At 66.7% G+C, this 108,825-nt stretch carries 115 protein-coding genes, 1 tRNA gene and 1 pseudogene (2 of these 117 running past the window's edge); 56 read left to right on the top strand and 61 right to left on the bottom strand.

The features are described 5' to 3' along the window. The 4 genes in view from ACE3Q6_RS10115 to ACE3Q6_RS10130 are tightly spaced (at most 21 nt apart) and all read left to right on the top strand, a layout consistent with a single transcriptional unit that may run on beyond the window. Positions 1–196, top strand: the end of a protein-coding gene (locus ACE3Q6_RS10115) for a toxic anion resistance protein (protein WP_374431722.1). 977 nt of this gene lie to the left of the window's left edge; the window shows 196 of its 1,173 coding nt (coding positions 978–1,173); the start codon falls outside the window, past its left edge; its stop codon occupies positions 194–196. A 9-nt stretch (positions 197–205) separates the two neighbouring features. After that, positions 206–1,138: a DUF2927 domain-containing protein gene (locus tag ACE3Q6_RS10120; RefSeq protein ID WP_374431724.1), complete on the top strand. Its 933-nt coding sequence runs from the start codon at positions 206–208 to the stop codon at positions 1,136–1,138. Positions 1,139–1,159: 21 nt separating this feature from the next. Continuing rightward, positions 1,160–2,263, top strand: a complete 1,104-nt coding sequence (locus ACE3Q6_RS10125; RefSeq protein ID WP_374431726.1) for an SPFH domain-containing protein — start codon at positions 1,160–1,162, stop codon at positions 2,261–2,263. Positions 2,264–2,267: 4 nt separating this feature from the next. Further along, entirely contained in the window at positions 2,268–3,404 is a 1,137-nt protein-coding gene (locus tag ACE3Q6_RS10130) for a primosomal protein N' (replication factor Y) - superfamily II helicase (protein WP_374431728.1), read from the top strand. Here the strand turns inward: ACE3Q6_RS10130 and ACE3Q6_RS10135 are convergent, their stop codons facing one another. Beyond that, positions 3,405–3,593, bottom strand: coding sequence for a hypothetical protein (locus ACE3Q6_RS10135; RefSeq protein WP_374431730.1), 189 nt, complete (start codon positions 3,591–3,593; stop codon positions 3,405–3,407). A 50-nt stretch (positions 3,594–3,643) separates the two neighbouring features. Between ACE3Q6_RS10135 and ACE3Q6_RS10140 the strand changes: the two genes are divergently transcribed. Further along, complete coding sequence (locus ACE3Q6_RS10140; RefSeq protein ID WP_374431732.1) at positions 3,644–3,961, top strand: antibiotic biosynthesis monooxygenase; 318 nt, start codon at positions 3,644–3,646, stop codon at positions 3,959–3,961. Between the two features lie 6 nt (positions 3,962–3,967). Here the strand turns inward: ACE3Q6_RS10140 and ACE3Q6_RS10145 are convergent, their stop codons facing one another. Beyond that, a complete protein-coding gene (locus ACE3Q6_RS10145) occupies positions 3,968–4,396 on the bottom strand; it encodes an excinuclease ABC subunit B (RefSeq protein ID WP_374431734.1) in 429 nt (142 codons plus the stop codon). A gap of 30 nt (positions 4,397–4,426) precedes the next feature. Further along, positions 4,427–5,167: a DUF72 domain-containing protein gene (locus tag ACE3Q6_RS10150; protein WP_374431735.1), complete on the bottom strand. Its 741-nt coding sequence runs from the start codon at positions 5,165–5,167 to the stop codon at positions 4,427–4,429. A 112-nt stretch (positions 5,168–5,279) separates the two neighbouring features. On the opposite strand from ACE3Q6_RS10150, the gene ACE3Q6_RS10155 reads away from it, so the two are divergent. Further along, entirely contained in the window at positions 5,280–5,567 is a 288-nt protein-coding gene (locus ACE3Q6_RS10155; protein WP_374431737.1) for a hypothetical protein, read from the top strand. Positions 5,568–5,705: 138 nt separating this feature from the next. Continuing rightward, positions 5,706–6,434: a hypothetical protein gene (locus ACE3Q6_RS10160; protein WP_374431739.1), complete on the top strand. Its 729-nt coding sequence runs from the start codon at positions 5,706–5,708 to the stop codon at positions 6,432–6,434. A 59-nt stretch (positions 6,435–6,493) separates the two neighbouring features. Here the strand turns inward: ACE3Q6_RS10160 and uvrB are convergent, their stop codons facing one another. After that, the gene (uvrB, locus tag ACE3Q6_RS10165) at positions 6,494–8,677 is read right to left on the bottom strand and encodes an excinuclease ABC subunit UvrB (protein ID WP_374431741.1); all 2,184 of its coding nucleotides are present in this window, start codon (positions 8,675–8,677) and stop codon (positions 6,494–6,496) included. A 135-nt stretch (positions 8,678–8,812) separates the two neighbouring features. On the opposite strand from uvrB, the gene ACE3Q6_RS10170 reads away from it, so the two are divergent. The 4 genes from ACE3Q6_RS10170 (at position 8,813) to ACE3Q6_RS10185 (ending at position 10,751) form a co-directional block, all read left to right on the top strand. After that, on the top strand, positions 8,813–9,667 hold the full coding sequence (locus ACE3Q6_RS10170) for a class I SAM-dependent methyltransferase (RefSeq protein ID WP_374431743.1): 855 nt from the start codon (positions 8,813–8,815) through the stop codon (positions 9,665–9,667). Positions 9,668–9,866: 199 nt separating this feature from the next. Then, positions 9,867–10,178, top strand: a complete 312-nt coding sequence (locus tag ACE3Q6_RS10175; protein ID WP_374431745.1) for an ETC complex I subunit — start codon at positions 9,867–9,869, stop codon at positions 10,176–10,178. Further along, on the top strand, positions 10,179–10,643 hold the full coding sequence (locus ACE3Q6_RS10180; RefSeq protein WP_374431749.1) for a GNAT family N-acetyltransferase: 465 nt from the start codon (positions 10,179–10,181) through the stop codon (positions 10,641–10,643). Positions 10,644–10,674: 31 nt separating this feature from the next. Continuing rightward, positions 10,675–10,751: transfer RNA gene (locus ACE3Q6_RS10185), tRNA-Arg, on the top strand. A 66-nt stretch (positions 10,752–10,817) separates the two neighbouring features. On the opposite strand, the gene ACE3Q6_RS10190 is transcribed toward ACE3Q6_RS10185, so the two are convergent. The 4 genes from ACE3Q6_RS10190 to ACE3Q6_RS10205 all read right to left on the bottom strand — a co-directional run bounded on the left by ACE3Q6_RS10190 (position 10,818) and on the right by ACE3Q6_RS10205 (position 14,859). Then, positions 10,818–12,056, bottom strand: coding sequence for a mandelate racemase/muconate lactonizing enzyme family protein (locus ACE3Q6_RS10190; protein ID WP_374431751.1), 1,239 nt, complete (start codon positions 12,054–12,056; stop codon positions 10,818–10,820). A 237-nt stretch (positions 12,057–12,293) separates the two neighbouring features. Then, positions 12,294–13,073 carry an alpha/beta fold hydrolase gene (locus tag ACE3Q6_RS10195; protein ID WP_374431753.1) on the bottom strand — a complete coding sequence of 260 codons (780 nt, stop codon included), beginning with the start codon at positions 13,071–13,073 and terminating at the stop codon, positions 12,294–12,296. Next, positions 13,070–14,023: a threonine/serine dehydratase gene (locus ACE3Q6_RS10200; protein WP_374432071.1), complete on the bottom strand. Its 954-nt coding sequence runs from the start codon at positions 14,021–14,023 to the stop codon at positions 13,070–13,072. The genes ACE3Q6_RS10195 and ACE3Q6_RS10200 overlap by 4 nt, the downstream gene beginning before the upstream one ends. 8 nt (positions 14,024–14,031) lie before the next feature. Further along, the gene (locus ACE3Q6_RS10205; protein ID WP_374431755.1) at positions 14,032–14,859 is read right to left on the bottom strand and encodes an alpha/beta fold hydrolase; all 828 of its coding nucleotides are present in this window, start codon (positions 14,857–14,859) and stop codon (positions 14,032–14,034) included. A 125-nt stretch (positions 14,860–14,984) separates the two neighbouring features. Here ACE3Q6_RS10205 and ACE3Q6_RS10210 point away from each other — a divergent pair, with 125 nt between their 5' ends. From ACE3Q6_RS10210 to ACE3Q6_RS10220, 3 genes are all read left to right on the top strand, one after another. Further along, positions 14,985–16,766: an ABC transporter transmembrane domain-containing protein gene (locus tag ACE3Q6_RS10210; RefSeq protein WP_374431757.1), complete on the top strand. Its 1,782-nt coding sequence runs from the start codon at positions 14,985–14,987 to the stop codon at positions 16,764–16,766. 109 nt (positions 16,767–16,875) lie between these two features. Then, a complete protein-coding gene (locus ACE3Q6_RS10215) occupies positions 16,876–18,768 on the top strand; it encodes an acyl-CoA synthetase (RefSeq protein WP_374431760.1) in 1,893 nt (630 codons plus the stop codon). A 138-nt stretch (positions 18,769–18,906) separates the two neighbouring features. After that, a complete protein-coding gene (locus ACE3Q6_RS10220) occupies positions 18,907–19,398 on the top strand; it encodes a hypothetical protein (protein WP_374431762.1) in 492 nt (163 codons plus the stop codon). Here the strand turns inward: ACE3Q6_RS10220 and dtd are convergent, their stop codons facing one another. Genes dtd through ACE3Q6_RS10240 form a run of 4 tightly spaced genes read right to left on the bottom strand, consistent with a single transcriptional unit; the run spans position 19,399 to position 22,129 of the window. Beyond that, positions 19,399–19,842, bottom strand: coding sequence for a D-aminoacyl-tRNA deacylase (gene dtd, locus ACE3Q6_RS10225; RefSeq protein WP_374431766.1), 444 nt, complete (start codon positions 19,840–19,842; stop codon positions 19,399–19,401). Then, on the bottom strand, positions 19,839–20,762 hold the full coding sequence (locus ACE3Q6_RS10230) for a carbohydrate kinase (RefSeq protein WP_374431770.1): 924 nt from the start codon (positions 20,760–20,762) through the stop codon (positions 19,839–19,841). Before ACE3Q6_RS10230 ends, dtd begins: the two co-directional genes overlap by 4 nt. Positions 20,763–20,805: 43 nt before the next feature. Continuing rightward, positions 20,806–21,771, bottom strand: a complete 966-nt coding sequence (locus ACE3Q6_RS10235; RefSeq protein WP_374431773.1) for a phosphoribosylaminoimidazolesuccinocarboxamide synthase — start codon at positions 21,769–21,771, stop codon at positions 20,806–20,808. A gap of 49 nt (positions 21,772–21,820) precedes the next feature. Next, positions 21,821–22,129 carry a hypothetical protein gene (locus ACE3Q6_RS10240; protein WP_374431775.1) on the bottom strand — a complete coding sequence of 103 codons (309 nt, stop codon included), beginning with the start codon at positions 22,127–22,129 and terminating at the stop codon, positions 21,821–21,823. A 233-nt stretch (positions 22,130–22,362) separates the two neighbouring features. On the opposite strand from ACE3Q6_RS10240, the gene ACE3Q6_RS10245 reads away from it, so the two are divergent. The 3 genes from ACE3Q6_RS10245 (at position 22,363) to ACE3Q6_RS10255 (ending at position 23,003) form a co-directional block, all read left to right on the top strand. Next, complete coding sequence (locus ACE3Q6_RS10245) at positions 22,363–22,563, top strand: hypothetical protein (protein ID WP_374431777.1); 201 nt, start codon at positions 22,363–22,365, stop codon at positions 22,561–22,563. Positions 22,564–22,706: 143 nt separating this feature from the next. Beyond that, positions 22,707–22,841, top strand: coding sequence for an entericidin A/B family lipoprotein (locus tag ACE3Q6_RS10250; RefSeq protein WP_374431780.1), 135 nt, complete (start codon positions 22,707–22,709; stop codon positions 22,839–22,841). Between the two features lie 33 nt (positions 22,842–22,874). Further along, positions 22,875–23,003, top strand: a complete 129-nt coding sequence (locus ACE3Q6_RS10255; RefSeq protein WP_374431785.1) for a hypothetical protein — start codon at positions 22,875–22,877, stop codon at positions 23,001–23,003. Between the two features lie 23 nt (positions 23,004–23,026). Here the strand turns inward: ACE3Q6_RS10255 and ACE3Q6_RS10260 are convergent, their stop codons facing one another. Continuing rightward, the gene (locus ACE3Q6_RS10260; protein WP_374431788.1) at positions 23,027–23,587 is read right to left on the bottom strand and encodes a hypothetical protein; all 561 of its coding nucleotides are present in this window, start codon (positions 23,585–23,587) and stop codon (positions 23,027–23,029) included. A 271-nt stretch (positions 23,588–23,858) separates the two neighbouring features. Continuing rightward, positions 23,859–25,658, bottom strand: a complete 1,800-nt coding sequence (gene lepA / locus ACE3Q6_RS10265; RefSeq protein WP_374431792.1) for a translation elongation factor 4 — start codon at positions 25,656–25,658, stop codon at positions 23,859–23,861. Between the two features lie 162 nt (positions 25,659–25,820). On the opposite strand from lepA, the gene arr reads away from it, so the two are divergent. Next, the gene (gene arr, locus ACE3Q6_RS10270; RefSeq protein WP_374431801.1) at positions 25,821–26,219 is read left to right on the top strand and encodes an NAD(+)--rifampin ADP-ribosyltransferase; all 399 of its coding nucleotides are present in this window, start codon (positions 25,821–25,823) and stop codon (positions 26,217–26,219) included. Between the two features lie 187 nt (positions 26,220–26,406). Then, the gene (locus ACE3Q6_RS10275; protein ID WP_374432073.1) at positions 26,407–26,715 is read left to right on the top strand and encodes a hypothetical protein; all 309 of its coding nucleotides are present in this window, start codon (positions 26,407–26,409) and stop codon (positions 26,713–26,715) included. Between the two features lie 244 nt (positions 26,716–26,959). Here the strand turns inward: ACE3Q6_RS10275 and rpmB are convergent, their stop codons facing one another. Further along, positions 26,960–27,247 (bottom strand): 50S ribosomal protein L28, encoded by a 288-nt coding sequence (gene rpmB / locus ACE3Q6_RS10280; RefSeq protein ID WP_374431812.1) that lies wholly within the window; start codon positions 27,245–27,247, stop codon positions 26,960–26,962. Positions 27,248–27,421: 174 nt separating this feature from the next. Between rpmB and ACE3Q6_RS10285 the strand changes: the two genes are divergently transcribed. Continuing rightward, on the top strand, positions 27,422–28,315 hold the full coding sequence (locus ACE3Q6_RS10285; protein WP_374431816.1) for a DMT family transporter: 894 nt from the start codon (positions 27,422–27,424) through the stop codon (positions 28,313–28,315). Here ACE3Q6_RS10285 and meaB read toward each other — a convergent pair. Then, positions 28,305–29,288 carry a methylmalonyl Co-A mutase-associated GTPase MeaB gene (gene meaB, locus ACE3Q6_RS10290; protein WP_374431818.1) on the bottom strand — a complete coding sequence of 328 codons (984 nt, stop codon included), beginning with the start codon at positions 29,286–29,288 and terminating at the stop codon, positions 28,305–28,307. The genes ACE3Q6_RS10285 and meaB overlap by 11 nt on opposite strands. A gap of 221 nt (positions 29,289–29,509) precedes the next feature. On the opposite strand from meaB, the pseudogene hrpB reads away from it, so the two are divergent. The 4 genes and pseudogenes from hrpB to ACE3Q6_RS10310 all read left to right on the top strand — a co-directional run bounded on the left by hrpB (position 29,510) and on the right by ACE3Q6_RS10310 (position 35,226). Beyond that, positions 29,510–31,953, top strand: a pseudogene (hrpB, locus tag ACE3Q6_RS10295) (ATP-dependent helicase HrpB). Between the two features lie 73 nt (positions 31,954–32,026). Continuing rightward, positions 32,027–33,148 (top strand): endonuclease/exonuclease/phosphatase, encoded by a 1,122-nt coding sequence (locus ACE3Q6_RS10300; RefSeq protein WP_374431820.1) that lies wholly within the window; start codon positions 32,027–32,029, stop codon positions 33,146–33,148. Positions 33,149–33,241: 93 nt separating this feature from the next. Further along, positions 33,242–34,441: an MFS transporter gene (locus ACE3Q6_RS10305; RefSeq protein ID WP_374431824.1), complete on the top strand. Its 1,200-nt coding sequence runs from the start codon at positions 33,242–33,244 to the stop codon at positions 34,439–34,441. Next, complete coding sequence (locus ACE3Q6_RS10310; RefSeq protein WP_374431834.1) at positions 34,438–35,226, top strand: endo alpha-1,4 polygalactosaminidase; 789 nt, start codon at positions 34,438–34,440, stop codon at positions 35,224–35,226. Before ACE3Q6_RS10305 ends, ACE3Q6_RS10310 begins: the two co-directional genes overlap by 4 nt. 8 nt (positions 35,227–35,234) lie before the next feature. Here ACE3Q6_RS10310 and ACE3Q6_RS10315 read toward each other — a convergent pair whose 3' ends face one another. From ACE3Q6_RS10315 to ACE3Q6_RS10330, 4 genes are all read right to left on the bottom strand, one after another. After that, on the bottom strand, positions 35,235–35,777 hold the full coding sequence (locus ACE3Q6_RS10315; RefSeq protein WP_374431837.1) for a cysteine hydrolase family protein: 543 nt from the start codon (positions 35,775–35,777) through the stop codon (positions 35,235–35,237). Beyond that, entirely contained in the window at positions 35,774–36,268 is a 495-nt protein-coding gene (locus ACE3Q6_RS10320) for a DUF1993 family protein (RefSeq protein WP_374431839.1), read from the bottom strand. Before ACE3Q6_RS10320 ends, ACE3Q6_RS10315 begins: the two co-directional genes overlap by 4 nt. 76 nt (positions 36,269–36,344) lie before the next feature. Next, positions 36,345–36,776 carry an SRPBCC domain-containing protein gene (locus ACE3Q6_RS10325; protein ID WP_374431842.1) on the bottom strand — a complete coding sequence of 144 codons (432 nt, stop codon included), beginning with the start codon at positions 36,774–36,776 and terminating at the stop codon, positions 36,345–36,347. Continuing rightward, entirely contained in the window at positions 36,769–37,125 is a 357-nt protein-coding gene (locus tag ACE3Q6_RS10330) for an ArsR/SmtB family transcription factor (RefSeq protein ID WP_374431846.1), read from the bottom strand. The genes ACE3Q6_RS10325 and ACE3Q6_RS10330 overlap by 8 nt, the downstream gene beginning before the upstream one ends. 94 nt (positions 37,126–37,219) lie before the next feature. Between ACE3Q6_RS10330 and ACE3Q6_RS10335 the strand changes: the two genes are divergently transcribed. Beyond that, positions 37,220–37,786, top strand: a complete 567-nt coding sequence (locus tag ACE3Q6_RS10335; RefSeq protein ID WP_374431849.1) for a hemerythrin domain-containing protein — start codon at positions 37,220–37,222, stop codon at positions 37,784–37,786. Positions 37,787–37,858: 72 nt separating this feature from the next. Here ACE3Q6_RS10335 and argF read toward each other — a convergent pair whose 3' ends face one another. Both argF and ACE3Q6_RS10345 read right to left on the bottom strand, forming a co-directional pair. Beyond that, entirely contained in the window at positions 37,859–38,785 is a 927-nt protein-coding gene (gene argF / locus ACE3Q6_RS10340; RefSeq protein ID WP_374431853.1) for an ornithine carbamoyltransferase, read from the bottom strand. Positions 38,786–38,864: 79 nt separating this feature from the next. Further along, positions 38,865–40,055, bottom strand: coding sequence for an aspartate aminotransferase family protein (locus tag ACE3Q6_RS10345; RefSeq protein WP_374431855.1), 1,191 nt, complete (start codon positions 40,053–40,055; stop codon positions 38,865–38,867). A 325-nt stretch (positions 40,056–40,380) separates the two neighbouring features. On the opposite strand from ACE3Q6_RS10345, the gene ACE3Q6_RS10350 reads away from it, so the two are divergent. Continuing rightward, positions 40,381–41,307 carry a Hint domain-containing protein gene (locus ACE3Q6_RS10350; protein ID WP_374431857.1) on the top strand — a complete coding sequence of 309 codons (927 nt, stop codon included), beginning with the start codon at positions 40,381–40,383 and terminating at the stop codon, positions 41,305–41,307. On the opposite strand, the gene ACE3Q6_RS10355 is transcribed toward ACE3Q6_RS10350, so the two are convergent. After that, complete coding sequence (locus ACE3Q6_RS10355) at positions 41,304–42,440, bottom strand: serine hydrolase domain-containing protein (protein WP_374431859.1); 1,137 nt, start codon at positions 42,438–42,440, stop codon at positions 41,304–41,306. The two genes, ACE3Q6_RS10350 and ACE3Q6_RS10355, sit on opposite strands and share 4 nt — an antisense overlap. 384 nt (positions 42,441–42,824) lie before the next feature. On the opposite strand from ACE3Q6_RS10355, the gene ACE3Q6_RS10360 reads away from it, so the two are divergent. Continuing rightward, complete coding sequence (locus ACE3Q6_RS10360) at positions 42,825–43,427, top strand: GcrA family cell cycle regulator (protein ID WP_374431861.1); 603 nt, start codon at positions 42,825–42,827, stop codon at positions 43,425–43,427. Positions 43,428–43,488: 61 nt separating this feature from the next. Here the strand turns inward: ACE3Q6_RS10360 and ACE3Q6_RS10365 are convergent, their stop codons facing one another. Further along, positions 43,489–45,480 (bottom strand): AsmA family protein, encoded by a 1,992-nt coding sequence (locus tag ACE3Q6_RS10365; protein ID WP_374431863.1) that lies wholly within the window; start codon positions 45,478–45,480, stop codon positions 43,489–43,491. Positions 45,481–45,634: 154 nt separating this feature from the next. Here ACE3Q6_RS10365 and rimO point away from each other — a divergent pair, with 154 nt between their 5' ends. Then, a complete protein-coding gene (gene rimO / locus ACE3Q6_RS10370) occupies positions 45,635–47,014 on the top strand; it encodes a 30S ribosomal protein S12 methylthiotransferase RimO (RefSeq protein WP_374431866.1) in 1,380 nt (459 codons plus the stop codon). 52 nt (positions 47,015–47,066) lie between these two features. Further along, complete coding sequence (locus ACE3Q6_RS10375) at positions 47,067–47,429, top strand: thiol-disulfide oxidoreductase DCC family protein (protein ID WP_374431868.1); 363 nt, start codon at positions 47,067–47,069, stop codon at positions 47,427–47,429. Here the strand turns inward: ACE3Q6_RS10375 and ACE3Q6_RS10380 are convergent. From ACE3Q6_RS10380 to ACE3Q6_RS10405, 6 genes are all read right to left on the bottom strand, one after another. Then, the gene (locus tag ACE3Q6_RS10380; RefSeq protein ID WP_374432076.1) at positions 47,417–47,746 is read right to left on the bottom strand and encodes a PRC-barrel domain-containing protein; all 330 of its coding nucleotides are present in this window, start codon (positions 47,744–47,746) and stop codon (positions 47,417–47,419) included. The genes ACE3Q6_RS10375 and ACE3Q6_RS10380 overlap by 13 nt on opposite strands. A gap of 126 nt (positions 47,747–47,872) precedes the next feature. Beyond that, a complete protein-coding gene (locus ACE3Q6_RS10385) occupies positions 47,873–48,235 on the bottom strand; it encodes a diacylglycerol kinase (RefSeq protein ID WP_374431870.1) in 363 nt (120 codons plus the stop codon). A 67-nt stretch (positions 48,236–48,302) separates the two neighbouring features. Continuing rightward, positions 48,303–48,677 carry a hypothetical protein gene (locus tag ACE3Q6_RS10390; protein WP_374431872.1) on the bottom strand — a complete coding sequence of 125 codons (375 nt, stop codon included), beginning with the start codon at positions 48,675–48,677 and terminating at the stop codon, positions 48,303–48,305. A gap of 98 nt (positions 48,678–48,775) precedes the next feature. Then, positions 48,776–49,132 carry a YigZ family protein gene (locus ACE3Q6_RS10395; protein ID WP_374431874.1) on the bottom strand — a complete coding sequence of 119 codons (357 nt, stop codon included), beginning with the start codon at positions 49,130–49,132 and terminating at the stop codon, positions 48,776–48,778. Between the two features lie 103 nt (positions 49,133–49,235). Next, entirely contained in the window at positions 49,236–49,484 is a 249-nt protein-coding gene (locus tag ACE3Q6_RS10400) for a DUF6455 family protein (RefSeq protein ID WP_374431876.1), read from the bottom strand. 66 nt (positions 49,485–49,550) lie between these two features. Continuing rightward, positions 49,551–50,258 (bottom strand): M48 family metallopeptidase, encoded by a 708-nt coding sequence (locus tag ACE3Q6_RS10405; RefSeq protein WP_374431879.1) that lies wholly within the window; start codon positions 50,256–50,258, stop codon positions 49,551–49,553. Positions 50,259–50,371: 113 nt separating this feature from the next. Here ACE3Q6_RS10405 and ACE3Q6_RS10410 point away from each other — a divergent pair, with 113 nt between their 5' ends. Further along, positions 50,372–50,614, top strand: a complete 243-nt coding sequence (locus ACE3Q6_RS10410; protein ID WP_374431881.1) for a hypothetical protein — start codon at positions 50,372–50,374, stop codon at positions 50,612–50,614. 2 nt (positions 50,615–50,616) lie between these two features. On the opposite strand, the gene ACE3Q6_RS10415 is transcribed toward ACE3Q6_RS10410, so the two are convergent. Then, positions 50,617–50,865 carry a DUF167 domain-containing protein gene (locus tag ACE3Q6_RS10415; RefSeq protein WP_374431883.1) on the bottom strand — a complete coding sequence of 83 codons (249 nt, stop codon included), beginning with the start codon at positions 50,863–50,865 and terminating at the stop codon, positions 50,617–50,619. Between the two features lie 146 nt (positions 50,866–51,011). On the opposite strand from ACE3Q6_RS10415, the gene ACE3Q6_RS10420 reads away from it, so the two are divergent. The 4 genes from ACE3Q6_RS10420 to ACE3Q6_RS10435 all read left to right on the top strand — a co-directional run bounded on the left by ACE3Q6_RS10420 (position 51,012) and on the right by ACE3Q6_RS10435 (position 53,980). Further along, the gene (locus ACE3Q6_RS10420) at positions 51,012–52,115 is read left to right on the top strand and encodes a class II histone deacetylase (protein WP_374431885.1); all 1,104 of its coding nucleotides are present in this window, start codon (positions 51,012–51,014) and stop codon (positions 52,113–52,115) included. Positions 52,116–52,179: 64 nt separating this feature from the next. Beyond that, a complete protein-coding gene (locus tag ACE3Q6_RS10425) occupies positions 52,180–52,638 on the top strand; it encodes a DUF2892 domain-containing protein (protein WP_374431887.1) in 459 nt (152 codons plus the stop codon). A 71-nt stretch (positions 52,639–52,709) separates the two neighbouring features. Beyond that, positions 52,710–53,288 (top strand): nitroreductase, encoded by a 579-nt coding sequence (locus ACE3Q6_RS10430; protein ID WP_374431890.1) that lies wholly within the window; start codon positions 52,710–52,712, stop codon positions 53,286–53,288. After that, the gene (locus ACE3Q6_RS10435; RefSeq protein WP_374432078.1) at positions 53,288–53,980 is read left to right on the top strand and encodes an EI24 domain-containing protein; all 693 of its coding nucleotides are present in this window, start codon (positions 53,288–53,290) and stop codon (positions 53,978–53,980) included. Before ACE3Q6_RS10430 ends, ACE3Q6_RS10435 begins: the two co-directional genes overlap by 1 nt. Before the next feature lie 62 nt (positions 53,981–54,042). On the opposite strand, the gene ACE3Q6_RS10440 is transcribed toward ACE3Q6_RS10435, so the two are convergent. Beyond that, the gene (locus tag ACE3Q6_RS10440; RefSeq protein WP_374431892.1) at positions 54,043–54,312 is read right to left on the bottom strand and encodes a DUF1467 family protein; all 270 of its coding nucleotides are present in this window, start codon (positions 54,310–54,312) and stop codon (positions 54,043–54,045) included. Next, positions 54,309–54,713, bottom strand: a complete 405-nt coding sequence (gene mce, locus ACE3Q6_RS10445) for a methylmalonyl-CoA epimerase (protein ID WP_374431894.1) — start codon at positions 54,711–54,713, stop codon at positions 54,309–54,311. Before mce ends, ACE3Q6_RS10440 begins: the two co-directional genes overlap by 4 nt. 134 nt (positions 54,714–54,847) lie before the next feature. On the opposite strand from mce, the gene ACE3Q6_RS10450 reads away from it, so the two are divergent. Next, positions 54,848–55,528, top strand: coding sequence for a response regulator (locus ACE3Q6_RS10450; protein WP_374431896.1), 681 nt, complete (start codon positions 54,848–54,850; stop codon positions 55,526–55,528). Here the strand turns inward: ACE3Q6_RS10450 and ACE3Q6_RS10455 are convergent. The 5 genes from ACE3Q6_RS10455 to ACE3Q6_RS10475 all read right to left on the bottom strand — a co-directional run bounded on the left by ACE3Q6_RS10455 (position 55,525) and on the right by ACE3Q6_RS10475 (position 60,419). After that, complete coding sequence (locus ACE3Q6_RS10455; protein ID WP_374431899.1) at positions 55,525–56,241, bottom strand: GNAT family N-acetyltransferase; 717 nt, start codon at positions 56,239–56,241, stop codon at positions 55,525–55,527. The two genes, ACE3Q6_RS10450 and ACE3Q6_RS10455, sit on opposite strands and share 4 nt — an antisense overlap. Positions 56,242–56,301: 60 nt before the next feature. Next, positions 56,302–56,769 (bottom strand): DUF1993 family protein, encoded by a 468-nt coding sequence (locus tag ACE3Q6_RS10460; protein ID WP_374431902.1) that lies wholly within the window; start codon positions 56,767–56,769, stop codon positions 56,302–56,304. Beyond that, positions 56,769–58,565, bottom strand: coding sequence for an aspartate--tRNA ligase (gene aspS / locus ACE3Q6_RS10465; protein WP_374432080.1), 1,797 nt, complete (start codon positions 58,563–58,565; stop codon positions 56,769–56,771). The genes ACE3Q6_RS10460 and aspS overlap by 1 nt, the downstream gene beginning before the upstream one ends. A 148-nt stretch (positions 58,566–58,713) precedes the next feature. Next, positions 58,714–59,325, bottom strand: coding sequence for an aminotransferase class IV family protein (locus tag ACE3Q6_RS10470; RefSeq protein ID WP_374431904.1), 612 nt, complete (start codon positions 59,323–59,325; stop codon positions 58,714–58,716). After that, a complete protein-coding gene (locus ACE3Q6_RS10475; RefSeq protein ID WP_374431906.1) occupies positions 59,283–60,419 on the bottom strand; it encodes an aminodeoxychorismate synthase component I in 1,137 nt (378 codons plus the stop codon). Before ACE3Q6_RS10475 ends, ACE3Q6_RS10470 begins: the two co-directional genes overlap by 43 nt. A 250-nt stretch (positions 60,420–60,669) precedes the next feature. Here ACE3Q6_RS10475 and ACE3Q6_RS10480 point away from each other — a divergent pair, with 250 nt between their 5' ends. Beyond that, the gene (locus tag ACE3Q6_RS10480) at positions 60,670–62,229 is read left to right on the top strand and encodes an amino acid permease (protein WP_374431908.1); all 1,560 of its coding nucleotides are present in this window, start codon (positions 60,670–60,672) and stop codon (positions 62,227–62,229) included. 201 nt (positions 62,230–62,430) lie between these two features. After that, complete coding sequence (gene carB, locus ACE3Q6_RS10485) at positions 62,431–65,760, top strand: carbamoyl-phosphate synthase large subunit (RefSeq protein WP_374431913.1); 3,330 nt, start codon at positions 62,431–62,433, stop codon at positions 65,758–65,760. 91 nt (positions 65,761–65,851) lie between these two features. Here carB and ACE3Q6_RS10490 read toward each other — a convergent pair whose 3' ends face one another. Next, complete coding sequence (locus ACE3Q6_RS10490) at positions 65,852–66,142, bottom strand: hypothetical protein (RefSeq protein WP_374431915.1); 291 nt, start codon at positions 66,140–66,142, stop codon at positions 65,852–65,854. A gap of 300 nt (positions 66,143–66,442) precedes the next feature. On the opposite strand from ACE3Q6_RS10490, the gene ACE3Q6_RS10495 reads away from it, so the two are divergent. Together ACE3Q6_RS10495 and ACE3Q6_RS10500 are read left to right on the top strand one after the other, a co-directional pair. Beyond that, positions 66,443–66,853: a ketosteroid isomerase-related protein gene (locus ACE3Q6_RS10495; protein ID WP_374431919.1), complete on the top strand. Its 411-nt coding sequence runs from the start codon at positions 66,443–66,445 to the stop codon at positions 66,851–66,853. Beyond that, positions 66,850–67,446, top strand: a complete 597-nt coding sequence (locus tag ACE3Q6_RS10500) for a GNAT family N-acetyltransferase (RefSeq protein ID WP_374431921.1) — start codon at positions 66,850–66,852, stop codon at positions 67,444–67,446. Before ACE3Q6_RS10495 ends, ACE3Q6_RS10500 begins: the two co-directional genes overlap by 4 nt. Here the strand turns inward: ACE3Q6_RS10500 and ACE3Q6_RS10505 are convergent, their stop codons facing one another. The 3 genes from ACE3Q6_RS10505 to ACE3Q6_RS10515 form a co-directional block, all read right to left on the bottom strand. Next, complete coding sequence (locus ACE3Q6_RS10505; protein WP_374431922.1) at positions 67,447–67,962, bottom strand: flavin reductase family protein; 516 nt, start codon at positions 67,960–67,962, stop codon at positions 67,447–67,449. 120 nt (positions 67,963–68,082) lie between these two features. Beyond that, complete coding sequence (cueR, locus tag ACE3Q6_RS10510) at positions 68,083–68,505, bottom strand: Cu(I)-responsive transcriptional regulator (protein WP_374432083.1); 423 nt, start codon at positions 68,503–68,505, stop codon at positions 68,083–68,085. Then, positions 68,505–70,940 carry a heavy metal translocating P-type ATPase gene (locus ACE3Q6_RS10515; RefSeq protein WP_374431924.1) on the bottom strand — a complete coding sequence of 812 codons (2,436 nt, stop codon included), beginning with the start codon at positions 70,938–70,940 and terminating at the stop codon, positions 68,505–68,507. The genes cueR and ACE3Q6_RS10515 overlap by 1 nt, the downstream gene beginning before the upstream one ends. A 269-nt stretch (positions 70,941–71,209) precedes the next feature. Here ACE3Q6_RS10515 and ACE3Q6_RS10520 point away from each other — a divergent pair, with 269 nt between their 5' ends. Further along, entirely contained in the window at positions 71,210–71,899 is a 690-nt protein-coding gene (locus tag ACE3Q6_RS10520) for a cytochrome c oxidase assembly protein (RefSeq protein WP_374432085.1), read from the top strand. Then, positions 71,896–72,408: a CopD family protein gene (locus ACE3Q6_RS10525; protein WP_374431926.1), complete on the top strand. Its 513-nt coding sequence runs from the start codon at positions 71,896–71,898 to the stop codon at positions 72,406–72,408. Before ACE3Q6_RS10520 ends, ACE3Q6_RS10525 begins: the two co-directional genes overlap by 4 nt. Here ACE3Q6_RS10525 and ACE3Q6_RS10530 read toward each other — a convergent pair. After that, positions 72,378–72,890 carry a DUF2231 domain-containing protein gene (locus ACE3Q6_RS10530; protein WP_374431928.1) on the bottom strand — a complete coding sequence of 171 codons (513 nt, stop codon included), beginning with the start codon at positions 72,888–72,890 and terminating at the stop codon, positions 72,378–72,380. The genes ACE3Q6_RS10525 and ACE3Q6_RS10530 overlap by 31 nt on opposite strands. A 39-nt stretch (positions 72,891–72,929) precedes the next feature. Between ACE3Q6_RS10530 and ACE3Q6_RS10535 the strand changes: the two genes are divergently transcribed. Genes ACE3Q6_RS10535 through ACE3Q6_RS10545 form a run of 3 tightly spaced genes read left to right on the top strand, consistent with a single transcriptional unit; the run spans position 72,930 to position 76,368 of the window. Further along, positions 72,930–73,571 (top strand): cytochrome c oxidase subunit II, encoded by a 642-nt coding sequence (locus ACE3Q6_RS10535; RefSeq protein ID WP_374431931.1) that lies wholly within the window; start codon positions 72,930–72,932, stop codon positions 73,569–73,571. Beyond that, positions 73,568–76,069, top strand: coding sequence for a cbb3-type cytochrome c oxidase subunit I (locus ACE3Q6_RS10540; protein WP_374431934.1), 2,502 nt, complete (start codon positions 73,568–73,570; stop codon positions 76,067–76,069). Before ACE3Q6_RS10535 ends, ACE3Q6_RS10540 begins: the two co-directional genes overlap by 4 nt. Next, entirely contained in the window at positions 76,066–76,368 is a 303-nt protein-coding gene (locus tag ACE3Q6_RS10545) for a hypothetical protein (RefSeq protein WP_374431936.1), read from the top strand. The genes ACE3Q6_RS10540 and ACE3Q6_RS10545 overlap by 4 nt, the downstream gene beginning before the upstream one ends. Here ACE3Q6_RS10545 and ACE3Q6_RS10550 read toward each other — a convergent pair. From ACE3Q6_RS10550 to ACE3Q6_RS10565, 4 genes are all read right to left on the bottom strand, one after another. Then, complete coding sequence (locus ACE3Q6_RS10550) at positions 76,365–77,933, bottom strand: PQQ-dependent sugar dehydrogenase (protein WP_374431938.1); 1,569 nt, start codon at positions 77,931–77,933, stop codon at positions 76,365–76,367. The genes ACE3Q6_RS10545 and ACE3Q6_RS10550 overlap by 4 nt on opposite strands. A gap of 12 nt (positions 77,934–77,945) precedes the next feature. Beyond that, entirely contained in the window at positions 77,946–78,380 is a 435-nt protein-coding gene (locus ACE3Q6_RS10555) for a DUF2231 domain-containing protein (protein ID WP_374431940.1), read from the bottom strand. Between the two features lie 246 nt (positions 78,381–78,626). Continuing rightward, entirely contained in the window at positions 78,627–80,873 is a 2,247-nt protein-coding gene (locus ACE3Q6_RS10560) for a molybdopterin cofactor-binding domain-containing protein (RefSeq protein WP_374431942.1), read from the bottom strand. Position 80,874: 1 nt separating this feature from the next. Next, a complete protein-coding gene (locus tag ACE3Q6_RS10565) occupies positions 80,875–81,339 on the bottom strand; it encodes a (2Fe-2S)-binding protein (RefSeq protein WP_374431944.1) in 465 nt (154 codons plus the stop codon). A 96-nt stretch (positions 81,340–81,435) separates the two neighbouring features. On the opposite strand from ACE3Q6_RS10565, the gene ACE3Q6_RS10570 reads away from it, so the two are divergent. The 6 genes from ACE3Q6_RS10570 (at position 81,436) to ACE3Q6_RS10595 (ending at position 87,805) form a co-directional block, all read left to right on the top strand. Further along, positions 81,436–82,032, top strand: a complete 597-nt coding sequence (locus ACE3Q6_RS10570) for a TetR family transcriptional regulator (RefSeq protein WP_374431946.1) — start codon at positions 81,436–81,438, stop codon at positions 82,030–82,032. Between the two features lie 72 nt (positions 82,033–82,104). Then, positions 82,105–83,031 (top strand): ArsR/SmtB family transcription factor, encoded by a 927-nt coding sequence (locus tag ACE3Q6_RS10575; RefSeq protein ID WP_374431948.1) that lies wholly within the window; start codon positions 82,105–82,107, stop codon positions 83,029–83,031. Between the two features lie 110 nt (positions 83,032–83,141). Next, the gene (locus ACE3Q6_RS10580) at positions 83,142–84,647 is read left to right on the top strand and encodes an alpha-N-arabinofuranosidase (RefSeq protein WP_374431950.1); all 1,506 of its coding nucleotides are present in this window, start codon (positions 83,142–83,144) and stop codon (positions 84,645–84,647) included. Between the two features lie 108 nt (positions 84,648–84,755). Further along, a complete protein-coding gene (locus ACE3Q6_RS10585; protein ID WP_374431952.1) occupies positions 84,756–86,027 on the top strand; it encodes an extracellular solute-binding protein in 1,272 nt (423 codons plus the stop codon). A gap of 57 nt (positions 86,028–86,084) precedes the next feature. Then, entirely contained in the window at positions 86,085–86,966 is an 882-nt protein-coding gene (locus ACE3Q6_RS10590) for a carbohydrate ABC transporter permease (RefSeq protein WP_374431955.1), read from the top strand. After that, positions 86,963–87,805 (top strand): carbohydrate ABC transporter permease, encoded by an 843-nt coding sequence (locus ACE3Q6_RS10595; protein WP_374431957.1) that lies wholly within the window; start codon positions 86,963–86,965, stop codon positions 87,803–87,805. Before ACE3Q6_RS10590 ends, ACE3Q6_RS10595 begins: the two co-directional genes overlap by 4 nt. Positions 87,806–87,884: 79 nt before the next feature. On the opposite strand, the gene ACE3Q6_RS10600 is transcribed toward ACE3Q6_RS10595, so the two are convergent. Together ACE3Q6_RS10600 and ACE3Q6_RS10605 are read right to left on the bottom strand one after the other, a co-directional pair. Next, positions 87,885–88,952 carry an ABC transporter ATP-binding protein gene (locus ACE3Q6_RS10600; RefSeq protein ID WP_374431959.1) on the bottom strand — a complete coding sequence of 356 codons (1,068 nt, stop codon included), beginning with the start codon at positions 88,950–88,952 and terminating at the stop codon, positions 87,885–87,887. A 50-nt stretch (positions 88,953–89,002) separates the two neighbouring features. Continuing rightward, positions 89,003–90,376 (bottom strand): alpha-glucosidase/alpha-galactosidase, encoded by a 1,374-nt coding sequence (locus tag ACE3Q6_RS10605; RefSeq protein WP_374431961.1) that lies wholly within the window; start codon positions 90,374–90,376, stop codon positions 89,003–89,005. An 83-nt stretch (positions 90,377–90,459) separates the two neighbouring features. Between ACE3Q6_RS10605 and ACE3Q6_RS10610 the strand changes: the two genes are divergently transcribed. Continuing rightward, positions 90,460–91,320 (top strand): helix-turn-helix domain-containing protein, encoded by an 861-nt coding sequence (locus ACE3Q6_RS10610; RefSeq protein ID WP_374431963.1) that lies wholly within the window; start codon positions 90,460–90,462, stop codon positions 91,318–91,320. A gap of 78 nt (positions 91,321–91,398) precedes the next feature. Here the strand turns inward: ACE3Q6_RS10610 and ACE3Q6_RS10615 are convergent, their stop codons facing one another. The 6 genes from ACE3Q6_RS10615 to ACE3Q6_RS10640 form a co-directional block, all read right to left on the bottom strand. Further along, positions 91,399–92,904, bottom strand: a complete 1,506-nt coding sequence (locus ACE3Q6_RS10615) for a tryptophan halogenase family protein (RefSeq protein WP_374431965.1) — start codon at positions 92,902–92,904, stop codon at positions 91,399–91,401. A 4-nt stretch (positions 92,905–92,908) separates the two neighbouring features. Continuing rightward, the gene (locus ACE3Q6_RS10620) at positions 92,909–94,276 is read right to left on the bottom strand and encodes an alpha-glucosidase/alpha-galactosidase (RefSeq protein WP_374431967.1); all 1,368 of its coding nucleotides are present in this window, start codon (positions 94,274–94,276) and stop codon (positions 92,909–92,911) included. Between the two features lie 10 nt (positions 94,277–94,286). Next, a complete protein-coding gene (locus tag ACE3Q6_RS10625; RefSeq protein WP_374431969.1) occupies positions 94,287–95,897 on the bottom strand; it encodes an ABC transporter ATP-binding protein in 1,611 nt (536 codons plus the stop codon). A 7-nt stretch (positions 95,898–95,904) separates the two neighbouring features. Continuing rightward, positions 95,905–97,029 (bottom strand): ABC transporter permease, encoded by a 1,125-nt coding sequence (locus ACE3Q6_RS10630; RefSeq protein WP_374431971.1) that lies wholly within the window; start codon positions 97,027–97,029, stop codon positions 95,905–95,907. After that, a complete protein-coding gene (locus ACE3Q6_RS10635) occupies positions 97,026–98,054 on the bottom strand; it encodes an ABC transporter permease (RefSeq protein ID WP_374431974.1) in 1,029 nt (342 codons plus the stop codon). Before ACE3Q6_RS10635 ends, ACE3Q6_RS10630 begins: the two co-directional genes overlap by 4 nt. A gap of 86 nt (positions 98,055–98,140) precedes the next feature. After that, positions 98,141–100,213: an ABC transporter substrate-binding protein gene (locus ACE3Q6_RS10640; RefSeq protein WP_374431976.1), complete on the bottom strand. Its 2,073-nt coding sequence runs from the start codon at positions 100,211–100,213 to the stop codon at positions 98,141–98,143. A gap of 185 nt (positions 100,214–100,398) precedes the next feature. On the opposite strand from ACE3Q6_RS10640, the gene ACE3Q6_RS10645 reads away from it, so the two are divergent. Then, positions 100,399–101,325: a helix-turn-helix domain-containing protein gene (locus ACE3Q6_RS10645; RefSeq protein WP_374431978.1), complete on the top strand. Its 927-nt coding sequence runs from the start codon at positions 100,399–100,401 to the stop codon at positions 101,323–101,325. A gap of 2 nt (positions 101,326–101,327) precedes the next feature. On the opposite strand, the gene ACE3Q6_RS10650 is transcribed toward ACE3Q6_RS10645, so the two are convergent. After that, positions 101,328–101,984, bottom strand: coding sequence for an SOS response-associated peptidase (locus ACE3Q6_RS10650; RefSeq protein WP_374431980.1), 657 nt, complete (start codon positions 101,982–101,984; stop codon positions 101,328–101,330). A gap of 85 nt (positions 101,985–102,069) precedes the next feature. On the opposite strand from ACE3Q6_RS10650, the gene ACE3Q6_RS10655 reads away from it, so the two are divergent. Continuing rightward, the gene (locus ACE3Q6_RS10655; protein ID WP_374431982.1) at positions 102,070–102,420 is read left to right on the top strand and encodes a VOC family protein; all 351 of its coding nucleotides are present in this window, start codon (positions 102,070–102,072) and stop codon (positions 102,418–102,420) included. An 82-nt stretch (positions 102,421–102,502) separates the two neighbouring features. On the opposite strand, the gene ACE3Q6_RS10660 is transcribed toward ACE3Q6_RS10655, so the two are convergent. Continuing rightward, positions 102,503–104,002, bottom strand: coding sequence for a bifunctional UDP-sugar hydrolase/5'-nucleotidase (locus tag ACE3Q6_RS10660; protein WP_374431984.1), 1,500 nt, complete (start codon positions 104,000–104,002; stop codon positions 102,503–102,505). A 217-nt stretch (positions 104,003–104,219) separates the two neighbouring features. Between ACE3Q6_RS10660 and ACE3Q6_RS10665 the strand changes: the two genes are divergently transcribed. The 3 genes from ACE3Q6_RS10665 to ACE3Q6_RS10675 all read left to right on the top strand — a co-directional run bounded on the left by ACE3Q6_RS10665 (position 104,220) and on the right by ACE3Q6_RS10675 (position 106,489). Continuing rightward, positions 104,220–104,969: a hypothetical protein gene (locus tag ACE3Q6_RS10665; protein WP_374431986.1), complete on the top strand. Its 750-nt coding sequence runs from the start codon at positions 104,220–104,222 to the stop codon at positions 104,967–104,969. Between the two features lie 123 nt (positions 104,970–105,092). After that, positions 105,093–105,431, top strand: a complete 339-nt coding sequence (locus ACE3Q6_RS10670; RefSeq protein ID WP_374431988.1) for a DUF952 domain-containing protein — start codon at positions 105,093–105,095, stop codon at positions 105,429–105,431. Beyond that, positions 105,428–106,489 carry a quinone-dependent dihydroorotate dehydrogenase gene (locus ACE3Q6_RS10675; RefSeq protein ID WP_374431990.1) on the top strand — a complete coding sequence of 354 codons (1,062 nt, stop codon included), beginning with the start codon at positions 105,428–105,430 and terminating at the stop codon, positions 106,487–106,489. The genes ACE3Q6_RS10670 and ACE3Q6_RS10675 overlap by 4 nt, the downstream gene beginning before the upstream one ends. 29 nt (positions 106,490–106,518) lie before the next feature. Here ACE3Q6_RS10675 and ACE3Q6_RS10680 read toward each other — a convergent pair whose 3' ends face one another. From ACE3Q6_RS10680 to ccrA, 4 genes are all read right to left on the bottom strand, one after another. After that, on the bottom strand, positions 106,519–106,755 hold the full coding sequence (locus ACE3Q6_RS10680) for an Lrp/AsnC ligand binding domain-containing protein (protein WP_294977648.1): 237 nt from the start codon (positions 106,753–106,755) through the stop codon (positions 106,519–106,521). Between the two features lie 55 nt (positions 106,756–106,810). Then, positions 106,811–108,346: an ATP-dependent RecD-like DNA helicase gene (locus tag ACE3Q6_RS10685; RefSeq protein WP_374431993.1), complete on the bottom strand. Its 1,536-nt coding sequence runs from the start codon at positions 108,344–108,346 to the stop codon at positions 106,811–106,813. A 38-nt stretch (positions 108,347–108,384) separates the two neighbouring features. After that, entirely contained in the window at positions 108,385–108,573 is a 189-nt protein-coding gene (locus tag ACE3Q6_RS10690) for a hypothetical protein (protein ID WP_374431995.1), read from the bottom strand. 117 nt (positions 108,574–108,690) lie between these two features. Continuing rightward, positions 108,691–108,825, bottom strand: the end of a protein-coding gene (ccrA, locus tag ACE3Q6_RS10695; protein WP_374431998.1) for a crotonyl-CoA carboxylase/reductase. 1,158 nt of this gene lie beyond the right edge of the window; only the last 135 of its 1,293 coding nucleotides appear in the window; its start codon lies beyond the right edge, outside the window; its stop codon occupies positions 108,691–108,693.

Raw genomic sequence — 108,825 nt, forward strand, 5'->3', positions numbered from 1 at the left:
GGTCTTCGATATCGAGACGATCCGGTCGGCCAACGCGACGCTGATCGCCACGATCAACGAAAGCCTTGCCATCGCCGACGAGGGGAAGTCGCGGCGGGCGGCGGCCGAGGCGGAACTGGTGAAGATGGAGGCCGAGCTGCGCGAGACGCTGGCCTCGGCGAAGGCGCGGCAGTCGACCCCGGCGGCGACGGCCTGAAAGGACAGAATGACGCGGGCGAGAGCAGTGAAATTCCTGACCGGCATGGCGGCCTGCCTGGCGCTTGCCGGATGCATCGGTGCGCCCGCGCCCGTGGTCGCTCCGCCCCCCGTGGAGCCGGTGGCTCCGCCCCCGCCGACGCCGAAAAGTGCCGCGGCCGCGGCCTATTACGCGCAGGTGCAACAGGTGCTTTTGCGCGAGGGGATGCTGCGGACCGATCCGGGAAGCGAGATCGCAGTGCGGCCGGACCGGCTGACCGAGAACTTCCTGAAGATCGCGCTTTACCAGGAGTTCACCCGCAGCCGGGGCGGAATCACGCGCGAGGAGACAGCCTCGCCGCTGACGCGCTGGCAGGACCCGGTGCGGGTGGCGGTGCGCTTCGGGCCATCGGTCCCCGCCGAGAAGCAGGCGACGGACCGGGCGCGGATCGCTAGCTACCTGGCGCGGCTGTCGCAGGTGACGGGCCACCCCATCGCCCTGACCGAGGGGGCGCCGAACTTCTGGGTCTACATCGTGTCCGAGGACGAGCGGCTGGCGCTTGGGCCCGAACTGGCGGGCCTGCGGATCGGCATCGCGCCGGACGTGATCCAGGCGGTCACGCAGATGAGCCAGACGACCTATTGCAACGTCTTCGCCATCTCGGGGTCGGAAAGCCACCTGCACCGCCACGCCGTCGCGGTGATCCGGGCCGAGAACCCGGACCTGTTACGCCTGTCCTGCTTCCACGAGGAAATCGCGCAGGGCCTGGGCCTGCCGAATGACAGCCCACGGGCACGGCCGTCGATCTTCAATGACGACGAGGAATTCGCGCTGCTGACCGACCAGGACGAGATGATGCTGCGCATCCTTTACAGCCCCGAACTGCGCCCCGGCATGACGGCGGCGGAAGCGCGGCCCATCGTCGAATCCCTTGCGCGCCGGATGGTCGGCGGCGAGAGTTGACCCCAAACGGAGGGTGACCCCATGGTCTTCGATTTCCTCAAAGGCGAATTCATCGACGTCATTTCCTGGCTGGACGACACGCGGGACACGATGGTCTGGCGCTTTGACCGGCGGGGTCAGGCGATCAAGTACGGCGCGAAGCTGACCGTGCGCGAGGGGCAGGCGGCGGTCTTCATCCACGAAGGGCAGCTCGCCGACGTGTTCCAGCCCGGTCTCTACATGCTTGAGACCAACAACATGCCGATCCTGACCACGCTGCAGCACTGGGACCACGGCTTCCAGTCGCCCTTCAAGTCCGAGGTCTATTTCGTCAACACGACCCGGTTCAACGACCAGAAATGGGGCACGAAGAACCCGATCATGGCGCGCGATCCCGAGTTCGGCCCCGTGCGCCTGCGGGCCTTCGGGACCTATTCGATGCGGGTGACCGACCCCGGCAAGTTCATGACCGAGATCGTGGGCACCGACGGCGAGTTCACCGCCGACGAGATCAGCTTCCAGATCCGCAACATCATCATGCAGGAAGTGTCCCAGATCCTGGCAAAGTCTGGCATCCCGGTGCTGGACATGGCGGGCAACCTTGAAGACCTGGGGAAATTGATCGCGAATGCCATCACGCCGAAGGTGGCGGAGTACGGGCTGTCGATCCCCGAGCTTTACATCGAGAACATCAGCCTGCCGGAAGAGGTCGAGAAGGCGCTGGACAAGCGGACCTCGATGGGCGTGGTGGGCGACCTCAACCGCTACATGCAGTACAACGCGGCCGAAAGCCTGTCGCAACCCGGATCGGCGATGGGCTCGGCGATGGGCGCCGGGATGGGCATGGGCATGGGTGCCAGCATGGCGCAGAACATGGGGCCCTGGGGGGCGCAGCCGGGGGCTGCCGCCGCTCCTCCGCCGCCGCCTCCCCCGCCGCCGCCGGCGGCCAAGGTCTGGCACCTGGCAGTCGATGGCGCGACCTCGGGGCCGTTCGGCGAAGGTGAGTTGGCGAAGGCCGCAGCCGAGGGGCGGCTGACCCGCGCGACGATGGTCTGGACCCCGGGCCAGGACGGCTGGAAGATGGCCGCCGAGACCGAGCTCGCGCGGCTTCTGGACCAGGTGCCGCCGCCGCCTCCGAAACCCTAAGGCCATGCCGCAGGACGAATACCGCTGGCCCTGCGACCAATGCGGGGCGCAACTGCGCTTCGCACCGGGCCAGACGCGACTGGTCTGCGATCATTGCGGCCATGTGCAGGAGATCCCCCAGGCCGCCGCACCGAAGCGGTCGCGGGCCTTGGGCGAGTTGGACCTGGCACGCGGGTTGCAGGACGACCTGGCCGACCGCGACATGGTCGAGGTGCGGACGACGACCTGCCCCAACTGCGGGGCGCAGGTCGAGATCACCGGCGCGACCCATGCCACCGAATGCCCCTTCTGCGCGACCCCCGTGGTCCTGGACACCGGGACGACGCGGCACATCAAGCCGCAGGCGCTGATCCCCTTCGCGGTGACGGAATCCGAAGCGCACAAGGCGCTGACCGCCTGGATGGGCGGCCTCTGGTTCGCGCCGAACACGCTTCTGGAATATGCGCGGAAGGGTCGGGCGATGAGCGGGATCTATGTCCCGTTCTGGACCTTCGATGCGGACACGGCCAGCCGCTACACCGGCCAGCGGGGCGAGTACTACTACGAGACGCGGACGGTTCATGTCCGGGTCAACGGCAGGATGGAAACGCGGCAAGAGCAGGTCCGGCATACGCGCTGGTATCCGGCTTCGGGTCGGGTGGCGCGGGACTTTGACGACGTGCTGATCATGGCCTCGCGCAGCCTGCCGGAACGGCTGGGGGATGAGCTGACCCCCTGGGATCTGGGCGCGCTGGTGCCTTACGGGCCAGAGTACCTGGCCGGGTTCCAGGCCGAGGGCTATACGGTCAGCCTGGCGGACGGCCACCACGAGGCGCGCGAGCGGATGGCGGCTGTGATCCTGCAGGACGTGCGCCGGGACATCGGTGGCGACGAGCAGCGGGTGAACGACGTGGATACGACCTGGTCGGACGAAACCTTCAAGCACATTCTGCTGCCGATCTGGACGGCGGCCTACAAGTACAACGGGAAAAGCTACCGCTTCCTCGTCAACGGCCAGACGGGCGAAGTGCAGGGCGAACGGCCCTGGTCGATCTGGAAGATCGCCTTCGCGGTGCTTCTGGCGCTGATCGTCGGCTTTGGGGCGGCCTATCTTCACGATCCGCAGGCGATGGGCTTCGACCGGCCCGAGTGGATGGACTGATCAGTCCTTGCCGCGCTGGAAGAAGAGCATCCAGCCGGCATAGGCTCCGGCCGCGATGAAGAGGATGCCCCAGAAGGGCGAGCCGACGTAAAGGAACTCGAACAGCCCCCAGGCCGTCGGGGCGAGGACCGTCAGCCAGCGAACCCAGGCCTGGGCGAAGAAGGGGTCGTTCGGGTCGAGAAACTTCATGCCTTTGGCCCCGCTTCGTGCCATCCTTGAGTGCAGGAAGGGAGGCCGACATGCCGCAGATTGTCAAGGATTTCCAAGGCCAAACCGTCATCACCACCTTCGAGACCACGCCCGCGATGGCCTTCGACCTGGTCGAGGCGCTGGAAGCCGCCTACCGCGACTGCATTAGCCGACAGCCGGGATTCATCGCCGCGGGGCTGCACATGAACGACGCGCGGACGCGGATCTGCAACTACAGCCAGTGGCAGCGTCGCGAGGATTACCAGGCCATGCTGCGCACCCCCGAGATGCGCGAGCGGAACCGCAGGATCAACGAACTTTGCCGCGGGTTCGAGCCGGTGATGTACGAGGTCACCGGGGTGTTCTGACTGGTCTCAGGCCGAGGGAAGGACATCGCAGGCCCGGAAAGCCTCTACCACGGGTCGGGCGCCCGCGAGGTCAAAGGGAACCTCGGTCGTGCCCGCCAGGGCCGTCGCGGTGGCGTTATAGGCCAGCCCGTCCAGCACATTGCCGAAGCCGGTGTCGGTGACAGTCAGGGTGCGACCGTCGTCAGAGAGCTGGTGCCGGCCGGTTCCGATCGTGAGGGCTGCGGGTCCGTCGAAGCGAAGGCCGAAGGTATCGGTGCTGGGCCAGGGGTCGGGAAGGGTCAGAGCGATGCGGTAGGGCTCGGCCTCGGCGGGGTCGTAGGTCACGCGGAGCGAGAGCTCGGCGGTGTCGAGCTTGATCGTGCAGACCGGGACGGCTGTGAACTCCCAGGCCGAAGCCGGGGCCGAGAGGAGCACAAGGGCAATCAGGGCGCGCATGTCGGAAAAATGGGCCGCGCGTCGCACGCGTCAAGCCAGCCGCTGGATCAGCGCCTGGGCGGCTGCGGGATTGGCCGCCTTGTGGCCCGAGATTACGAAGGCAAAGACGTCGCGATCCTTCGCAATCTTGCGCAGGCGGGTGGTCCAGCGGTCGAGCTTTGACGCGGGGTAGCCCAGGGCCTCGCCCTCCTGCGTGCCCATCAGGCGGAGGTAGGCGAAGGGGGCGGTGGCCGCATCGATCTCGGGGTAGTCGCCGTCGGTGGCCTGGACCACGGCGATCCCGCGGTCCGCCAGCAGTGCCCCAAAAGCGGGCGCGTGAAAGCTTTCGTGCCGTGGCTCGATCGCGTGGCGGAGGGGAAGGCCGTTCAGACGGTCCGGCAGAAGGTCCAGGAACCCTGCCAGGTCCGCACTGTCGAAGGCCTTGTTCGGGGGAAACTGCCAGTTGATCGGGCCAAGCTTCGGGCCAAGTTCCTCCAGCCCCGAGCCAAGGAAGCGCTGGATGGACTCCTTGGTCCCGGCCAGTTCGCGGCGGGTTGTCACGTAGCGGGGGGCCTTCAGCGTGAACATGAACCCGTCCGGGGTCTGGCGCGCCCATTTGCGAAAGGTGGCCGGGGTCTGGGTGCGGTAAAAGGTGCCGTTGACCTCGATGGCCGTCAGCGCGCGGGAAACGAAGCGCAACTCATCAGCCTGGCGCAGGCCCTCGGGGAAGAAGGTGCCGCGCCAGGGCTCATAGGTCCAGCCGCCGACGCCAATGCGGATGGGATGGGGCATGGGTCTTCGTCCTCCTGACGGAGTAACGCCCGGGCCTTCGGTCCTGTTCCGGCTGGCGTTAACCTTGCCGCAACCCGGGTGGGCGAAACTGGGGGAAGGAAGGGAGGCGTCGATGGACCCAGTGGACGAATTCGCCCGGCTGAAGGCCGAGATCAAGCGCTTGCAGGACCGGGCCGAGGTGCTGCGCGAGGGCTTCCTGCGCCCCGGCGCTCGGCTGCGGTCGAACCGGTTCGAGGTGACGGTGAAGCGGCAGAAGCGACGGGTCTTTCAGAAGGACCGCCTTCCGCAAGCGGTACTGTCCGATCCGCGCTACTGGGAGGAGCGGGAGAGCGAGGTGGTCACCTGCCATGAGATCACGACTTTCCGCGCGGGCGACCCGGACATCGTCTTGGTGGAGTGAGGCGGAAGGGGTGGGTCCGTGCCGCTATGCAACGCTGCTACAACGGGCGAAGCTCAAGGGAACGAACCCCGCCAAGCCATTGCAAAGGCAGACTTTGGCGGCATAGTGCGCGGGCGTGCCAGTCATCCGGAGTAAAGCATGGTCCAGCGCCAGGTCGAGTTCTACGGAAGGGCCGCGATCCTGCAGCGGCTGTTGAAGGCGCTGATCTTTTCCGGGCTGGTGGTCTATTTCTTCTACATAATGGCCGAGGTCCGCCCGTCGAAGATCAGCCTTGCCGCCGAGCCACCCTCCCCGGTCTCGCTTGCGGAGTTTTCACGCCGGACGGATTTGCATGGACGCAATGAGGTCAATGTCATCGGCCGCATCGATTCGCGGGACGGCACGCCCATCACCCGCGACGACAAGACCGAACACCTGTTCCTGTTCTTCGCCCCCGACAGCGGGCCCGAGGATTCTGTCGTCCGCGCGGCCGTGCTGATCAAGGAGGAAGACCTTGAGACCTTCCGCAAGGAACTTGCGGCATCACCTGACGACGGGCAGGTCGGATTGAACGGCCGGGTCCTGCAACTGCCCAAGCTCGCCAATACCGTCGAAGGCATCGTGCTGGACCGCGGGCTTAGGTTGGGGGACCAGTTTGTCTACATCACACCCTTTCTTGGCGACCGGCGTGATCCGCTGGACCACGGACCTTGGTACGACCTGGCGCTGATCGCTGTGGCCGCGCTGACCGTCCTGTACCAGCTCTTCATGGCGCTGCGCTGGTACCGGAGTGACCGGAGGGTGATGGCCATGCTGTCGGACGGCCAGATCTCGGTTTACCGGCAGCCCAGAGGCATATTCCAGGGATTGGGGCGTCCTTGTTCCTGATGTTCCTGGCGGCTGTCGGGATTGCCTTTGTGTTCAGCCAACTCCGATAAACCAGCGCCCTACCGGCCCCGCCGCGACCGCTTGCCGCCGCGCTGCCCGGCCCGCCCTGCCGTCGACCGGCCAGCCATCTTGGTGGCTTCGGTCACCGCCTCTTCGATGACCTCCTGCCGGGCGAAGGGGTCGTCGGCGACAGCCAGTTCCACGGCCTCCAGCCGCTTGACCTCGTCGCGAAGGCGGGCGGCTTCCTCGAATTCCAGGTTCTCGGCCGCCTTGCGCATCTGCAGGCGCAGGGCGTCGAGGTGAGCCGCCAGATTGGACCCGACCATCGGCTTGTCGACCTTGGTCGTGACGCGGGACATGTCGGTGTCGCCCTGCCAGAGGCCGGCCAGCACGTCCTCGACGTTCTTCTTCACCGTCTCGGGCGTGATCCCGTGTTCGATGTTGTAGGCCATCTGCTTTTCGCGCCGCCGGTTCGTCTCGGCCAGCGCGCGTTCCATCGACCCGGTGATCCGGTCGGCATACATGATGACCCGGCCTTCGGAGTTCCGCGCGGCGCGGCCGATGGTCTGGATGAGCGAGGTCTCGGACCGCAGGAAGCCTTCCTTGTCCGCATCCAGGATCGCCACTAGGCCGCATTCCGGAATGTCCAACCCTTCGCGCAGGAGGTTGATCCCGACCAATGCATCGAAGGCCCCCAGTCGGAGGTCCCGAAGGATTTCAATGCGCTCGATGGTGTCGATGTCGGAATGCATGTAGCGCACGCGGATGCCCTGTTCGTGGAGGTAGTCGGTCAGGTCCTCGGCCATCCGCTTGGTCAGGACGGTGACCAGCGTCCGCAACCCCCTGGCCGAGACCTTGCGGATTTCGTCCAGAAGGTCGTCGACCTGCATCTCGACGGGACGGATTTCTACGACCGGGTCCAGAAGGCCCGTCGGGCGGATCACCTGTTCGGTGAAGACGCCGCCGGTCTGCTCCATCTCCCAGGCCGCGGGGGTGGCCGAGACGAAGACGGATTGCGGGCGCATGGCGTCCCATTCCTCGAACTTGAGCGGGCGGTTGTCCATGCAGGAGGGGAGGCGGAAACCGTGTTCGGCCAGCGTGAACTTGCGGCGGAAGTCGCCCCGGTACATGCCGCCGATCTGGGGGACCGAGACGTGGCTTTCGTCGGCGAAGACGATGGCGTTGTCGGGGATGAATTCGAACAGCGTCGGCGGCGGTTCGCCGGGCGCGCGGCCAGTGAGGTAGCGCGAGTAGTTTTCGATCCCGGCGCAGGAGCCCGTTGCCTCCAGCATTTCAAGGTCGAAGTTGGTGCGCTGTTCAAGCCGTTGAGCCTCGAGGAGTTTTCCTTCCTCCTGCAGCTGCTTCAGACGGTGGAAAAGCTCGTCCTTGATGCCCTTGATCGCCTGCGCCAGCGTCGGGCGCGGGGTGACGTAGTGGCTGTTCGCATAGATGCGGATCTGCTTGAACGTGTCGGTCTTGGCGCCGGTCAGCGGGTCGAATTCGGTGATCGACTCCAGCTCTTCGCCGAAGAAGCTGAACCGCCAGGCCCGATCTTCCAGGTGCGCGGGCCAGACTTCCAGGGAATCGCCCCGCACCCGGAAGGCCCCGCGCTGGAAGGCGGTTTCCAGGCGGCGGTACTGCTGGGCGACGAGTTCCGCCATCACCTTCCGCTGGTCGTAAAGCTGGCCGACGACCAGGTCCTGCGTCATCGCCGAGTAGGTCTCGACCGAGCCGATGCCGTAGATGCAGGAGACGGAGGCCACGATGATCACGTCGTCGCGTTCCAGAAGCGCCCGGGTGGCCGAGTGGCGCATCCGGTCGATCTGTTCGTTGATCTGGGATTCCTTCTCGATATAGGTGTCGGTGCGGGCGACATAGGCTTCGGGCTGGTAGTAGTCGTAGTAGGACACGAAGTATTCCACCGCGTTGTCGGGGAAGAAGCCCTTGAATTCGCCGTACAATTGCGCGGCGAGCGTCTTGTTGGGCGCAAGGATGATGGCCGGGCGCTGGGTTTCCTCGATCACCTTGGCCATGGTGAAGGTCTTGCCCGTCCCCGTCGCACCGAGGAGGACCTGGTCCCGCTCGCCTGCATTCACTCCGGCGGTCAGCTCGGCAATCGCCGTCGGCTGGTCGCCCGCGGGCTGGAACGGCGTCGACATGACGAAGCGGCGGCCGCCTTCGAGCTTGGGCTTGGTCAGGACGTCCGGACGCTCGGTCAGGGCGTTGATGTTGTTGTGTGGCATCGCGCCTCTCCGGGGAGTCGGGAAAGAGCAGATTTGATCCGTTTTTGTTCCAGTTCAAGCGGTGATCCGCAGGTCGGGGCGAAACCGTTGCCCGGACGGCGGTAAGCGGCTAAGCCGTGGGCCCAGAGGTGACAGATGGCTGAGAAGATCGACACGCGGGCCGTGGGGCTGGATGTGGGGCTGGCGTTCATCCGCTGGCTGACCGGGGCCGAGAACCTGCACTATGGGCTGTGGACGGGGCTGGAGGTCACGGCAGGCAACCTGCGGGCGGCGCAGGACAACTATTCGGCCAAGCTCTTCGGCTACCTGCCCGAGGGTCGCCTGCGCATCCTGGACATCGGCGGGGGCGCGGGGGAGACGGCGAAGAAACTGCTCGCGCTTGGCCATAGCGTCGAGATCGTCGTGCCCTCGCCCTTCCTGGCGGCCCGCTGCCGCGAGACGGCCAAGGGAGCCGTGGTGCACGAGACCACCTTCGAGGGCTTCACCGGGACGGGTCCCTATGACCTGTGCCTCTTCTCGGAAAGCTTCCAGTACATTCCGATGGACGAAAGCCTGCCGAAATGTGCGCGGCTCTTGGTCGATGGTGGGCAGGTGCTGATCGCCGACTGCTTCCGGACCGAGGCTTATCTCGGCCGTGCGGTGCATGGCCCCCAGCCGGGTGGCGGGCATCCGTTGGCGGCGTTTCACCAGAAGGTCGAGGGCTCGGCCTTTGTCGTCGCGGCCAGCGAGGACATCACCGAGGCCGTCGCGCCGTCGATCGACCTGGAGCAGCGCCTGTTCCATGTGCTCGGTCACGGGGTGACCCGGGTGTCGGACGAAATCCACGCCAAGCGCCCCACCGCGCATTGGGCACTGGCCAAGGTGATCGGACTGTTCCTGTCGCGAAAGCGGCGCGAAAATCTGATGCAGCGGCTTACGGGTACCAGCCGGACCTCTGACGCCTTCCGACACTACAACCGCTACCAGATCTTCCGGTTGGAACAGCGGTGAAAATCCCTGCCGCGGCCACAACTTTAGGTTGATTTGCGTCCGTTCTTGCGCCAGACTGATCCGGCAAGCAGCAACTGAAGCTGTCGGTCGGCGTCGACCTACCCCACCCCACACTCCCAGACGCCGGCCGACAGTCCTTTCTGACGCTTGCGCTTTCCGCACAGCGTTGAGATATACGGATCATCTTCGGAGGATTCCCATGCGCGCCCGCATCTATCAGCCCGCCAAGACCGCCATGCAGTCCGGCTCTGCCAAGACCCACCAATGGGTGCTGGAATTCGCCCCGGCCTCCGAACGTGAGGTCGATCCGCTGATGGGCTGGACCTCGTCTACCGACACGCAAAGCCAGGTGCGCCTGAAGTTCGAGACGCGCGAGGCGGCAGAGGCTTACGCGACCGAGAAAGGCATCGAATACGACCTGGTCGAGCCCAAGCCCCGCAAGCCGGTGATCCGCGCCCGCGGCTATGGCGAGAACTTCGCCACCGACCGCAAAGGTGCCTGGACGCACTGAATGACGGTCGTGATTGCCGAAGAACATCCGCTGACACCGGATCTGGATCTGCTTTTCCAGCGCCACACGGCGGATATGCACGCCGACACGCCCCCCGAGTCGATCCACATGATGGACAAAGGCGAGCTTGCCGCGCCGGGGATCCGGTTCTTTGTCCTGCGGGACGCTGGCACACCGCTGGCGATGGGGGCCTTCAAACGGATCGATGCGGGACATGCCGAGATCAAGTCCATGCATGTCCTGGCCGAGGCCAGGGGCCGTGGCTTGTCGAAGGCGATGCTGGACCACCTTGTCACCGAGGCCCGAAACGAGGGCTTCACCCGGTTGAGCCTTGAAACGGGCGTCCAGCCGACCTTCGTTGCCGCCCGAGCGCTTTACGCGCGCGCCGGGTTCGAGGAGTGCCCCCCGTTCGAAGGCTACTGGGACGACCCGAATTCCGTCTTCATGACGAAGGTGCTTGCCTGATCTTTTGCGGTGGCGCAAAAGGACGCGGCGCGGGCTCATAGCTCAACTGGATAGAGCAAGGACCTTCTAAGTCCGAGGTTGAGGGTTCGAGTCCTTCTGGGCCCGCCATTTCCTTGAACAGGTAGCCGTCCTCGTGGCATCGAGCCACTCGGGCGGCGTTTCCACGGAAGGTGGTCAGGTGATCGAGCTTGGTGCACCGCCCTCGAAGCGGTTGCCGTGACGGTAGTCGCAGGGGGCCTCCTGCATCTGCAGATGCAGCGCGGTGCCGGTGTAGGGATGCGCGCGGGCGACGTCCTCGTCGAAGTCGATGCCAAGGCCGGGGGCCTCGGGCGGGAGGATGTAGCCATCTTCCCATTTGATCGAATTCTTGATCAGTTTCTGATGGAAGGCCCCGCCGGTTTCGATGGTTTCGGCGATGAGGAGGTTCGGGATCGAGGCGGAGAGGTGCACGTTCGCGGCCCATTCCACCGGGCCTGCGTAAAGGTGCGGGGCCATCTCGGCGTTGAAGATCTCGGCCATGGCGGCGATCTTCTTCGCTTCCCAGATGCCGCCGACCCGGCCCAGCGCGGGTTGCAGGATCTTGACGCCCCCGGCGCGGAGAAGAGTGCCGAATTCCGCTTTCGTGGTCAGGCGTTCGCCGGTGGCCAGGGGGACGCGGACGGATTTCGCGACCTCGGCGAATTCCAGGAGGTTGTCCGGCGGGATCGGCTCTTCGTACCAGAGCGGGTTGTAGGGTTCGAGTTCGCGGCCCATCCGGATGGCGCCCGGGGTGGTGAACTGGCCGTGCGTGCCGAAGAGGAGGTCGACGCGGTCGCCCACTGCCTCGCGGATCGCCTTGCAGAAGGCGACCGAGCGGGTGATGTCGGACATCGCCGGTTCGTGGCCGCCGCGGATAGTGTAGGGACCGGCGGGGTCGAATTTGACGGCGGTGAAGCCCAGATTCATGAAGCGGACGGCAGCCTCGGCGGCGGCGTCGGGGTCCACCCAGAATTCGGCCGATTCCTTGCCGGGTTCGGGATAGAGGTAGGTGTAGCTTCGGATGCGCTCGTTCATCTTGCCGCCGAGGAGCGCGTAGACCGGCCGGTTGCGTGCCTTGCCGAGGATGTCCCAGCAGGCGATCTCCAGTCCCGCGAAGGCGCCCATGACGGTGGGGTCCGGGCGTTGGGTGAAGCCCGCACTGTAGGCGCGGCGGAACATCAGTTCGATGTTCTCGGGGTTTTCGTTTGCCATGTGGCGTTCGAAGACGTCCTCGATGACGGCCTTCATCGCCTTGGGGCCAACGGTCGAGGCGTAGCACTCGCCGTAGCCGACGATCCCATTGTCCGTCGTCAACTTCGGGAAGATCCAGTAGCGCCCGCCCCAGCCGGGGAATGGGGGGGCGACGACGAAGATTTCGAGGTCCTTGAGTTTCATGGCCCGTCCCCTTTGGCTGGCCGAGGCGCGGGGTTCAGTGCCCCCGCGCCCCCATGGGATATCTGTCGGAGAGAAAGGTAGGAGGGTTGTCCTGGCCGGGACCCTTCATTCGCGACAGGAAATGACGCGGATGGGATAGGCCCCTGGCGGTCTTTCTGGGAGGCGCTGTTGTATGGAAAGTAAAATTCTATGGCGGCAAAGGCTCGCAATTGGTGCGGTAGCGTTCGAAATTCGTAATCAGCGATGCCCGATCCGGGTGAGGAAGCCGGTCAGGGCGGCGGCAAAACTTTCCGGATGGGTCAGCATGGCCAAGTGGCTGCCACCGCGCAGAAGGTGGAGGTCGGACCCGGCGACGAGGTCTGAAAGTTCGCGTTGCAGGTCGGGCGGGGTCTTGCGGTCATCGGCGCCCGCGAGGATCAGGGTCGGCAGGGTCAGCGTGGCGGTGGTCTGGTAGAGATCGGCCGTGGCGACTGCGGAGGCGAGGCCCAGCCAGCCCTCGGGACGGGTGCGGGCGAGCATGTTCCCGACCAAGGGCAAGGCGGGACTGGATTTCCAGCGCGGGCCGAGCAGCTGGGCAGATTCGGCATCGATGTCAGGGCCTTGCGCCGTCAGCCGGGCAAGGCGGGTCTCCCAGACGGAGGGGTTGGCGAAACGGGTGGCGCTGCCGGTCAGCACCATGGCGCGCACGAGGTCCAGGCGCTTTACCGCGAGACCCTGGGCGATCAGGCCGCCCTCGCCCGCGCCAACCACAACGGCGTCCTTCAGGACGAAATGGGTCATCAGGCGTTCGACATCGCGGATCAGGGTGCCAAGGCTGTAGGGCGGCGCGGGCGTGTCCGACCCGCCATGCCCGCGCAGGTCGAGACGCAGGACGCACTGGCGCGGCAGAAGGGGCAGGAGTGCATCCCAGAGGCGCAGGTCGGTTCCCATGCCGTGGATCAGGACGACCGTCGGCGCGGTGGGCGGGCCGGTGAGCTCGGCATTCAGGCGTAGGTCTTCCAGCCAGACCAGGGTCACGCGAAACGCTCCAGCGCGGTGGCGAATGTGTCGGGATCGACGTTGCCGCCGGTGGCAACGGCGATGACGGTGTCGGGAAGGTCCTCGCCGAACAGGGCGGCTGCAAGCGCGGCGGCTCCGCCGGGTTCCAGGACGATGCGCAGGTGGGTGAAAGCCAGCGCCATGGCGTGGAGCGCCTGGTCGTCGGTGACCACGGCCCCCGGCCCGGCGAGGCGTTGCAGGATTGGGAAGGTCAGTTCGCCCGGGCTGGGGGTCAGGATCGCGTCGCAGATCGACCCGGTGGTGGCGGCATTGCGCTCGCGCTGGCCGGAGGCGAGGGAGCGGGCCATGTCGTCAAAGCCCGCCGGTTCGGCAGTGCGGACCTGCAGGCCGGGGGCCCGTGCCTCGAGAGCCAGGGCGATGCCAGAGGAGAGACCGCCCCCGCCGCAGCAGGTGAAGACGGGGGCATGGGTGACCCCGACTGCGGCCGCCTGTTCCGCCAGCTCCAGGCCGACGGTCGCCTGCCCCGCGATCACCTGCGGGTCGTCATAGGGCCGGATGAGCGTCAGGCCCCGGTCGGCGGACAGCCGGGCGCCGATGGCGTCGCGGTCTTCCGTGGCGCGGTCGTAGAGGACGACCTCGGCCCCGTAGGCGCGGGTGTTGGCGATCTTCACTTGCGGCGCGTCCGAGGGCATCAGGATGACGCAAGGGGCGCCGTGTGTGGCGGCCGCGTAGGCGACCCCCTGCGCGTGGTTGCCGGAGGAGTAGGCGATGACGCCCTTGGCGCGCGCGTCCGGCGAGAGGGCAGAGACCGCCGACCAGCCGCCCCGTGCCTTGAAGCTGCCGGTCACTTGCAGGCACTCGGCCTTTATGAAGATGCGCCGCCCGACGGCCCGGTCGAGGAGCGGGGCGTGCAAAAGCGGCGTGCGGCGGATGTGGCCCGCCATGCGGGCGGCGGCGGCCTCGATCATCGCGACAGTCACGGCAGCCCCTTCAGGAAGTCGCGGATCAGGGCGACGGAGTCGGGTTCGTCGAGGAAGGGAATATGGGCGCGGCCCGGCACCTCGGCAAAGGCCATGTCGGGGCGGCGCGCGCGCATCTTCCCCGCGGTCTCGGCGGTCAGGAGGTCGGAGTTCGCGCCGCGGATCAGGGCCAGCGGCAGGCCCTGCAGCGCGTCGAAAAGCGGCCAGAGGTCGACGGGCGGGCCATCGAAGGCGGCAAGGAAGGCCTCACGCAAGGCGGGGTCGTAGGGGATGCGGAGGCCCTCGGGCGTCTCGACCGCCAGCTTGCGCGCTTCCTCCAGCCAGCGGGACATCGGCACATCCTGAAAGCCGGGGGTGCGGGAGAGACGCTCGGCATAGCCTTCGATGGTCTTTCCGGCGGGGTTGCGGCCGACGTAGTCGAAGATCCGGGTCAAGCCGTCGCGGGCGATCTCGGGTCCGACGTCGTTCAGGATCAGGCCAAGCATCCGGTCGCGGGCGGTGGCCCCGAGAAGCATTCCGATCAGCCCCCCGCGCGAGGTGCCGAGGATGACGGCCTTGGCGATCCTGAGGTGGTCAAGAAGCGCCAGCGCGTCCTTCGCCTCTTGCGGGACGGTGTATGTGGCAGCGCCGGTCCAGTCGCTTTGCCCCCGGCCCCGGTAGTCCATCCGGATCAGGCGGAGGGGCGGCAGGTGGGGTGCCAGGTAGTCGAAATCGGCCATGCTGCGGGTAAGGCCCGCCAGGCAAAGCAACGGCAGGCCCTGCCCTTCGTCTTGAAAGGCCAGGCGGGCGCCGTCCTCGGCGCGGAAGTGCTGGGTGTGGGTCATGCGACCAAGGTGGCATGGGGCGCGAGCGGGCGGAAGGGGCTCTCTGCCGCAGGGCGGCGCCATAAGCTTGTCCCCACGGCCCCGGCAGACTAAACCCGTGCCCGTAAGCGGGTGAGGCGGGGCGGATGTCGGATACATCAGCGGTCGAGGATCGGCCGAAGTCGAAGCGGGTGGGCGCACTGCGGGGCCTGGTGCCGTTCCTGCGGCCCTATCGCGCCCTGCTGGGGCTGGCGCTTCTGGCGCTGGTCCTGACCGCTTCGGTCAGCCTGATCCTGCCCCTGGCCGTGCGTCGCGTGGTGGACGGGTTCAACGACGCCAATGCAGCGCTTCTGGACCAGTATTTCGCGGCGGCGCTGGTGATTGCCGCGCTGCTCGCCGTCGGGACGGGGCTGCGCTATTACCTGGTGACGCGCCTGGGCGAGCGGGTGGTGGCCGACATCCGGCGCGCGCTGTTCGACCGGGTGCTGGGCATGTCGCCTGCCTTCTTCGAGCGCATCCTGACGGGTGAGGTCCTGAGCCGGATCACCACGGATACGACGCTGATCCTGTCGGTGATCGGATCGTCGGTCTCGGTCGCCTTGCGCAACGTGCTGATCCTGGCGGGTGGGCTGGTCCTTCTGTTCCTGACCTCGGCCAAGCTGACCGGCCTTGTCCTGTTGATCGTTCCGGCCATCATCGTGCCGATCGTCGTGCTGGGCCGCCGCCTGCGCGTGCTGTCGCGGGAAAACCAGGACTGGATCGCGGCCTCTTCCGGCTCGGCCTCCGAGGCGCTGTCCTCGGTCCAGACGGTGCAGGCGTTCACCCATGAGGGTGCCACGCGGAGCCAGTTCGCCGAAGTGACCGAGAAGAGTTTCTCGTCGGCCAAGTCGCGGATCAAGACGCGGGCGGTGATGACGGTCATCGTGATCTTCCTGACCTTCGCCGGGATCGTGGGCGTTCTCTGGGTCGGGGCGCGGGATGTGCGGGCCGACACGATGTCGGTGGGCGCGCTGATCCAGTTCGTGATCTATGCGGTGATGGTCGCGGGCGCGGTGGGGGCATTGTCCGAGATCTGGGGCGAGCTGCAGCGCGCCGCGGGTGCGACCGAGCGGCTGGTCGAGCTTCTGGGGACCGAGGATACGGTGCAGGACCCGGCGCGTCCTGTGGCGCTGCCGCGCCCGGTGCGGGGCGAGATCGCCTTCAGCGATGTCTCTTTCCGCTATCCCGCCCGGCCGGAAACCTCGGCTCTGAACGGGGTGTCGCTGCATGTCCGCCCCGGCGAGACGGTCGCGCTTGTCGGGCCTTCGGGGGCGGGCAAGACGACGATCCTGCAGCTTCTGATGCGCTTCTATGACCCTCAAGCCGGCCAGATCACGCTGGACGGGATCGCCCTGCCCGACATGGCGCGGGCCGATTTCCGGCAGGCCATCGCGCTGGTGCCGCAGGACCCGGTGATCTTTGCGACCTCGGCGCGGGAGAACATCCGCTTTGGCCGGCTCGACGCGACGGATGCCGAGGTCGAGGCCGCCGCGAAGGCCGCCGCCGCGCATGACTTCCTGACGGCCCTGCCGCAGGGCTATGACAGCTATCTGGGCGAGCGCGGCGTGATGCTGTCGGGCGGGCAGAAGCAGCGGGTGGCCATCGCCCGCGCCATCCTGCGCGATGCGCCGATCCTGCTTCTGGACGAGGCGACGAGTGCGCTCGACGCCGAAAGCGAGCGGCTGGTGCAGGCGGCTGTCGAAAAGCTGGCCGAGGGGCGCACGACGCTGGTGGTGGCGCACCGGCTGGCCACGGTGAAGCGCGCGGACCGGATCGTCGTCTTCGACCAGGGCCGGATCGTGGCGCAGGGCACGCATGACCAGCTGGTTGCCGAGGATGGCCTTTACGCGCGCCTCGCCCGGCTGCAGTTCACCGACGGCGCAGTCTGACGTCGCGTCCCGACGGCTCGGGTCGGGACAAACCGACTTCACAAACGCATTTCCGCCCCCCATGTTCGTCCGAAGCCTGCGCAATAAGCGGGCACAGGGGGAGGAAACCATGACCACATTCGCCACGGCCGCGGACCTGAAAGCCATCGAAGCCGAGAAACCCTGGGCCGAGCGCGGCCAGGCGCGATCGATGTACGAATACCTTGGCCGGGCGAAGGCTGCCCACGGCGCGCGCCCGGCGATCAGCTACCAGCTGCTCTCGGGTCCCGAGACGAAGAAGGTGACCCTCACCTGGGCGGAGCTGCACGCCAGGGTCACCCAGGCCGCGAACCTGTTCCGGTCGCTTGGCGTGGGCGAGAAGGATGTGGTGGCTTTCATCCTGCCGAACGCGATGGAGACGGCGATCACGCTTCTGGGCGGGGCGGTGGCGGGGATCGTCAACCCGATCAACCCGCTTCTGGAACCCGAGAAGATCAGCGCCATCCTGCGCGAGACGAATGCCAAGGTCGTCGTCACGCTGAAGGCCTTCCCCAAGACCGACCTGCCGCAGAAGGTGTCCGAGGCGGTCCAGTTCGCGCCGAACGTGAAGACCGTGCTGGAGGTCGACCTTGTCCCCTATCTCTCGGGCCTGAAGAAGGTCATCGTTCCGCTTATCCGGCCAAAGAACCCGCCGCAGCATACGGCCAACATCAAGGACTTCGCCGCCGAGATGGCGCGGATGCCCGCCGACAAGCTGACCTTCACCGACACGCTGGAAGACCGCGTCGCCGCCTATTTCCACACCGGCGGGACGACGGGGATGCCCAAGGTCGCGCAGCACAAGGTTTCCGGCATGATCTACAACGGCTGGCTCGGCTCGACGCTGTTGTTCAAGCCGACCGATGTGGTGATCTGTCCGCTGCCCCTGTTCCACGTCTTCGCCTGCTACCCGATCCTGATGTCGATGATCGGCTCGGGCGCGCATGTCGTCTTCCCGACCCCGCAGGGCTATCGCGGCGAGGGTGTCTTCGACAACTTCTGGAAGCTGATCGAGCGCTACAAGGTGACCTACATGATCACCGTGCCGACGGCGCTGGCCGCCCTGATGCAGCGCCCGGTCAATGCCGACATCTCCAGCCTGAAGAACGCCTTCTCGGGCTCGTCCCCACTGCCGATCGAGCTTTACAACCGCTTCAAGAAGGAAACCGGCATCGAGATCGTCGAGGGCTATGGCCTTACCGAGGCGACCTGCCTGGTCTCGATCAACCCGCCGGAAGGGGTGAAGAAGATCGGATCGGTGGGCCTCATGTTCCCCTATACCAACGTCCGCATCCTGACCCGTCAGGGGGCCACGGATTTCCGCGAATGCGCCGTGGACGAGGTGGGCGAGATCTGCATCTCGAACCCGGGGGTCTTTGAGGGCTCGACCTATACCGAGAAGGACAAGAACAAGGAGCTGTTCGCGGAAGGCCGCTTCCTGCGGACGGGCGACCTGGGGCGGCTGGACGCGGACGGGTATCTGTTCATCACCGGCCGCGCCAAGGACCTGATCATCCGCGGCGGCCACAACATCGACCCGGCGATCATCGAAGAGGCCCTGATGGGGCACGAGGCGGTGGGCTTCGTCGGCGCCATCGGCCAGCCCGACGCCCATGCGGGGGAGCTGCCTTGCGCCTATGTGGAACTGGTCAAGGGCTCCTCTGCCACGGTCGAGGACCTGATGGACTATGCGTCCAAGCACATCAGCGAACGCGCGGCGCTGCCGAAGTATCTGGAAATCCTTCCGGAATTGCCGAAGACGGCGGTGGGCAAGGTGTTCAAGCCCGACCTGAGGCGGCTGGCGATCACCCGCACCTACGACGCCGCGCTTGCCGAGGCGGGGATCCCCGCCCGGGTCACGAACGTGGTCGAGGACAAGAAGCGCGGGCTGGTCGCGCAGCTGCAGAAGGGCGCGCCGGTCGAGGATGCCGCGGTGCAGTCAGTGCTGGGCCAGTTCTCGAACCCCTGGGAATGGGCGGCCTGACCGGCAACAGACACAGTCTGTCGCCCGGATGACAGCAAGATTCATTTGCCTGAATCGCGCCACGGCGCGAGACATGGACAAGGGAAGAATTTACGGGACGCGATTATGGGTATTCGATTGGGTCTGGCTGCAGCATTCGTGGCTGCATCCGCAAGTGGTGCAGTGGCGCAGCAAAGCGAAGTGTTGTTTTCGCACAAGCACTGGCAGGTTTCGGTCGTGGGCTGGGATGACGGGTCCATCGGCTGCGTGGCCGAGGTGACGGCGCCCGGCGAAAGCTTCTCGATCTGGACCTTCCCGGACGGGGCGGTGCAGCTTCAGTTCTACTCCAGCGCATGGGAGTTTGGCGAAGGCCAGACCGCCGATCTTGGTGTCCAGATCGACCGCCGCGCCCCATGGAGCCTGACGGGCGCCGAGCTTTACCAGAACTCGGTCCTGTTCTACCTGCCGGACGACCAGGCCGGGGTGAATTTCATCACCGAGGTCGCCCGCGGCAACCGGCTTTACCTGCGCGATGACGACGGGTCGGACGTGCAGAACTATTCGCTGGCAGGCTCCAGCGCCTCGATCGGCGCGCTGGTCGAATGTGGGGATGTGATCACCCAGAAGACCCCGGGCAATCCGTTCAATTGATCAGGACTGGTCGGTGTCCATCCAGATGGTCACCGGCCCGTCATTGACCAGGCTGACCGCCATGTCCGCCCCGAAGCGTCCGTTCGCGACGGGAACGCCCTCGGATTCCAGGCACTGGCTGAAGACGCGGTAGAGCCGTTCGCCCTCGGCCGGGGGGGCGGCGGTGGAAAAACCGGGGCGGTTGCCGCGCAGGTCGGCGGCAAGGGTGAACTGGCTGACCACCAGGGCCGAGCCGCCGATGTCCCTGATGGACAAGTTCATCTTGCCCTGGTCGTCCTTGAAGACCCGAAGCTTGGCGATCTTTGCCGCAAGCTTCTGCGCCTGCGCGTCGGTATCCCCGCCCATTGCGCAGACAAGGATCAGGAAGCCCTTCCCGGTCTCGCCGACAAGCTCTCCGTCAACGTGGACACGGGCCTCGGTGACCCTCTGGAGAACGGCCCTCACAGCTCGTTCGCCCAAGGCGGGTTGGCCCCGGCGCGGGCAACGGTGACCGCGGCGGCGCGGGTGCCAAGGGTCAGGGCGGCCGTCAGCGTAGCATCCGACAGGCCGGCCACAGCCGCCTTTGTCAGAGCGCCGGCCTGGTGCAGGGCCGCGAGCACCCCCGCGTTGAAGGTGTCGCCGGCACCGACGGTATCCACCACGGTAACCTTTTGCGCGGCGACGGAAACGTCCTGCGTGGCCGTCACCGCCCGCGCGCCCTTGGCACCTTCAGTAATGAAGACGACCTTCGGTCCCTTGGCCAGGATCCCCCGCGCAAGCGCGGTCAGGTCGCCCTGCCCTTCCAGCCAGTGCAGGTCCTCATCCGAGAGCTTGACGATATCCGCGCGGGCGATCATCCGCTCGATCCGGGCGCGGTATTCGGCCTCTTTCCCGGCGATGAAACCGGGGCGGATGTTCGGGTCGATCATCGTGACGCGCGCAGCACATTCGCGGGACTGGAGTGCTTCGTAGGTGCTGGCGGCGGGGTCATTGACCAGGCTGATCCCGCCGAAGAAAAGCGCGTCGACATCCTTGGGCAGGCTCGGCAACTGGTCATTGGACAGCATCCGCCCCGCCGTCGCCTCGTCATAGAAGGCATAGGTCGCCTGGCCGTTGACCAGCTTGACGAAGGCCACCGTCGTGGGCCGGTCCGACCGCGCGAGGAATCGGGTGTCCACCTTCGATGCGGTCAGAGTATCGGCCAGGATTTCGCCCAGCATGTCGTTGGAAATGCCCGAGAAGAAGGCGGAGGGCGCGCCAAGCCGACCAAGAGCGATTGCAGTGTTGAACACCGCACCCCCGGCATAGGGCGCGAAGCAGGCCTCACCCTCGGTCGAAGTCCGGGGGAGCATGTCGATCAGGGCTTCGCCGCAGCTGAGAATCATGTCTTGTCCCCCCTTTGTCGGGCCCACTGTTAGCGCAAACAGGTCAGCCGGTGAAGAAGCGCTTCAAATTGGTGCGGATGCGGTCGAGTGGCGTCGCCCCGCTGGCATCGGGAACGAAGGGCTGGCCGGTGATCTTCTCGAAAGCATCGATGTAGACGTTCGCCGTCTTCTCCAGCATCTCCGCCGGAATCTCCGGCACCTTGTCCTTGTAAGGATCGCAGCGCGCGACGACCCAGGAGCGGATCACGTCCTTGTCGAAGCTGGGTGGCCGCCCCCCAGCCTCGAAGGCGGCCTGGTAGCCGTCGGCGATCCAGTAGCGGCTGGAGTCGGGCGTATGGATCTCGTCGGCCAGCAGTATGTTGCCCTCGGCGTCCGTCCCGAACTCGTATTTCGTGTCGACCAGGATCAGCCCGCGCTGTGCCGCCATCGCCTGTCCGCGGGCGAACAAGGCCAGCGACTTCGCCGCCACCTCGTCCCATTGCGCCTGGGTCAGCAACCCGGTCCCGACGATCTCGGCCGCGGTGAGAGGCTCGTCATGGCCCCCGTCGAAGGCCTTCGAGGTGGGGGTGATGATCGCCTGCGGAAGGGCCTCGTTGTCCCGCAGACCGTCCGGCAGGGTGTGCCCGTACATCGTACGCGCGCCGGCCTTGTACTGGGTCAGGATCGAGGTCGAGGTGGTGCCGGCCAGGTAGCCGCGCACGACGATTTCCACTGGCAGGATGGTGACGCGCTTGCAGTGGACGACGTTCGGGTCGGGGTAGCCGATCACGTGGTTCGCGGCGATGTCGCCCGTGTGGTCGAACCAGTAGCGGGCGAGCTGGGTCAGCACCTGCCCCTTCCAGGGGATCACCGCAAGTATCTGATCGAACGCGGAAATCCGGTCGGAAGAGATCAGCAGCCGCGTGCCGTCGGGCAGGTCGTAGCAGTCGCGGACCTTGCCGAAATAGGGGTTCGGAAGCTCCGCGATCCGGGCGTGCGGCAGGGTGCGGGAAAGGTCGATCTGGCGCATGGCAGGCCCCCGTTGCGGTGCCTGCTTCTTGGGGGTTTTGCGGGTTGAGTCAAGGCTGCTTTGGGCAGTCGAGGCTTCCCCGCATCTCGCCACTGTCGCCCGTGAGCGTGCTCTCCCGCAGCTTGCAGCCGGTGACGCGGGGGATGAGTTCGATCATCGTGGCGCGGATTCCCTGATGCTCGCCCCGGTGGGCGTAGCCGAGGCGGATGACCTCCACCCTCTCCCCTTTCTGGAAGACGGTGTAGTCGCGGCCGTTGACCGTGACATCGGTGCGGGTCGCCCCAAAGAACTCGGGGGCCGGAGAGGCACCGCAGGCGGCGAGGAAGACAAGCGGAATCAGGGGTATGAGCTGTTTCATGCCGCAAGGATGACCGAACCTGGTTAACAGGGGGTTAATCGTCGTCCTTCCGTCTTTCTTGCGTCTCCCTTCTGTCTCTACGCGCTTGGGTCGCAACGGTATCGGCAAGCCCTTGCCGGTTTGCTTCACCCAGATGGGAGGAAGGCTGCCAAGTGTACGGGCCACTTCGCGATGGACCGGTGCAGAGCGCCCACGAGCGGGGCAGGATCGCGCACGTCAACCTGGAGGGACAAATGAAGACTGAGAAGCTTGTGGGCCTGATGGCCGTCGCCGTGGCTCTGTCGGGCTGCATGGCGACCGATACCGAGCGCGGGCTGGCCGGGGCCGCTGGTGGCGCGGTAATCGCGGATGTGACGGGCGGCAACGTGGTAACCGGCGCCGTGGTGGGCGGCGCGGCGGGGGTGTTCTGCGACGACCTTGGGGTGTGCAAGTAGGGCCGGGTTCAGCCCGAAAACCGTGACAGGAGTCGGGGCAAGCCCCGACCTACGGGGCGCGCTGGGCTGCGCCCCGTTTCGTTTTCGGGAACATGCGCGGCGGGGGGCGGTTGAGGGGGTCACACCAATTCTGGAGATGGCCGATGAACCGACTGCTCGTTCTGCTTGCCCTGCTGGGCGTCACCGCCTGCGAGACCATCGAAGGCGCGGGCCAGGACCTGGAGAACGCCGGGGAAGAGATCAGCGAAGAGGCGAATGAAGCCCAGGCCGAGATGTAGGCCAGAAGGAGGAGACCTACGATGAGGAGTGGAGTGAAAGCACTGGCGGCGCTGCTGGCGCTGCTGTTCGTGGCGTCTTGCGGGCCGCTGGTGGGGGCTGGAGCCGCCGTGGCGGTGGACGAGGCGGAAGAGCGCGAAGACGGGGATGACGGGTTGTTTTGAGGGGGTAAGAATTAGTGCGCCGATTATACCGGATCATTCCGCGTGGACCCTGCACGTTTGAAGTCTACCACCAAGAAAGTGGCGACCAGCACCAAAAGCACGGCAACAAGGCCAAGCTTTCCGAACGTCTTACTGGCGGACAAGAAATTTGCCGCTGTCAAGGCGGGAAGGATAAACACAGAAATTATCGCGGCGAACTGTGACCTAACCAATGCCGCCATCACAGCAACACCCACTGAAAAAAGTGCAGGAAAAGCGAAGAAGGTTCCGCTTCCACCAAGAGATATATTCACGACTGCTGCTGTCAGATAAAAATAAACCATCAGGATTAGGACCGTGAAGAAATCGAAATGGTCATCTATCAGCCTGATTGTTCGCAAAAATGGAACAAGAATTCCGACAGCCAGGAGCGCGCTAACAAAATCAGGCGCGTAGCTTACTTCACGTGTGAATATCCAAAGAAAGGAAGTGGTATAAGTGACAGAGACGATGCCACCAGCCCCCAGAAGAAGAGCGATTGCTATTATTTGACGCGCCGCAGGCTTTAGCTGCCTGACAGTCTCACCGATTGCACGATCAATCATTTCATCCGCTAATGGTTAGAAGGTCATTTCTAAAGAAGCGATAAAGCCCTTGGCGGCATTCGCATTTGGATAAATCTTTGGATAACACGTGTTATAGTCAAGGAATTCCTAGTCGCTCTGCGCCACTTCGTGAGTCGTACAAGTGTGCAGCCTGTCGCGCAATTGATCAAGCTTCTCGACGACATCCCGCCCGCGAAAGCGTTCGCGGGCGTTCGGCGCTGAAAACGCTCCACTGGAGCGTTTTCTCCCCGGCTAAGGCCGGGGCCGCGCCTCACCCATCCATCTTCAATGCCGAGATGAACGCCTCCTGCGGAATCTCCACCTTCCCGAACTGGCGCATCTTCTTCTTGCCGGCCTTCTGCTTCTCCAGAAGCTTCTTCTTCCGGGTCGCGTCGCCACCGTAGCACTTGGCGGTCACGTCCTTGCGCATGGCCGAGATCGTCTCGCGGGCGATGACCCGGCCGCCGATGGCCGCCTGGACGGGGATCTTGAACATGTGGCGGGGGATCAGGTCCTTCAGCTTCTCGACCATCGACCGGCCGCGGGCCTCGGCGCGGTCGCGGTGGACCATCATGCTGAGCGCATCCACGGGTTCGTCGTTCACCAGGATCGACATCTTCACCAGGTTGTCCTCGCGGTATTCGCTGATCTGGTAGTCGAAGGACGCGTAGCCCTTGGTGACGGATTTCAGGCGGTCGTAGAAGTCGAAGACCACTTCAGCCAGCGGCAGGTCGTATTCGACCATCGCCCGCGACCCCGCATAGGTGAGGTTCAGCTGGATGCCGCGGCGGTCCTGGCAGAGTTTCAGGATGTCGCCGAGGTAGTCGTCGGGGACCATGATCGTGGCCTTGATCCGCGGCTCCTCGATATGGTCGACGTAAGTCAGGTCGGGCATGTCGGCGGGGTTGTGGAGGTCGCGGACCTCGCCGTCCTTCATGTGGAGCTTGAAGACCACCGAGGGCGCGGTGGTGATCAGGTCGAGGTCGTATTCGCGCTCCAGCCGGTCCCGGACGACTTCGAGGTGGAGGAGGCCGAGGAAGCCCATGCGGAAGCCGAAGCCGAGGGCGGCAGAGGTCTCCATCTCGTAGGTGAAGGAGGCGTCGTTGAGGGCGAGTTTCTCGATGGCGTCGCGGAGCGCCTCGAAGTCGTTGGCGTCGACGGGGAAGAGGCCGCAGAAGACGACGGGGACCGAGGGTTTGAAGCCGGGAAGCGGCTGGTCGCAGGGTTTCTTTTCGTGGGTGATGGTGTCGCCGACGCGGGTGTCGCGGACCTGCTTGATCGAGGCGGTGAAGACGCCGATCTCGCCCGGGCCAAGCTCGGCGATGTCGACCATCTGGGGTTTCAGCACCGCGAGCTTGTCTATGCCGTAGATGGCGCCGGTCTGCATCATCTTGATGCGGTCGCCTTTTTTGACCACGCCGTCGACGATGCGGATCATGACGACGACGCCGAGGTAGGCGTCGTACCAGCTGTCGACGAGCATCGCCTTCAGGGGCGCGTTGCGGTCGCCCTTGGGGGCGGGGAGGCGGTGGACGATGGCCTCCAGCACGTCCGGGATGCCGAGGCCGGTCTTGGCGGAGATCGGGATCGCGTCCGAGGCGTCGAGGCCGATCACGTCCTCGATGTTCTGCTTGACGCGCTCCGGCTCCGCCGCCGGGAGGTCGATCTTGTTCAGGACCGGCACGATCTCATGCCCTGCGTCCAGCGCCTGGTAGACGTTCGCCAGCGTCTGGGCTTCCACGCCCTGGGAGGCGTCCACCACCAGAAGCGAGCCCTCGACGGCGCGCATGGACCGCGAGACCTCATAGGCGAAGTCGACGTGGCCGGGGGTGTCGATCAGGTTCAGCACGTAGGACTTGCCGTCCTTGGCCTTGTAATCGATCCGGACCGTGTTGGCCTTGATGGTGATGCCGCGTTCGCGCTCGATGTCCATCGAGTCCAGAAGCTGGGCCTGCATGTCGCGGTCGGCGACCGTGCCCGTCGACTGGATCAGCCGGTCGGCCAGTGTGGATTTGCCGTGGTCGATATGCGCCACGATGGAGAAATTGCGGATGCGGTCGAGCTCGATCATGGGGCGCATATAGCTGACCGCGGGGGGGCCGGAAAGGGCTTATGCGCAAGGGAAAAGCGGCGGGCGTTTGCACTGATGTGGGGAGCAATGAATTTCGTTCAAGACTGGGCGGGATGGGCGGTTTGGGGCAGTCTGGCGACCTTGCAGAAGAGGAGAGCGGCGATGGTGGGCGGACCGGCACATGGCTTCCATGGGACGAAGGCGGATTTGCGCGCGGGGGACCGGATCGTGCCGGGCTTTGCCGCGAATTTCGGCGCGGGGCGGCCGGCACGGTGGGTGTACCTGACGGCGCGTCTGGAGATCGCGGTCCTTGCGGCCGAGCTAGCCCTGGGGGACGGCGCGGCGCGGGTCTATGTGGTGGAGCCGGAAGGCGTGGTCGAGGACGATCCGAACGTCACGGACAAGAAGTTTCCCGGCAATCCGACGCGGTCCTACCGGGGTCAAAGCTTGCGCGTCCTGGGGGAGGTCACGGGATTTGCCACGATCCCCGCCCCTCGGCTGGCCGAGATGCGAGACTTTGCCGCACGGTCGCGGGCCGAGGGGATCGAGCCGATCGAGTAGGGCCGCCACAGCATCTGGTAGGCGGGGCGGGTCAGGGCCGCGAGGGATTGCGGAAATCTGCCGATCTTGCCAAGTCACTGACATGGCTTGAAAAATTCGTTTGGACTTGGCATTATTCCGCCTACAGAATGACCGGCGTTGGAACGGGTGCAGACCCGACATGCCCGGCGAATGAGGCAGAGTGAAAATGAAATCCATCGTGCTTATGGCGGCCGCAGTGGCCCTTCTTCCGGTGATGTCCAGCATGGCCGTCGCGGGTCCGATCGAGCGGGCCTGCATGGCCTCGGACCGGGGCGGGAACCGCAGCTTGTGCGGCTGCATCCAGCAGGCGGCGGACATGACGCTGTCGGGTGGCGACCAGCGGCGGGCGGCGAAGTTCTTCAACAACCCGGACGCGGCGCATTCGACCTGGACCTCGCAGTCGAAGTCGGACGATGCCTTCTGGGACCGCTACCAAAGCTTCGGCCAGACCGCCGAAGCCTATTGCGCCGGCTGAGGAAGGTGGCGGGCGCATAGCCTGCCCTTGCCCGCCGGACCCCGCGCTGCGCAAGGTGTCGTCGAACGTATCAAGCCGGGGGCGATTTCTTCGAAGAAATCGTATCGGAGCCTTTGAAGGCTCCGGGTCCGGACTTTTCGAAAAGTCCGGTGGTCGGCTGAACCTCAGTCCAGAGATGAAACCGAAATGCGAAAGGCCCCGCCTTCCAGTCGAAGGCGGGGCCTTTTCCGTAACGGTCGCAGGATCAGGCGGCGGCCTGGGCCTTTGCGATCTCTTTCTTGATCTTCAGCGCGTTGGCCGACAGTTCGTCGTCCTTGGCCTTGGCCAGGTAGGCGTCGAGGCCCCCGCGGTGGTCGACCGAGCGCAGCGCCGCGGCGGTGACGCGGAACTTGAACGACTGGCCGAGGACGTCAGAGATCAGCGTGACCTCGTTCAGGTTCGGGAGGAACCGACGGCGGGACTTGTTGTTGGCGTGGGAGACGGTGTTCCCCGTCATCGGGCCCTTGCCGGTGAGTTCGCAGACGCGCGACATTTCCGTTTTCCTTCGATTCGTCAAAAGCGGGGGAAGGCGGGGAATCCCCAGCCCTCGAATTCGATTGGGGGCGTGTAAGGGGAATCCCCGGCGGCGTCAAGCACCGAGGCGCGCGGTTTGACCGGCTTGCGCCCCCTTCTGCCCCGTGCGACGCAGGCGCTCAAGGGAGAGAGCATGGCATTTCCGATCCACGAACTGGCGGCACTGGGCACGGCCACCTGCTGGGCGACGACGGGGATTCTCGCTTCGGACGCGATCCGGGCGCTGGGGGCGTTTCATTTCAACCTGATCCGGCAGGTTTTCGTCTCGGTGATCCTTGCGGCGGTGGTGCTGACCTCGGGCACGCTTGCGCTGCCGGGATGGGAGGCGGTGGCGGTGCTGGCGTTGTCGGGCGTCGTCGGCATCCTGCTGGGCGACACGCTGAACTTTGCCGCCGTGGGCCGTCTTGGGCCAAGGCGCGCGGGGGCGGTCTTTGCGCTGAACGCGCCCATGGCGGCGGTGCTGGGCTGGCTGGTGCTGGGCGAACGGCTGGGCTGGCAAGCGGGTCTGGGCATCGCCATAACGGTCGCAGGCGTGGCGCTAGCCATCCTTGGGCGGCCGGCGAGCGGCGCGCACCGGCTGGAGCAGGTCTGGGGCGGTCTGGGGGTCGGTATCCTCTTCGGCTTGGGCGCGGCGCTGGGACAGGCGACGGGAGCGCTGATCGCGCGGCCCTACATGGCGGGAGGGCTGGACCCCTATGTCGGCTCGCTGGTCCGGGTCGGCGCTTCGGGGTTGGCGATGGGGGTGCTGGCGGCTCTGCCCTTCGCGCCCCCTGCCCCGCGCGCCGTGTCGGGGCGGGTGCTGGCGCTGACGGCGGCGACGGCGCTGATCGGGCTTCTGCTGGGGATGACGCTGTTCCTTTACGCGCTGCAGGGGTCGCAGACCGGGATCATCGCGACGCTGTCAGCGACCTCGCCGGTGATCATCCTGCCGCTTCTGTGGCTGCGGACAGGCCAGCGGCCAAGTGCCATGAGTTGGGCAGGGGCGCTGCTGGCCGTGGCGGGGCTGGCGCTGATCTTCACCCGCTAGAGCCGCGGCCCAGGAGCCGCAGCATCTCGGCCGCCGCGGCCTCGGGCGCAAGCTCGCCTGCGGCCACGCGCTCGCCAAGGCTGGTCATCAGGCCCTTCTGCGGTTCGCGCGTGAGCGCAGAGAGCAGGCCCTGGCGGACCTCTTCCTCGAACCAGTGGCGGGCCTGGGCCGCACGGGTGCGGTCCCAATGGCCGTGCTCCTTGCGCCAGGCGACAAGGGACTGCATGTCGGTCCAGGCCTCGGCCAGACCCTCGTCCGCCAGCGCCGAGACGGGCAGCGCCTTGGGGAAGCCCTTGGGGTCCTGCGAGCGGCGGCGAAGGAGGTGGAGCGCGCCGGAGTAGTCCGCCACCGTGCGCATCGCGGCCGGTTTCAGGTCGCCATCGGCCTTGTTGACGAGGATCAGGTCGGCCATCTCCATGATGCCGCGCTTGACGCCTTGCAACTCGTCCCCGCCGGCGGGGGCTAGGAGGAGGAGGAAGAGGTCGGAGAGTTCCGCGACGACGGTTTCGGATTGGCCGACGCCGACGGTTTCGATGAGCACAACGTCGAAACCGGCCGCTTCGCAGAGCGCGACGGCCTCGCGCGTGCGGCGGGCGACACCGCCGAGTTGGGATTGGCTGGGCGAGGGGCGGATGAAGGCGTTCGGGTCGCGCGAGAGGCGTTCCATTCGCGTCTTGTCGCCAAGGATCGAGCCGCCGGAGCGGGCGGAAGAGGGGTCGACGGCGAGGACGGCGACCTTGAGGCCCTGCCCCGTCAGCATCAGGCCGAAGGCTTCGATGAAGGTGGACTTGCCGACGCCCGGCGTGCCGGAGAGCCCGATGCGGAGCGCCTGGTGGCCGTTGCGGAGCGCGATTAGGAGCGCGAGCGCCTGGTCGCGGTGGTCGGGGCGGGCGCTCTCGACCAGCGTGATGGCCCGGGCAAGGGCGCGGCGGTCGCCGGCGCGGATGAGGGCGGCGCGTTCTGTCGTGTCCATGGCGGTGTTGTGCCGGATCGCTGCAGGCTTGGCGAGAGGGAATGGTGGGTCGGGACGACTGTCAAAAGGAGCGCGTGCCGCGCGAAGACCTTTTGTCTCGCCAGTTTGCGCGCGAAGGGGCGCGCAAACTGGCTCGGCGTGCCTCCGGCGGGGATATTTGGGCAAATGTGAAAGGCAAGGGGCGTCTGGCCTTGGGCCGACTGGCTTGCGATAAGCGGGGGATGGTGGACCTGCCCGTATCCCATGTGTTGCCTGAACTTGCCGAGGCGTTGACCCGTCGCGGGATCACGGTGTTGCAGGCGCCGCCGGGGGCGGGGAAGACGACGCTGGTGCCGTTGGACCTGCTAGCGCGGGGGGTGGTGAAGGGCCGCATCCTGATGCTGGAGCCGCGGCGGCTGGCGGCGCGGGCCTCGGCCGAGCGGATGGCGGAGACGCTGGGTGAGCCTGTCGGGCGGACGGTCGGCTATCGCATCCGGGGGGAGGCGAAGGTGTCCGGCGCCACGCGTATCGAGGTGGTGACGGAGGGTATCCTAACGCGGATGATCCAGGCGGACCCGGAGTTGGCGGGCGTGGGGCTGGTGATCTTCGACGAGTTCCATGAGCGGTCGTTGAATGCGGACCTGGGGCTCGCGCTGTGCCTTGAGGTGCGGGGGGCGCTGCGGGAGGACCTGAAGCTTCTAGTGATGTCAGCGACGCTGGATGCGGCTCCGGTGGCGGAGTTGATGGGCGGGCCTATCCGGTGGAGACGCGGTGGTTGCCAAAGCCCCCGGATACGTCCTTGCGGCTGGAGGCGGTGGTCGCGGGGGCGGTGAAGGCGGCGCTGGAGGAGACGGAAGGCGGGATGCTGGTCTTCCTGCCGGGTGAGGGGGAGATCCGGCGGGTGGAGGGGATGCTGGCCGGCCTGCCGGGGGTGGCGGTGCGGCCCTTGTTCGGGGCGATGGACTTTGCGGCGCAGCGGTCGGCTTTGGGGGCGGTCGAGGGCCGGAAGGTGGTGCTGGCGACCTCGATCGCCGAAACCTCGCTGACCCTGCCGGACATCCGGGTGGTGGTCGATGCGGGGCGCGCGCGGCGGGCGCGGTTCGATCCGAACTCGGGCATGTCGCGGCTGGTGACGGAGCGGGTGACGAAGGCCGAGGCGGAGCAGCGGCGGGGGCGCGCGGGGCGGGTCAGCGAAGGCGTCTGTTACCGGCTGTGGACGAAGGGGGAGGAGGGCGGCCTCGCCCCCTACCCTCCGGCCGAGATCGAGGTGGCGGACCTGGCGGGGCTGGCCTTGGAGCTGGCGCTTTGGGGCGGGATGGAGCTGCCGTTCCTGACGCCGCCGCCTGTGGGGCCTTTGGCCGAGGCGCGGGCCTTGTTGCAGGGGCTGGGCGCTCTGGACGACCATGGGCACATCACCGCGCATGGCCGGGTGTTGGCTGGGCTGCCGTTGCATCCGCGGCTGGGGCATATGCTGGCGATCGCTGGGCCGGGGGCTGCGACCTTGGCGGCCTTGCTGGCCGAGCGGGATCCGTTGCGGGGGGCGGGGCCGGATCTGGCCTTGCGGATGCAAGCGGTGGCTCGGCCGGGGCCGGAGGCGGACCGGGGGGTGGTGGAGCGCGTGCGGGCCGAGGCGAAGCGGCTGGAAGCGGCGGCGCGGTCGCTGGCCGGGAGCCCCCCTCCCCCGGCCCCTCCCCACGGGGGGGAGGGGAGGCGCGGCGCGTCAATGGCCGCGGGGGACTTCACGCTCGCCGAGATGGCGGCGTTGGCCTATCCGGACCGGATCGGGCTGCGCCGGAAGGGAGAGGCGCCGCGCTGGGTCCTGTCGGGGGGCAAGGGGGCGGCGATGGCCCCGGGGCTCGCCCTGTCGGCGGCACGGCTGATCGTGGCGACGGACCTCGACGGGGATGCTCGGGAAGCGACGGTGCGGCAGGCGGTGGCGATCTCAGAGGCCGAGGTGCGGGGGCTTTACGCGGACCGGATCGGTTGGGTCGAGGTTTGCGAATGGTCGAAGCGGGAAGGCCGGGTGGTCTCGCGTCGGCAGGAGCGGCTTGGGGCGCTGGTGCTGGACGACCGGCATTGGGACGCACCCCCAGACGCGGTGGCGAAGGCGGCGCTGGAGGGGGTGCGGCTTTTGGGTCTTCCATGGTCCCCGGCGGCGCGGCGGCTTCGGGCACGGGCGCGGCTGGCGCGGGGCGAGGGCTGGCCGGGGGTGGAGGATCAGGAGCTTCTCGCCACGGCCGAGGACTGGCTTCTCCCGCATCTGGCGGGGGTGAGGACGGAAGCGGACGTCCGGGGCTTTGACTTGGTGCCCGCGCTGCAGGGGCTGATCGGCTGGGACCGGCTGGCCGAGATGGACCGGCTGGTGCCGGGGAGTTTCGAGACTCCGCTGGGGCGGAAGATCCCGATCGACTACGAAGGCGAGGTGCCTGCGATCGAGGTGCGGCTGCAGGAGATGTTCGGGGTCACCCAGCATCCGGTGGTGGGCCAGGCGCGGATGCCAGTCCGGGTGACGCTCCTCTCCCCCGCGCAGCGCCCGGTGCAGGTCACGACCGATCTGCCGCGGTTCTGGGCGACCTCTTACGCCGATGTCCGGAAGGACATGCGGGGCGCCTATCCGCGCCACCCCTGGCCCGAGGACCCGACCCAGGCGGAGCCGACGCTGCGGGCCAAGCCCCGGGGGACGTGAACCCTGACCTGACCGGTCCTGCCCTTCATGGTAGGCTTCCCGCATTTCGAAGTGCATTTCGCGGGAGCCTTTCATGGACCAATTCAAGCTGACCTGCTGGAATATCGAACATGCCGACAAGCTGGTGACGGCGCTTGTGTCAGCCGACGCCACCGTGCGGGGCCGGGCCGAACAGCGGGCCGATGCCATCGCCGAGGAGATCGCGGCCATCGACCCCGACGTCCTGCTGATCGTCGAGGGGCCGAAGGGCGAGGCGCGGGCCACGGAGTTCCTGGACAGGGTCGCGCCGGGCCACCGGCTGGTCCTGCGCGGCGGGGATCCGCGCGACTACGGCACGCAGGGCGCGCAGTGGATGTGGTTCGCGCTGAAGGACGGGCTTCCGGTGACGGCGCAGCTTCTGCATCTGGACCGCTGGCGGGCGCTAACCGACTCTGCCTCCGAAGGGGCGCATCGCGGGGGCCGCTGGGAGGTGTCGTTCCCGATCCTCGACGATGGCGCGACCGAATTGCGCTTCTCGGTGCCCGAGGTCCACGGGCATTACCGTCACCCGCAGGTGCTGCAGCTGACCATCGACGGTGCGCTGGTCGAGGTCATCGGCTGCCACCTGAAAAGCAAGATCAACACGATCCCGGTGCCGCCGGGGGCGGAGGAGCCGGACTTCTTCGATCGGCATCCGGCCCTGGTCGCGGATGTGATGAAGTCGCGCACGAAGCTGACGACGGAATGCGTGGACGTGCGGCACTACATCGAGGGGCGTTTCCTGTCCGATCCGGATGCCGCGATCATCGTGGCGGGGGACCTGAACGACGGGCCGGGCAAGGAAAGGGTGGAGCGGCGGTTCCTTTACCATGACCTCGTCAGCAACCTGCAGGGCGACATCTTCTTTGCGCGGCGCTTCCTGAACCATGCGCTCTTCGATTTCGACGAGGGCGCGCGCTGGTCCTATGACCTCGGCCGCGACCGGCTGGACCCGGGGCGGTCGCCGCGCATCCTTCTGGACCATATCCTCTTCACCCAGTCGCTGACGGGACAGGTGCGGCCCGGAGCCTCACCCTGGCGGGCGCGGTCGGGGGGCGGGAAGGTCGAGCACGACATCCACCACCGCGTCGCCTCGGCCCGGCCCCGCTTCGCCGCGCCAAGCGACCACCGGCCGGTGTCCATGATCTTCGACCGGCGTCCCGTGGTTGTGGGCTGACCGTTTCAGCGCTGCAACAGCAGTTGATCGCGCGCCCCTTCCCCCGGCCCGTCCGTAGGCATATGACGTGCGCTAACAATCGGAAGGCAGATCATGCAGATGGAAGCGCAGGCGCGGCGGGCGCGGTGGGCGGTGGCGGCGATGTTCCTCGCCAACGGGTTCGTCATGGGGGCCTGGGCGCCGCAGATCCCGCTTCTGATGCCGCGCCATGACGTGACCGAGTCCGTCCTGGGCCTTCTGATCCTGGCGCTGGGGCTGGGGGCGGTCAGCGCGATGCTGTTCGCCGGGCGGCTGATCACGCTGTACGGCGGGCGGCGGGTGTTGTCGCTGTTCTCGCTGGCGCTGATCCCGGTGCTGCCGATGGTCGTGTTCTCGCCCAACCTGTGGCTCCTGGCGCTGTTCATGGCGGTCTTCGGCGCGATGGCGGGCTGCATGGACGTGGCGATGAACGCGCAGGCGGTGGTGATCGAGAGGCGGCTGGGCCGGGCGATCATGTCGTCTTCCCATGGGTTCTGGAGCCTGGGCGGCTTCATCGGCGGGTCAGCGGGGGCCTGGGTCATCTCGCATTGGGGGTCCGAAGTGCAGTCGCTGCTGACGGCGGCGGTGGTGGCGGGGATCGTTCTGGCGGCGATGCCGTTCCTGCTGCCCGACGCGCCACGGTTGGCCGAGACGGTGGCCGCGCCTGCGCCGAAGACGAAGCTTTTCCCCAAGGACTTCCACGTCTGGCTTCTGGGCTTCCTGGCGCTCGCCTCGATGGTGCCCGAGGGCGCGGTGCTCGACTGGGCGGCGATCTACATGCAGAAGGAGCTGGGGTCGGATGTCTTCGTCTCGGGCCTTGGCTTCGCCTTCTTCGCGGGCGCGATGGCGCTGATGCGCTTCCTGGGGGATACGGTCAGGAACCGCTTCGGCGCGGTCCGGACGCTGCGCATCTCGGGCTGGTTGGGGGCCGCGGGGATGATGGGCGGCGCGGTGGCGACGGCGGACTGGATGGTCATCGTCAGCTTCTTTGTCGCGGGTCTGGGGATCGCGAACATGGTGCCGATCCTCTTCTCGGCCGCCGGGAACCATCCGCGGCTGCCTTCGGCCAATGCGATCTCGATCGTGACGATGGTGGGCTACAGCGGCATCCTGGTCGCGCCGTCCTCCATCGGCTTCCTGGCCGAGCATGCGGGCTTCCGCCCGACCTATGCCGGGCTGGCGCTGATCCTGGTCGTGGTGGCGCTTCTGGCGGCGCGGGCGGCGGATGCCGACGGGGCGAAGGCCTTGGCGCCGGCGGGGGGACAGCCGGCGTGAGGCTTCTCGCTGCGGCCCTGGTCGCGGCGGGACCGGCCTGGGCCGAGGGGCCGCTGCCGTCGGGCGCGGTGGCGGATTACCAGTTGGGCGGGAGCTATCCGCCTGCGCCCGGCGTGACGGTGGTGGTGCGGGACAGCACGGACGTGCCCGAGCCGGGGCTGTTCAACGTCTGCTACGTCAACGGCTTCCAGACCCAGCCGGGGGCGGAGTGGCCGACTGACCTCCTGCTGCGGGACGAGGGCGGCTATCCGCTGGCGGATCCCGGTTGGCCGGACGAATTTTTGCTGGACATCTCCAGCTCCGAGGCGCGGGCGGCAAACCTGGCGCTGGTCGCTCCGGCGATCCGGGCCTGTGCCGAAAAGGGGTTCGACGCGGTGGAGTTCGACAATCTGGACAGCTACAGCCGGTCGGGCGGTCGGCTGGACGTGGAGGACGCGCTGGCCTTCGCGGCGCTTCTGGTGGCCGAGGCGGGGAAGCTTGGCCTGCCCGCCGGGCAGAAGAATTCCGCGGAACTGGGCGCACGCGGGCGGGACGAGGCGGGGTTTGCCTTCGCGGTGACCGAGGAATGCCACCGCTGGGACGAATGCGCGGCCTTCACCGGGGTCTATGGCCGGGACCAGGTGCTGGGGATCGAATATGCCGACGACCTGCGGGGAAGCTTCGCCGAGGCCTGCGCCGATCCCGACCGGCCCGGGAGCCTGATCCTGCGCGACCGGATGCTGACGCGGGCCGGGTCGGAGGGATATGTCTTCGACGCCTGCCCCTCCTCGCTGGTCGACCAGTGACGCGTGACCTATGCCGCCAAAGCGTCGACCGTGGTCAGCGTGGCGAAGTCGGCCCCGAGGAGGGAAAGGGTGACGCGGAACACCGTTCCGGCGTCGATCAGACCGCCGTCATGGGCCGGTAGGTCAAAGCCCAGAAGCGCGTCCTGCGGCAGAAGGACCTTGTAGCCGAGGTCGGAGGCCTGCCGCACGGTGGAAGTCACGCAGAAGGCCGCCACGGCCCCGGCGATGACCAGCTCGGTGATGCCGCGTTCTTTCAGGTGGGTATCAAGGCCCGTGCCGTGAAAGGCCGAGGAGCCGTGTTTCCACAGGACCGCTTCTCCGTCTTGCGGCACTGCGCAGGGCATCGGCTCGGCCCCCGGCAGGCCCAGTCGGAAGGGCGAGTCCGGGTGGGGATCGTCGTGCAGGACATGGATCACCGGCATCCCCCTGCCCCGCGCCTTGGCCAGAAGGGCGGCGATGCGGTCGGGGGCGTCAGGGGTGGCGGTCGGACGGCCGGCGCGGATCCGGTCGGCCATGCCTTCCTGCATGTCGATGACGAGGACCGCCCTCATGGCGCACCCATGTAGTCGCGCTTGCCGAGATCGATGCCGTTGTGGCGCAAGATGTCGTAGGCCGTGGTCACGTGGAAGAAAAACTGCGGGAGCGCGTAGAAGGACAGGAACTCGTCCCCCTTCAGCACCATGTCGCGGCCCCCGGCCTTGAAATGGATGTCGCGGGTTTCCGAATGCGCGAAGTCGGCGCCCTGGAAGCCCCCCATGTAGCCGCGCGCGGCGGCGATGCGGTCCTTCAGCTCGGCGAAGCTGGTCTCGGTGTCGGGAAAACCCTTCGGCTCTTGCCCCGCGAGTCGCGCCGTGCCGCGGGCGGCAAAGTCGCAGGCAAGCTGCACCTGGCGCGTGAAGGGGAACATGTCGGGGAAGAGGCGGGCGGCGAGGATCACCTCGGGCTTGATCTTCTTCGCCTCGCAATGCGCTTCGGCCTTGTCGAGGATCGCAGAGAGGGCCGACAGGAAGCGGTCGAAGACGGCGACGGAACGGCGGTGCATGGGGTCCTCCCTTGGACGTTTGCCCCAAGGGTGGCGGATGCGGGCGGGAATGCCAAGGGCCCGCCCGCCCCAACTTTCAGACCGGAGCCGACTGCAGCAAGGCGGCCAGGCGTTCGAGGATCAGGGTCCAGCCGCCGCGATGGCCGTCGCGCGCGCCTTCGGACAGGAAGGTCACCTGGCTCAGCGTGATCTCGGTTCCGCCTGCCACCGGGACGAGGCGGATGGTCACTTCGCTGTCGGCGGGGGAATAGGGACTTTCCCAGGTGAAGCGGATCAGGGAATGGGGCACGAGGTTCTTGTAGACGCCCTGGTGTGCGATGTCCTTGTCCGACGTCATGACGACGCGGAAGGTGCCGCCGACGCGGGGGTCTGTCCGCGCTTCGGTCACGCGCTGGTCCGCGCCGCCGGCCATGAAACGGGAGATGGTGGCGGGGTCGAGCCAGGCGTCATAGACCGCCTTCGGGGCGGCGGGTATCGTGCGGGTGATGGAGAGGGTAAGGTCAGTCATCGGTCTTGTCCTTTGCGAAATGGGCGTCCAGGGCGTCGAGCCGAAGCTCCCAGACCGACCGCAGGTCCTTGAACCAGTGGAAGGCAAGGGTCAGGGGCGCGAGGTTCACCTCGATCAGATGCTCGCGCCACTTGGTCCGGCGGGTGACGAGACCGGCTTTCTCCAGCACCATGATGTGCTTCGACACGGCATTCAGGCTCATGTCGAAGCGCGCGGCGATGTCGGTGACGCGGGCGGGGCCTTCCTGGGCAAGATGCGTCAGGATCGCCCGCCGCGTGGGGTCGCCGGCGGCCTTGAGCGTCAGGGACAGCGGATCGGGTGCGGGGTCTGTGTCGATTCGTTCAACCATATGGATGAATTAACACGGAGCGGGCTTTCGATCAACCATTTTGGAGAATGACAGGGCAGTTGTGGAGGCGGGGGCCGGATGGCACAACCAGGGTATGGACCCGTCCCCCGCCCTGACCCTTGCCGAACGCGAAACCTTGCCCGAGGAGTTCCGGCTGATCCTGGCCGAGCACCCTCGCGACAGCTGGGCGGCGCATCGGGACTTCAACGGCCTCGCCGCCTTCTGGCTGGAGCGGCACCTTGCGTTCCGGCGGATGCTGGAGATGCTCGGGTCGGATACGCGGGGGCTTCTCGACGGCCGGATCGCCGCCGAGAGCTACGCGCCCCGCCTGTCTCGCCTGGGGTCGCGGCTGATCGGCGACCTGATGGGGCATCACCAGATCGAGGACGACGTCTACTTCCCCGAACTGGCCCGGCTGGAACCGCGCATCGCCCGCGGCTTCGACATGCTGGACGCCGACCACCACGCGCTGCACGGGCTGATCGACCGCTTCGTGAGCGGGGCGAATGCGGTGCTGGGAGAGACGGGGGAGGCCGCCCGACGCGAGGCGGTGGGGCGGTTCCTTGGGGACCTGGGGGCGTTCGAGCGGCAGCTGATCCGGCATCTTGAGGACGAGGAGGACCTTGTCCTGCCGGTGGTGCTGAAGCATCGGGTGGGCTGACCGGGGCGGTTGCCCCCCACCCCCATCCCCTCCCCACCGAGGGGGAGGGGAGGCGCGGGTTGATGGCGCGTCTCAGACCCCCAGGCACCAGCGCATGATCGCCTTCTGGGCGTGCAGGCGGTTTTCGGCCTCGTCGAAGATCACCGAATGGGGGCCATCCATCACGGCGGAGGTCGCCTCATCGTTCCTGTGGGCGGGCAGGCAGTGCATGAAGAGGCTGTCCGGCTTGGCACGCGACATCAGCTGCTCGTTCACCTGGTAGGGGCGCAGCTGGTTGTGGCGGCGTTCCTTGGCGGATTCTGGGTCGTGCATCGAGACCCAGGTGTCGGTGACGACGAGGTCCGCGCCCTCCACTGCCGTGAACGGGTCGCGCTGGATGGTGATCTTACTGCCCTTCTCGCGGGCGAAGGCCACGAACTTGTCTTCGGGGTCCAGCGTTTCCGGCCCGGTGAAGGTGAAGTCGAAGCCGAACTGCCCGGCGGCGTGGAGGAAAGAGGCGCAGACGTTGTTGCCGTCGCCGCACCAGACGACCTTCCGGCCAGCGATGGGACCCCGGTGTTCCTCGTAGGTCATGACGTCGGCCATGATCTGGCAGGGATGGGTGCGGTTCGTCAGGCCGTTGATCACCGGGACGGTGGCGTGTTCGGCCATCTCGAGGAGCGTCGCTTCCTCGAAGGTGCGGATCATGATGAGGTCGACGTAGCGCGACAACACACGGGCGGTGTCGGCGATGGTCTCGCCATGGCCAAGCTGCATTTCCTTGCCCGACAGCACCATCGTCTCGCCGCCCATCTGGCGGACGCCGACGTCGAAGGAGACGCGGGTGCGGGTCGAGGGCTTTTCGAAGATCAGCGCGACCATGTGGCCCTTGAGCGGCTGCTCGTCATCGGGTGAGCCCTTGGGGCGGCCGTTGCGGGCGGTCTTCATCGCCTGGGCGTTGTCGATCATGGCCCGCAGATGGGCAGGGTCGGTCTTGTGAATATCGAGGAAGTGGTTCATGTCGTTTCGCTTTTTGGACCCGTGGAGCCGGGGGTTTCACACCCCCGGACCCCCGTGGGATATTTGGGCAAAGATGAAATCAGGCGGCTTTTTCAAGGGCTGTGGCCGTCTGGTCGAGGCGGGTGAGCGCCTCGGCGATATCGGCGTCGGGGATGTTCAGCGCGGGGAGGAGGCGCAGGACGTTGTCGGCGGCGGCCACCGTCAGGACGCCGGCCTCATAGCCCGCCTTCACCACCTCCGCCGGGGCGGGCTTGCATTTGAGGCCGAGCATCAGGCCTTCGCCGCGCACCGCCTCGAACACGGTCGGGTGGCGGGCGACGAGGGATTCCAGGCCCTGGCGCATCAGCGCGCCCTTGCGGGCGACCTCGGCCAGGAAGGCGGGGTCGGAGATCAGTTCAACCACCTTGGCACCCACTGCACATCCCAGGGGGTTGCCGCCGTAGGTGGAGCCGTGGGTCCCGGCGGTCATTCCCGAGGCGGCGCGTTCGGTAGCCAGCACCGCGCCCAGGGGGAAGCCGCCGCCGATGCCCTTGGCGACCATCATGATGTCGGGCGTGACGCCTGCCCATTCGTGGGCAAACAGGCGGCCCGTCCGGCCCATGCCGCATTGCACCTCGTCAAAGATGAGGAGCGTGCCGGTCTGGTCACAAAGGTCGCGCAGGCCCTTGAGGCACTGGTCGGGGACAGGGCGGATGCCGCCTTCGCCCTGGATTGGCTCGATGATGACGGCGCAGGTCTTGTCGGTGATGGCCGCGCGAATGGCGGCGTGGTCGGCGTCGTTCGTGGGCCATTTCAGGTGCTTGAAGCCGGGCATCAGCGGCCCGAAGCCCTTGACCATCTTCTCCGACCCCGCCGCCGCGATGGCGCCGGTCGAGCGGCCGTGGAACGCGCCCTCGAAGGCGACGATCTCCACCCGCTCGGGGTGGCCCGAGTCGTAATGGTGCTTCCGCGCCATCTTGATTGCGAGTTCCGCCGTCTCGGTGCCGGAGTTTGTGAAGAAAACCGTGTCGGCGAAGGTGGTGTCGGTCAGAAGCTTCGCCAGCCGTTCCTGTTCCGGGATCGTGTAGACGTTCGAGACGTGCCAGAGCTTCTGCGCCTGGTCCGTCAGTGTCTGGACCAGCGCGGGGTGCGCGTGGCCAAGCGCGTTCACGGCGATCCCCGAGCCGAGATCGAGGTATCGGCGGCCGTCCTCGGCGAACAGCCAGCTGCCCTCGCCCTTCACGAAGGAAAGGGGTGCGCGGTTGTAGGTCGGAAGGACGGACGGGATCATGGGATGGGTCCTTGGAATGAAAGCCAATGGGTGCCTGACGGCAGGGGTCATGTCAACGTGGGGGAGGCATGGCGCGGCAAGCGCCGGGGACGGCGGGACGGGCGTCAGACGCGGCGGCGTCGGCGCGAGGCGATGATATGGCGGGGTCCTGCGGTCATGCGCCAGCGCATAGCGGGAATGTGCCGCTGGGTAAAGCGGTTTTGCGGGACCTTGCGTTAACCATTTTTGCTGGAAATGCCCTGTAAAGGCTGTCAAGGCAGGAGCCGGGCCGGACAAGGGAACCGGCGTCGCCCGAAAGGCGAAGACACGGGGATTTCAGGCGGACATGGTTGCGGAACGCATCACTGTCAGCGTCTACGCGCTTGACCATGTGCTGTTGCCACGAGCAGCCGCCGGTCGGGGATGGTTGCTTCGCCTGACCGAGCAGGAGGCCGCGCTTGCCGCCGGCGCCGCGACCCTGGATCTGGCCCTCGACGTCACCGCGGACGGCCTGGCACTGGCCCGGGAGGCGGTCTTTCCGGATGCCGTCCATGCCGCAGGCCTGCGCGTGGCGATCGAACCGGTGACGGCCCGGAAGGGACTTTTCCTGCTGCGGATCGGGTCAAAGCCGGTGGCCGTCGCCGTCAGCGGCACCTGGGACGAGGCGCTTTTGCCCGGCGACATGCCTGCCCCTGGCCAGGGGGTCGCGGCCTATGCCGCCGGCACGCGGATCGACACCCCGGACGGCCCGCGACCGGTCGAGGCACTGGCTGCGGGGGATGTGGTGACCACGCTGGCCAACGGCTCGCGGCCGCTGCGCTGGGTGGGGCGACGGCGGGTCTCGGTGCTGGAGCTTCTGGCGCATCCCGACCTGCGCCCGGTCGAATTCGCGCCGGGCGTGGTGGGAAATGCGCAGGCGCTTCGGGTCTCGGCCCAGCAGCGGATGCTGATCGACGACTGGCGGGCCGAGGTCTATTTCGCCGAGGACCGCGTACTGGTCGCCGCCCGGGCGCTGGTCGACGACCGGACCGCGCGGGTGGTTCTGCCGGCCGCGGGGTTGGATTACCACATCCTGCTCTGCGACCGGCACGAGGTGCTCCTGGCCGAGGGCGCGCTGTCGGAAAGCTTTCACCCGGCAGAGACGGGTCTCGCCGGCCTGACCCCGGCCGAACGGGCGGAGGTCGGAGCGCTGGTCACCGAGGCCGATCTTCTGCGCCGACGGGCGGCCTTTCCGATCGTCCGCAACGCCGAGGCGCGCGCCCTGCGGCTTTAACCCGCGCAGATCGCGGCAAGCATTTCGATAATAGGCGGATAGTAGGCAGGGTCGTAGCCCGCGTCGTTCTGCAGGACCGACAGGAAGCAGGCGACGCGGCCCGTTTGGGGGTTGGCCACCATGTACTGCCCGCCATAGCCGCCGTGGCCGATCCAGGTGCCATCGGTGTTCGTCTGGTTGGAATAGCGCAGGTGCGCGCGGGGGGCTGGCATCGGGACACCGCCCGCCAGCGTCGCCTCAAGAAAGGCGGCCGAGCCGAAGGGCCGCCCGTCCACCCCCTGCCCCTTCCGCGCGAAGAGTGCGCCATAGCGGCAGAGGTCGCGCGCCGTCAGGCAGATCCCGCCGCTGAAGATCGGGTCCCCGGCGCGATCGGTGCCCATGTGCAGCACCCCCTCGAACCCCGCCCCGTCGGCGAGATCCGCCAGCCAGAGCCGCAGGGGCCGCCCGCCCCTGGCCTCGGCTGCAAGCATCAGAACATCGGTGTTGGCGCTTTTGTAAAGGCAGGCCCCGGTGGGATTGGCCGTATCGCGGGCACCTGGCGCAAGGCCGATCCCGGCGAGGAAGTCGCGGTTCGCGGGCTCTGGCCCCTCGGGCAGGCGCATCCCCATCGCCATTTCGTGCAGGAACGCCGTCGTCTCGGGGTTGGAGTAATCCTCGTCATAGGCGTTCAGGACGTTCATGTTGGCCACGTCCTGCACCGTCGCCCCGTGGTAGCCCGGCCCGATCCAGGGCAGCACCGCACCCAGCGTCTCAGACATGTCGATCCGGCCGTCCTCCCAGACGCGACCCAGGATCAGGTGTGCCGCCATCTTCGAAATCGACATGATGGAATGCGGCTGGTCGGGGCCGAAGTCGGGGGCATAGGCTTCGTAAAGCAGTCGGTTGCCCTCGATCACCGCCATGGCCGAAAACCAGGGGAGCGCGGTGAGGCGGCGGACATCCTCGCGCGCGGGGATCGACAGGTCGGCCGAGAGGCGCAGGTCAAGGACGCGGCCGGAGCGGAAGGTCTGCGAATAGCGGGCAATGCGGTGCAGGTTGTGAAACCCATCGCGCCGGTGGGGGGCCGAGTTCCAGCGCGGGTGGCGGTCGGCACCGACAGAGAGGTCGGGGTTCGGATGGGTGGTCAGCGGCATGGGCAAGCTCCTGGTCCGGGTCAGGATAGGCGCCGCGTGCCGGGGCGCAAGGCGGCCTGGTGGCGGAAAACCGGACCTTGCACTGGGCTCCAGAGTCGGAGGGACGCGGCGGGGTGGCGGCGGATGTGTTCGACGGGCCTGCCCTTGGCGCCGCGGTAGCGCGTTTTCTTGCTGCGGGGGCAGAGGACCCGCCGAACCTTCCGATGCTGGCTGAAATCGGGGACCGCGCCCTGGGCTTTGCCAGCGGCACGGTGCTGGATCACCCCGACAAGCCGCGCGCGCTGTTGGCCAAGGCCCCCTGAGACCTATCTGACAAGCCACCCTTGCGGCCCCCTGCCCCGGACGGATAGAATGCCCGGGTATTCAAGACAGGCGGAGATCGGGATGTCCTGGACGGACGAGCGCGTCGAGACGCTCAAGCGCATGTGGAACGAGGGCCAGTCGGCCAGCCAGATCGCCAAAGAGCTGGGTGGCGTCACCCGCAACGCAGTGATCGGCAAGGTCCATCGCCTTGGCCTGTCGAACCGGGTGGGTGGCAAGGACGAGGATGACGAGGGCGCAGCCGCCCCGGCTCCGGCGGCGGTTGCCAAGCCCGAACCCGCGCCGCGCCCCGAACCGGCCGCCGCCCCCCGGGCCGAGCCTCCGCGTCCGGCCCAGCCGGCTGCGGCTACTCCTGCGGCGTCGAACGTGACGCCGCTGCCGGTGCGCAAGGCGATCATCCCGGCCGGCCAGCCGCTGCCGCCGCAGCCGAGCCTGAACGAGATCTCCCCTGAAGCCCTCGCCTCGGTCCGCGAAGTCGAGAAGCGGGCGCGGAAGCTCACCCTGATGGAACTGACCGAGCGGACCTGCAAATGGCCGATCGGCGACCCGGCGACCGAGGATTTCTGGTTCTGCGGCCTGCCCTCGCTGCCCGGAAAGCCCTATTGCGAGGCTCATGTCGGCGTCGCCTTCCAGCCGATGAGCGCCCGCCGCGACCGCCGCCGCTAAGAGGGCGCAGAATTGGGAAAGCCGGGACCATCCAGTCCCGGCTTTCTGCATTTTCGGGGCATCACTCGCCCTGCAGGATTTCCTCAAGCGCGCGGATGGCTTGTTCCTCCAGCGCCTCGGTCGCCGCGTCGCCGACCGCGTCGCCCACGCTTTCGTTGGGCGCGACCTCGACACCCAGCTCCTCGCGCAGGCGTTGCTCAAGCTCGGCCTTGGCGGCCTCCTCGGCGGCCTTCGCCTCTTCCTCCAGCCGGGCGGCGGCAGCCTTGGCTTCGGCTTCCATCTTCTCGCGGGCGATGGATTCCAGGTCCAGCCGGAAGCTCGGGTCGGCCCAGGGCCCCGTGATCAGCAGCGGCACCATCACCCCGCCGGTCCCGTCCTCGGCGGCCAAAGCCGTGGGACGCAGGCGGTAGTTCAGCCGGCGTTCGCCAAGGTCCAGATCGCCCGAGCCCGCCGCCGTGACATAGGGGGCGACCAGCTTGAGGTCAGAGTTAGACAGGACGCCCGCCGCGATGGTGAAGGTCCCGGCAAGCCCGTCGAAGGGGGTTTTCTGGTCCTCGCCCACGAAGCCCGGGTCCAGCGTCCGCAGCATCCCCGCAATGTCGATGCCACGCAGCTCGCCCCGGCCAAGCTCCAATGCGCCCTGCCCTTCCAGGCTTTTCATGATCGCGGCGATGGAATTGCCCACCCCCAGGAATTCCAGCTCGGCGTCGGTGGTCGAGACCAGGCGGTCCCAGCCCATGAGGTCGGCGAAAAGCGGCTGGGTCTGCAGGCCCGCGAACTTGAGCCGCCCGCCGACGGACAGCCCGCCGCGCCCGTTCACGACGAAATCGCCGGTCACCTGGCCCTCATAGGCCTGCATCTCGCGGATGTCGATCACGGCACGGGCGCGTTCCACGGTGACAAGCGCGCGGGTCGGGCCAAGCTTCAGCTCGCCTAGGTCGAGGGAGGGCGCAGAGAGCGCGACTTCGGCGTCAAGTGTGCCCAGCGCCGAGACATCGATCTCGGCTTCCGGCCAGCCCTCGGCCTCACCCCCTGACTGGTCGCTGCCCTCTGGGCTGCCGACCACGATGGGACCGGCCGCCAGCGTGCCCTTCAGAAGCGGCCGCGCTTCGCCGGGCAGGAGGTCGAGGTCGCCCTTGAACTGGTTCTGGTCCGCGATGATCTCGGCCCCCCGCAGGTAGACCGCGCCCGACCCGTCCAGCGTCAGAGTGCCGGCGACCTGCAGCCGGTCCTGCCCCAGTCCCGGCGAGGGGCGGGTGAGCGCGGCCCCGGTCAATGCGCCCAGCGCCGGAAGGTCGGCGAGGTCGGCGGTCAGCGCCCCCTCGGCTGCCAGGGGCGCAAAGCCGCCGCGCCCGTCGAAGCCCAGTTTCGTGCCACCGGCCGTCAGGGTCGCCGTGACCGGAACCACCCGGCCAAGGGCGAAGGCGGAAAAGACGCCGCCGGTCAGCTCCAGCGCCACCGGCTGTCCGCCCGACAGGCCAGAGGCGGACAGGGTGAAGGGACCCGAGAAATCCGGGATCGACAGCGTCGCGTCCACGTCATCCAGCGCGATCTCGCGGCCCGACTGGCGGTCGACGAAGCGGATCGCGCCGCCGGTGATCCGCCCTTCGTCCAGCGTGAAGCCGGTCGCGGGGGCCGGAACCGAGCCCGCGCCGCCGCCCGTTCCTGCCGCGAAGTCCCAGTTCGCCTGGCCCTCGGCACTGCGTTCCAGGTTGATTTCGGGCTGGTCGGCAGAAAGCCCGAGGATCCTGACCTCGCCCCCCAGAAGCGCGCCGAAATTCACGTCGATGGACAGGCCCTGAGCCTGGAAGAGCGGCGCTTCGCTTTCCGACCATTCGGCGTTGGCAATGCTGACCGGACCCGTGGTGATGCCAAGCGACGGCCAGAGCCGTGGCGACACCTCGCCCTGAAGCTGGAGCTTGCGCCCCGTCATCGCCTCGAACTGCGAGGAAACGGCCTGCGCGACGCGCTCTGCCGGGACCATGGCCCCAAGGCCGAGCCCCAAGACCAAAAGCACGGCCAGCACGACCCCGACCCGGATGATCCAGCGCATGCCCAACTCCTCGAAGATTTTCTTGTTTTGCCGAAGTTTATGCCCCCCGCCGGCGCATTGCCAAGTCAGGCGCACCGGACTGGCATCAAATGGCCGAGAGGCCCTGCCGCCGTTGGGCTTTCCCGAAGCGGCGCGGCACTGTATAGGGCGGCCCATGCCCGAGAACCCGCCGATCCTCCGCCCCGACCTTGCCCGCGCCCTTGTCCCCGACACGCGGCGCGAGGGCCAGCCGACCATCGGCATGGTTTCCCTTGGCTGTCCCAAGGCCCTGGTGGACAGCGAACGCATCCTCACGCGGCTGCGGGCCGAGGGCTATGCGATCAGCCCGGACTACAAAGGCGCGGATGCGGTGATCGTGAACACCTGCGGCTTCCTGGATTCCGCCAAGGCGGAAAGCCTGGAGGCCATCGGAGAGGCGCTGCAGGAAAACGGCCGGGTGATCGTGACGGGCTGCCTTGGGGCGGAGCCCGAGTACATCACCGGCGCGCATCCGAAGGTTCTGGCCGTCACGGGTCCGCACCAGTACGAAAGCGTACTCGATGCCGTGCACTCCGCCGTGCCGCCCGCGCCGGACCCGTTCATCGACCTTCTGCCCGCCACCGGCGTGTCGCTGACGCCGCGCCACTACAGCTACCTCAAGATCTCCGAGGGCTGTAACCACAAGTGCAAGTTCTGCATCATCCCCGACATGCGCGGCCGCCTGGTCTCCCGCCCGGCCCATGCCGTCTTGCGCGAGGCGGAAAAGCTGGTCGAGGCGGGGGTGAAGGAGCTTCTGGTCATCAGCCAGGACACCTCGGCCTATGGGGTGGACCGCAAGCATGACCTGTCGCCCTGGAAGGGCGGCGAGGTGCGCGCCCACATCACTGACCTTGCGCGGGAAATGGGCAAGCTTGGCGCCTGGGTCAGGCTCCATTACGTCTATCCCTACCCGCATGTGCGTGAGCTTATCCCGCTGATGGCCGAGGGGCTGGTCCTGCCCTACCTCGACATCCCCTTCCAGCACGCCCATCCCGACACGCTGAAACGCATGGCCCGCCCCGCCGCCGCGGCGCGGACGCTGGACGAGATCGCCGCCTGGCGCGCCATCGCGCCCGACTTGACGCTGCGATCCACCTTCATCGTGGGCTACCCGGGAGAGACGGAGGCCGAGTTCCAGACGCTCCTCGACTGGCTGGACGAGGCGCAGCTCGATCGCGTGGGCTGCTTCCAGTACGAGAACGTCGCCGGGGCGCGATCGAACGATCTGCCGGACCATGTGCCGGCAGAGGTGAAGCAGGACCGGTTTGATCGCTTTATGGAAAAGGCCCAGGCGATTTCCGAGGCAAAACTGGCAGCCAAGGTTGGAAAAGTGCTGGAGGTCATCGTGGACGAGGTCGACGCGGACGGCGCCACCTGCCGCACCAAAGCCGACGCGCCCGAGATCGACGGGAACCTGTTCATCGACGAGGGGTTCGAGAGGCTTGCCCCTGGGGATATCGTCCGCGTCGAGGTGGACGAGGCGGGAGAGTATGACCTTTGGGGACGCCGCGTCTAAGTGCGGCGGACTGACCCGCTGACATGGCGCTATCCGGTCCTATCTTTCCGGAATGGAAACTCGCGTCCTTTACAATCAGACCTGCCCGGTGTGCCGGTTCGAGATCGACGCCTACCGACGCCGCGCGGCGGCCGATGGGTTGCCGATCCGGTTCGATGCGCTGGACCGTGCCGAGGATTGGGGGCTGACGCCGGACCAGGCGGCGCGGCAGTTGCATGTCTGGCAGGATGGACGGGTCCTGTCCGGCATGGCCGCCTTCCGCGCGCTCTGGGCGGAAATGCCGGGCTTGCGCTGGCTGGCGCGGGTCACCGGATGGCCGGTGATCCGGCCCCTGGCCGAGCTGGCCTATGGCCGGATCGCCGCGCCCATCCTTTACCGCGCGCATCTGCGGCGGCAGCGGCGTCAGAGCCAGTAGGGCGAGACGCCGTAGTAGTCGTAGCTGCGGCGCTGGTAATCGCGGTCCTCATACCAGTTGTCGCCCCAGGTCGGGGCCCCGGTCAGCTGTTCCTGGGTGATGTCGGTGACAAAGCCGCCAAGGCTCGTGTCATAGCTCAGCTTCTTCCACGGAACGGGATGAGAGCCCTCGCCCAGTCCAAGGAAGCCTCCGAAGGTCATCACCGCATAGGCGATCTGACCGGAAAGCTTGTCGATCATCAGGTGGTCGATCTCGCCCAGGTGGTCGCCGGTGCGGCTGTAGACTTCGGTTCCGTTCACGTCGGCACTGGAGACCATCGAGGAGGACGTCGAAGTATCGCTGCCGTATTCGGTGGCGCGGTCGGCGAAGGGAGCGTCTTGCATGGGGACCTCTCGGGTTTGCGGGGGTTGCCCACTCAACCGGGTCGTCCCGCGTTTGTTCCCTCAACCCGCCAGCACCACCACCCAGGCCATTCCGGCCGCGATGGCTGCCAGCGCGACGCAGGCGGATCCACAATCCTTGGCCTTCTTCGCCCGCGGGTCGTGCCCGGGAGATAGCATGTCCACCACCTCCTCGACCGCGGTGTTGATCAACTCGGCCGCCAGGATAAGGAGGCCGAGCGCCAGGATCAGCGCGCGTTCACCAGGGGTCAGGTCGAGGGTGAAGGCCAGCGCGGCGGAGAGCGCATTGGCCAGCGTCCATTGCCGCAAGGTCTTTTCCGTGGCCCAGGCGGCGCGGAAGCCGTCCCAGGACCAGATCACCGTATTGGCCAGCCGACGCGCCTCGGCCCGCAGCATGTGTCGCATCTGTCCCCCCCGTTTTGCGGGAGGTTAGCCCCGGACGCGGCCTGCGCCAAGCGCCCGGAGCCAGGCTTCAGGCCCGGCGCAGGATCCCCACCAGCCAAAGGACCGCGCCCAAGAGGATCGCGCCTTCGAGCACCGGGAAGACCGGGCCGATCGAGGCCTCGGCCACGCGGCCGGACATCAGGAGGAAGAGGCCGACCAGAAGCCCCAGCGCACCAACCTGGTGCAGCCAGAAATGCGCCTTGGGCAGCGCACCCTCGGCCAGGGCCGGGACGAAGCGGTAGCCGATGCCGAAGACGGTCATCAGCGTGAAGCCGAGCAGGTTGATATGCGCATGGACCGGGGCCAGCGAGTGGTCGCCGCTGCCGCCCATGTAAGAGCCGAGAACAATGCCCACCACCAGGTAGACCGCACCCATCACCAAGAATCCGCGCGAGATGTTCATGTCCGTTCCCTCGTTCACCGGGCTCTGATGGCCCGTTGCACCAGCCTAGCAGGTCCGTCGCGGCCCACCTAAGTTTTTAATGCAGGAATCCGAATGTATCAGGCTCGCAGTGCCGCCAATGCCGCACGGGTACAGGTGACGATATTGGCGAAGCGGTCGCCGCCAAGATGCACGCCGCCATACCAGCGGGTGACGACGACGATGCGGTCGGGCACGCCGTCGCGCTCGAGCATCTTCAGGATCACCGCACCGGCCCCGGCCTCGCCGTCGTCGTTCTTGAGCGGCCCGCCGTCCATCAGAAGCGCCGCCCAGGAATGATGTGTCGCCTTGTCGAACTTGCGCCGGCGGCGGAGCGTGGCGAGGAAGGCGTCGATCTCGGCCTTGCTGCGCACGGTCCCGGCGGCAGCGGCGTAGCGCGAGCCGCGGTCGCGCAGGATGTCTTCCAGGACGATCATGCGGATGTGGTACTGAAAATGGGGGCGGCCGACCAGAGGGGTTGGCCCGCCGCCCCGTCACCCAAACCCGCGCCTCGGCAAAAGCGCGGCAGGGTAAATGCGTCTAGCCCAGCGCTTCGATCCCGGCCTTGTTGGGACAGAAGTCGGGCATCCGGTCCGCAGCGCCCGAGGTGACCAGCCAGCGCTCGCATTCCGCGCCACGGCCGCAGGCGGCACAGCGGGAAACCAGGTCCTCCAACTCGTCGCGCTGAAGCCAGCCCTCCACGACGGCGCGCGGCAGGTTGACCCCGGAAATCCGCGCCATCCCGCGGGTAAGCCACCACGCCTTTGGTGCCTCGGGATACCCGATCATCGTCAAACCTCCTCGCCGCAATGGAGCCATGCTGCCCGGAACGCCCGACTCGCGCGTTGACCCAGATCAATAGCCGCGCAGCCGCCGCACGGTTGCCGCCACCAGCGCCTTGCGCTGCGCGTTCGGCGGGTGGCTGCCAAGGAACCTGTCGCCCGGATCGGGCAGGCGGTCGAAGAAGCCCGAGCCGCGGATCGGGTCGTATCCGGCCGCCAGCGCGATCTCGGCCCCCAGCTGGTCGGCCTCCAACTCGAACTCCTTGGAATAGCTGCGGGCCGCGACCTGGGCGCCCATGTCCTGCGCCGCGCGCACCTCTTCGGGGGAAAGCCCGCTGGCCTGGGCCAGCGCACCCGCCAGAAGCGCGCCCGACAGGGCCTGGTCATTGCGCTTCGGGATGTGCCCGGCGATGTGGTGGGCGGCTTCATGCCCCAGGACGAAGGCCAGCTCGTCGGGGTTCCGCGCATCCGCGATCAGCGCCAGCGTAAAGCCCACTACCGGACGCCCCATCCGGTCCAGCGTCTGGAACGCGTTCGGCGGCTGACCGGGCCGGTCGTCCACGACGATGCGGAAATCGCAGTTCCGCACCACGCCGACGCTGCGGCAGTAGCTCTCCGCCACCGGCTCGACCCGGGCAACCACGGTCAGGAAATTCTCGGCCGCCGTGCGGGGCGGCTGGACCGCGTCGACCGCCGGTTGCGGCAGGTTGGGCGGCGCAGGAGTGGTCGCGACGCAGCCGGCAAGGACCAGCATAAGCGCGGCAAGCAGGGGAAGACGCATGGGGACCTCGGCCGGATTCTTCCTGAGGGTAGCAAATCGGCGGGCGCGGGAAAGGGCGGCTCACGCAAGCGTCATGGGTTGCGGCGGGCCTTCGCAGGGGCTAGCCTCGTCCCATGTTCACCATCGAGCACGAATTCGACGCCACCGTCATAACCCTGGTCGACGAAGGTGAGGATGGCCCCCTTCTGGAGGACATCGTCATCAATGCCTTCGAGGATTGCGTGACCGTCGAACAGGTCGACCCCCAGACGGACGAGGTCCTGCGGATCACGCTCTCCACCACCCAGCTGCGCGACCTGGCCGCCGCGCTGAACCTGCCGGAAGGCAGCTACCGGCTGGAGCGGAAAGAGCCCTAGGGTCAGTCCAGCCGGAAGAGCTTGTCCCGCGACGTCGCGCCGCGGATCAGGGTCAGCCGGGTCTTCGCCACGCCAAGCGCCTTTGCCAGTGCCGCCCGCGCCGCCTCGGTCGCCTTGCCTGCTTCGGGCGTCTCAGACACGGCCACCCGGATCTGGCCGTCCACCAGTTCGACCCCGGCGCGGCGGGCGTTGGGGGTGACGCGGATCGCGATGCTGGTGCCCGGCTGGGCCAGGTGGGACAGGTCGGCCATGGTCCCTTGAAAACTGGAGGTGCCAAGGGAGCAAGCAAATCTTTTCGAAAAGATTTGCCAAAATCCTTCGAAGGATTTTGCCCTGCCCGCACTGGCTGGCCAAAGCGCGGCCCCGCCCCTAGTCTTGCCGCCAAAGGGAGACATTGATGACCACCGCCTTCTATTCGGACGAACGCTGCTTCTGGCATGGCGGCGGCAACTATGCCTTCACGCTTCCCGTCGCGGGTCTTGTCCAGCCCAGTCCCGGCGGTCTGCCGGAGAACCCCGAGACGAAGCGGCGTCTGCGCAACCTGATCGAGGTCACAGGTCTGACCCGGGAACTTGCCATGCGCGGGGCGGGCCTTGCGACGAAGGACGACCTGCTGCGCGTCCACCCGGAAAGCTACCTTTCCGCCTTCAAGGCCGCCTCGGACGCGGGCGGGGGCGAGTTGGGCCTGCGCACACCTTTTGGCGCAGGCGGCTACGAGATCGCGGCGCTTTCGGCTGGTCTGGCGAAGGCCGCGCTTCGTTCGGTGCTGAAGGGCGAGGTGCGGAACGCCTACTCGCTCTCGCGGCCGCCGGGGCATCATTGCACGGCCGATTTTCCGAACGGTTTCTGCCTTCTCAACAACATCGCCGTGGCGATCCGCGCGGCACAGGCCGAGGGGCTGGTCCGCCGCGTCGCGGTCATCGACTGGGACGTCCACCACGGCAACGGGACCGAGGCGATCTTCTGGGATGACCCGGACGTGCTGACGATCAGCCTGCACCAGGAACGGAACTATCCGCTCGACACCGGTGGGGTGGAGGCCCGGGGCGGCCCGAATGCGCTGGGTGCGAACCTCAACTTGCCGCTGCCCCCTGGCACCGGCCATCAGGGTTACCTTTACGCGATGGAACGGCTGGTCCTGCCCGCGCTTGAAAGCTTCAGGCCGGAAGCGATCATCGTCGCCTGCGGCTTTGATGCCGCCGCCGTCGACCCCTTGGGCCGGATGCTCTGCACGTCCGAAACCTTCCGCATACTGACCCGCCTGACGATGCAGGCGGCCGACCGGCTGTGCGACGGGCGGCTGACCCTTGTGCACGAAGGCGGATACTCCGAGGTCTACGTCCCCTTCTGCGGCCATGCGGTGTTGGAGGAACTCAGCGGTTCCACCGTCGCCGCCCCGGACCCATTGGGCGCGACGCTGGCAAAACGACAGCCCGATGACCGGTTCGACGCCTTTGTCCGTGGCTGGATTGACGAGGCGGCAACGACGCTGGGGCTTTGATCCGGGAACAGTCGCGTTCCTGTGCGGTTGACCAAGGGCCAATTTCCAAGCCTGCGGAGGACCCATGCTGCCCGCGACGACCGACCGTGTGACCGACCAGACCGATCCAGAGGTCAATGACCAGATCCGGCGGGACTACCTTGACCGGGTGACGGACTATGCCCGCCACCCTGACCAGATCGAGGCCCGTCTGGAAGAGCTTGACCGCGAATGGGACATCGAACGCGCGATCGAGGCCAATGCGGCCACGCTGGCCCTGACCGGTGTCGCCCTGGGCGTGACGATGGACCGCCGCTGGCTGGTCCTGCCGGCGCTGGTGTCCGGCTTCCTGCTGCAGCACGCGCTCCAGGGCTGGTGCCCGCCGGTGCCGGTCCTGCGGCGGATGGGCTTCCGCACGGCGGCAGAGATCGAACGCGAACGCTTTGCGCTGAAGGCGCTGCGCGGGGACTTCGTCGGCCTGACCACGCGCAAGTCCAGCGTGAAGAACCGCGCCGAGGCCGTGGTGGCGGCCGTCGAGAGCTAGTCGGAGCCGGGCTGGCGGGCCGCCCGCGAAACCCCTATCTTCGGGCCGATTGCCCTGTCCGGAAGATTGACATGCCCGCCCGCAACGACGCTGCCCTCGCTTTCCTGAAGACCCGCCGCTCGCGTCCGGCGAAGCTTTTTGCGTTTCCCGTCCCGTCGAAGGCCCAGGTCGAGGAGATCCTGACCGCCGCGACCCGCGTGCCCGATCATGGCAAGCTGGAGCCCTGGCGGCTGGTCGTTGTCCAGGGCAAAGCGTTCCAAAGGCTTGCCGACCTCGCCGAAGCGCGGGCCAGAGAGCTCGGGGGCGATGAAGAGAAGATCGCCAAGGGCCGCGGGCAGTATGACCTTGGCAAGCTTGCCGTCGTGGTCATCGCCTCGCCGAAGCCCTCGCCGAAGATTCCGGCGGTCGAGCAGGTGATGTCCGCCGCGGCGATGTGCCTCGGGATCGTCAACGCGGCCGAGGCGGCGGGCTGGGGGGCCTGCTGGTTGACAGGCTGGCCCGCCCATGACGCCGAATTCGCGGCCCGCGCCTTTGGCTGCACCGGGGATGAAACCGTCGCCGGCATCGTCCACTTCGGCACCCCGCCCGAGGATGGCCCCGACCGCCCGCGTCCCGACCTCAGCCGCATCGTCACCTGGGTCGAGGCGTGATCTTCGCGGCCTTCTTCCGGGCGCTCGGCCAGCTGGGCGACCGGCGCTTCCGCCGCGTGGTGATGTTGGGCGTCCTTCTGGCACTGGCGCTTCTCTTCGCCGTCTATGTGGCCTTCCTGCAATTGGTCTGGTGGCTCTCTCCGGACCAGATCGACCTGCCGGTGATCGGCCCCGTGACAGGAATGGACACGATCCTGGGCTGGACTTCGGTGGCGTTCATGATCGTGCTGTCCGTCGCCCTGATGGTCCCCGTCGCCTCGGCCTTCACCGGGCTGTTTCTGGAAGACGTGGCGGACGCGGTCGAGGACCGGCACTACCCGCAGCTTCCGCCTCCAACGCCCCTGACGCTGGCAGAGAGCCTGCGTCAGTCGGTGAACTTCCTGGGCGTCGTCCTGGCCGTGAACATCGGGATGCTTTTCGTCTACCCGTTTCTCGGCCCCGCGATTCCCCTCGCCTTCTGGGCGGTGAACGGCTTCCTTCTGGGGCGGGAATACTTCAGCCTCGTAGCCCTTCGCCGCCTACCGCCGTCCGAGGTCAAGGCGATGCGGCGGCGCAATCGCTGGACGCTTTGGGCTGCGGGCACGCTGATGGCCGCGCCCTTGTCGGTGCCCATCCTGAACCTGGTGATCCCGGTCTTGGGCGTGGCAACCTTCACCCATCTCTACCACCAGCTGGCAAGCGCCGGACGGTAGGCACAAATCTTTTCGAAAAGATTTGCCAAAATCCTTCGAAGGATTTTGCCGGCGCCAAGGCGTCAGGGCGTCATCCGGCCGAACCAGTCGAGGTCTTCCATCGTGATCCAGCCCGACAGGATCACCCCCGCGATCACCGCCCAGATCGGCGTGGCGATCAGCGTGGTGATCCAGGCCTTGCGCTTCATCACTTCCTCCGCGGGCGCTCCCGGAGGCGTTCCCGGCACGATGTGCTTCGCCTCGTCCTGCGACACGGTGCGATAAGGCAGCACGCAGAACAGCGTCATGAACCAGGTGATCGAATAAAGGACCAGGGCGGCGGTGATCGTCATGCCTGTTCAAGCTCCACCAGACAGCCGTTGAAATCCTTTGGGTGCAGGAAGAGCACCGGCTTGCCATGCGCCCCGATCTTCGGCTCTCCGCTGCCCAGAACCCGCGCGCCGGACGCCTTCAGATGATCCCGCGCGGCAAGGATGTCGTCCACCTCATAGCAGATGTGGTGGATTCCGCCCGAGGGGTTCTTCTCCAGGAACCCCGTGATGGGAGAGTTTTCGCCCAGGGGATAGAGAAGCTCGATCTTGGTGTTCGGCAGTTCGATGAACACGACCGTGACCCCATGATCCGGCTCCGGCTGCGGCGCGCCGACCTTCGCCCCAAGCGTCGAGCGGTACTGGGCCGCCGCAGCCTCGAGGTCGGGCACGGCGATGGCGACGTGGTTCAGGCGTCCGATCATGGGGGTCCTCGCAAAGCTCTCGCGCCGCTTATGCGGCTCTGCACCCCGTCATGCAAGGGGCCCAAGGGTCGCAGGCGTTAACCCGGACTTTACGGCGGTCGGCGAAAACTTCGCCCGAAGAAGCGAGGATTCCCATGCCCTTTCCACCCGATCCGATGTTGCCGCAGTCCCCACCCCAGGGTGCGGGCCAGCTGCCGCTTCAGGGCCTGTCGCTCTTGATCGTCGACGACAGCCGTTTCACCTGCGACGCCTTGCGTCTGGTCCTGCAGCGCGCCGGGGCACGGCTCAGGCGCGCGGAAAGCCTTGAAATCGCACGGCTGCACCTTGCTTTCCGCCGTCCTGACCTTGCCATCGTCGACCTTGGCCTGCCCGATGGCCGGGGGGAAGATCTGATTGCCGAACTTTCGGCCGAGGGGTTGCCGGTCCTGGGCCTGTCGGGTGATCCCGAAGGGCGCGAGGCGGCGCTGGATGCCGGGGCGACGGAATTCCTGGAAAAGCCGATCGCCTCGGCAGCGGGGCTTGTCCGGCTGATTCGCCAGCTTGTCACCGGCGTCGGGGCGATCGAGAAGCCCGACGAACGATCTTCTCCGCCCGGCGACCCGCTTGCGCTTCGTGACGATCTTGCCCGCGCCGCCACGCTGATCACCGCGCCGGGGGATCCCAGCTATGCCAAGGCCTTCCTGCGCAGCCTCGCGCGGGCCGCGGGCGATGCGTCGCTGGAAGCCGCCGTTCAGGAAACGCATACTGCCTTCGACCGCGCCAAGCTGGCCCGCCTGATCGAGGAGCGGATCGCGGTCCTGTCCGCGATGGCCTAGCCGCCAAGCTCCGGGTCACTCCCGGCGCGCACCAGCCGGGTCAGGTCCGAAAGCCGCTCTTTCTGCCGGCCCCTTCCATCGAAGTTCGCGGGCGACAGCCAGGCCCCATAGGCCTCGGCCAGGGCGGGCCATTCCTTGTCGATCACGGCGAACCAGGCCGTGTCGCGGTTCCGCCCCTTGACGATCATGTGCTGACGGAAGACGCCCTCGAAGCTGAACCCCAGCCGCTGCGCCGCCCGGCGCGAGGCCAGGTTCAGCGCGTTGCACTTCCATTCATAGCGCCGGTAGCCCGCCTCGAAAGCCCAGCGCATCATCAGGAACATCGCCTCGGTCGCCGCCGCGCCCCGCTGCATCGACGGCGAGATGCAGATGTGTCCGACCTCGATCGACCCCGCCTCGGGCGCGATCCGCAGGTAGCTGGCGATCCCGCCACATTTCCCAGTCGCGGCATCCCGCATGACGAAGAAGCGCGGGTCCTCGCCCGCCTCCCTCTCGCGCGCCCAGCGGTGATAGGCCGAACCCGAGGTGAAAGGCCCGTAAGGCATGTAGTCCCAGAGCGCGTCATGGCCTTCGAAGGAGTCCTGCAGTTCAAACGCGTGGCGGTCGGCGTTCAGGGGCTCAAGGCGGACGAAGCGCCCCTCCATCGGCGCGTGGTCCGGTCGGCGCGGCGGTGTCCAGTCCGCGACCACTTCCCCCAGCCTTGCGTCCGACATCCCAAGCCTCCCTGTCCCGGCGTCAGGCTAGGCCGCAGGCCGGGCAGGCGCAAGGCGGCGTCAGAAGTGGAAATCCGCCGGATAGGAGTGGAAGCCGTCGAAATCCGCCTTGCCAAGCGGCACTCCGGCGGCGCGCAGGGCGGCGTAGCCCATCGTCAGGTGGAAGAAGAAGTTCGGCAGGCCGTAAAGATGCAGGAACTCAGCCCCCGTCTGCTCCAGCTCGGCAAAGCCCGCCTTGTGGCGGATCACTCGGCTTTCAGCCCCTTCGAACTCCGCCGGGGTCATGGCGCCGAGCAGCGCCCGGGCCACGGCAAGGCGCGGGCCAAGACCCTGCGGCAAGTCCGGCACCTCGCGCCCCGCGAGGGGACAGGCGATCCGCAAGGCAAAGCCCGCCGCAGTGGCGAACTGCTGGCGGGCGGGGAAGCTGTCGGCGATCTGCGCGTCCAGAGCGTCCGGCCCCGCGACCGCCACGATGTCGCTGACGCGCGACAGGTAGTGGCGGAAGACGGGGACCGAGGCCTGGTACATCAGCTGTCCTTCGGGACGACGCGGAGGTTGAGTTCCCGAAGCTGCTGCAAGGTCGGCTCGCTAGGAGCGTTCATCAGCAGGTCCTCGGCCCGCTGGTTCATCGGGAACATGATGACCTCGCGGATGTTCTGGGTGTCCGCCAGAAGCATGACCAGCCGGTCGATCCCCGCCGCGCAACCGCCGTGGGGCGGCGCGCCGTACTTGAAGGCCTTGACCATCCCGCCGAAGCGCTTGTCGACTTCGCTGTTCGGATACCCCGCCAGTTCAAAGGCCTTGTACATGATCTCCGGCTTGTGGTTCCGGATGCCGCCCGAGATGACCTCGTACCCGTTGCAGGCCAGGTCGTACTGGTAGGCGTAGACCTTCAGCGGGTCGCCGTTCAGCGCCTCGAGGCCCCCCTGCGGCATCGAGAACGGGTTGTGCGAGAAGTCGATCTTCCCCTCATCGGTCTTCTCGTACATCGGGAAGTCGACGATCCAGGCGAAGCGGAAGCAGTCCTTCTCGGTCAGCCCCAATTCCTCGCCGATCACGTTCCTCGCCTTGCCAGCGATGCCCTCGAAGGTCTCGGGCTTGCCGCCCAAGAAAAAGGCCGCATCGCCCTTTTCCAGGCCCAACTGCACACGGATCGCCTCGGTCCGCTCCGGACCGATGTTCTTGGCCAAGGGGCCAGCGGCTTCCATCCCCGAGCCATCCTCGGCGTCGCGCCAGAAGATGTAGCCCATGCCAGGAAGCCCCTGCTGTTGCGCAAAGGCGTTCATCCGGTCACAGAACTTGCGGCCCACGGGTTCGCCCGACGGCCCCTTGGGCGCCGGGATCGCGCGGACCTCGTTGCCCTCCTGCTCCAGCAGCTTGGCGAAGATCGCAAAGCCGGAGCCGCGGAAGTGCTCGCTCACGTCCTGCATCTTGATCGGGTTCCGCAGGTCGGGCTTGTCAGAGCCATACCATTTCAAACTGTCGCGATAGGCGATGCGCGGCCAGTCCGCATAGACCTTCCGGCCCTTCCCGAAATGTTCGAACAGCCCCTGCAGCACCGGCTGGACGGCCGCAAAGACGTCGTCCTGGGTCACGAAGGACATCTCGATGTCCAGCTGGTAGAAGTCGGTGGGCGAGCGGTCGGCACGCGGGTCCTCGTCGCGGAAGCAGGGGGCGATCTGGAAATAGCGGTCAAAGCCCGCGACCTGGATCAGCTGCTTGAACTGCTGCGGCGCCTGGGGCAGCGCGTAGAACTTGCCGGGGTGCAGCCGCGAGGGCACCAGGAAGTCGCGCGCGCCTTCCGGCGACGAGGCGGTGATGATCGGCGTCTGGAACTCGGTGAAGCCCTGGTCCCACATTGCGTTCCGCAGCCAGCGCACCACGTTCGACCGCAGCATCATGTTCTGGTGCATCGTGTCGCGGCGGAGGTCGAGGAAGCGGTAGGTGAGCCGCGTCTCCTCAGGGTATTCGGTATCGCCGAAGACCGGCAGCGGGAGTTCCTCGGCTGCGCCCAGGACTTCCAGGTCGGTGACGTAGACCTCGATCTCGCCCGTGGGGATCTTCGGGTTGACCAGCGACGCATCCCGCGCCTTCACCCGGCCGTCCACCCGGATCACCCACTCCGACCGCACCTGCTCCAGCGCCTTGAACGCGGCCGAGTCGCCGTCGCAGAGCACTTGCGTGATCCCGTAATGGTCGCGCAGGTCGATGAAGAGCACGCCCCCGTGGTCGCGCACCCGGTGGACCCAGCCCGACAGGCGGACGGTTTCGCCCACATGGGACTTGTTCAGCGCGGCACAGGTGTGGCTGCGATAGGCGTGCATCTGCGTTCCCCTTTCCAGGGCCTCAAAGGTCATCGCGCCGATACACCTTGCCCCCCGAACGAAGTCAAGCCCGCGGCCTTTCATCTTTGCCCAAATATCCCCGCCGGAGGCACCCGGCCCCAACCGCAGAAGCCTCCGGAGGGGATATTTAGTCCAGTCTGAAAACCGCAGGGATCAGCCCGCGCAGCGCATTGCCGACCCAGAGCCGCACATTCGGCAGGTCCTCCGCCCGCAGCACCTCCTCCGGGCAGGCGAGTTCGGCACGCAGGACGCCCGGCAGCAAGCCGCAGGACAAGGGCGGCGTGCGCATCCCCTTCCCCCGGTCGAAGAAGACCGAGGTGATCGACCCGTCGCAGACCTCGCCGCGTTCGTTCAGGAAGATCACTTCGTCCAGCCCCTCGGGCAACGCCGCCCGCGCCCGGTCGTAGACCTCGCGCCGGGTGGACTTCACCCGCAGCCAGGGATTGTCCGACCTGAGCCGCTCAGACGCGATGCCAACCCGCCACTCCGCCTTCGCTGGGGGCAAGGCCGCCACGGTCCACTCCACCGCGCCCTCGCGGTCCAGGGTCAGCCGCAACCGGGCCGGATGGGCCGGACCTTCCGGCATGACCTCCGGACAGGACCACCCCAACATCGCCGCCGACCGCAGCAACCGCTCCCGATGCAACGCCCAGCGCGGGGCCGCAGAACCGTCCCACAGCACCGTCTCGATCAGCTTCAGTCCCGGCTCACGGCCGCCTTCACGAAGCGCGCCTTCCAAAGCGCCTCCTCCCATTCGCCCTGCGCGGTGGACCCATGCGTCACCCCGCCTCCCACGTTCATCACGATCTCCGACCCGCTCACGGACAGCGTCCGGATCGCCACGGAAAAGTCCGCGTCCCCGGACGGAGACATCCAGCCCACCGCGCCGCAATAGACGCCGCGGGCAAAGGGCTCCACCTCGCGGATGATCTCCATCGCGCGGATCTTCGGCGCGCCGGTGACGGACCCGCAGGGAAAGAGCGCCGCCATCAGCCCCGGCAGGGTCGCCGGACCCTCCAGCACCCCTTCGACGGTCGAGGTCATCTGATGCACCGTCGCATAGCTTTCGATCGCATACAAAGCGGGGACCTTCACCGTCCCCACCTTGGACAGGCGGCTAATGTCGTTGCGCAGAAGGTCCACGATCATCAGGTTCTCGGCCCGGTCCTTCTCGTCGCTGCGCAGGTCCGCGATGATCGCAGCGTCCTCGGCCGCATCCTTCCCCCGCGGCCGCGTCCCCTTCATCGGTCGAGTGACGATCTTGCCCCCCTCGACCTTGAAGAACAGCTCGGGGCTGCGCGAGACCACGACCGGCCCGACGCCCAGATCGACATAGGCCCCGTGCCCCACCGCGCCAGTCCGCCGGAACGCACCGTATAGACCCAGCGGACTGCCCGAGACCAACCGCGCCGCCATCGGGAAGGTCAGGTTGACCTGATAGCAATCGCCCGCCGCGATGTAGTCGAAAACCCGTGCCGCCGCATTGCCATAGGCGCGCCGCCCGACCAGGGGCTCGGGCGCTGTCATCCAGGTCGACCGTCCCTCCTCGGCCGCGCGGGCCAGGGCAGGCCCGGCGGCGAGCGGGGCGTCGAAGACACCCAGCAGGACCAGCGGCCCGGGGCGCTTGCGCGGCATCTGTCGGGCAAGCTTCGGCTCCAGCGCATAGCCCGCCTCGTAGGCCACATAGCCCGCAAGCCAGGCCCCCGCAGCCCGAGCGGCCTCGGCCCGGGCCAGGGCCGGAGCGACCTCAGACGGGTGCCAGGCCGCGATAACCTCGCGCCAAGACGCGAAGAGCGCAGGCTCGTCATCCGGTCCGTGTTCAATGAGGATCACCTGTCGCCCCCCGCGCCTTCCCGCCCGAGATAGGCCGAACCCGCCCGCCCTGCCAGACGAATCCGCGCCGCAGCCAGTGCGGAAAACGACGCAACCCATCAGATTTTTTGACTAGCTGGTCGGAAAACTCATTCCAAGCTTGCCAGATGATCAAAAAGAGCGCTCCCTGTCATTACGGCCCGCACCAAATGATGTGGCCGGGGCAATACGAACAACAACAGCGTCCAAACAAGGTACGAGGGAACTGAAAATGGCTTCGGACTATTCAGACAAGGACAGACACGACGACGTGAGTGTCCTGCACGGCATGGGCTATGCGCAGGAACTTCAGCGCTCCATGTCGAAATTCTCGAACTTCGCGATTTCCTTCTCGATCATCTGCATCCTCTCCGGCGGGATCAACTCGCTGGGTCAGGCCACCTCGGGCGCGGGCGGGGCGGCCATCGGGATCGGCTGGCCTCTGGGCGTCGTGATCTCGGGCGTGTTCGCGCTGGCACTGGCGCAGATCTCCTCGGCCTATCCGACGGCCGGGGGGCTTTACCACTGGGGCTCGATCCTCGGAAACCGTTTCACCGGCTGGCTTTCGGCCTGGCTGAACCTTCTGGGCCTCGTGACCGTGCTCGGCGCGATCAACGTCGGCACCTACTACTTCTTCATGGGCGCCTTCGGGGCGAACATGGGGCTCGAGGACACGCTGACCAACCGCGTGATCTTCATGGCGCTGATCACCGGCATCCAGGCGCTGATCAACCACATGGGGATCAAGCTCACGGCCCGGCTGACCGACTTCTCGGGCTACCTGATCTTCGCCACTGCAATCCTCCTGACCATCGTCTGCCTGGCGTCGGCCTCAAGCCTCGAATTCTCGCGGCTCTGGACCTTTGCCAACTACACCGGCACCGAGGGCGCGTCGGGCGTCTGGCCGGTCGCGGTGGGCGGTCTGATGGCCTTCCTGCTGGGTCTGCTGCTTCCGGTCTACACGATCACCGGCTACGACGCCTCGGCCCATACTTCCGAGGAAACCATCAAGGCCGCGCATTCGGTGCCCTCGGGCATGGTGCATTCGGTGATCTGGTCGGGTCTTTTTGGCTGGGTCATGCTTTGTGCCTTCGTGCTGATGCTGCCGAACATGGATGACGCGGCAAAGCAGGGCTGGAACGTGTTCTTCTGGGGCATGGATGCCCAGGTGAACCCGACGATAAAGCAGGTCCTCTACGTGCTGATCTTCGTCTGCCAGTTCCTCTGCGGCCTTGCCACCGTGACCTCGGTCAGCCGGATGCTCTTCGCCTTCAGCCGCGACGACGGCATGCCCGTCGGGTCGAAGGCGCTGGCCACCGTCTCGCCGAAGTACCGCACCCCCGTGGCCTCGATCTGGACCGGCGCTGTGCTAGCCACGCTCTTCGTCTGGCTCACCTCGGCGATCACCATCTCCGGGACCCCCGCCTATTCGATCGTGGTAAGCTGCACGGTGATCTTCCTGTTCCTGTCCTTCGCGCTGCCGATCGCGCTAGGGCTCTTCACCATCGGTGGTCCGAAGTGGCCGACGATGGGGCCGTGGAACATGGGCGTCGGGACCTACAAGCTGGTCGCAGTCCTGTCGATCCTGTCGATGGCGCTGATCTTCTTCCTGGGGATCCAGCCGCCGAACGACTGGGCGCTGGAGATCACGGTGGGCTTCGTCGTCCTTGCCCTGGTCATCTGGGTCCTGGTGGAAAACCGCCGCTTCAAGGGCCCGCCCATCGGGGACGAGATCGCCGCTCGCAAGGCCGCCATCGCCGCCGCCGAGGCTGCCGTGGGCGAGAAGGGCTGAGCCACTTTCCCTGCGAAATCCGGGCCGGGGGGAAACCTCCGGCCCTTTTCGTTGCGGCTGGGGCCGGGGCCAAATTTCTTCGAAGAAATTTGCAAAATCCTTCGAAGGATTTTGGCCCGCCCGGCCTCACCGTTTGCCCCTTGCGCCGGTCGGGCTTCTGTCTATAACCCGCCCAATTTTGCGCACAGGATGGGGGCTACGATGCCGAAGCGGACCGATATCAAGTCGATCATGATCATCGGCGCGGGCCCCATCGTCATCGGGCAGGCCTGCGAGTTCGACTACTCCGGCGCCCAGGCCTGCAAGGCCCTGCGCGAGGAAGGCTACCGGGTCATCCTGGTGAACTCGAACCCCGCGACGATCATGACCGACCCGGGTCTGGCCGACGCCACCTACATCGAGCCGATCACCCCCGAAGTCGTCGCCAAGATCATCGAAAAGGAACGCCCCGATGCCCTGCTGCCGACGATGGGCGGGCAGACCGGCCTGAACACCGCCTTGGCGCTGGCCGACATGGGCGTGTTGGAAAAGTTCAAGGTAGAGCTGATAGGCGCCAAGCGCGAAGCCATCGAGATGGCCGAAGACCGCAAGCTGTTCCGCGAGGCGATGGACCGGATCGGCCTGGAAAACCCCAAGGCCACCATCGTGGCAGCCCCGAAGCTTGCCACCGGCAAGTACGACATCGCCGCCGGCATCAAGCAAGCGATGGACGCGCTGGAATACGTCGGCCTCCCCGCCATCATCCGCCCCGCCTTCACCCTCGGCGGCACCGGCGGCGGCGTGGCCTACAACCGCGACGACTATGAGGCGATCATCAAGTCCGGCCTCGAAGCCTCCCCCGTCGCGCAGGTCCTGGTCGATGAGTCGCTGCTCGGCTGGAAGGAATACGAGATGGAGGTCGTCCGCGACCGCGCCGACAACGCCATCATCGTCTGCTCCATCGAAAACGTCGACCCGATGGGCGTCCACACCGGCGATTCCATCACCGTTGCCCCGGCGCTCACGCTCACCGACAAGGAATACCAGATCATGCGCAACGGCTCGATCGCCGTCCTGCGCGAGATCGGGGTCGAGACCGGCGGGTCGAACGTGCAATGGGCGATCAACCCGAAGGACGGCCGCATGGTCGTCATCGAGATGAACCCCCGCGTCTCCCGCTCCTCCGCTTTGGCCTCCAAGGCCACCGGCTTCCCCATCGCCAAGATCGCCGCCAAGCTCGCCATCGGCTACACGCTGGACGAGCTCGACAACGACATCACCAAGGTCACGCCCGCCTCCTTCGAACCCTCCATCGACTACGTCGTCACCAAGATCCCCCGCTTCGCCTTCGAGAAATTCCCCGGCTCCGAGCCCAACCTCACCACCGCGATGAAATCGGTGGGCGAGGCGATGGCCATCGGTCGCACCATCCATGAATCGATGCAGAAGGCCCTCGCAAGCCTCGAAACCGGCCTCACCGGCTTCGACGAAATCGCCATCCCGGGCGCCCCCGACCGTGCCGCGATCATCAAGGCCCTCGGCCAGGCCACACCGGACCGCCTCCGCGTTATCGCCCAGGCCATGCGCCACGGCCTTTCCAACGACGAGATCCAGGACGTCACCGCCTTCGACCCCTGGTTCCTGTCCCGCATCCGCGAAATCATCGACACCGAGGCGACCATCCGCAAGAACGGCCTGCCCACCAACGCGGACGCCCTCCGCCAGCTCAAGATGATGGGCTTCACCGACGCCCGCCTCGCCAAGCTCACCGGCCGCGACGAGGGCCAGGTCCGCCGCGCCCGCCGCAACCTCGGCGTCCAGGCCGTCTTCAAGCGCATCGACACCTGCGCCGCCGAGTTCGAGGCCCAGACCCCCTACATGTATTCCACCTACGAGGCCCCCGCGATGGGCGACGTGGAATGCGAAAGCCGGCCCACGGCCGCGAAAAAGGTCGTCATCCTCGGCGGCGGCCCGAACCGGATCGGCCAGGGGATCGAGTTCGACTACTGCTGCTGCCACGCCTGCTTCGCGCTGACCGCGGCGGGGTATGAGACCATCATGGTCAACTGCAACCCCGAGACCGTCTCGACCGACTACGACACCTCCGACCGCCTCTACTTCGAGCCGCTGACCCTGGAGCACGTCCTGGAAATCCTGCGGGTTGAGCAGGAGAACGGAACGCTCCACGGCGTCATCGTCCAGTTCGGCGGCCAGACACCCCTGAAACTCGCCAATGCGCTGCACGCCGAGGGCATCCCGATCCTCGGCACCACGCCCGACGCCATCGACCTTGCCGAAGACCGTGAGCGGTTCCAGCGGCTCCTGCAGGACCTCGGCCTGAAACAGCCGCACAACGGCACGGCCCGCAGCCGCGACGAGGCCTTCGCCGTGGCCAAAGACGTCGGCTACCCGCTCGTCATCCGCCCCTCCTTCGTCCTTGGCGGCCGCGCGATGGAAATCGTCCGCTCGGACGAACAGCTCGAACGCTACATCTCCACCGCCGTCCAGGTTTCGGGCGACTCGCCCGTGCTTCTCGACAGCTACCTCTCCGGTGCCGTCGAGGTTGACGTGGATGCGTTAAGCGACGGTAAATCCGTCCATGTCGCTGGAATCATGGAACATATCGAGGAAGCCGGCGTCCATTCCGGCGACTCTGCCTGCTGCCTCCCGCCGCACCAGCTGTCGGCAGAAACCGTCGAGGAGCTGAAACGCCAGACCGTCGTCATGGCCAAGGCACTGAACGTCGTCGGCCTGATGAACGTGCAATTCGCGATCAAGGACGGGGTGATCTACGTCCTGGAAGTGAACCCGCGCGCGAGCCGCACCGTGCCCTTCGTCGCCAAGGCCACCGACAGCGCCATCGCCTCCATCGCCGCCCGCCTGATGGCCGGTGAGCCCCTGTCCACCTTCCCCGCCCGCGCCCCCTACCCGCAGGGCGTCGGCCCCGACAGCCCGCTCCCCTTGGCCGACCCGCTGACGCTGGCCGACCCCAACACCCCCTGGTTCAGCGTCAAGGAGGCCGTCCTCCCCTTCGCCCGCTTCCCCGGCGTCGACCCGATGCTCGGGCCGGAAATGCGCTCGACCGGCGAGGTGATGGGCTGGGACCGCACCTTCGCGCTCGCCTTCCTCAAGGCCCAGATGGGCGCGGGGACGATCCTGCCGACCGAGGGCCGCGTCTTCCTGTCGGTCAAGGACATGGACAAGACCGATGCCCTTGCGGCCGCCGCCAAGGACCTTGTGGCGATGGGCTTCACCATCGTCGCGACCAAGGGCACCGCGTCCTGGCTTGCGTCAAACGGAGTGACCGCCGAGCCGGTTGCAAAGGTCTACGAAGGCCGCCCGAACATCGTCGACCGGTTGAAGAACAACGAGATCGCCCTGGTGATGAACACCACCGAGGGCACCCAGGCCGTCAGCGACAGCCGCGACATCCGCCGCGTCGCGCTGATGGACAAGATCCCGTATTTCACCACCGCTGCCGCGTCAGTGGCCGCCGTCGCCGCGATGAAGGCGCGGGGCGAGGGGTATGGGGTCAGGACCCTGCAGGGGTAAGTGCCCGGCCAGCTGGCAAACGGTTCATTTGGGAAAGCGGTCAGGCAACCCTGACCGCTTTCTTGTTTTTCGGCCCGGTCTTTGACCGGCCTTACTCCTTGGCGCTCTGCTGCGCGCCATAGCCGCCGGGACCGGACTCGTAGGGCGTTCCGTCCAGGTGATAGTCGGCGGCAGGCTTGTTGTACTTCTCCTCGCCATTCTTTCCCGTGGCGAAAACCCCGACATGTCCGGGGTGCAGGGTGCCCTGCTCGACAGCCCGGTAGGCGACGTCGCCCGAGTTCTGCGCCCCGTTGGCATAGGCCTTGCCTTCAAGATGCCCTGCCGAAACACCCGCGGCAGTCAGAGCGAGAAAAGCAAACGAGACGGTGAGAGTTTTGCGCATTCTTTTCCTCCGTTGGTTTTTCAGTGCCAAAGCTACGGAGGCGGTGAAGCGGAAGTTTCAAATTCCTTGAAAAAGTTCCTTTGCCGCCATCAGAATATCTTCTCCCCGGCGACAGCAGCTTCTCCCAATTCTTGACACTCCGTTAATGCCCACGCCCAACCCCTTGGAATCCTTTGCGGCCGCTCACCCGTCCACCGTGGACACCCCTCCCCCCAAGGTCGCTTTCCGCCCCCAACCCGTCCCCTCCGGCTTGGAAACCCTCCCCCGGCCCGCTACTCTCCGGCCGCAAAGGAGACCCCGATGACCCGCGAGACGACCCTCTCCCTGATCCGCCGCTACTACGACGCCTTCAATGCGGGCGACCCCGAGGGGATGCTTGCCTGCCTGACCGAGGACGTGGAGCACCGGGTGAACGAGGGCGGGCACCGGATCGGGAAGGCCAAGTTCCGGGAATTCTGCGGCCACATGGGGGTCAGCTACCGGGAGCAGTTGAAGGACATCGTGGTCTTCGCGACCGACGACGGCACCCGGGGAGCCGCCGAATTCGTGGTCCACGGCGAGTACCTGAAGACCGACCCCGGCCTGCCCGAGGCGAAGGGCCAGACCTACATCCTCCCCGCGGGAGGGTTCTTTGAAATCCGGGATGGCCTCATCAGCCGCATCACCACCTTCTACAACCTGAACGACTGGATCCGGCAGGTGAGCCAGTGAACATCGACGAGATTGACGTCCGTGTCCTGAAGGGTCCCGACCTGGAGGCCGTGCTGGACGGCGTGGCGCAGCTGCGGATCACCGTCTTCCGGGACTGGCCCTACCTCTACGATGGCTCGCTGGAATATGAACGCGAATACCTCGCCACGTACCGCGACAACCCCGGCGCGCTCTTGGTCGGGGCCTTCCACGACGGCCAGCTGATCGGCGCCTCGACCTCGACCCCGATGGAGGACCATGCGCCGGAGTTCTCGGCCCCGTTCCGGGAGCTTGGGCTGCAGCCGGAAAGCATCCTCTACGGGGCGGAATCGGTCCTTCTGCGGCCCTACCGCGGTCTCGGCCTTGGCCACCGTTTCATCGACCTGCGCGAGGCCCATGCCCGCGACCTCGGCCGGACCCATGTCGCCTTCTGCTCGGTCATCCGCCCGGACGACCATCCCGCGCGCCCGGCGGCGGCGCGGACGAACGACGCCTTCTGGCGCGGACGTGGGTACGAGACGCTTCCCGGCGTCGTCGCGCGGTTCAGCTGGAAGGACCTGGGCGACAGTGTCGAGACGGAAAAGCCGCTCCAGTTCTGGATGCGGCAACTCTAGCTACTTCACGTCGATGTGGATCGCCTTGCGATAGGCGCGCTGGCCATAAAGCAGGGCCGAGGCATTGTCCGACAGGCGGACGGCACTGACCCGGCCGACGATGATGTGGTGCGTCTCCCACAGAAGCGCAGTTGCCAGCCGGCACTCGAAGGTTGCCGTGGCCCCGGCCAGAAGCGGCTGGCCCAGGTCCCCCGGCATCCAGGCCACCCGGTCGAAACGTTCGGCCCGGTCCGCAGTGCTCCGCCCGGCAAAAAGGTTCGCGACGTCCTGCTGGTCCTCGGCCAGAAGGTTCGCGCAAAAGGCGCGGTTCTGCAGGATCGCGGTCGCGGCAGGCGATTGCCGGTTGATGCAGACCAGAAGCGACGGGTGCTCGCCATCCGCCGAGACCGAAGTCAGCGAAGACACGGTGACGCCCGCGCGCCCGCCCTCACCCTCGGTGGTGGCGACGGCGACGAAGGTGGCCGCGCGGCTCATGCCCTCGACAAAGGCGGCGCGGAGATCGGCGAAATCTGGCATCAGGTGTTCCGGGTACTGGTTGCACAAGGGACGAAGGCGTCCCCTGTGTCGATGTAAACCGCTATCGCGCCGAGAAAATGGCGGCGCGGCCCGATCCTGGGGATTTTCCTCGCCCGTCCGTCAGGCCCCGCGCGCGAGAGGGACGGACCCGCGATCTCCGCCCCCCAGATCGTCAAGGATCGGGCAGTCGGGACGCTGGTCGCCGGCGCAGGAATGCACAAGGTGCTGCAGCGTCGCCTTCATGTCCTGCATTTCGCGGATGCGGGCATCCAGCGCCTCGACCTGGGCCTCGGCGAGTTGCTTCACGTCGGCACTTGCGCGGCTGCGGTCGCGCCAGAGCGCGAGGAGGTCGGCTACCTTCTCCATCGGGAAGCCCAAATTGCGGGCTCGCCGGACAAAGCGCAGGATCTGGACCTCCTTCGGGCCATAGGTCCGGTAGCCCGAGGCCGTCCGCCCCGCCGGGGGGATCAGGCCCGTCTCCTCGTAGTAGCGGATCATCTTGGCCGACACGCCACTCGCTGCGGCTGCTTCACCGATGTTCATCATGCGCGGGCTCCGTAGCGTTTCAGCCGCAGGGCATTGGTCAGGACAAAGACCGAGGACATCGCCATGGCCCCGGCCGCGAGGACCGGCGACAGGAGGATGCCGAAGGCCGGGTAAAGGACCCCAGCCGCCACCGGGATCAGGGCGGCGTTGTAGGCGAAGGCCCAGAAGAGGTTCTGCCGGATGTTCCGCATCGTCGCGCGGGAAAGGCCGATGGCATCGGCCAGCGCGGGCAGGCGGCCGGAAACCAGAACCACGTCCGCCGCTTCGATGGCGATGTCGGTGCCGGTGCCCATCGCGATGCCCACGTCGGCCTCGGCCAAGGCGGGGGCATCGTTGATGCCGTCGCCGGCAAAGGCCAGCGCGCCCTGCGCCTTCAGCTTGCGGATCACCTCGACCTTGCCTTCGGGCGTGACCTCGGCCACCACCTCGTCGATGCCAAGGTCGCGCGCGATGGCCCGTGCGGTCCGGGCATTGTCGCCCGAGATCATGGCAAGCTTCAGCCCCATCGCCTTCATCGCCGCGATGGCCGCCGGGGTCGTCTCCTTCACCTTGTCCGCCACCGCGAGCAGCGCCACGGCCTTGCCGTCCCGCGCCGCGTAGAGCGGGCTTTCGCCCCGGTCGGCGAGCCGTTCGGCCTCGGCCTGGAAGGCCGCGATGTCCACTCCGCGTTTGCCCATCTCGCGCGCGGAACCGAGCGCGATCTCTGTCCCCCCGACCCGGCCGGAGACGCCGTGGCCGGGTTTGGCGAGGAAGCCTTCCACGGTCGGAAGGCTCAGTCCCTCTGCCGCGGCGACGATGGCGCGGGCGACGGGGTGTTCGGACTGAGCCTCCACGGCCGCCAGGACGGGCAGGAGCGACTCCTTTGTCTCTCCCTCGGCGGGCTGGAAGCTGGTCAGTACGGGCTTGCCTTCGGTGAGGGTCCCCGTCTTGTCGAAGGCCACGACCTGGACCCCTTGCAGCGCCTGCAATGCTTCGCCCTTGCGGAAGAGGACGCCAAGTTCGGCGCCGCGGCCGGTGCCGACCAGGATCGACACGGGGGTGGCCAGGCCCATCGCGCAGGGGCAGGCGATGATCAGGACGGCCACGGCATTGACCAGAGCCATCGGCAGGCTTGGCGGCGGGCCGACGACCAACCAGATCAGGAAGGTCGCCACCGCCACACCCATCACTGCGGGGACGAACCACAGCGTCACCTTGTCGACCAGCGCCTGGATTGGAAGCTTCCCGCCCTGCGCCGCCTCGACCATGCGGATGATCCGGGACAGCATCGTGTCCGCACCGACCGACACGGCCTCCATCACCAGCGCCCCTGTCTGGTTCACAGTGCCGCCGATCACCCGGTCGCCCGCGTGTTTCTCGACGGGCAGGGGTTCGCCCGTGACCATCGACTCGTCGATCCAGCTGGCCCCTTCGGCCACGCGGCCATCGACCGGGACCCGCTCACCGGGCCGTAGTTCCAGCAGGTCGCCCGGCCGAACTTCGGCCACGGCCATGTCCTGCACCAGCCCGCCCCGGCGCACATGCGCGACCGAAGGTTGCAGGCCCACCAGCCGTTCGATGGCGCGCGAGGACCGGCCCTTGGCGCGGGCCTCCAGCAGGCGGCCAAGAAGGATCAGCGTCACGATGACCGCCGCAGCCTCGAAATAGACGACGACCGACCCGGGTGGCAGCAGCCCCGGCAGGAAGGTCGCCAGCGTCGAATAGGCCCAGGCCGCGCCCGAGCCGATGGCGACAAGGCTCGACATGTCCGGCGCGCCTTTCAGCAGCGCGGGAATGCCGTTCAGGAAAAAGCGCCGACCGGGACCGGCAAGGACCAGCGTCGTCAGCGCGAACTGGATCAGCCAGCTGGCACCCTGGCCGATGGTGCCGAGGATGAAGTGATGGAAGGCCGGGACCAGGTGCGCGCCCATCTCCAGAACGAAGACCGGCAAGGTCAGGACCGCCGCCAGGATCAGGTCCCGCGTCAGCCCCTCGGCCTCGCGCTCGCGCCGCTGGGTGACCGTCTCGGTCACGGCGCTGGCGACATGGGCATTGTACCCTGTCGCCTTGACCGCCGCGAGCAGGGCTGCGGTATCCGCGACACCCTCGACGCGCGCGCTTTCGGTGGCGAGGTTGACCGTCGCGGTCGAGACGCCGGGCACGGCCTTCAGCGCGCGTTCGACTCGCGCCACGCAAGAGGCGCAGGTCATGCCTTCTACCGTCAGCTCCTGCGTCCGGGTGGGGACCTTGTAGCCCGCCTTCTCGACAGCGCCGATCAGCGCCTCGCGCGGGGCGATGCCGGCGACTTCCGCGGTCTCGGTGGCCAGGTTGACGGCGGCCGAGCTGACGCCCGGCACGGCCTTTAGCGCCCGTTCCACCCGGCCCGCGCAAGAGGCGCAGGTCATGCCGGAAATGGGCAGTGCGACGGTGGTTTGTTTGATCGGGGCGGTCATGGTCCGTCCTCCTGTGTGGTCGGGACCTTCCCCATATGCACCTTCCCATGATGGTAAGGTCAAGACCCCTCCCGATGATTTTGCGTCCTCTTTCCGAAGATTCCGAAGACGCCGAATGTTCCCGCCCATCTGACCCTCACGGGAAATAGGGAACGGACGACGGCCTTCCGCGTTGATCGGAACCGCGAGAAGGACTTTCCCATGGACCCGCAACGCCCGTCGCCGACCCATGAATCCCGGGACATAGCTGTCCTTTCCGCGGCTTGACCGTGTGGGAGGGCGTCTACTGCGGTCCCGCGCCGCTGCCGGAAGAGGTTCTGTGGCGCTGGAACTTCGATCCCTTGGCCGTTGCGGTGATCGCCGCCCTTGCTGTCTGGTACGGTCGGTCCCGCGCCGGAGCCCTGGCGGTGGCGGTCCTGGCGGTAGCGTTCCTGTCACCGCTTTGCGCGCTGTCGTCGGCGCTCTTCGCGGCACGGGTGGTGCATCACATCCTTCTGGTGGCCGTCGCCGCGCCGCTTCTGGCGCTGGCACGACCCGCAAGGCGCAGGACCGGCGCTGGCCTGCCTTTCATCCTGGCCACCGCGCTTCTGTGGCTGTGGCACCTGCCGACCGCCTATGACGCGGCGCTGTCGGACATGGCGGTCTACTGGATCATGCAGGCCAGCCTCTTCGGATCGGCCTGGCTCTTCTGGCGCGCCGCCTTCTCGCAGCCCGAGGGGTCGGGCCTTGGCTGGGTGTTCCTGGCCTATGTCGCGATGGGATTGCTGGGCGCGCTTCTGACGCTGGCGCCCCAGGCGCTTTATGCCGCCCACGCCAGCGCACCCCTCCTCTGGGGCTTCACCCCCCTGTCCGATCAGCAACTCGGCGGCCTGATCATGTGGATGCCCGCAGGTATCCCCTTCGCGCTCTGGGGCACGATGCTTGCGCGCCGGGCCTGGCGCTCGACGGAGGCCGCATGATGGGCTGGACCGAGGCGGTGGTCCCGCACATCAAGGCGCTGCACCTGGGCTTTCTGGCTATTTGGGTGGCCGGCCTGCTTGCCCTGCCCCGCATGTTGGCCCGACACGACGACGACCTCGTCCGCCGCGAATACGTCGTGGTCCGACGCGCCACGCATTTCGGCTATGTCTGGGCCATCACCCCCGCCGCCGTGCTGGCGATCTTCACGGGCAGCCTTCTCATCTTCCTTCGCGAGGTCTTTACGGTCTGGCTTTTCGCCAAGCTGGTCGGCGTCGCGGGTCTGGTCGCGGTCCATGCCTGGGTCGGCCATACCATCATCGCCGTTGCCGAAAGCGAAGGCGAGCACGAGCCCCCCGGAGCGCTGATACCGGCACTGATCACCGCCGTTCTTGTCCTGGGCATCCTGGCGCTGGTTCTGGCCAAGCCCGAGCTTGAGGAGCTTTCCATGCCGTCCTGGCTTGTGGCGCCGCTGGGGCGTCAGTTGCCCTTCGACGTGCCCAACCGGTAATCGAAGACGAGTTTCCCACCATGCCAACCCGTCGCACCCACCATCAAGACCGCGAAGCCCGACAGAAGGAGGCCCCAGGGCAGGATGGCCGCCTCATAGCCCTGCAGGCGCCAACCCCAGTTGAGGCCGAGCAGGGACAGAAGCATCACGGCGATCACGAAATGGGTCCAGGCTGCGGCCCGGATGCGGATGCCCGGAACCATCAGCAGTTCCATCGTGCCGGTCGCCCCGGCCAGAAGGCCGAAGAGAAAGGCGGTGCCCGTGGCCCACAGCGCGGCCCAGGCCCAGCGCAACTCTCCCGACCACCAGTAGAAGAGGTCTGCCCCGAAGGCGCAGAAGGTCAGCGCCACGGGGAAGGCCACCGACATCGCGTGCAGCGGATGGCCAAGAATCGCCATGCGGGATTCCGTCTCGTGGAAATGCGGGTGGCTGACGATGGGGTCGTCTGGGGCACCCTCGCCCTTTGGCGCGTCCTCGGTCACGGCGGTCCTCTTCGCTGGCTTTGGTCGGGGGCAACGCTGTTGGTCCTTTCCGGTTGCCAAGAGCAGCTTTCGATCCTGCATCCGGCGGGACCGGCGGCCGCGACGATCGCGCAGATCTGGTGGGTCATGCTGATCGGCGCGGGGGCGGTCACGGTTCTTGTCCTGGGGCTGCTGACTGCAGCGATGCTCCGCCAGCCGACGTCAAAGGCTGAACCGGGCTCGGACGCCTGGGTCTGGGTCCTGGGACTTGGCTTCCCGCTTGTGACCCTTGCGGCGCTGACCGGATATGGGCTGGCGATGGGCGAACGCCTTTTGCCGCGCGAGGACCCCGATCTGACGACTGTCGAGGCCGAGGCCCGGCAATGGGTCTGGAGCTTCCGTTATCCGGACCGGCCCGGCTTCGTGACCGAGGACGTCCTGCACATCCCCGCCGGTCGTGCCGTCGATGTCCGCATCACCAGTCGCGACGTCGTCCATTCCTTCTGGGTGCCGCGTCTGGCGGGGAAGCTGGATGCAGTCCCGGGCCATGTGAACGTGCTGCGGATCGAGGCCGCCGCCCCCGGCACCTATGCCGGCCAAAGCGCCGAGTTCAGCGGCACCGGCTATCGCGAACATGTCTTCACCGTAACGGCGCATGATGAGGCCGCCTGGCATGCGTTCCTGCAGGCGGGCGCACCATGAGGGAAAGCCCGCACCGGCGTGCCACCGCCCTGCGCCTGCACAGGGCGCTAGAGCCGATCTGGGCGCCCCGAACCGGCTGGCGCCGCTGGTTCACCACCACGAACAACAACGACATCGGCCAGCTCTTCCTTTGCGTCGCCACGACCTTCTTCGTCATCGGTGGCATCCTGGCCATGCTGATCCGCGCCCAGCTCGCGACGCCGGGGTCCGCCTTCATGGGGCCCGAGGCCTACAACCAGGTCTTCACGATGCATGGCACCGTGATGATGTTCCTGTTTGCCATTCCTTTCTTCGAGGCCCTGTCGGTCCTCCTCCTGCCCGGGATGCTGGGCACCCGGGACCTCGCCTACCCCAAGCTGGGCGCCTACGGCCTGTGGGTCTACATCTTCGGCGGCTCGGCGGTCATCATCGCCATGCTGATGGGCCTGTCGCCGGATGGCGGCTGGTTCATGTATCCCCCCCTGACCTCCGCCGCCTTCTCCCCCGGCCTGGGCGCCGATGTCTGGCTGTTGGGCATCACTTCGATCGAGGTCTCCGCCATCGCCACGGCCGTCGAGATCGTCGTGACCGTGCTCCGCTACCGCGCCGCCGGGATGAGCCTGTCGCGGATGCCGATCTTCGCCTGGTTCATCCTGGTGGTCGCGGTGATGATCCTGACCGCCTTCCCGCCGATGATCCTTGGATCCCTGCTCTTGGAGACCGAACGCGCGCTCGACTGGCCGTTCTTCCAGGTCGAAAATGGCGGCGACCCGCTTCTCTGGCAGCACCTCTTCTGGCTTTTCGGCCATCCCGAGGTCTACATCATCTTCCTCCCCGCTGCCGGGATGATCGCCACGATCCTGCCGGTGATGGCCCGGACCACGCTTCTGGGCTACGGCTGGGTGGTTGCGGCGGCGGTGTCGCTGGCGGTCCTGAGCTTCGGGCTCTGGGTCCACCACATGTTCACCACCGGCATTCCGCACCTCGGGCTCGCCTTCTTCTCGGCCGCCTCGACGCTGGTCGCGGTGCCGACCTCGGTAATGATCTTTTCCTGGATCGGGACGCTCTGGAAGGGCCGGGTGCGGGTGGAGCTGCCGATGCTCTGGATCCTCGGTTTCTTCGCCACCTTCGTGATCGGCGGGCTGACGGGAGTGATGCTCGCCATCGTGCCCTTCAACTGGCAGGTCCACGACACGCATTTCGTCGTCGCCCACCTGCATTACGTGCTGATCGGCGGATACGTCTTCCCAATGATCGCGGCGGTTTACTACTTTCAGCCGCTCCTGACCGGCCGGGCAAGCTTCTTCCGCTTGGGCGGCATCGCCTTCTGGCTAGTGGTACCGGCCTTCCACGTCACCTTCCTTGCCGTGCATGTCGCGGGTCTCCTCGGCCAGCGGCGCCGGACCTGGACCTATGATGAAGGCCAGGGGTGGGAGCTTCTGAACCTCGTCGCCTCGATCGCGTCCTTCGTTATGGCGATCGGCTTCGCCCTGGTGATCCTGGACATCGCGATCAACACCTTCGCGGGCCTGCGCGGGCGGCGGAACCCCTGGGGGGCCGCCACGCTGGAATGGGCCGCCCCGGCTTCGTCGCCGAATTACGGTTTCGCCTCGATCCCCATCGTGCAGGGCCGCTATCCCCTTCAGGAAGATCCCGACCTTGCGGTCCGCATCGCCCGGGGCGAGGGGTATCTCGGCGACGCCTCCCGCAACCGGCGCGAGACGCTGATCGTCACCACGACGACCGGCAAGCCCCTGCAGGTCGCGGTCCTGCCCGGCAATTCACCCTTGCCCTTCCTTCTGGCCGTGGTCACCAGCACGTCCTTCCTGGCGCCTCTGGTCAAGGCCTACTGGCTTTCGGGCCTGGCGCTTCTGGGGGTGGTGGTCGTGGCGTTGGTCTGGGTCTGGCGCCTGTCCCCCGCCCGCCCCGAGGCACCGGTCGAGGCCGGTCACGGCACCCTTCTCCCCGTCGCGTCCGAGACGCCGGACCCGCCCGGCTGGTGGGGCTCGCTGTTCCTTCTTGTGGCGGATGGGGTGCATTTCGGCTCGCTCGTCTTCGGCTATGCCTTCCTTTGGACCGTCGCCCCGAACTGGCCCCCGCCGTCCTACCTGAGCGCGGACCTCTGGGCGGTGGCTCTTGCCCTGGGGGGCGCGGCCGCACTGGCCCTTGGCCCCCGGATTTGCGCCCGCGCCATAGCCAGTGGACGGGGTATTTCGGTCGGTCTGCCGGTCGCCGTGGTCGGGGCGCTGGCGCTGTCGGCCGCCGCGGCCTCGGTCATGCTGGCGCGACCGGACCCAGCGAGCCACGCCTATGACGCGACGCTGTGGCTGCTGGCCGGGCATGTCGCGTTCCACGTCGGGCTGGTGCTGATCATGCTGGGCTACCTCGCCCTGCGCCGGATCGCGGGCCACCCCGTCCGACTGGGCGAGGCCCGCATCGTCGGCCTTTGGGCCGACTTCGCCGCCGCGACCGGCCTTGTCGCGCTTGCGGCGGCCTGGTTACCGGGGGGACTGGGATGAGAAACGTCTTCCGCCTGTCGCTGCCCTTTACCGTGTGGATCATCGGCTTCTGCGCCGTCTACGCGCTGCAGGGCCTGTCCTGCTCGCGCCATTGGCCCGAGGGGGTGGATCCGCGGCTGGCACTGATCATTGCCGCCGGAGCGTTCGTGGTCACGCAGGGGCTGGTCCTTGCGGTGCTTCTCGGAAAGCCGTCGCCGTCTCGCTTCGTGCAGGCGACCACCACGACGCTTGGCGCCGCAGCCTTGGCCGCGGCGCTTTGGACATCACTGCCGGTGCTGGCCCTGACGGTCTGCGGCTAGTCGGCGGGTGCAGGCTCGGCCGGAGCAGGCTCTTCGGCCTGAACAGGTTCCGCCTGTGCCGGCTCTGCAGGAGCAGTCTCCTCGACCGGAGCAGTTCCGTCGTCCGGCGCTTCGGCGGGCGGCGCAACCGGCTCCGCCTCACCCTCAGCCGGCACGGCCGCCGCCGAGGCATCCGTCGCCACACGGTCCGTCTCGACCGGGGCATCGGTCACGCGCCCGTCGGCCGCCGCGACACGCCAGACCGTATTCCCGGCGTCATCGGCGATAAGAAGCGCCCCAGTGCCATCGATCCCGAGGCCCACCGGCCGCCCGCGCACCTGCTCTTCCTCGGGCAGAAGGAAGCCGGTCACCACATCCTGCGCCATGCCATCCGGCATCCCGTCGCGGAAGGGCACATAGGATACCTTGTAGCCGTTGAACTGCTCGCGGTTCCACGACCCGCGCTGCCCGACGAAGGCGCCACTGGCATATTCTTCCGGCATGGCGGACCCCTGCGTGAACACCAGCCCCAGCGCCGCCACGTGGCTGGACAGCGCATAGTCCGGCTTGATCGCCGCCGCGACCAGATCGGGCCGCTGCGGGCGCACCCGTTCGTCGACATGCTGGCCGTAATAGCTGTAGGGCCAGCCATAGAACCCCCCGTCGACCACCGACGTCATGTAGTCCGGCACAAGATTCGGCCCCAACTCGTCCCGCTCGTTGACGACGGTCCAAAGCGCGCCGGTCTCGGGGTGGAAGATCAGCCCGTTCGGATTGCGCAGCCCGCTGGCGAACATCCGCGAGGCCCCGGTCGCGCGGTCGATCTCGAAAATCGCGGCGCGGCCCCGCTCCAGCTCCATCGAGTTCTCGGCGGCGTTCGAGTTGGAGCCGACCGAGGCGTAAAGTTTCGTGCCATCCGGCCCAAGCGCCAGGTCTTTCGTCCAGTGATGGTTCAGCGGCCCCCCGGACAGAAGTGTCACAAGTTCCGGCTCTTCGGAGATCTCGGTCTCTCCCAGGCTGTAGGGATAGGCCACAACGCCGTCGGCCATGGCGACGTAAAGCGTATCGTCGATCCAGGCGACGCCAAAGGGCGAGTGCAGGCCTTTGAGTAGGTCGTGGCGTTCATCGACCACCCCGTCGCGGTTCGGGTCGCGCAAGAGGGTGATGAGATTGCTTTCCGGCGGCTTCCCCGATCCGCCGCCCGCAGCGACCTTCATGATCCAGCCGCGGATATAGTCCTTTGGCCGGAATTTCGGCTTGCCCTCGGGCGCACGTGACTGCACGACGAGCACGTCGCCGTTGGGCAGGGTGTGCACCGTGCGCGGGTTGACCAGATCGGTGGCATAGGCCGTGATCGTGAGACCTTCAGGCACCGTCGGCGTCTCGCCCTCCTTCCAGCCGATCACCTCGCCCACGTTCATCCCGGGCAAAAGGTCGCCATAGGCAGGCTCCGGCAGGACGGGGTCCGGTCCGATCTGGCTGGAGATGTCGAACTCTCCGTCCTGGGCCCTCGCAGCAGACAGAAGGGCAAAGAGCGCAATTCCCGACAGAAGGATGGCACGCTGGAGCGGGGTCTGGACTGGCATGGGAAATCCTCCTTAGGCGCGCACAACGGGGCGGAACGCCATCCGGCGCAGGGCCGCCGAAACAAGCATGAGCACGCAGGTCAGAAGCGACAGCCCGATGCCCGTGGGAACGATGGCGGTCCAGCCATCACCGGCGTGAACCAGGTTGTTGACGAAGGCCACCGCCAGGATGACGGCATTCAGCAGGACCACGAGCCACGCCTGCTGCTGGCGGTAAACCAGAAGGCCAATCAGCCAGAGAACCACCGCGATCCCGCCCGAGACGGCGCCGGCGAACAGAAGCCAGGCCGAGAAATCCTTCCACATCAGGACCATGGTCTGCATGTAGGCCCAGTCCGTCAGAAGGGTCAGAGAGAAGAAGGCCGCAGCAAAGGACCTGAAGGTCTCCTGCCCGGGGATCGAAGCCCAGGGTCGGGGGCTGGAATAGGGTAAGGTGCGAACCGCCATGAGTTTCCCTTCCACGCTGACTCTGGTCCCAACCCCCCTGATCCGGAAATGGTTCCGGTCCATCTGCCTGCGCCGGACATGCGGGATGGCAACAGACCTGGTCTGCAAAGGACATGACGACGGTTCTCGGCAGCCGGTCAGTCCGACGCTTCACCCCATCTTGCGCCGCAGACAGTGCCCTTGGACCCTAACCTTGCGCCCAAGCAGATGCGGCCCGTGCACCGGACCGCCTTCCACCGGAAGCGGCTAGCCCGCGAAGTCGAACGTCCGGTTCAGCGGCAGCTCCCGCGCACGGACACCCGTCAGGTCGAAGAGGGCATTCGCCAGCGCAGGTGCCGCCGGAGGAGTGCCCGGCTCTCCCACGCCACCGATATGGCCAAAGGTGCCGTTGTTCTGCAGCACCCGAACCTCGAAGCTTGGCGTGGTGTGCATCCGAAGCCCGTCATAGTCGGGGAAGTTCTGCTCCACGACCGCCTGGTCGGCAAAGGTGATCGCACCCTGGACCGCTGCGGACAGGCCATAGACCATCGCGCCGGTCATCTGCGCCTCGATGATCGAGGGGTCCATCGCAAGGCCCGGGTCGCAGGCGATCCAGGCGCGGGTCAGGCGGATGCCGTCTGGGGTCTCCTGCACCTCCTGGACCTGGGCGACGGGCGTGCCGAAAGAATAGCAGAAGGCCACGCCGCGGCCGAAGCCCGGTCGCTTCAGGCTGTCCCAGCCCGACATCTCACGCACGGTTTCCAGAAGCGTGGCCGAGGGCGCGTGGGTGTCGCGCATCAGGTCCAGCCGGAACTGAAGCGGATCGGCCTTGGCGGCATGGGCAAGCTCGTCGATGAAGCTTTCGAGGAAGAAGGCGTTCATCGAATTGCCCACCGACCGCCAGAAGCCCAGGGGCACCGTCAGGTCGGCGACATGGCCGTCGTAGCGGTAGTTCGCAAGGCCGTAGGGCTGATCGAAGCCGCCTTCCACCGTGGCCCGGTCCGGTCCCGGAGGGGCAAATCCCACCAGCCGCGCCAGCGCGTTTCGGGTGGCCGAGGGCGCCGCCGTCCGGCCCCAGAGTGCCGTCGCCCGGCCATTTTCGACCCGCCCCGAAAGCCGCGCGATCGCCGCCGGACGGTAATAGTCCTGGGTCATGTCCTCTTCGCGGCTGTAGGTCAGCTTGACCGGAGTGTCCGGCATCGCCGCCGCGATCCGGGCGGCCAGAACCGCCGGCACCGGGTCGGTGCGTCCGCCGAACCCGCCACCCATGACGGGGGTGTGCAGGGTCACCTTGGCCGCGTCGATCCGCAGCGCGGCGGCGATGGCGTCCCGCGTCATGATCGGAGCCTGGTTGCCGCACCAGACCTCGACCGAGCCATCGGGCTTGACCAAGGCCGTCGCGTTCAGGGGCTCCATCGAGGCATGGGCCAGGAACGGGACGCGGTACTCCGCCTCGATCACCCCACCCTTGGCGAGTTCGGCCTCGACATCCCCATCGTCGCGCAGACGCGAGTCGGGGTCAGTCCGGAACGCCGCCTCGATCCGCGCCATCATGGCCTGCGTGTCCGCCGGGTAATCCGCTTTCTCCCAAACGATCTCGACCAGGGCCGCCGCCTGCATCGCGGCCCAGGTGGTGTTCGCCACCACCGCAATGCCCGTCCCAAGCCCGATCACCTGCTCGACGCCCGGAAAGTCCAGCGCGGCGGCCGGTTCGAAGCTGGTCATGCCCGCTCCGCGCTGGGGGTTCATCCGCACGGTCGCGAACTTCATGCCGGGAAGGACGATGTCGATCCCGAAGGTCTCGGTCCCGGTTGACTTGGCCACCATGTCCAGCCGCGGCATGGACTTGCCGACATAGCGCCAGGTCGAGGGGTCGCGGAGAGTCACGTCCTCGGGCACCAGGTCCACCGCCTCGGCCGCTAGCTCGGCATAGGTGAAGGTCTGGTCGCCGATGACCTTGCCACCCTCGGTCCGCAGGCTGTCGGGCGCGACACCCAACCGCCGCGCCGCCGCGGCCTTTAGCGCCTCGCGCGCCCCTGCCCCTGCAAGCCGCATCTGCACGAAGCCGCCGATCGCGCCAGTGGAGCCGCCCGTCATCTGCAAAGAAAAGATCTTCGGCAGGGCCGCAAGGATTGCGTTGTGGCCGTTCGGCTGCATGGACAGCTTGTAGTCCGGCTCGTTTGACATGCGCTCGACGAAGCCCGCATTGTAATAGGCCTGCGCCGGAGGGCCATGCAGCACCCGCACCTGCGACCAGTCGACGTCCAGCTCCTCAGCCACCAGGGCCGCCAGCGTGGTCGAGATGCCCTGCCCCATTTCCGCGCGCGGCGCGATCACCGTCACGCCGTCGGCGTTGATGATGACCCAGGGGTTCAGCGGCATCCCGTCGGGCCCGGGGACCAGCGGGTTCGCCGGCACTTCGGCGACCTTGTAGGCCCCGAAGGCGGCACCCCCGGCAAAGGCGGCACCGAGGACGAGGAAGGAACGGCGGGTGATGGTTTTCCAGCTTGCCATGTCAACCCGCCTTCATCGTCTGCGCCGCATCCAGGATCGCGGCCCGGATGCGCGGATAGGTCCCGCAGCGGCAGAGGTTGCCCTGCATCGCGTCGTCGATGTCCTGGTCGGTCGGATCCGGCACCTGCGCCAGAAGCGCCGCCGCCTGCATGATCTGGCCTGACTGGCAGTAGCCGCACTGCGCGACCTGGTGGCGGACCCAGGCGTCCTGCAGCGGCGCCAAGGCTCCCGGCTGGCCCAGCCCCTCGATCGTGGTGATCTCGCCCGTGGCCTCCGAAATCGGGACCTGGCAGGACCGCACCGCCTGGCCATCAATCAGCACGGTGCAGGCCCCGCAGGCCGCCACCCCGCAACCGAACTTGGTCCCCGTCAGCCCCAGCCCGTCCCGCAGGGCCCAGAGGAGGGGCACATCCCCGGGCAGATCAACCTCTCGGGGGGCGCCGTTGATGGACAGGGTAAGGTTCATGCGAGGTCTCCCGATGGTTTCTGACATTTTCGACGTATTTTGTCATTTTGTCAACCTCTGTTTGACGGATCGCCGGGGCTTGCCTAGACTGGCCGCATGACGACCGAGGTTGATACGCCCGCCGATCCGAAGGAAGCCGCGATCCTGCGCGCGGCCTTCGAATGCTTTGCCCGCTACGGTCTGCGGCGGACCTCGATGGCCGACATCGCCAAGCTGGCCGGCATGTCCCGCCCTGCGCTCTATCTGCACTATGCGGGCAAGGACGACATCTTCAACGCGCTGGTCCGCATCCATTTCGAACGCTCGGAAAAGGCGGTGGAACGCGTGCTCGTCCGCTCCGGCCCGGCAGCCGAAGTTTTGCTCGATGCCTTCCACGCGATCGACGGCGACGCGATGGAGGCGATGCTGAACTCGCCCCACGCCGACGAAATGCTGTCCTCCGATACCCCCTTCACGCAACCCTGCGTCGAGGCGGCCCATGCGCGGATCACCCACCACCTTGCAGAGTGGATCCGCAAGGGCGTGGCTGAAGGCCGGCTGACGCTGGACGGATTGAACGCCACCGCCGACGAGATCGCCGCGCTCGTGATGGCCACCAAGTTCGGCATCAAGGCCAATGCCCGGGACTTTGCCGACTACCGCGCCGCCCAGGCGCGCGTTGCGGCGGTCTTCGGCAAGGCGCTGACCAGATAGCCCGCACAGACTCGCTTTATTTGAATCCGCAATCCTGATACGGATCGCTGAGATAGAACCGCGTGCGCGCAAATGACCAACCAGATTCTCGTTGTTGACCCGCTCGAGCGACCCGACATCCTCCGCAGTCTGGCCAGCGAAGTCCGCGTTCGCATCCTTGAACATCTCACACGGAACGGCCCCCGCAACGTGAACCAGGTCTCCGAGGACCTGGACCTGCCGCAGTCCACCGTGTCGTCCAACATGCAGATCCTGGTCGACGCCGGGCTGGTGCAGACCCGGTCCGAAAAGGGGCGCAAGGGCAGCCAGAAGATCTGCAACTCGACCTTCACCGAGATGCTGATCGCCTTCAAGGAATCGAAGCCGGTCCAGCACGCGAACGCCATCGAAGTGGCCATGCCGATCGGGCTTTACACCCGCTGCGAGGTCAGCGCGCCCTGTGGCCTTTGCTCGCCCGATGCGATAATCGGCCTGCTCGACGTGCCCGACACCTTCCTCGACCCCGACCGGATGCGCGCCGGACTTTTGTGGTTCAACCACGGCTTCGTCGAATACCAGTTTCCCAACAATGCCAAGCTTGCCGGCTCTTCCATCCGGTCGCTGGAGCTGACGGTGGAACTGTCATCCGAAGTGCCTGGCACCTCGAAGGACTGGCCTTCGGACATCACGGTCGCCATCAACGGGCACGAGATCGGGACCTGGACCTCGCCCGGCGACTATGGCGACAAGCGTGGCAAGTTCACGCCGGACTGGTGGAAGCTGGCCGGGTCGCAATACGGCGACCTCAAGCGCTGGGAGGTCACCGATTCGGGCACCTTCCTTGATGGCGTCCGGCTGTCGGACTGCCGACTGGGCGATCTGGAGCTGAACGACCACCGGTCGATCCGCGTCCGGATCGGCGTGAAGGAAGACGCCCGCCATCCCGGCGGCATCAACATCTTCGGGCGCGGCTTCGGAAACCACGACCAGGACATCGCCCTGCGCCTGATCCGCGCCTGACACTCTTCCCAACCTTTTCGCTTGACCCCGGGCAAAGCCTGACGAACTATACCCGGAAATCTGGTATGAACCAGAGAAACGGATTCTCAGATCCGGACGGGAGGAACATCATGAAGGCACGGGTCACGGCGCACAGCGCCTATACGGTCGCGGATATCGACAAGCGGCTCTATGGGTCGTTCCTGGAACACCTTGGGCGTGCGGTTTACACCGGCATCTACGAGCCGGGCCATCCGACCGCGGATACAAGCGGGATGCGGCAGGACGTGATCGACCTCGTCCGCGCGCTGGACACCCCGATCTGCCGCTATCCCGGCGGCAACTTCGTCTCGGCCTACAACTGGGAGGACGGGATTGGCCCGAAGGACCAGCGGCCCAAGCGGCTGGACCTCGCCTGGCGGACAACGGAATCGAACCAGGTCGGCATCCACGAATTCGCCGACTGGGCCGAAAAGGCCGGGACCGACATGATGCTGGCCGTGAACCTCGGCTCGCGGGGCCTCGACGAGGCGCGGGCCTTCGTCGAATACGTCAACCACAAGGGCGGGACCTACTGGTCGGACCTGCGGGCGAAGAACGGTCGCAAGGAGCCGTGGAACTGCCGCCTCTGGTGCCTTGGGAACGAGATGGACGGTCCCTGGCAGGTCGGCCACAAGACCGCCGGGGAATACGGGCACCTGGCCAACGAGACGGCGAAGGCGCTGCGCGGCCTCGACCCCACACTGGAGCTTGTCGTCTGTGGCTCCAGCCACTCCAACATGCCGACCTACCCGCAGTGGGAAGCCACCGTGCTGGAGGAAACCTACGACCAGGTCGACCACATCAGCCTGCACATGTACTTCGAGAACTACGAGAAGAATTCCAACGAATTCCTCGCACTACCGCAGAAGCTCGACACCTACATCGGCACGGTCGCGGGGATCATCGACTACGTGAAAGCGAAGAAGCGGTCCAAGCGGCAGGTCACGATCAGCTTCGACGAATGGAACGTCTGGTATCACGAACGCAAGCAGGACGCCGAGCGGATGCGCACCTGGGATTGGCCCGAGGCGCCGGTCCTCTTGGAGGACATCTACAACTTCGAGGACGTGCTGCAGGTCGGCTGCATCCTGAACACCTTCATCCGCCGCGCCGATGTGGTGAAGATTGCCTGCATCGCGCAGCTCGTGAACGTGATCGCGCCCATCATGACCGAACCCGGTGGCCCGGCCTGGCGGCAGACGATCTACTGGCCCTTCCTCTTCGCCTCGAAGAATGGGCGCGGCACGGCGATGCAGCTTGCTGTCGAAGTCCCGACCTACGACGCCGACGCCGCCGCCGGCGTTCCCTGGCTGGACATCGCGGGCGTGCGCAACGACGACGAAGGTACGCTGACCTTCTTCGCCATCAACCGCAACGGCTCTGAACCGATGGAGGTCGACCTCGCGCTCGACGGCTTCACCGCCCGTACGGTCGAGCACACGCTGATCAAGCACAACGACCTTGAGGCGCGGAATTCGAAGACCAACCCCGACAACGTCGCCCCGCAGAAGGGCAACGGGGCGAAGCTCGACGGCAAGGGCCTGCACCTGACCCTGCCGCCGCATTCCTACTCGATGATCCGGGTGGGGCTGTAAGTATCCAAGTCTCGGATACGTATCAGGTTTCGATTGATCGAATCGGGAAAGCGGATACGCTTTTCGCAGGAGACGCGGCGAACCACGCCGCCATGAGGGAGGAAAATGATGTCGTTACGTGGAATGATGAAGGCTGCCATCGTCGCCACCATCGGTTTTGCCGGTGTGGCCCGGGCGGAAGAGACTGTCGTCTGGTGGGATTTCCTGAGCGGCGGCGACGGCGTGCGCATGAAGAAACTCCTCGAGGACTTCAACGCCGCCCACGCCGGACAGATCAAGATCGAGGCCACGACGCTGGAATGGGGCACGCCCTTCTATGCCAAGGTCCAGACCTCGGCCGCCGTGGGCGAGGCTCCGGACATCATGACCTACCACGCCAGCCGCATCCCGCTGGCCGTGCAGCAGGGCATCCTGCAGGAAATCACCCCCGATGACTGGACGGCGATGGGCCTTGGTTCGGCCGATTTCGCCGCGGCGACCTGGGACGCGGTGACCATCGACGGCAAGCAGTACGCCGTTCCGCTCGATACCCACCCGATCGTCCTTTACTACAACAAGGACCTGCTGGAAAAAGCCGGGATGCTCGATGAAAACGGCAAGCCCAAGGGGCTGGACAGCCGCGAGGGCTTCACCGCCACCCTGCAGGCGCTGAAGGACAGCGGGGTGAAGTTCCCGCTCGGCTCCGTCACCGCCGACGGCAACTTCATGTTCCGCACGATCTACTCGCTGGTCGGCCAGCAGAACGGCGAGCTGATGACCGATGGCGAGTTCCTGGCCGGCGACAACGGCGAGAAGCTGGCCAATGCCCTGGGCGTCCTGGCGGAATGGACGAAGGCGGGTCTCCAGTCCACCTACACCGACTATCCGGCCACGGTTGCCCTCTTCACCAGTGGCGAAGCGGCGATGATGATCAACGGCGTGTGGGAAGTGCCCACGATGACCGACCTCAACGCCCAAGGGAAGCTTTTCAACTGGGGCGCGGTCGAACTGCCCGTCATCTTCGACAAGCCCGCGACCTATGCCGACAGCCACGCCTTTGCGATCCCCGCGAACCAGGGCAAGGAAATGACCCCCGAAAAGCGCGCCGCGGTTCTGGAGGTGATGTCCTGGATGTCGAAGAACTCGCTCTTCTGGGCCACCGCGGGCCATATCCCCGCGAACGGGGCCGTCGTCGCCTCGCCGGAATACGCGGCGATGGAGCCGAACGCGACCTACTCCACCCTGACGGCGAACATGATCTTCGACCCGAAATCCCCGCTTGCCGGTGTCGCCGGGCCGATCTTCGACGTGATGTCGACCTACTTCGTGCCGACGCTGAACGGCGAGATGGACCCGGCCGAAGCCGTCGAGTCGATCAAGGAAGAGCTCAACGCTCTCTGACCTGACTGAACCGGGCCGCCTGTCACCGGGCGGCCCGTCACCTTTCGGGAAGATGCCATGCTGACCAACCGCCGCAAGGATGCTCTTGTCGCCGCCGTTCTGGTGGCGCCCTTCCTTGCCATCTACCTTCTGGTCTTCGTCTGGCCGACGATCCAGATGTTCGGCATTTCCTTCACTGATGCTGGCCTTATCGGCTCGGGCGAGTGGGTGGGCCTGGACAACTATGCCCGCCTAGACAGCGACCCGCGGTTCCGCACCGCCGCCTGGAACACCGCCTATTTCGTCCTTCTGACCGTCCTGCCCGGCACGATCATCGCGCTGCTGATCGCGCTTGGAGTCTCGCGCCTGAAAGGCCGGTTGCAGGCCGCGATCCTGGCGCTGTTCTTCCTGCCCTACATCCTCCCCGTGTCAGTGGTCTACCTGATCTGGGACTGGGTGCTGAACTTCCAGTTCGGCATCGCGATGCACATCCTCGACCTCTTCGGCATCGACCGCATCCCGATCTTCAAGACGCGCGAGTGGTTCATGCCCGCCGTGGGCGTCGTCACCATCTGGTGGACCGCCGGCTTCTCGATCCTTCTCTTCCTCGCGGGTCTGCGCGCCATTCCGGCAGAAATCTACGAAGCTGCCGCGATGGACAACTCCACCCGCTGGACGACCTTCCGCCGCATCACCTGGCCGCTCCTCTGGCCGGTCACGACGCTGGTCTTCACCATCCAGCTGATCGCGCAGCTGAAGATCTTCGACCAGGTCTACCTCTTCTCGACCGGCGGCCGACCCAACGACAACATGGTTCTCGTCTACTACGTCTTCCAGCGCGCCTTTCAGCAGGACCAGGGCGGCCGCGCCGCCGCCGTGGCCGTGACGCTGTTTGTCCTGGTGGTCGTCGTCTCGGTCCTGCAATTCCAGCTTCTGCGCCTGGCGGGGGGCCGCAAATGACCGCATCCGGCATGCAGCGCGCGAATTTCTGGGGCGGGGTCATCACCGTCCTGACCATCCTCTTCGCCCTGGTCTGGGCCTTCCCGCTTTACTGGGGTGTGATCTCGTCCCTCAAACCCGAGGACGAGGTCGTCCGCCCCTATATCGAGCTCTGGCCGGAAAACCTGACGTTCAGCCACTACACCACGGCGATCTACGACACCCAGATCATGACCTGGTACATCAACTCAATCGCCGTGGCGGTGGGGGTGACGGTGCTGACAATCGTGACCTCGATGCTCTGCGGCTATGCGCTGTCGCAACTGCGCTTCCCCGGTCGAAAGGCGCTGTGGTGGCTGATCCTGGCCAGCTTCATGGTCCCCACCCAGGCGCTGATCATCAACCACTTCGTCCTGGTCTCGCAGCTGGGCCTGATCAATACCTGGGCCGGGATCATGCTGCCGCAGCTGATCCACCCGGTCATCATCATCGTCTACAAGCAGTTCTTCGACCAGGTCCCGAAGGACTTCCGCGAGGCCGCCGTGATGGATAACGCGGGCGAGTTCCGGATCCTCTTCAAGGTCTACCTGCCGATGAACTGGGGGGTCACCACGGCGCTTGCCATCGTCACCTTCATCTGGACCTGGAACGCTTTCCTCTGGCCCTTCCTGTCGGTGACGAAGACCGAGATGATGACCGTCCCGGTCGGCATCACCCAGGTGAACGACGCCTTCGGGGTCTACTACGCCCGCCAGCTGGCCGCCGCCGTCCTCGCCGGGCTACCGGTCGCTCTGGCCTACCTCCTCTTCCAGCGCAAGGTGACCGAGGCGATCACGCTTTCCGCCGGGATCAAGGGCTGACTCCGGGCGCCGATTTCTTCGAAGAAATCGGGCCGGAGCCTTCAAAGGCTCCGATGCGGAGTTTTCGAAAACTCCGCGCTCAGTGGGAAACCGCGCGCCCCTGGCCGTCGAACAGGTGCAACTCGTTGGTGTCGAAGGCGAGACCGATCGTATCCCCGGCCTTCACCTGCGACTTGCCGCTGTCCTGCGCGATGACCTGCAACCCGTCCGACAGCTTTGCATAGACCAGCGTCCGGTCGCCCAGACGCTCCACCACCGTCGCAGTGGCCTTCGTCGTCCCGGCGCCATGGACGGTCAGCGCCTCGGGCCGGATGCCCAGTTCCCACGGACCGTCGCCCTTGGGCGCGAAGGGAAGGGTCACCACGCTTCCATCCCCCAGCCGCGCCGCCGCCCGGTCGCCCTGCCCTGTCAGCGTGGCCGGCAGAAGGTTCATTGCCGGTGACCCGATGAAGCTGGCCACAAAGCGCGAGGCGGGCCGCGCATAGACCTCCATCGGCGTGCCCACCTGTTCGATCTTGCAGTCGTTCAGGATCACGATCCGGTCGGCCAGGGTCATCGCCTCCGTCTGGTCGTGGGTCACGTAGATCATCGTCGAGCCGAGGCGCTGGTGCAGTTCCGCGAGTTCCACCCGCGTCCGCACCCGCAGCGCCGCGTCGAGGTTCGACAGGGGTTCGTCGAACAGGAACGCTTTCGGCTCCTTCACGATCGCGCGCCCGATGGCGACCCGTTGCCGCTGCCCCCCCGACAGTTCCGCCGGACGACGCGCCAGAAGCTTCTCCATCTCCAGCATCCGCGCCGCTTCCGCCACCCGGGCCTTGATCGCCGCCTCCGGCAGACCCACGTTCCGCAGGCCAAAGGCCATGTTCTCGGCGACGGTCATGTGCGGGTACAGCGCATAGTTCTGGAACACCATCGCCAGGTTCCGCTGGCCCGGAGCCAGCCCCTCGGACCGCACCCCGTCGATGGTCAGCGCACCCGCATCGATGCTTTCCAGGCCCGCGATCATCCGCAGAAGCGTGGTCTTGCCCGAACCCGACGGCCCGAGGAAGACCACGAACTCGCCCGAGTCGATCTGCAAGCTCAGGTCGCGGATCACCTCGACCGACCCGAACTTCTTCGACACTTTTTCCAAGGCGATTCCGGCCATCGCATCCCTCCCGAAGCTATAGGATCATAGTTTCGGGTATATATCAGATGTCAAGCTGTAGCAGCGCCCTTCCCAGCTTTTGCTCGCCCCCCGGTCGCAGGGTATTGCGGCAACCACTGGGCCTGGGCCTCCAGCATCTCGTCCACCATGTTCCACACCTCCTCGGGCGTGCAGACCGCGCCGACGAGCGGGTCGTGCAGGACCGCGAGTTTCAGCAGATCCACGTCTCCCGTGATCGCCGCCTGCACCGACATGCGCTGCACGTTGACCGAGGCCTGGCAGGTCGCAGCGCAGGCCAAGGGCAGGGTCACGCCCTCCACCATGTTGATCCCGAAGCGGTCGACCCAGCCGGGGCTCTCGATGATGCAATCCGCGGGCAGATTGGTGATCGTACCGCCGTTCTTGACGTTGAAATGCCCGCGGTAGGGCCGCCCGGTCTCCAGCGCCTCGATGATGTGGCTCGCATGTTCGTCGGTGCGCTTCCATTGCGACAGGGGTTTCTCGGCCTCTTTCAGCATGGTCGGATACTCCGTCTCGAACCAGTTCCGCGTCTCCCGCGTGTGGCGCAGGTAGCCGCCCGTCTCGCCGTGGATCCAGTCGTCGGTCGAGATCCAGTTCGGGATGTCCTCGCGCCGCTTGCGGTACCAGGGCAGGTATTCCGACAGGTGGCCGTTCGACTCGGTCGAATAGAAGCCGAAGCGCTTCAGCACGTCGATCCGCACCTTCTCCTGGCGGCTGAACACAGGGTGGCGTTCGAACGCCTTCAGAAGCTCGTCCTTCTCGATCTTCCGGCCCTTGTGGCGGATATCCAGGTACCAGGTCTGGTGGTTGATGCCCGAACAGATGATGTCGACCTCGCTCATCGGCACGCCAAGCGCAGCGGCGATCTGGCGGTGGCCGTTCTGGACGCCGTGGCAGAGGCCCACGGTGTTCACCCCGCCGTGGTCAATGGCTGCCCAGGTCATCATCGCCATCGGGTTGGCGTAGTTCAGGAGGAGGTGGTCCGACGGACAGACCTCGCGGATGTCCTTGCAGAAGTCCAGCATGGCGGCGATCCCGCGCTGGCCATAAAGGATCCCGCCCGCGCAGATCGTGTCACCGACGCATTGGTCGACGCCGTATTTCAGCGGGATGGAGATGTCGGTCGCAAAGGCCTCCACACCCCCGATCCGCACGGTGTTCATCACGTACTTCGCGCCTTCGAGCGCCTTGCGGCGGTCGGTGGTGGCCGTGACCTTGGTCTTCAATCCCGAAACCTCGATCATCTTGCGCAGGATCTGGGCGATCATGTCCAGGTTCGTCTGGCTGATGTCGGTGAGGGCGATCTCGATCCCCTCGAACTCCGGGACCTTCAGGATGTCCGAGCAGAGCTTGCGGGTGAAACCGACGCTGCCCGCGCCGATGATGCAGAGTTTGAACGGCATGTGAGACCTCCCTTGTTGCGGAAAAGGCTAGGCCCGGGGGCGGCGCGGGTGTAGAGAAATCTTGTGCCAATCCGGGTAATTTCATGCTCTCCGCCCTCCTCGACCACGGCCATGACGTCCGCAGCCTGTCGCGCCGCGGAGCGGTGCCGACGCTGGGGGTGCTGGCCGAAGCGGCGGGGTATGAGCAGCGGCGGAATGAGCTTTACAGCTGGGACGGGATGAAGCGCGGGTCCGAGCCCTTCCTGGTGATCCAGCACACGCTTCTGGGCGAGGGGCGGCTCGATTTCGGCGGGGCGCGGCACCGGCTGCGGGTGGGTCAAACCATGCTGGTGACCATGCCCCACGCCCACCGCTACTGGCTGGAACGCGGCGGGCATTGGGAGTACTTCTGGTTCATCCTCTCGGGCCGCGAGGCCCTGCGGATGGCGCGTGAGGTGCTGGCCGTTGCCGGCCCGGTCCTGCAGCCGCCGCAGGATGGGGCCGCCCAGCTTGCGGGGGCCTGCCACGCGCTCCTGACCCGGGCGATGACACCCGCGCAGGCCTCCGTGCTCGGCTATCAGGCGTTGGCCATCCTGCATGACACGGCCTTTTCCAAGGCCAAACCTCAGGGCGCCCTGCCCCCTGAAATGACCCGCGTGCTGTCCCATGTCGAGGCGAACCTGGGCGGCGATCTGCGGGTCGACGCGCTGGCGCAGGTTGCGGGGCTGAGCCGGGCGCATTTCGTCCGGCGCTTCGCAGCGGAGATGGGGGTGCCCCCGTCGGACCACGTCTTCGCGCGGCGGATGGACCGGGTGGAGCGGCTCTTGACCGCCTCGGAGATGAAGGCGGCCGAGATCGCGCGGGCGACGGGCTTTGCCGATGCCAACTACCTCGCCAAGGCCTTCCGGCGGCACCGGGGCATGTCGCCGATGGAGTTCCGCGCGCTGCGGGACGAGGCGGTTTAAGGGACGCCGCCCGCGTCGCGCCTTCGGCTTCTCGTCGGAAGGGTCAGCGAGGAGAAACGAAGTGCACGACGAGTGGGTTCAAGCGGGTTCGTGCAGACCTTGCAGAAAGGCCCGATGCGGGATCGCCTGCCTTGCGGCCAGCCGGTATTCGGTGGCGAGCGACCGCGCCGAACGCCGGGCATTGGCCCGCAATTTCGGGCGTTCCGCCAGCCAGTCCTTTGCGGCCTGGGGGTTCAGAAGACCCAAACCATCCAGCACCGGCACATGCAGGTGGTGGTCGGTGTGCGGCAGCCCCATCGGGAAGGGCTGGAAATCCTCCGGCCCCGGCACCTTCGCTTGCCAAAGCGCCAGCTTCTCGGCCAGCCGGTCTGGCAGTGACCCCGCCACGTCCTGCCAGAAGGGCGTGTCGCGGCGTTCGCTCACATAATGCAGCCGGATGAAGTCGCGGAAATCATCCACCTGCCGCGCCGCCGCGCCGTTGAACGCCAGCCGCGCCCGTTCGTCGGGGTTGGGCAGGACCGAGGCGAGCAGCATCAACTGCACCACTGTCCCGTGGATCGAGGTCGCCTCCAAGGGCTCCAGGAAACTCGACGACAGGCCCAGCGCGACGCAATTGCCGATCCACTGCTTCTCCAGCCGCCCGGCGTCGATCCTGATGTCGTTCCGCACCTCGATCGGGTGGCCCAGCACGCCCTCGATCTCGGCCTTGGCCTGATCCGGGGTGACATGCGCGTCCGAGAAGACATAGCCGCAGCCATAGCGGCCTTGCGTCGGGATCTTCCACATCCAGCCCGCGCCCTGCGCCCAGGCCAGCGTGCAGGGCTCGATCTCCTGACCTTCGGGGATGTCCAGCCAGAACGGGATCGCCCGGTTGACCGGCAGCGTCCCCCGATAGCTGACCCACTGCCCGCCCATCGGCCCGATGAGAGCACGGCGGAAGCCGGTGCAATCCACGTAAAGGTCCGCTTCGACCCGCGCGCCGCCCTCCAGGACCAGCGCGGTGATGTTGCCGGTCTCCGGGTGGCGTTCGATGGTCTGGACCTGGTCGTCGATGGTGGCGATGGCCTTGGCCTTCGACCGCAGCCACTTCCCCGCCAGCGCCTGGTCGAAGTGGAAGGCGTGGTGATAGGGCCCCACTGCCACACGCCGCCCGTTCACCATCGCGAAGGGGCTGCGGTTGCTATTGAGCAGGTGCTGGAAGAGATGCGTCTCGCCCACGCTTTCGCCCTGAGAGACCTGATAGACGTCCAGCGCGTTCACGTCGAACCCCGCCACCCGGTGCGGATCGTCGATGGGGCCGTCATAGCTGTGGCCCTTCCGCCGCCAGTCGCGGTGGCGGATGCCGAACTTGATCGTGGCCCCTGTGGCGGCAAGGAACTCGGCCTCGTCCAACCCGAAGTGCTGGAGCATCTGGCGGAAGACGGCAGTCGTCCCCTCCCCCACCCCGATGGTGCCGATTTTCGAGCTCTCGATAACCGTGACCTCGCACGGATGCCCCCCGCGACGCGCCGAGTCGCCCAGCATCATCGCGGCCAGCCAGCCGGCCGTCCCGCCCCCCACCACACAGATGCGCCGGGGCCACATGGCCTTAGCCCGCCTTCCGGACCGGCACCCGCGCCCATTTCGGCAGCCAGTCGCCGTGGGCCTGCAGAAGCTCGGTCGTGAGCGCCCAGATCTGGTCGAGGTCAAGCTCCGCCCCCGTGTGCGGGTCGAGCATGGCGGCGTGGTAGATGTGCTCGGGGTTTTCGGTCAGCAGCGCCTGCACCGTCAGGTCCTGCACGTTGATGTTGGTCCGCATCAGCGCGATCAGCTGCGGCGGGATGTCATGCACCACCGTCGGCTGCAGGCCCATGTGGTCCACCAGCACCGGCACCTCCACGGCACAGCCCTCGGGCAGTTGCGGGATGAAGCCGCGGTTGCCGATGTTGCCGTAGATCACCGAAGGCTCGCCGGTGACGACCGAGTTCACGATCTCGGAGGCGTATTCGTGGCTTTCCTTCACCTCGACCACGTTCGCGGTCTTCAGCCGCTCTGCCTCGCCCTTCCACCGCGCGATCTGTTCGATGCAGCGCTTGGGGTATTCGTCCAGCGGGATGCCGAAGCGTTCGATCAGGTCCGGCCGGTCGCGCTTGATGAACCAGGGCGTGTATTCGGCGAAATGCTCCGACGACTCGGTGACGAAGTAGCCCAGCCGCGTCAGCATCTCGTACCGCACCTTGTTCGGGCAGCGCGGGTTCCAGTGGCTGGGCTTCGGGAAGCGCCCCTCGCGGTAGCCCTTCACCAGGTCGGGGTAGAGGTTCTTGTAGGACCCATCCGCCTGCCGGTGTTCGAAGGTCAGGTAGAAGGCCATGTGGTTGATGCCCGCCGCGCGGTAGCGGATCTCCTCGACCGGAATATCCAGGTCGCGGGCCAGTTCCCAGGCCGTGCCCTGCACCGAGTGGCAGAGGCCCACCTGCCGGATCTTCGGATACTTCGCCGCGATGGCCCAGGTGTTGATCGCCATCGGGTTGACGTATTGCAGCATGATCGCGTTGGGCGCGACCTCGGTCAGGTCCTCGCAGATCGACCAGAGATGCGGGACCGTCCGGATGCCCCGCATGATGCCGCCGATGCCCAGGGTGTCGGCGATGGTCTGGCGCAGGCCGAACTTCTTCGGCACCTCGAAATCGGTGATCGTGCAGGGATCGTAGCCGCCCACCTGGAAGCAGCAGACCACGAAATCCGCCCCGGTCAGCGCGCGCTTCTGATTGGTGTAGGTCTTGACCGATGCCTTGCCACCCAGGGTCTGCGCCAGCTTCCCGACGATGATCTCGGATTCCTCCAGCCGCTCGGGGTTGATGTCCATCAGGCGGATCTCGGCGCCCGCAAGTGCCGGTCGCGACAGGATGTCCCCGGCGATGTTCTTGGTGAAGACGGCCGATCCGGCGCCGATGAAGGTGATGACGGGGCTGGGCATTTCCATTCCTTTAGGCTGCAATTTCGAAAGCCGCCTTCACAAGGCGACGGGTGTAATCGGTGGTCGGGTTCTCAAGCACTTGCTCCACCGGGCCCTGCTCCACGATCCGGCCGTTCTGCATGACGATGACCCGATGGCAGAGCGCGCGGACCACCTTCAGGTCGTGGCTGATGAAGAGGTAGCTCAACCCCTTCTCGCGCTGGAGCTTGCGGAGGAGCTCGATGATCTGGGCCTGGACGGAGAGGTCCAAAGCCGAGGTCGGCTCGTCCAGCAGGATGAACTCCGGCTCCAGCGCGATGGCGCGGGCGATGGCAAGCCGCTGGCGCTGGCCGCCGGAGAATTCATGCGGAAAGCGCGACAGGATATTGTCCGGCAGCCCTGCATCGCGCAGCGCCTGCTTGACCCGCTCCTCGCGGTCGGCGCGGGTCCGGCCCAGACCGTTGACGATCAGCCCCTCCTCGATGATCTGACGAACCGACATCCGGGGGTTGAGGCTGGCAAAGGGGTCCTGGAATACGATCTGCATCCGCTTGCGGAAGGGGTTCATGCCGCGCCGGTCGAGCCCGTCGATCCGGTGGCCCAGGAACTCCACCTCGCCTTCGGTCAGATTGTTCAGCCGCAGAAGCGCCTGGCCGAAGGTCGTCTTGCCGCTGCCGCTTTCGCCCACGAGCCCCAGCGTCTCGCCCCGCTTCAGGGCCAGCGTCAACCCGTCCACCGCCTGCAGCTTCGACCAGGTGCCCCGGAAAGCCCCGCCCTTGCGCAGGTTGTAGGTGACACGGATGTTGCGGCCCTCAAGCACCGTCTCGGTCCCGACCTGTGCCGGATCGGCACGACCCTGCGGCTCGGACCCCAGCAAGCGCTTGGTATAGGGATGCCGTGGGGCGGTGAAGATTGTTTCAGTCGGCCCGTCCTCGCGCACCTCGCCGTGCTGCATGACGTAGACATGGTCTGCGAACTGGCGGACCACGGTCAGGTCATGGGTGATCAGGATCACCGCAAGACCCGTCCTGTCCTTCAGCGCCTTGATCAGGTTCAGTATCTCGGCCTGCACCGTGACGTCGAGCGCCGTCGTGGGTTCGTCCGCGATCAGGACGTCGGGGTTGTTCGCCAGCGCCATCGCGATCATCACCCGCTGGCGCTGCCCGCCCGAAAGCTGGTGCGGATACTGGTTCAGCCGCGCCTCGGGTTCGGGGATCTGGACGTCGCGCAGCAAGGCTAGCGCCTTTGCCATCGCCTCGGCCTTCGAGATCCGGTTATGGATGCGTAGGACCTCGGCGATCTGGCTGCCGATGGTGTAGACCGGGTTCAGGGACGACATCGGCTCCTGGAAGATCATCGACAGCCGGTTGCCGCGCAGCCCCCGCATCTCGCGCGGCGAGAGCTGCGCCATGTTGCGCCCGGCATAAAGGATTTCGGTCTGCGGGCTGACCCGCGCTCGCTTCGACAGAAGCCGCATCACCGCCCGCGCCGTCACGGACTTGCCGCTGCCCGACTCGCCCACCAGCGCGATGGTCTGGCCCTTCTTAAGCGTGAAGGAAACGTCCTTCACCGCCTCGATGCTGCCCCCGTCCACCTGGAAGGTGACGCCGATCCTGCGGGCTTCGATGACGATGTCGCTCATGGCGGCCTCAATACGGATCGATGGCGTCGCGCAGGCCATCGCCCAGCGCGTTGAAGGCGAAGACGGCCAGCAGGATGAAGCCCACCGGTGACAGGATCCACGGGTAGGACCCGATCACCGAGAAGGTCGACGCATCCTGCAGCATCAGGCCCCAGGAGATCAGCGGCGGCTTCACCGCGAAGCCGAGGTAGCCAAGGAAGCTCTCCAGCAGCACGATGGCCGGGATGCCCAGCGTGATCGACACGATCACATGGCTCATCACATTGGGCAGGATGTGCCGCGTGACGATCCGCGTGTCCGAGGCCCCCACCGCCTGCGCCGCGCGGACATAATCCACCCGCGCCATCGCCATGGTCTTCGACCGAACCTCGCGCGACAGCTGCGCCCAGCCCAGGCCCGCGATCACCAGGATGACGAAGCCGATGAAGACCGGGGATGGTGCCGTGACCGGGATCAGCGTGGTCAGCGTCAGGTACAAGGGCAGCTGCGGGAAGGCGAGCACGATTTCCACGAACCGCTGGAACCACATGTCGAACCGGCCGCCGATATAGCCCGAGGTGATGCCCAAGAGCGTGCCTGCAATGGTGATCAGTGTGATCGAGGTCAGCGCGATGATCAGGCTGATCCGGCTCCCCATGACCCCCCGGCTGAAGACATCCCGACCCAGCTTGTCGGTCCCCAGAAGCCGCAGGGGCGTACCGTCGCTAAGCCCGATGAAATGCGTGTTCATCGGAATGAGCCCCAGGAACTTGTACTCCCACCCATCCACGAAGAACGCCAGCGGCCGCGGGTTGTCGAGGTCCGGTCCCATCAGCGGCTGGAAGGTGATCGGGTCCAGCTCCTCGCTTTCGGTGATCGCATAGACCACCGGCCAGAGGGTGAAGCCCTCCTTGGTGTAGAAGCTGATCTTGTCCGGCGGCGCAAAAGAGGCGCCGTTGGCGTTCGGGTTCTGCGGCGAGAAGAACTCGGCGAAGATCGACATGAGGAACAGGAGCGACACCAGCACCAGCCCCAGCATCCCCGGCACCGACTTGCGGAACCGCCGCCAGACCAGCGCCCGGTAGCTTTGCGATGTGGTGGAGACCGTGGAAATCCGGCCGTCCGCGGCTTCGCCTTCGTGGACCAGCGTCATTTGTCGCTCCCCACCCGGATGCGCGGGTCAAGAACCGCCAAGAGGAGGTCGGCGATGATGTTGCCGATGATGAGCGTGGCGCCAAGAACCAGCATCAGTGTCGCGGTGACATAGACATCGCCGATCGCCATCGACCCCACGATGGCCGGGCCGATGGTGGCAAGACCGAAGACGATGGCCACCTCGATCTCGCCGGTCAGCATGTAGGGCAGGACCACGCCCTGATAGGCCACCAGCGGATGCAGCGCGTTCGGCACCGCGTGGCGCATGATCACCGCACCTTCGCCCAGACCCTTGGCCCGCGCCGTCTCGATGTATTGCGCGTTCAGTGTGTCCAGAAGGTTCGCCCGCATCACCCGCATGTTGTAGGCAAGGCCCCCGAAGGCCGCGACGGCGATCACCGGCCAGACATGCTGGATCAGGTTCCAGAGCTTGCCCCAGTTGAAGTCTAGAAAGCCCTCCCAGTACGGCTGCCCGCCGTAGCGGCTGGAATAGAACGACCCGATCTCCTGCACGTTCAACTGGAAGACCAGGATGTAGAGGATGATCAGGGCCAGCAGGAAGCGCGGGATGGTCATGCCCATGAAGCTGACGAAGGACAGCACCGTGTCGACCCAGGTGTATTGCCGCGTCGCGGCCAGGATGCCGAAGCCGATGCCGATCAGTGTCGCCAGCAGATGGCAGACCAGCGCGATGGCGATGGTCGGCGGCAGCCGCTGCGCCAGGATATCGGCCACCGGCTTGTTGTAGGCATAGGACTGGCCGAAATCGCCTTCGCTGACGATACCCCAGATCCACCAGACATACTGCAGAAGCAGCGGATCGTTCAGCCCGTTGCGCTCGCGGTATTCTTCCGCCGCGGCCGTCGCGGCCTCGGGCGTTGCCCCACCCTGGACGATCATGTTGGTGCGGATGAAGTCGGCATAGTCGCCCGGCGGGGCCTGGATGATCATGAAGGTGATGAAGCTCATCACGATCAGGACCGGCACCGATTGCATCAGGCGGACGCCAAGAAAGCCCAGCATCGCGGGTCACCTGCCAAGGAAGGGGGAAGGAAAGGCGTCCGGGGGCGGCGGTCTTCTGCCGCCCCCGGACATCGGGAGGAAACCCGTCAGTTCGCCGTGATCGGCCCGGGCGAACCCGGAGCCCCCGGCAGGGTCTGCGGATGCAGCTCCGCACCGATCTGCTGGTCCGCCGGCACATACACCCGTTCCCGGATGATGTTGTCCTCGGCCCAGTTGTACATGAAGATCGGAGCCCCCGCCGGGATGTTGGCGAAGCGCTTGTTGATGATCAGCGCACCGGGATAGGCGGTCAGGCCGGCGGCCGTCACGTTCTCGGTGAACACCTTCTGCCAGGTCTTCATCGCCTCGATCCGGGCGGCCGGGTCGCGGGTGCCGATGAAGGCCTTGATCGCATCCACAAGCTGTTGCTCATAGGGCTGCAGATCCATCTCGCCCGCACCGTTGGCACGATGCCAGACCGCCGTCATCGGCCCGATGGGCGCGAGGTTCGCCGTGCCCTGGACCGCCGAGACGTACTCCTGGTTGTTGCGCAGCACCAGCCAGTCCCAGGCACCAGCGTCACGGGCATTGTCGAAGTCCTTGCCCGTCAGGCTGTTGAGCGTGACCTTGATGCCCACATCGGCCATCATCGCCACCACGCCCTCGGCCAGGTTGCCGTCCGTGGCATAGTCCGAGTTCACCAGCAGCGTCACGGTCAGGTCCTCGCCCGACGCCAGGTTGACCACGCCGTTCCCGTCTGTGTCCGTCAGCCCTGCAGCCGCCAGAGCCTCTTTCGCGCTGGCCACGTCAAACGGATAGAACACGGTGGAAGCCGGATCGTAGAAGCTGGTCGAGGTCAGAAGACCCCCGGCATAAGGCGCCGTGAACGGCCCCTTCACCAGGCTGTCGCCCAGCCGCTGCCGATCCAGCGCGTAGGTCACGGCCTTGCGGAAATCGAGGTTCCGGTTCAGTTCGCGCACCGCCTGCGCCCGGGCATCAGGCTCACCCCAGCCGTTCGCCGACTGGTTGAAGAAGAGCTGATAGCCGATGGACCGCGGCCCGAATGCCAGACGCGCCGGGCTTGCCGGATCGGCGGCCTTCTTCAGGCTTTCGACATAGTTTTCCGGCTGTTCCAGGTTCGAGAAGTCGCCCGTCCCCGCCACCGCCTGCACGTCGCGGTCACCCCAGGTGGACAGACGGAAGTGCATCTCGTCCAGATAGGGCAGCTGCTGGCCGGTCTCGTCGACCTTCCAGTAGTAGGGGTTGCGGCGCTTCACCACGATGTCGTCGGGGCGGTGTTCCACCACGACCCAGGCTCCCATCGTCGGGAAGTTCATGTAATCCGACGGGAAGGCGTTCAGGAAGGCCTCATAGCTTTCGCCACCGTGCTTCGGGTGCTTCGGCTTCAGCACATGGCTCGGGCCGGGGCAGAAGTTGCCATAGGCCATCGCGTAAAGGACCTGCTCCGGGAACGGCTCGGCGAAGGTCAGGGTGAAGGTATAGGGATCGACCGTCGCATAGGTCGCGTTGTTGTAGGTCGCAGGGCTTGCCCCCATCAGCGGGGTGACGTTCTCGTCCATGATGACATCGTTCCAGTAGAACTCGATGTCCTCGGTGTCGAACGGGTCGCCGTCCGACCACTTTGCGCCCTCGATCAGCTTGACCGTAAGGGTCTTCCCATCCTCGGACCATTCCCAGCTCTTCGCCAGGTTCGGCAGGGGCTGCAGGTCCTCGGAGTTCACGGTGAAGAGCGGGCCGGTCCGCGTCAGGCATTCGACGAGGCCGATGTCGATCCCGCCCCAGCCATAGCTTTGCCCGGCCCAGAAGTTCCAGCCCTCGGGCCGCCCGCCGATCACATGGCGCATCACGTCGCCATAGACGCCGGGGCCGTCGGGCATGTTGGCTGTCTTGTAGACAAGCGGCTCCTTCGGCAGGCGTTCGGCCACCGGAGGAAGCTTGCCCGCATCGACGAAGGCCGTGACCCAGGCCGGTTCGGAATAGGCCGGCAGGGCCTTGAACTCGAAGATGTCCGAGCGGTTCACGTAGACCGGTTCGGTCTGCGCCTCGAACTTCGGCGGTTCTGGCGGGGCCGTGGGTGCGGCCATCTCAGCCTGCACTGCCCCCGCAGATACACCCAAAAGCAGCGCCGCCACAGCGGCGCGCCGGACCTGGAACGTCATGTCTCCTCCCTTGGCCAACACTTGTTATCGGGGCTCTGATGCCCCGCGGTTTCGCCCTGGCCGGTCCGGGCGGACCTCCTCCCCCACGGGCCGGCACAAGGGAAGGTTGCGGAAGGCCGGGGATTCCAGCAATATCACTTTGTCAGATAGTTTTCCGGTTTTCTAAGATTGCTGGAAAGGATGCCATGGACGACGCCCCGGTCCGCACGCGCTCGCGCCGCAATCCGATGCCGGTGCCGAACCACGACCGGCACTTCTATTCGCGCAACCGCGCCTTCGGCCGCTTCGGCATCCGCATCTTCGAGCCCGAGCTCATGCCGCTGCCGCACTGGCACGGCCATGTCGAGTTGAACTTCGCGATGAATTTCCGGATGGACTACGACTTTGACGGCACCAGCCTGACGGTGCCCGAGGGGCGGCTGGTCCTGTTCTGGGCCGGGGTGCCGCACCAGCTGACCGGGATCACGCCCCTGGGCGATGCGCCGATGCGGCTTGCAAACATCTACCTTCCGCTCGACAGCTTCCTTCAGATGCGCCACATCATGTCGCTGCAGGTTGCCCTGATCGGCCGCGGGATGATCGTCCTGCCCCAATCGCTTTGCGACGAGACGCAGATGCAGCGCTGGTATGCCGACTACCGATCCGGCGATTTCGAACGGGCCGAGATCGTGAAGATGGAGCTCAACGCCCTTCTGCGTCGCGCCGCCATCACCGGCTTCGACTTCCTGAGGCCGCCCCAGCACGAAATCGCCCAAGACCGCAGCCTTGGGTCCGCCCATGTCCGACACGTCATCGCGATGGTCCGCTTCGTGCTGGAAAACCTGGACAAGCCCCTGCTCAACGCGCAGGTCACCGCCGTCACCGGCCTGCACGAAAACTACGCGCTCTCGCTCTTTTCCAAGACCATGCAGGTCCCGTTGAAGCAGTTCATCAACCGGATGCGGCTGATGCGGGCGCGGGCGCTTCTGGTGGAAAGCTCGACCGCCATCTCTGCCGTGGCCGAGCAGTGCGGCTTCTCCTCGATGACCCAGTTCTACGCCCAGTTCCGCGCAGGCTACGGCATGCCGCCCGCCGCGCTGCGCCAGCACTACGTCCGGATGGACCTGCACTGAGGTCAGGCGGCCACCGGCTCGATCAGCCCTGGGCCGGACGCCCGGTTGGAATTGACCGCGACGCCCACCCGGAACGGGCGGCTCATCACCCCCTCGGGCACGGGTTTCATCAGCACCGCCGCGCCATGTCCCGCCTCGCCCAGCCACAAGGGCCAGTCCGCGCGCTCCAGGATGACCGGTTCGCGGTGATGGATCTGCGCCATCCCCGGTCCCGCTTCGGTCGAGACGATCGCCACGGTGTCCATGTCCCCCCAGCGCTGCCAGACGCCAGCCAGGGCCATCGGCTGCCCATCGCTGCGGGTGAAATACCAGGGCTGGCGCTTGCCGTCCTCGCCCTCGTTCCATTCGTAGAAGCCCGAGGCCGGGACGATGCAACGCCGCTCCCGGATCGCCGCCTTGAAGGCGGGCTTCGTCGCCACGGTGTCTGACCGCGCGTTGATGATCAGCGGCCCGTCGTTCGGCGCCTTGTACCAGGACGGGATGAACCCCCAGCGCATGGTCCGCAGCCGCCGCACGCCGCCCTCCGATGTCACCACCGCAACCGGATTGGTCGGACAGACGTTGAAGTTCGGCCCCTGCGGCAGGTCATTCCCGGCCACGGCATCGAACAGCGCCGCCAGCGCCTCGTTGGGGTGGGTGATGGTGAAGCGTCCGCACATGCGGGAAAGATAGGCGATGGCAGCGCAAAGACCAAGGCTGACCGGCCTTCACTGCAGCGCTATGCTCCCGTCAGGAGGATTGGCCATGTCCCTGTCCCAGATCGCCCGCCGCGTGGAAAACCTGGACCGCGCCCGCCGCTTCTGGCGCGAGACACTTGGCATCCCCGAACTTTACGCCTTCCCCGGCCTCGCCTTCTTCGACCTGGGCGGAACGCGCCTGATGCTGCGGGAAACCGGCCGGCGCGAGGAGGCGGACATCCTCTATCTCAGGACCTCCGACATTGCCGCTTCCCATGCCGACCTGACGGAAAAGGGCGCCAGCATGACCGGCGCCCCGCATATGATCCACAAGCACCCCGACGGGGCCGAGGAATGGATGGCCTTCTTCAAGGACGACGAAGGCCGCGACCTCGCGCTCCACAGCCTCATCCGCTGACACCTCGTCCTGCGCCTTCGGCTTCTTCTCGGCCGCCCAGCGAAGAGCGACCCAAGAAAGCAAGGTGCCGCGCCCCCGGGGGCTACTGCCCCAGCTTCTTGATCCGGCCCTCTACCGCCAGGTTCACCGTCCCCAGCTTCTCGACATAGGCCATCACGTCGTTGGCGACGAGCTGCCCCGTCGGCCCGTCCGTCACGATCCGCCCGCCGCCCAGCGCATCATAGCCGTCCCCGCCGCCAAGGATGTAGTCGTTGACCGCCACCTTGTAGAGCTTGTCGGCCTCCAGGGGCGCGCCGCCGACCATCACTTCGCTGACCCGCGACCCAGCCGGGGCCGAGGCATCAAACGCGTAGGTCAGCCCCGATACCTGTGCGAAGCGTCCTGCACCCTTCTCGACCTGGCTCACCCCGTTCTCCAGGGCCAGCAGCACCTGGCTTCCTGGCAGCTCTGTCACCACCGTCACGTTGCCGAAGGGCAGTTCGGTCAGGATGTCGCGCCGCGTCAGCTTGCGCCCCGTCTCATAGGTCGTGTCGCCCCGGATGCCGCCCCCGTTCATGATCGCGATATCCGCCCCCGTCGCATCCCGCATCGCGTCGGCGATCAGGTTGCCCATCGTGGCTTCCTCGGCCCGCACCACGTTCCGGCGGCTGTCCAGGGGGGCTTCGACCGTCCCGATCTCGACATTCAGGTTCTGGTCCATCGTCGCACGCAGGGCATCGGCCATCGCCACCGACTCCGGGTCCGGCGTCACCGTCGCCGTGTCGATGAAGCGGAAGCCCGGGACCCAGGAAATCTCGCGCTTGCCGTCATCGGTCGTCGTCACCTCGACCGTCAGATCGACCGGAGACAGGAACTGCCCGTCGATGCTGGTTTCCACATAGGCCGTCCGGCCGTCATAGGCCGTCGCATAGGAATGGTCGTCGCCCGACAGGATCACATCGAACGCCCCGCTGGCCATCAGCGCCCGGTCGTTCTCCATGTTGGTCTGCACCACGCCGACGACCAGGTCCGCCCCCTCTTCCCGTGCCTTCTCGGCCGCGGCGACGCCCGTCTCCACCGTAGGCAGGAACTTCAGGCTGCCCGTCGACGACACCTCTGGCGAGGTGTCCTGCGCCACCGGGATCAGCGCCACCTTCAGGCCGCCCACTTCCTTCACCATCACGCCGCCCAGCCCCTCGATGGCCGACCCGTCGCCATTGGTGATGTTGATCGCCGCCCAGGGATATTTCGACGCCTTCATCTTCTCGAGGAAGTTCTCCGGCCCGAAGTCGAACTCGTGGTTGCCCGGCACCGCCAGGTCGAAGGGCACCAGGTTGGTGAAGTCGATGGTGTTCTGGCCCTGGTCAAAGCCCGAAGCCAGCGAGGGCGACAGCATGTCCCCGTTGAACAGATAAAGCGTGTTGGGGTTCGCCGCACGCTCGGCCTTGGCCACGGCATTCAGCCGGGCAAACCCGCCGCGTCCATCCTCTTCCTCGAAGTTGTACACATCGCCCACGCCCAGAAGTGTCAACTTCACCGTCTCTGCCTGCGCCGCGGGGGCCATCAGGGCCGCAAGGATCGCCACTCTCGAAATCATCTGCATCGCGAGTCTCCTGTCATGCTGAAAGCTCCAGACTGCGCCCAAGTGGCGCTCAGGTCAAAAAATTCCGACGCCTGTGCCCCGCGTCCGCCCGGATACAACCTGTGGTGAGTGCATCTAAAAAATAACATATATTAATCATCTGTTGACCTTGTTCGGAACTATCGAAAGTCGCGTTCAGTATCCAAAAGCATAGCCCAAGCTTCGAAAGGGCTAGCAAATGAAACAACTTCTGCTTGCATTTACTTTCGTAATGAGTGCATCGAGTGCAAACGCCGAAACAAACGCCCCTCAGCCTTGCGAATATTTCGAAATCCGCAACCTGACGGTCACGCGCTACGTGCGCCCGAACTGCTCGGGAATTGCGGCTGAAAGAAGCGCACCGACCGTGGTCCAACCGGCCAAGGGCGTCGTCATTCCCAAGCCGGTGCTTACACAACCCCAACCGCAACCCGTCCTCGAAACCGCGTCAGAGCCGCAGCCGGAACCCGTTCCCGTGCCCGTCGCGGAGCCCACTTCCGAGCCGACGCCGGAACCCGCACCCGTCGTGGAGCCCACTCCCGAGCCGACGCCGGAACCCGCACCCGTCGTGGAGCCCACTCCCGAACCGACGCCGGAGCCGACGCCCGAGCCGACGCCCGAGCCCGAGGTCGTTTCTGCACCTGCGCCCCAGCCTACCCCCGCGCCGGCACCGGAAGCACCGGCCGAAGGTGACGGCAACAACGGTCACGGCAACGACCCTGGCAAGTTCGACAGCAGCAATCCCGCCCAGGGCAACCAGAACGGGACGCACGACGACAACGGCCACGGCAATGATGCGGGCGGCGTTGATTCCAGCAACCCGGCCACCAGCGGCGAAGCCGGAAACGGGACCGGCAACGCAAACGCCAACGGCAACGGCAACGGCAACGGCAACGGCAACGGAAACGGCAACGGAAACGGCAACGGTTACGGGAAGGGCAACAAGTAACCCGCTCCTGTCTGCAGCGATCCGGCGCGCCTGTCTGGCGCGCCGCTTTCATTTCTGCCCCTCAACCCGGCCCGGGCGCGCCAGACCATTGCCAGTTGATCCGTCCTTCGCTATTCGGCCCCCATGTTGATCCTCAAGATCTTCCGACGCCCCGAATGGGATGCGTTCCGCGCGGCTGGAGTGACCCAGGGCGCTCCCATCGACCTTGCAGACGGCTACATCCATTTCTCGACCGCCGCCCAGGTGGCCGAAACCGCCGCCAAATGGTTCGCTACGGAAAGCGACCTCGTCCTCGTGGCTTCCGACCCCGACAAGCTCGGGCCCGAGCTGAAATGGGAACCCTCACGCGGCGGGCAGCTTTTCCCGCATCTCTACCGGCCGCTGCGGATCGAGGAAGTCGTCTGGGACAAGTCCCTGCCGCTGGGTGCCACCGGCCACATCTTCCCCGAGGGCCTCTGGTGAGCACACTCGAACGTCTGGGGCTGTCGCTTCTGCACCGTCTCGACCCGGAACGCGCGCACGGTTTGTCGCTTCTCGCGCTGCGGACAGGCCTGGCCCCACTGCCGGGTCCCGTCGACCTGCCCCGGCTCCATACCACGCTTGCCGGGATGCCGCTGCTGAACCCGGTCGGGCTTGCGGCCGGCTATGACAAGAATGCCGAGGCCGTCGCGCCCCTCTCCCGCGCGGGTTTCGGCTTCATCGAGGTCGGCGCGGCAACGCCTCTGCCCCAGCCCGGCAACGAGAAGCCGCGCCTCTTTCGCCTGACCGAGGACCGCGCGGCGATCAACCGCTTCGGCTTCAACAACCAGGGGATGGAGGCGATCGGTACCCGCCTGGCCGCCCGCACCCCCGGTCCGGTGCCCGTCGGGCTGAACCTCGGCGCCAACAAGACAGCCCAGAACCGCGCCGCCGATTTCGCCACGGTACTGGCCCACTGTGGCCCCCATGTCGATTTCGCCACCGTCAATGTCAGCTCTCCGAACACCGAGCGCCTGCGCGACCTCCAGGGCCGCGCCGCCCTGGCCGAGCTTCTGCGCCAGGTGATGGAGGCGCGCGCCACCCTGCCCCGTCCGATCCCGGTGTTCCTGAAGATCGCCCCCGACCTGACCCGCGCCGACCTCGAGGACATCGTCGAGGTGGCCCTGTCCACCCGCATCTCGGGGATCATCACGACGAACACGACCATCAGCCGGGAAGGTTTGAAATCTGTAAATCGTGACCAGGCTGGGGGTCTTTCCGGCGCGCCGTTGTTCGAAAAGTCCACCCGCGTGCTGGCGCAACTGTCCCAGCTCACCCACGGCCTTTTGCCGCTGATCGGGGTCGGCGGGGTCTCCACCGCCGAACAGGCCTACCAGAAGATCCGCGCCGGCGCCTCGGCGGTGCAGCTTTACACTGCGATGGTCTACGGCGGCCTTTCGATCATCCCCGAGATTGCCCGCGGACTGGACACGCTTCTGGCCCGCGACGGCTATGCCAGTGTCTCGCTCGCCGTGGGCACGGGCCGCGGCGACTGGCTCTAGGCCTTCTTACTGGCTGAAAATCCGGCGCCTCAGAACGCCTTGAATGTCATCGTGGTCAGCGTCCGCTGGATGCCCGGAATGTCGAACAGCCGCGACGACAGGTAGTGCCCGGTGTCCTCTCCCTCGGGGATGTAGACCTTGGCGATCAGGTCGTAATCGCCGCTGGTGGAATAAAGCTCGCTCACCACCTCGCGGTCCCAGATCGCATTGGCCACCTCATAGGTCTGGCCGGGGGTGCAGCGGAACTGGACGAAAACCAAAGCCATCGGGGCCTCCATTCTTGGGGCAAATCCTAGCCCGCCCGGCGGGGAAGGAAAAGCCTCACTCCTCGCCCAGCGCCAGGGGTGCCGGCTCGCGCTTCAGGTCGTCGATCGACAGCGGACCCGACGGCCGCGCAAGCCGGTTGCGCACCACCCAGTAAAGCCGCGTCTGCGCCCGCGTGATCGCCACATAGGCCAGCCGCTTCCACAAGGGCACCCCCGCCTCGCTGCGCCCGGACTGGGCGGCCGCATAAAGATCCGGCGCGAAGACCTGCACTTCGTCCCACTGGCTGCCTTGCGCCTTGTGGATCGTGACCGCTGCCCCGTGCAGGAAGGCCGCCCCCATCCGCGCCGCATGCGGTATGAATGGCTCTTCCTCGTCCGGCTTCTCGATCTTGATGATGCTCGCCGCGCTGACCTGAGGCTCCTCCGCCCCCACCACATGCAGCTTGGCAAACCCCTCTCGGTTCCCCTCGCCCAGGTAGATCACCTGCGCGCCCTTGATCAGCCCCCGCGCCTCCAGGTCGATCCGCTTCTTCCGGTGCTTCAGCGGCAGCTCGATCCCGTCGCAGATCAGCGGCTCTCCCGGCAAGAGCTGGTCCTCGGGCGCGCCATAGGCCCCCCGGAACGCCTGGATCAGTCGCACCCGCGTCGCGTTGCGCCAGACCAGGACCGGAGACCGCGCCATCAGTGCCGCCTCGACGCGCTCGGCCCAGACCACGCGGTCATCCTTCCGCGCGGTCGCCTCGACCATCCGCTCGAACTCCTCGAACCCCAGGCGGTCGTCCGACAGGGCGTGGGCGAGGTCGAGTATCGGGTTGTCCTGCGTCTGGCGGTGGATGCGATGCAGGATCAGCTTCCGCCCCTCCGACAGCTTGTCGAAGACCATCTCGCCGGACTGCCCCACCGGGGCCAGCTGTGCCGGGTCGCCGAACAGGACCAGAGTCGGGAAGATCTCGCGCAGGTCCTCGAACTGGCGCTCATCCAGCATCGAGCTTTCATCGACGAAGCCCACGTCCAACGGCTCTTCCCGCCGCTTCCAACCCTTGATGAAGTCGCTGCCCTTCAGCCCGGCCGCCGCCAAGGCCCCCGGGATCGACGCCACCTGCTGGTAGAAGGCATGTGCCCGGTCCAGCGCCAGATCGGTCAGCCCCGCAATCGCCAGGCTGTCCACAACCGGCCGAGTCCCCGTCCCCGCCAGCCATTCGGCGATCTTCTCGTATTCCGGATCATAGACCGGAGTGTAAAGGATCCGGTGGATCGTCGTCGCCGGAACCCCCCGCAGCCGCAGGACCGATGCTGCCTTGTTGGTGGGCGCAAGGATCGCCAGCGTGCGGCGGTCCTTGCGCTTGCGCCCCTCGTAATCGCCCGAGATCACTTCGACGCCCGCCGCCTTGAGACCCCGGTAAAGCTCGGCCAGAAGCATCGTCTTGCCCGACCCCGCCTTGCCCACCACGGCAAGGACCGAGGTCCGCCCCTCGGCCATCGGGCTCAACTCGCCCTCGGCCAGGTCTATTCCCGCACCGACGAAAGCGGCGGCAAGCCGGTCATAGGCCTCGGCCTGGTCGTCGGAAAAGGTCAGCGCGGGGGCCTGCATGTTGCGACCATATCCCGTGCCGCCGCCAAGCGGTAGGGTCAGTGCATCTGCCGACCCTGCGGAGGCGGCGACTGCGGAGGCTCGTCCGGACCACCCTCGGCCGCGCCAATCTCCCGCCGGGCCACGTCGATGGTTTCGGACACCTTCTCTGCCAGCCGCGGCAGGCCGTTCTGGGTCGCATAGGTAAGTAGATCCGACAAGACGTCGAAGACCCAGTCGTGGCGCATGAATTCCCTCGGCCAGTAACCTGTGCCGCCTGGGACCGACCTGACGGCCGGACCCGATGGCGACTCACTTAAGCACAGATATCCGGCGATGGGTGAATTCGTTGTTAAAGGTTGACTTTAACTTAATTTGCTCGCCTCAAGCGTGTCCTCAAAGGTCCGCAACCCCGTCCGCGGTGCCTGCACCAGCACTGCCATGTTGCCGGGCTTGTGCTGGTTCTTCCACATCAGCGTATGCGCGCGCGGGATTTCCGC

It is taken from the genome of Tabrizicola sp. (assembly GCF_041913445.1).
GTDB lineage: Bacteria > Pseudomonadota > Alphaproteobacteria > Rhodobacterales > Rhodobacteraceae > Tabrizicola.

Coding starts and splice junctions, on each gene's coding strand:
- ACE3Q6_RS10300 (WP_374431820.1), top strand. CDS start 32,027: ATGGACCAATTCAAGCTGACCTGCTGGAATATCGAACATGCCGACAAG.
- ACE3Q6_RS10450 (WP_374431896.1), top strand. CDS start 54,848: ATGCCCTTTCCACCCGATCCGATGTTGCCGCAGTCCCCACCCCAGGGT.
- ACE3Q6_RS10230 (WP_374431770.1), bottom strand. CDS start 20,762: ATGATTCTCAGCTGCGGCGAAGCCCTGATCGACATGCTCCCCCGGACT.
- ACE3Q6_RS10545 (WP_374431936.1), top strand. CDS start 76,066: ATGAGAAACGTCTTCCGCCTGTCGCTGCCCTTTACCGTGTGGATCATC.
- ACE3Q6_RS10630 (WP_374431971.1), bottom strand. CDS start 97,029: ATGACGCTGGTCCACGAAGGCGAAGCCGCGGACGGCCGGATTTCCACG.
- ACE3Q6_RS10305 (WP_374431824.1), top strand. CDS start 33,242: ATGCAGATGGAAGCGCAGGCGCGGCGGGCGCGGTGGGCGGTGGCGGCG.
- ACE3Q6_RS10480 (WP_374431908.1), top strand. CDS start 60,670: ATGGCTTCGGACTATTCAGACAAGGACAGACACGACGACGTGAGTGTC.
- ACE3Q6_RS10180 (WP_374431749.1), top strand. CDS start 10,179: ATGACGGTCGTGATTGCCGAAGAACATCCGCTGACACCGGATCTGGAT.
- ACE3Q6_RS10580 (WP_374431950.1), top strand. CDS start 83,142: ATGAAGGCACGGGTCACGGCGCACAGCGCCTATACGGTCGCGGATATC.
- uvrB (WP_374431741.1), bottom strand. CDS start 8,677: ATGCCACACAACAACATCAACGCCCTGACCGAGCGTCCGGACGTCCTG.
- ACE3Q6_RS10210 (WP_374431757.1), top strand. CDS start 14,985: ATGTCGGATACATCAGCGGTCGAGGATCGGCCGAAGTCGAAGCGGGTG.
- ACE3Q6_RS10325 (WP_374431842.1), bottom strand. CDS start 36,776: ATGACTGACCTTACCCTCTCCATCACCCGCACGATACCCGCCGCCCCG.
- ACE3Q6_RS10170 (WP_374431743.1), top strand. CDS start 8,813: ATGGCTGAGAAGATCGACACGCGGGCCGTGGGGCTGGATGTGGGGCTG.
- ACE3Q6_RS10620 (WP_374431967.1), bottom strand. CDS start 94,276: ATGCCCAGCCCCGTCATCACCTTCATCGGCGCCGGATCGGCCGTCTTC.
- ACE3Q6_RS10690 (WP_374431995.1), bottom strand. CDS start 108,573: ATGCGCCACGACTGGGTCTTCGACGTCTTGTCGGATCTACTTACCTAT.
- ACE3Q6_RS10420 (WP_374431885.1), top strand. CDS start 51,012: ATGACCACCGCCTTCTATTCGGACGAACGCTGCTTCTGGCATGGCGGC.
- ACE3Q6_RS10650 (WP_374431980.1), bottom strand. CDS start 101,984: ATGTGCGGACGCTTCACCATCACCCACCCCAACGAGGCGCTGGCGGCG.
- ACE3Q6_RS10605 (WP_374431961.1), bottom strand. CDS start 90,376: ATGCCGTTCAAACTCTGCATCATCGGCGCGGGCAGCGTCGGTTTCACC.
- ACE3Q6_RS10670 (WP_374431988.1), top strand. CDS start 105,093: ATGTTGATCCTCAAGATCTTCCGACGCCCCGAATGGGATGCGTTCCGC.
- ACE3Q6_RS10425 (WP_374431887.1), top strand. CDS start 52,180: ATGCTGCCCGCGACGACCGACCGTGTGACCGACCAGACCGATCCAGAG.
- ACE3Q6_RS10460 (WP_374431902.1), bottom strand. CDS start 56,769: ATGTACCAGGCCTCGGTCCCCGTCTTCCGCCACTACCTGTCGCGCGTC.
- ACE3Q6_RS10550 (WP_374431938.1), bottom strand. CDS start 77,933: ATGCCAGTCCAGACCCCGCTCCAGCGTGCCATCCTTCTGTCGGGAATT.
- ACE3Q6_RS10405 (WP_374431879.1), bottom strand. CDS start 50,258: ATGCGTCTTCCCCTGCTTGCCGCGCTTATGCTGGTCCTTGCCGGCTGC.
- ACE3Q6_RS10415 (WP_374431883.1), bottom strand. CDS start 50,865: ATGGCCGACCTGTCCCACCTGGCCCAGCCGGGCACCAGCATCGCGATC.
- carB (WP_374431913.1), top strand. CDS start 62,431: ATGCCGAAGCGGACCGATATCAAGTCGATCATGATCATCGGCGCGGGC.
- ACE3Q6_RS10595 (WP_374431957.1), top strand. CDS start 86,963: ATGACCGCATCCGGCATGCAGCGCGCGAATTTCTGGGGCGGGGTCATC.
- ACE3Q6_RS10350 (WP_374431857.1), top strand. CDS start 40,381: ATGGTTGCGGAACGCATCACTGTCAGCGTCTACGCGCTTGACCATGTG.
- ACE3Q6_RS10555 (WP_374431940.1), bottom strand. CDS start 78,380: ATGGCGGTTCGCACCTTACCCTATTCCAGCCCCCGACCCTGGGCTTCG.
- ACE3Q6_RS10575 (WP_374431948.1), top strand. CDS start 82,105: ATGACCAACCAGATTCTCGTTGTTGACCCGCTCGAGCGACCCGACATC.
- ACE3Q6_RS10590 (WP_374431955.1), top strand. CDS start 86,085: ATGCTGACCAACCGCCGCAAGGATGCTCTTGTCGCCGCCGTTCTGGTG.
- ACE3Q6_RS10215 (WP_374431760.1), top strand. CDS start 16,876: ATGACCACATTCGCCACGGCCGCGGACCTGAAAGCCATCGAAGCCGAG.
- ACE3Q6_RS10665 (WP_374431986.1), top strand. CDS start 104,220: ATGAAACAACTTCTGCTTGCATTTACTTTCGTAATGAGTGCATCGAGT.
- ACE3Q6_RS10570 (WP_374431946.1), top strand. CDS start 81,436: ATGACGACCGAGGTTGATACGCCCGCCGATCCGAAGGAAGCCGCGATC.
- ACE3Q6_RS10645 (WP_374431978.1), top strand. CDS start 100,399: ATGGACGACGCCCCGGTCCGCACGCGCTCGCGCCGCAATCCGATGCCG.
- ACE3Q6_RS10440 (WP_374431892.1), bottom strand. CDS start 54,312: ATGACGATCACCGCCGCCCTGGTCCTTTATTCGATCACCTGGTTCATG.
- ACE3Q6_RS10150 (WP_374431735.1), bottom strand. CDS start 5,167: ATGCCCCATCCCATCCGCATTGGCGTCGGCGGCTGGACCTATGAGCCC.
- ACE3Q6_RS10380 (WP_374432076.1), bottom strand. CDS start 47,746: ATGGTCTCCAGTGCCGACGTGAACGGAACCGAAGTCTACAGCCGCACC.
- ACE3Q6_RS10240 (WP_374431775.1), bottom strand. CDS start 22,129: ATGAAACAGCTCATACCCCTGATTCCGCTTGTCTTCCTCGCCGCCTGC.
- ACE3Q6_RS10390 (WP_374431872.1), bottom strand. CDS start 48,677: ATGAACATCTCGCGCGGATTCTTGGTGATGGGTGCGGTCTACCTGGTG.
- ACE3Q6_RS10655 (WP_374431982.1), top strand. CDS start 102,070: ATGTCCCTGTCCCAGATCGCCCGCCGCGTGGAAAACCTGGACCGCGCC.
- mce (WP_374431894.1), bottom strand. CDS start 54,713: ATGATCGGACGCCTGAACCACGTCGCCATCGCCGTGCCCGACCTCGAG.
- ACE3Q6_RS10140 (WP_374431732.1), top strand. CDS start 3,644: ATGCCGCAGATTGTCAAGGATTTCCAAGGCCAAACCGTCATCACCACC.
- ACE3Q6_RS10540 (WP_374431934.1), top strand. CDS start 73,568: ATGAGGGAAAGCCCGCACCGGCGTGCCACCGCCCTGCGCCTGCACAGG.
- ACE3Q6_RS10275 (WP_374432073.1), top strand. CDS start 26,407: ATGAAATCCATCGTGCTTATGGCGGCCGCAGTGGCCCTTCTTCCGGTG.
- ACE3Q6_RS10600 (WP_374431959.1), bottom strand. CDS start 88,952: ATGGCCGGAATCGCCTTGGAAAAAGTGTCGAAGAAGTTCGGGTCGGTC.
- ACE3Q6_RS10560 (WP_374431942.1), bottom strand. CDS start 80,873: ATGGCAAGCTGGAAAACCATCACCCGCCGTTCCTTCCTCGTCCTCGGT.
- ACE3Q6_RS10345 (WP_374431855.1), bottom strand. CDS start 40,055: ATGATCCCGTCCGTCCTTCCGACCTACAACCGCGCACCCCTTTCCTTC.
- ACE3Q6_RS10160 (WP_374431739.1), top strand. CDS start 5,706: ATGGTCCAGCGCCAGGTCGAGTTCTACGGAAGGGCCGCGATCCTGCAG.
- arr (WP_374431801.1), top strand. CDS start 25,821: ATGGTGGGCGGACCGGCACATGGCTTCCATGGGACGAAGGCGGATTTG.
- ACE3Q6_RS10400 (WP_374431876.1), bottom strand. CDS start 49,484: ATGATCGGGTATCCCGAGGCACCAAAGGCGTGGTGGCTTACCCGCGGG.
- aspS (WP_374432080.1), bottom strand. CDS start 58,565: ATGCACGCCTATCGCAGCCACACCTGTGCCGCGCTGAACAAGTCCCAT.
- ACE3Q6_RS10250 (WP_374431780.1), top strand. CDS start 22,707: ATGAACCGACTGCTCGTTCTGCTTGCCCTGCTGGGCGTCACCGCCTGC.
- ACE3Q6_RS10315 (WP_374431837.1), bottom strand. CDS start 35,777: ATGAGGGCGGTCCTCGTCATCGACATGCAGGAAGGCATGGCCGACCGG.
- ACE3Q6_RS10205 (WP_374431755.1), bottom strand. CDS start 14,859: ATGACCCACACCCAGCACTTCCGCGCCGAGGACGGCGCCCGCCTGGCC.
- ACE3Q6_RS10245 (WP_374431777.1), top strand. CDS start 22,363: ATGAAGACTGAGAAGCTTGTGGGCCTGATGGCCGTCGCCGTGGCTCTG.
- ACE3Q6_RS10685 (WP_374431993.1), bottom strand. CDS start 108,346: ATGCAGGCCCCCGCGCTGACCTTTTCCGACGACCAGGCCGAGGCCTAT.
- ACE3Q6_RS10120 (WP_374431724.1), top strand. CDS start 206: ATGACGCGGGCGAGAGCAGTGAAATTCCTGACCGGCATGGCGGCCTGC.
- ACE3Q6_RS10365 (WP_374431863.1), bottom strand. CDS start 45,480: ATGCGCTGGATCATCCGGGTCGGGGTCGTGCTGGCCGTGCTTTTGGTC.
- ACE3Q6_RS10680 (WP_294977648.1), bottom strand. CDS start 106,755: ATGGCTTTGGTTTTCGTCCAGTTCCGCTGCACCCCCGGCCAGACCTAT.
- meaB (WP_374431818.1), bottom strand. CDS start 29,288: ATGGACACGACAGAACGCGCCGCCCTCATCCGCGCCGGCGACCGCCGC.
- cueR (WP_374432083.1), bottom strand. CDS start 68,505: ATGAACATCGGTGAAGCAGCCGCAGCGAGTGGCGTGTCGGCCAAGATG.
- ACE3Q6_RS10145 (WP_374431734.1), bottom strand. CDS start 4,396: ATGCGCGCCCTGATTGCCCTTGTGCTCCTCTCGGCCCCGGCTTCGGCC.
- ACE3Q6_RS10610 (WP_374431963.1), top strand. CDS start 90,460: ATGCTCTCCGCCCTCCTCGACCACGGCCATGACGTCCGCAGCCTGTCG.
- ACE3Q6_RS10660 (WP_374431984.1), bottom strand. CDS start 104,002: ATGCAGATGATTTCGAGAGTGGCGATCCTTGCGGCCCTGATGGCCCCC.
- ACE3Q6_RS10200 (WP_374432071.1), bottom strand. CDS start 14,023: ATGATCGAGGCCGCCGCCGCCCGCATGGCGGGCCACATCCGCCGCACG.
- ACE3Q6_RS10640 (WP_374431976.1), bottom strand. CDS start 100,213: ATGACGTTCCAGGTCCGGCGCGCCGCTGTGGCGGCGCTGCTTTTGGGT.
- rimO (WP_374431866.1), top strand. CDS start 45,635: ATGCCCGAGAACCCGCCGATCCTCCGCCCCGACCTTGCCCGCGCCCTT.
- ACE3Q6_RS10125 (WP_374431726.1), top strand. CDS start 1,160: ATGGTCTTCGATTTCCTCAAAGGCGAATTCATCGACGTCATTTCCTGG.
- ACE3Q6_RS10410 (WP_374431881.1), top strand. CDS start 50,372: ATGTTCACCATCGAGCACGAATTCGACGCCACCGTCATAACCCTGGTC.
- ACE3Q6_RS10495 (WP_374431919.1), top strand. CDS start 66,443: ATGACCCGCGAGACGACCCTCTCCCTGATCCGCCGCTACTACGACGCC.
- ACE3Q6_RS10235 (WP_374431773.1), bottom strand. CDS start 21,771: ATGCGCCAGATCGACCTTTCCCGCACCCTGCCGCACGCCCGGATCGCG.
- ACE3Q6_RS10175 (WP_374431745.1), top strand. CDS start 9,867: ATGCGCGCCCGCATCTATCAGCCCGCCAAGACCGCCATGCAGTCCGGC.
- ACE3Q6_RS10395 (WP_374431874.1), bottom strand. CDS start 49,132: ATGATCGTCCTGGAAGACATCCTGCGCGACCGCGGCTCGCGCTACGCC.
- ACE3Q6_RS10190 (WP_374431751.1), bottom strand. CDS start 12,056: ATGAAACTCAAGGACCTCGAAATCTTCGTCGTCGCCCCCCCATTCCCC.
- ACE3Q6_RS10335 (WP_374431849.1), top strand. CDS start 37,220: ATGGACCCGTCCCCCGCCCTGACCCTTGCCGAACGCGAAACCTTGCCC.
- ACE3Q6_RS10385 (WP_374431870.1), bottom strand. CDS start 48,235: ATGCGACACATGCTGCGGGCCGAGGCGCGTCGGCTGGCCAATACGGTG.
- ACE3Q6_RS10525 (WP_374431926.1), top strand. CDS start 71,896: ATGATGGGCTGGACCGAGGCGGTGGTCCCGCACATCAAGGCGCTGCAC.
- ACE3Q6_RS10625 (WP_374431969.1), bottom strand. CDS start 95,897: ATGAGCGACATCGTCATCGAAGCCCGCAGGATCGGCGTCACCTTCCAG.
- ACE3Q6_RS10330 (WP_374431846.1), bottom strand. CDS start 37,125: ATGGTTGAACGAATCGACACAGACCCCGCACCCGATCCGCTGTCCCTG.
- ACE3Q6_RS10320 (WP_374431839.1), bottom strand. CDS start 36,268: ATGCACCGCCGTTCCGTCGCCGTCTTCGACCGCTTCCTGTCGGCCCTC.
- ACE3Q6_RS10130 (WP_374431728.1), top strand. CDS start 2,268: ATGCCGCAGGACGAATACCGCTGGCCCTGCGACCAATGCGGGGCGCAA.
- ACE3Q6_RS10615 (WP_374431965.1), bottom strand. CDS start 92,904: ATGTGGCCCCGGCGCATCTGTGTGGTGGGGGGCGGGACGGCCGGCTGG.
- rpmB (WP_374431812.1), bottom strand. CDS start 27,247: ATGTCGCGCGTCTGCGAACTCACCGGCAAGGGCCCGATGACGGGGAAC.
- ACE3Q6_RS10135 (WP_374431730.1), bottom strand. CDS start 3,593: ATGAAGTTTCTCGACCCGAACGACCCCTTCTTCGCCCAGGCCTGGGTT.
- ACE3Q6_RS10430 (WP_374431890.1), top strand. CDS start 52,710: ATGCCCGCCCGCAACGACGCTGCCCTCGCTTTCCTGAAGACCCGCCGC.
- ACE3Q6_RS10635 (WP_374431974.1), bottom strand. CDS start 98,054: ATGCTGGGCTTTCTTGGCGTCCGCCTGATGCAATCGGTGCCGGTCCTG.
- ACE3Q6_RS10505 (WP_374431922.1), bottom strand. CDS start 67,962: ATGCCAGATTTCGCCGATCTCCGCGCCGCCTTTGTCGAGGGCATGAGC.
- ACE3Q6_RS10585 (WP_374431952.1), top strand. CDS start 84,756: ATGTCGTTACGTGGAATGATGAAGGCTGCCATCGTCGCCACCATCGGT.
- ACE3Q6_RS10565 (WP_374431944.1), bottom strand. CDS start 81,339: ATGAACCTTACCCTGTCCATCAACGGCGCCCCCCGAGAGGTTGATCTG.
- ACE3Q6_RS10285 (WP_374431816.1), top strand. CDS start 27,422: ATGGCATTTCCGATCCACGAACTGGCGGCACTGGGCACGGCCACCTGC.
- ACE3Q6_RS10360 (WP_374431861.1), top strand. CDS start 42,825: ATGTCCTGGACGGACGAGCGCGTCGAGACGCTCAAGCGCATGTGGAAC.
- ACE3Q6_RS10490 (WP_374431915.1), bottom strand. CDS start 66,142: ATGCGCAAAACTCTCACCGTCTCGTTTGCTTTTCTCGCTCTGACTGCC.
- ACE3Q6_RS10455 (WP_374431899.1), bottom strand. CDS start 56,241: ATGTCGGACGCAAGGCTGGGGGAAGTGGTCGCGGACTGGACACCGCCG.
- ACE3Q6_RS10375 (WP_374431868.1), top strand. CDS start 47,067: ATGGAAACTCGCGTCCTTTACAATCAGACCTGCCCGGTGTGCCGGTTC.
- argF (WP_374431853.1), bottom strand. CDS start 38,785: ATGAACCACTTCCTCGATATTCACAAGACCGACCCTGCCCATCTGCGG.
- ACE3Q6_RS10155 (WP_374431737.1), top strand. CDS start 5,280: ATGGACCCAGTGGACGAATTCGCCCGGCTGAAGGCCGAGATCAAGCGC.
- lepA (WP_374431792.1), bottom strand. CDS start 25,658: ATGATCGAGCTCGACCGCATCCGCAATTTCTCCATCGTGGCGCATATC.
- ACE3Q6_RS10355 (WP_374431859.1), bottom strand. CDS start 42,440: ATGCCGCTGACCACCCATCCGAACCCCGACCTCTCTGTCGGTGCCGAC.
- ACE3Q6_RS10515 (WP_374431924.1), bottom strand. CDS start 70,940: ATGACCGCCCCGATCAAACAAACCACCGTCGCACTGCCCATTTCCGGC.
- ACE3Q6_RS10260 (WP_374431788.1), bottom strand. CDS start 23,587: ATGATTGATCGTGCAATCGGTGAGACTGTCAGGCAGCTAAAGCCTGCG.